Source organism: Bradyrhizobium sp. Ai1a-2 (assembly GCF_000426245.1).
Taxonomy (GTDB): Bacteria; Pseudomonadota; Alphaproteobacteria; order Rhizobiales; family Xanthobacteraceae; genus Bradyrhizobium.
Genome location: NZ_AUEZ01000017.1, coordinates 1 through 113,445 on the forward strand (window position 1 = coordinate 1; position 113,445 = coordinate 113,445).

106 protein-coding genes and 2 pseudogenes (1 of these 108 only partly in view) are annotated in these 113,445 nt (G+C 63.8%); 57 read left to right on the forward strand and 51 right to left on the reverse strand.

Annotation, left to right across the window (positions count from 1 at the left end):
• From K288_RS45455 to K288_RS0113840, 3 genes and pseudogenes are all read left to right on the forward strand, one after another.
• On the forward strand, positions 1-183 hold a 183-nt coding region (locus K288_RS45455; protein ID WP_043159820.1), incomplete at its 5' end, for a transposase domain-containing protein.
• Positions 184-298: 115 nt separating this feature from the next.
• Positions 299-454: pseudogene (locus K288_RS0113835) on the forward strand (amidohydrolase family protein); the annotation flags it as partial.
• A 2-nt stretch (positions 455-456) separates the two neighbouring features.
• A complete protein-coding gene (locus K288_RS0113840) occupies positions 457-870 on the forward strand; it encodes a Rieske 2Fe-2S domain-containing protein (protein ID WP_027580096.1) in 414 nt (137 codons plus the stop codon).
• A gap of 85 nt (positions 871-955) precedes the next feature.
• On the opposite strand, the gene K288_RS0113845 is transcribed toward K288_RS0113840, so the two are convergent.
• Positions 956-1,582, reverse strand: coding sequence for a TetR/AcrR family transcriptional regulator (locus K288_RS0113845; RefSeq protein WP_027580097.1), 627 nt, complete (start codon positions 1,580-1,582; stop codon positions 956-958).
• Positions 1,583-1,685: 103 nt separating this feature from the next.
• Here K288_RS0113845 and K288_RS0113850 point away from each other — a divergent pair, with 103 nt between their 5' ends.
• The 4 genes from K288_RS0113850 to K288_RS0113865 all read left to right on the forward strand — a co-directional run bounded on the left by K288_RS0113850 (position 1,686) and on the right by K288_RS0113865 (position 5,136).
• Positions 1,686-2,381: a PspA/IM30 family protein gene (locus K288_RS0113850; protein WP_027580098.1), complete on the forward strand. Its 696-nt coding sequence runs from the start codon at positions 1,686-1,688 to the stop codon at positions 2,379-2,381.
• A gap of 42 nt (positions 2,382-2,423) precedes the next feature.
• Entirely contained in the window at positions 2,424-2,696 is a 273-nt protein-coding gene (locus K288_RS0113855; protein WP_027580099.1) for a YiaA/YiaB family inner membrane protein, read from the forward strand.
• A 188-nt stretch (positions 2,697-2,884) separates the two neighbouring features.
• Complete coding sequence (locus tag K288_RS0113860) at positions 2,885-3,940, forward strand: hypothetical protein (RefSeq protein WP_051334526.1); 1,056 nt, start codon at positions 2,885-2,887, stop codon at positions 3,938-3,940.
• Entirely contained in the window at positions 3,937-5,136 is a 1,200-nt protein-coding gene (locus K288_RS0113865) for a hypothetical protein (RefSeq protein ID WP_027580101.1), read from the forward strand. Before K288_RS0113860 ends, K288_RS0113865 begins: the two co-directional genes overlap by 4 nt.
• A gap of 42 nt (positions 5,137-5,178) precedes the next feature.
• Here the strand turns inward: K288_RS0113865 and K288_RS53625 are convergent, their stop codons facing one another.
• The 3 genes from K288_RS53625 to K288_RS0113880 all read right to left on the reverse strand — a co-directional run bounded on the left by K288_RS53625 (position 5,179) and on the right by K288_RS0113880 (position 8,397).
• Positions 5,179-5,730 (reverse strand): hypothetical protein, encoded by a 552-nt coding sequence (locus K288_RS53625; RefSeq protein ID WP_027580102.1) that lies wholly within the window; start codon positions 5,728-5,730, stop codon positions 5,179-5,181.
• Positions 5,731-5,957: 227 nt separating this feature from the next.
• Positions 5,958-7,364: an aldehyde dehydrogenase family protein gene (locus K288_RS0113875; RefSeq protein ID WP_027580103.1), complete on the reverse strand. Its 1,407-nt coding sequence runs from the start codon at positions 7,362-7,364 to the stop codon at positions 5,958-5,960.
• A 181-nt stretch (positions 7,365-7,545) separates the two neighbouring features.
• Positions 7,546-8,397, reverse strand: a complete 852-nt coding sequence (locus tag K288_RS0113880) for an SDR family NAD(P)-dependent oxidoreductase (protein WP_027580104.1) — start codon at positions 8,395-8,397, stop codon at positions 7,546-7,548.
• Positions 8,398-8,614: 217 nt separating this feature from the next.
• Here K288_RS0113880 and K288_RS0113885 point away from each other — a divergent pair, with 217 nt between their 5' ends.
• The 4 genes from K288_RS0113885 to K288_RS0113905 all read left to right on the forward strand — a co-directional run bounded on the left by K288_RS0113885 (position 8,615) and on the right by K288_RS0113905 (position 13,990).
• Positions 8,615-10,111 carry an aldehyde dehydrogenase family protein gene (locus K288_RS0113885; protein WP_027580105.1) on the forward strand — a complete coding sequence of 499 codons (1,497 nt, stop codon included), beginning with the start codon at positions 8,615-8,617 and terminating at the stop codon, positions 10,109-10,111.
• 206 nt (positions 10,112-10,317) lie between these two features.
• Positions 10,318-11,445, forward strand: a complete 1,128-nt coding sequence (locus tag K288_RS0113890) for an alkene reductase (RefSeq protein WP_027580106.1) — start codon at positions 10,318-10,320, stop codon at positions 11,443-11,445.
• 204 nt (positions 11,446-11,649) lie between these two features.
• The gene (locus tag K288_RS0113900; protein ID WP_027580107.1) at positions 11,650-12,132 is read left to right on the forward strand and encodes a GFA family protein; all 483 of its coding nucleotides are present in this window, start codon (positions 11,650-11,652) and stop codon (positions 12,130-12,132) included.
• 193 nt (positions 12,133-12,325) lie between these two features.
• Positions 12,326-13,990 carry a thiamine pyrophosphate-binding protein gene (locus K288_RS0113905; protein ID WP_027580108.1) on the forward strand — a complete coding sequence of 555 codons (1,665 nt, stop codon included), beginning with the start codon at positions 12,326-12,328 and terminating at the stop codon, positions 13,988-13,990.
• 203 nt (positions 13,991-14,193) lie between these two features.
• Here the strand turns inward: K288_RS0113905 and K288_RS0113910 are convergent, their stop codons facing one another.
• Positions 14,194-15,582, reverse strand: a complete 1,389-nt coding sequence (locus K288_RS0113910; RefSeq protein ID WP_027580109.1) for an LLM class flavin-dependent oxidoreductase — start codon at positions 15,580-15,582, stop codon at positions 14,194-14,196.
• A gap of 149 nt (positions 15,583-15,731) precedes the next feature.
• On the opposite strand from K288_RS0113910, the gene K288_RS0113915 reads away from it, so the two are divergent.
• Positions 15,732-17,120: a M20 family metallopeptidase gene (locus K288_RS0113915; RefSeq protein WP_027580110.1), complete on the forward strand. Its 1,389-nt coding sequence runs from the start codon at positions 15,732-15,734 to the stop codon at positions 17,118-17,120.
• A 37-nt stretch (positions 17,121-17,157) separates the two neighbouring features.
• Positions 17,158-18,444: an MFS transporter gene (locus K288_RS0113920; RefSeq protein ID WP_051334536.1), complete on the forward strand. Its 1,287-nt coding sequence runs from the start codon at positions 17,158-17,160 to the stop codon at positions 18,442-18,444.
• A 30-nt stretch (positions 18,445-18,474) separates the two neighbouring features.
• On the opposite strand, the gene K288_RS0113925 is transcribed toward K288_RS0113920, so the two are convergent.
• The 4 genes from K288_RS0113925 to K288_RS0113940 all read right to left on the reverse strand — a co-directional run bounded on the left by K288_RS0113925 (position 18,475) and on the right by K288_RS0113940 (position 22,494).
• Positions 18,475-19,245, reverse strand: a complete 771-nt coding sequence (locus K288_RS0113925; protein WP_027580112.1) for an SDR family oxidoreductase — start codon at positions 19,243-19,245, stop codon at positions 18,475-18,477.
• Positions 19,246-19,367: 122 nt separating this feature from the next.
• Entirely contained in the window at positions 19,368-20,876 is a 1,509-nt protein-coding gene (locus tag K288_RS0113930) for a tripartite tricarboxylate transporter permease (RefSeq protein ID WP_027580113.1), read from the reverse strand.
• A gap of 7 nt (positions 20,877-20,883) precedes the next feature.
• Entirely contained in the window at positions 20,884-21,369 is a 486-nt protein-coding gene (locus K288_RS0113935; RefSeq protein WP_027580114.1) for a tripartite tricarboxylate transporter TctB family protein, read from the reverse strand.
• A 153-nt stretch (positions 21,370-21,522) separates the two neighbouring features.
• Positions 21,523-22,494 carry a tripartite tricarboxylate transporter substrate binding protein gene (locus tag K288_RS0113940; protein WP_027580115.1) on the reverse strand — a complete coding sequence of 324 codons (972 nt, stop codon included), beginning with the start codon at positions 22,492-22,494 and terminating at the stop codon, positions 21,523-21,525.
• 480 nt (positions 22,495-22,974) lie between these two features.
• Here K288_RS0113940 and K288_RS0113945 point away from each other — a divergent pair, with 480 nt between their 5' ends.
• The 5 genes from K288_RS0113945 to K288_RS0113970 all read left to right on the forward strand — a co-directional run bounded on the left by K288_RS0113945 (position 22,975) and on the right by K288_RS0113970 (position 27,530).
• Complete coding sequence (locus tag K288_RS0113945) at positions 22,975-23,886, forward strand: amino acid ABC transporter substrate-binding protein (RefSeq protein ID WP_027580116.1); 912 nt, start codon at positions 22,975-22,977, stop codon at positions 23,884-23,886.
• A gap of 212 nt (positions 23,887-24,098) precedes the next feature.
• The gene (locus K288_RS0113950) at positions 24,099-24,830 is read left to right on the forward strand and encodes an amino acid ABC transporter permease (protein ID WP_027580117.1); all 732 of its coding nucleotides are present in this window, start codon (positions 24,099-24,101) and stop codon (positions 24,828-24,830) included.
• 1 nt (position 24,831) lies between these two features.
• A complete protein-coding gene (locus tag K288_RS0113955) occupies positions 24,832-25,524 on the forward strand; it encodes an ABC transporter permease subunit (protein WP_027580118.1) in 693 nt (230 codons plus the stop codon).
• A gap of 193 nt (positions 25,525-25,717) precedes the next feature.
• Positions 25,718-26,449, forward strand: a complete 732-nt coding sequence (locus K288_RS0113960) for an amino acid ABC transporter ATP-binding protein (RefSeq protein ID WP_027580119.1) — start codon at positions 25,718-25,720, stop codon at positions 26,447-26,449.
• A 223-nt stretch (positions 26,450-26,672) separates the two neighbouring features.
• The gene (locus K288_RS0113970) at positions 26,673-27,530 is read left to right on the forward strand and encodes a D-amino-acid transaminase (RefSeq protein WP_027580120.1); all 858 of its coding nucleotides are present in this window, start codon (positions 26,673-26,675) and stop codon (positions 27,528-27,530) included.
• Between the two features lie 106 nt (positions 27,531-27,636).
• Here the strand turns inward: K288_RS0113970 and K288_RS0113975 are convergent, their stop codons facing one another.
• Both K288_RS0113975 and K288_RS0113980 read right to left on the reverse strand, forming a co-directional pair.
• Positions 27,637-29,250 carry an MDR family MFS transporter gene (locus K288_RS0113975; RefSeq protein WP_027580121.1) on the reverse strand — a complete coding sequence of 538 codons (1,614 nt, stop codon included), beginning with the start codon at positions 29,248-29,250 and terminating at the stop codon, positions 27,637-27,639.
• A gap of 88 nt (positions 29,251-29,338) precedes the next feature.
• Entirely contained in the window at positions 29,339-30,490 is a 1,152-nt protein-coding gene (locus tag K288_RS0113980; RefSeq protein ID WP_027580122.1) for an HlyD family secretion protein, read from the reverse strand.
• Between the two features lie 143 nt (positions 30,491-30,633).
• On the opposite strand from K288_RS0113980, the gene K288_RS0113985 reads away from it, so the two are divergent.
• From K288_RS0113985 to K288_RS0114005, 5 genes are all read left to right on the forward strand, one after another.
• A complete protein-coding gene (locus tag K288_RS0113985; protein ID WP_027580123.1) occupies positions 30,634-31,545 on the forward strand; it encodes a LysR family transcriptional regulator in 912 nt (303 codons plus the stop codon).
• Positions 31,546-31,754: 209 nt separating this feature from the next.
• Entirely contained in the window at positions 31,755-33,029 is a 1,275-nt protein-coding gene (locus K288_RS0113990) for a serine hydrolase domain-containing protein (RefSeq protein ID WP_027580124.1), read from the forward strand.
• Positions 33,030-33,060: 31 nt separating this feature from the next.
• The gene (locus K288_RS0113995; RefSeq protein WP_027580125.1) at positions 33,061-34,245 is read left to right on the forward strand and encodes an acyltransferase; all 1,185 of its coding nucleotides are present in this window, start codon (positions 33,061-33,063) and stop codon (positions 34,243-34,245) included.
• A 224-nt stretch (positions 34,246-34,469) separates the two neighbouring features.
• Positions 34,470-34,646, forward strand: coding sequence for a DUF3311 domain-containing protein (locus K288_RS50535; protein ID WP_027580126.1), 177 nt, complete (start codon positions 34,470-34,472; stop codon positions 34,644-34,646).
• Positions 34,647-34,658: 12 nt separating this feature from the next.
• A complete protein-coding gene (locus tag K288_RS0114005) occupies positions 34,659-36,158 on the forward strand; it encodes a sodium:solute symporter family protein (RefSeq protein WP_027580127.1) in 1,500 nt (499 codons plus the stop codon).
• Between the two features lie 21 nt (positions 36,159-36,179).
• On the opposite strand, the gene K288_RS0114010 is transcribed toward K288_RS0114005, so the two are convergent.
• Positions 36,180-39,602, reverse strand: a complete 3,423-nt coding sequence (locus tag K288_RS0114010) for an indolepyruvate ferredoxin oxidoreductase family protein (RefSeq protein WP_027580128.1) — start codon at positions 39,600-39,602, stop codon at positions 36,180-36,182.
• A 150-nt stretch (positions 39,603-39,752) separates the two neighbouring features.
• Here K288_RS0114010 and K288_RS0114015 point away from each other — a divergent pair, with 150 nt between their 5' ends.
• Positions 39,753-40,232 (forward strand): Lrp/AsnC family transcriptional regulator, encoded by a 480-nt coding sequence (locus K288_RS0114015; protein ID WP_027580129.1) that lies wholly within the window; start codon positions 39,753-39,755, stop codon positions 40,230-40,232.
• 51 nt (positions 40,233-40,283) lie between these two features.
• Here the strand turns inward: K288_RS0114015 and K288_RS0114020 are convergent, their stop codons facing one another.
• From K288_RS0114020 to K288_RS0114030, 3 genes are read right to left on the reverse strand one after another with little or no spacing between them, the layout of a single operon-like run.
• The gene (locus K288_RS0114020) at positions 40,284-41,069 is read right to left on the reverse strand and encodes a fumarylacetoacetate hydrolase family protein (protein ID WP_027580130.1); all 786 of its coding nucleotides are present in this window, start codon (positions 41,067-41,069) and stop codon (positions 40,284-40,286) included.
• A 12-nt stretch (positions 41,070-41,081) separates the two neighbouring features.
• Positions 41,082-42,449, reverse strand: coding sequence for an LLM class flavin-dependent oxidoreductase (locus tag K288_RS0114025; protein ID WP_027580131.1), 1,368 nt, complete (start codon positions 42,447-42,449; stop codon positions 41,082-41,084).
• Positions 42,450-42,478: 29 nt separating this feature from the next.
• Positions 42,479-43,531, reverse strand: coding sequence for an Ldh family oxidoreductase (locus tag K288_RS0114030; RefSeq protein ID WP_027580132.1), 1,053 nt, complete (start codon positions 43,529-43,531; stop codon positions 42,479-42,481).
• Between the two features lie 345 nt (positions 43,532-43,876).
• On the opposite strand from K288_RS0114030, the gene K288_RS0114035 reads away from it, so the two are divergent.
• Positions 43,877-47,440, forward strand: coding sequence for an EAL domain-containing protein (locus K288_RS0114035; RefSeq protein WP_027580133.1), 3,564 nt, complete (start codon positions 43,877-43,879; stop codon positions 47,438-47,440).
• Here the strand turns inward: K288_RS0114035 and K288_RS0114040 are convergent.
• The 3 genes from K288_RS0114040 to K288_RS0114050 all read right to left on the reverse strand — a co-directional run bounded on the left by K288_RS0114040 (position 47,414) and on the right by K288_RS0114050 (position 48,626).
• Positions 47,414-47,755, reverse strand: a complete 342-nt coding sequence (locus tag K288_RS0114040; protein ID WP_027580134.1) for a hypothetical protein — start codon at positions 47,753-47,755, stop codon at positions 47,414-47,416. The genes K288_RS0114035 and K288_RS0114040 overlap by 27 nt on opposite strands.
• Before the next feature lie 67 nt (positions 47,756-47,822).
• A complete protein-coding gene (locus tag K288_RS0114045) occupies positions 47,823-48,062 on the reverse strand; it encodes a DUF2171 domain-containing protein (protein WP_027580135.1) in 240 nt (79 codons plus the stop codon).
• Positions 48,063-48,161: 99 nt separating this feature from the next.
• On the reverse strand, positions 48,162-48,626 hold the full coding sequence (locus K288_RS0114050; RefSeq protein WP_043159824.1) for a cupin domain-containing protein: 465 nt from the start codon (positions 48,624-48,626) through the stop codon (positions 48,162-48,164).
• A gap of 225 nt (positions 48,627-48,851) precedes the next feature.
• On the opposite strand from K288_RS0114050, the gene K288_RS0114055 reads away from it, so the two are divergent.
• A complete protein-coding gene (locus tag K288_RS0114055) occupies positions 48,852-49,445 on the forward strand; it encodes a DUF1080 domain-containing protein (protein WP_027580137.1) in 594 nt (197 codons plus the stop codon).
• Positions 49,446-49,592: 147 nt separating this feature from the next.
• On the opposite strand, the gene K288_RS0114060 is transcribed toward K288_RS0114055, so the two are convergent.
• From K288_RS0114060 to K288_RS45465, 5 genes are all read right to left on the reverse strand, one after another.
• Positions 49,593-51,887 carry an exopolysaccharide transport family protein gene (locus tag K288_RS0114060; RefSeq protein ID WP_027580138.1) on the reverse strand — a complete coding sequence of 765 codons (2,295 nt, stop codon included), beginning with the start codon at positions 51,885-51,887 and terminating at the stop codon, positions 49,593-49,595.
• 158 nt (positions 51,888-52,045) lie between these two features.
• Positions 52,046-52,798 carry a polysaccharide deacetylase family protein gene (locus K288_RS0114065; protein ID WP_043159828.1) on the reverse strand — a complete coding sequence of 251 codons (753 nt, stop codon included), beginning with the start codon at positions 52,796-52,798 and terminating at the stop codon, positions 52,046-52,048.
• Between the two features lie 4 nt (positions 52,799-52,802).
• Complete coding sequence (locus K288_RS0114070; RefSeq protein ID WP_027580140.1) at positions 52,803-53,609, reverse strand: class I SAM-dependent methyltransferase; 807 nt, start codon at positions 53,607-53,609, stop codon at positions 52,803-52,805.
• Positions 53,610-53,615: 6 nt separating this feature from the next.
• Positions 53,616-55,058 carry an oligosaccharide flippase family protein gene (locus K288_RS45460; protein ID WP_051334528.1) on the reverse strand — a complete coding sequence of 481 codons (1,443 nt, stop codon included), beginning with the start codon at positions 55,056-55,058 and terminating at the stop codon, positions 53,616-53,618.
• A complete protein-coding gene (locus tag K288_RS45465; RefSeq protein WP_051334529.1) occupies positions 55,052-56,008 on the reverse strand; it encodes a DUF6492 family protein in 957 nt (318 codons plus the stop codon). The genes K288_RS45460 and K288_RS45465 overlap by 7 nt, the downstream gene beginning before the upstream one ends.
• A gap of 406 nt (positions 56,009-56,414) precedes the next feature.
• Between K288_RS45465 and K288_RS49555 the strand changes: the two genes are divergently transcribed.
• Positions 56,415-57,389, forward strand: coding sequence for a hypothetical protein (locus tag K288_RS49555; protein WP_152535513.1), 975 nt, complete (start codon positions 56,415-56,417; stop codon positions 57,387-57,389).
• Positions 57,390-57,460: 71 nt separating this feature from the next.
• Here the strand turns inward: K288_RS49555 and K288_RS0114090 are convergent, their stop codons facing one another.
• Positions 57,461-58,594, reverse strand: coding sequence for a radical SAM protein (locus K288_RS0114090; protein WP_027580141.1), 1,134 nt, complete (start codon positions 58,592-58,594; stop codon positions 57,461-57,463).
• Positions 58,595-58,976: 382 nt separating this feature from the next.
• On the opposite strand from K288_RS0114090, the gene K288_RS0114095 reads away from it, so the two are divergent.
• A complete protein-coding gene (locus K288_RS0114095) occupies positions 58,977-59,987 on the forward strand; it encodes a glycosyltransferase (protein WP_051334531.1) in 1,011 nt (336 codons plus the stop codon).
• On the forward strand, positions 59,984-61,297 hold the full coding sequence (locus K288_RS45475) for an O-antigen ligase (protein WP_051334532.1): 1,314 nt from the start codon (positions 59,984-59,986) through the stop codon (positions 61,295-61,297). The genes K288_RS0114095 and K288_RS45475 overlap by 4 nt, the downstream gene beginning before the upstream one ends.
• Here K288_RS45475 and K288_RS0114105 read toward each other — a convergent pair.
• Entirely contained in the window at positions 61,267-62,385 is a 1,119-nt protein-coding gene (locus tag K288_RS0114105) for a hypothetical protein (protein WP_152535514.1), read from the reverse strand. The two genes, K288_RS45475 and K288_RS0114105, sit on opposite strands and share 31 nt — an antisense overlap.
• A 182-nt stretch (positions 62,386-62,567) precedes the next feature.
• Between K288_RS0114105 and K288_RS0114110 the strand changes: the two genes are divergently transcribed.
• The 3 genes from K288_RS0114110 to K288_RS0114120 all read left to right on the forward strand — a co-directional run bounded on the left by K288_RS0114110 (position 62,568) and on the right by K288_RS0114120 (position 65,047).
• Positions 62,568-63,503, forward strand: a complete 936-nt coding sequence (locus tag K288_RS0114110) for a cupin-like domain-containing protein (protein WP_027580144.1) — start codon at positions 62,568-62,570, stop codon at positions 63,501-63,503.
• Between the two features lie 15 nt (positions 63,504-63,518).
• Positions 63,519-64,706, forward strand: coding sequence for a GNAT family N-acetyltransferase (locus K288_RS0114115; RefSeq protein WP_027580145.1), 1,188 nt, complete (start codon positions 63,519-63,521; stop codon positions 64,704-64,706).
• A 149-nt stretch (positions 64,707-64,855) separates the two neighbouring features.
• On the forward strand, positions 64,856-65,047 hold the full coding sequence (locus tag K288_RS0114120) for a hypothetical protein (protein WP_027580146.1): 192 nt from the start codon (positions 64,856-64,858) through the stop codon (positions 65,045-65,047).
• A 158-nt stretch (positions 65,048-65,205) separates the two neighbouring features.
• Here K288_RS0114120 and K288_RS0114125 read toward each other — a convergent pair whose 3' ends face one another.
• The 4 genes from K288_RS0114125 to K288_RS0114140 form a co-directional block, all read right to left on the reverse strand.
• The gene (locus K288_RS0114125) at positions 65,206-66,153 is read right to left on the reverse strand and encodes a DUF5996 family protein (RefSeq protein WP_027580147.1); all 948 of its coding nucleotides are present in this window, start codon (positions 66,151-66,153) and stop codon (positions 65,206-65,208) included.
• Between the two features lie 379 nt (positions 66,154-66,532).
• The gene (gene wrbA, locus K288_RS0114130) at positions 66,533-67,132 is read right to left on the reverse strand and encodes an NAD(P)H:quinone oxidoreductase (protein ID WP_027580148.1); all 600 of its coding nucleotides are present in this window, start codon (positions 67,130-67,132) and stop codon (positions 66,533-66,535) included.
• A gap of 167 nt (positions 67,133-67,299) precedes the next feature.
• Positions 67,300-67,998, reverse strand: a complete 699-nt coding sequence (locus K288_RS0114135; protein ID WP_027580149.1) for a pirin family protein — start codon at positions 67,996-67,998, stop codon at positions 67,300-67,302.
• A 67-nt stretch (positions 67,999-68,065) separates the two neighbouring features.
• Positions 68,066-68,818 (reverse strand): SDR family oxidoreductase, encoded by a 753-nt coding sequence (locus K288_RS0114140; protein ID WP_027580150.1) that lies wholly within the window; start codon positions 68,816-68,818, stop codon positions 68,066-68,068.
• A gap of 116 nt (positions 68,819-68,934) precedes the next feature.
• Here K288_RS0114140 and K288_RS0114145 point away from each other — a divergent pair, with 116 nt between their 5' ends.
• From K288_RS0114145 to K288_RS50540, 3 genes are all read left to right on the forward strand, one after another.
• Positions 68,935-69,843 (forward strand): LysR family transcriptional regulator, encoded by a 909-nt coding sequence (locus K288_RS0114145; protein WP_027580151.1) that lies wholly within the window; start codon positions 68,935-68,937, stop codon positions 69,841-69,843.
• 91 nt (positions 69,844-69,934) lie between these two features.
• Positions 69,935-70,927 (forward strand): tripartite tricarboxylate transporter substrate binding protein, encoded by a 993-nt coding sequence (locus K288_RS0114150; RefSeq protein WP_027580152.1) that lies wholly within the window; start codon positions 69,935-69,937, stop codon positions 70,925-70,927.
• A 147-nt stretch (positions 70,928-71,074) separates the two neighbouring features.
• Positions 71,075-71,428, forward strand: a complete 354-nt coding sequence (locus K288_RS50540) for a hypothetical protein (RefSeq protein WP_084799589.1) — start codon at positions 71,075-71,077, stop codon at positions 71,426-71,428.
• On the opposite strand, the gene K288_RS0114155 is transcribed toward K288_RS50540, so the two are convergent.
• The 4 genes from K288_RS0114155 to K288_RS0114170 all read right to left on the reverse strand — a co-directional run bounded on the left by K288_RS0114155 (position 71,416) and on the right by K288_RS0114170 (position 74,651).
• A complete protein-coding gene (locus K288_RS0114155) occupies positions 71,416-71,910 on the reverse strand; it encodes a YbaK/EbsC family protein (protein WP_027580153.1) in 495 nt (164 codons plus the stop codon). The two genes, K288_RS50540 and K288_RS0114155, sit on opposite strands and share 13 nt — an antisense overlap.
• A gap of 105 nt (positions 71,911-72,015) precedes the next feature.
• Complete coding sequence (locus K288_RS0114160) at positions 72,016-72,762, reverse strand: haloacid dehalogenase type II (RefSeq protein ID WP_027580154.1); 747 nt, start codon at positions 72,760-72,762, stop codon at positions 72,016-72,018.
• Positions 72,759-73,598 (reverse strand): dienelactone hydrolase family protein, encoded by an 840-nt coding sequence (locus K288_RS0114165; protein WP_027580155.1) that lies wholly within the window; start codon positions 73,596-73,598, stop codon positions 72,759-72,761. The genes K288_RS0114160 and K288_RS0114165 overlap by 4 nt, the downstream gene beginning before the upstream one ends.
• Positions 73,599-73,766: 168 nt before the next feature.
• Positions 73,767-74,651 carry an amidohydrolase family protein gene (locus tag K288_RS0114170; protein ID WP_027580156.1) on the reverse strand — a complete coding sequence of 295 codons (885 nt, stop codon included), beginning with the start codon at positions 74,649-74,651 and terminating at the stop codon, positions 73,767-73,769.
• 256 nt (positions 74,652-74,907) lie between these two features.
• On the opposite strand from K288_RS0114170, the gene ykgO reads away from it, so the two are divergent.
• The 3 genes from ykgO (at position 74,908) to K288_RS0114185 (ending at position 76,139) form a co-directional block, all read left to right on the forward strand.
• Positions 74,908-75,033 carry a type B 50S ribosomal protein L36 gene (ykgO, locus tag K288_RS0114175; protein ID WP_002718645.1) on the forward strand — a complete coding sequence of 42 codons (126 nt, stop codon included), beginning with the start codon at positions 74,908-74,910 and terminating at the stop codon, positions 75,031-75,033.
• Positions 75,034-75,131: 98 nt separating this feature from the next.
• Positions 75,132-75,791 carry a tetratricopeptide repeat protein gene (locus K288_RS0114180; RefSeq protein WP_051334533.1) on the forward strand — a complete coding sequence of 220 codons (660 nt, stop codon included), beginning with the start codon at positions 75,132-75,134 and terminating at the stop codon, positions 75,789-75,791.
• Between the two features lie 99 nt (positions 75,792-75,890).
• Complete coding sequence (locus tag K288_RS0114185) at positions 75,891-76,139, forward strand: hypothetical protein (protein ID WP_027580158.1); 249 nt, start codon at positions 75,891-75,893, stop codon at positions 76,137-76,139.
• 36 nt (positions 76,140-76,175) lie between these two features.
• On the opposite strand, the gene K288_RS0114190 is transcribed toward K288_RS0114185, so the two are convergent.
• A complete protein-coding gene (locus K288_RS0114190) occupies positions 76,176-76,355 on the reverse strand; it encodes a hypothetical protein (protein WP_027580159.1) in 180 nt (59 codons plus the stop codon).
• A 270-nt stretch (positions 76,356-76,625) separates the two neighbouring features.
• Between K288_RS0114190 and K288_RS45480 the strand changes: the two genes are divergently transcribed.
• Positions 76,626-77,714, forward strand: a complete 1,089-nt coding sequence (locus K288_RS45480) for an alpha/beta hydrolase (RefSeq protein ID WP_084799590.1) — start codon at positions 76,626-76,628, stop codon at positions 77,712-77,714.
• An 86-nt stretch (positions 77,715-77,800) separates the two neighbouring features.
• Here the strand turns inward: K288_RS45480 and cycA are convergent, their stop codons facing one another.
• Positions 77,801-78,199 carry a cytochrome c-550 CycA gene (cycA, locus tag K288_RS0114200; RefSeq protein ID WP_027580160.1) on the reverse strand — a complete coding sequence of 133 codons (399 nt, stop codon included), beginning with the start codon at positions 78,197-78,199 and terminating at the stop codon, positions 77,801-77,803.
• 222 nt (positions 78,200-78,421) lie between these two features.
• Here cycA and K288_RS0114205 point away from each other — a divergent pair, with 222 nt between their 5' ends.
• Entirely contained in the window at positions 78,422-79,915 is a 1,494-nt protein-coding gene (locus tag K288_RS0114205) for an FAD-linked oxidase C-terminal domain-containing protein (RefSeq protein ID WP_027580161.1), read from the forward strand.
• A gap of 194 nt (positions 79,916-80,109) precedes the next feature.
• Here K288_RS0114205 and K288_RS0114210 read toward each other — a convergent pair whose 3' ends face one another.
• Positions 80,110-80,445, reverse strand: coding sequence for an antibiotic biosynthesis monooxygenase family protein (locus K288_RS0114210; protein ID WP_027580162.1), 336 nt, complete (start codon positions 80,443-80,445; stop codon positions 80,110-80,112).
• A 279-nt stretch (positions 80,446-80,724) separates the two neighbouring features.
• Here K288_RS0114210 and K288_RS0114215 point away from each other — a divergent pair, with 279 nt between their 5' ends.
• The gene (locus tag K288_RS0114215) at positions 80,725-81,963 is read left to right on the forward strand and encodes an FAD-binding protein (RefSeq protein ID WP_027580163.1); all 1,239 of its coding nucleotides are present in this window, start codon (positions 80,725-80,727) and stop codon (positions 81,961-81,963) included.
• The gene (gene glcF / locus K288_RS0114220) at positions 81,960-83,273 is read left to right on the forward strand and encodes a glycolate oxidase subunit GlcF (protein ID WP_027580164.1); all 1,314 of its coding nucleotides are present in this window, start codon (positions 81,960-81,962) and stop codon (positions 83,271-83,273) included. The genes K288_RS0114215 and glcF overlap by 4 nt, the downstream gene beginning before the upstream one ends.
• Before the next feature lie 165 nt (positions 83,274-83,438).
• On the opposite strand, the gene K288_RS52355 is transcribed toward glcF, so the two are convergent.
• Positions 83,439-83,939, reverse strand: coding sequence for a hypothetical protein (locus K288_RS52355; RefSeq protein WP_152535516.1), 501 nt, complete (start codon positions 83,937-83,939; stop codon positions 83,439-83,441).
• A 304-nt stretch (positions 83,940-84,243) separates the two neighbouring features.
• Between K288_RS52355 and K288_RS0114230 the strand changes: the two genes are divergently transcribed.
• Both K288_RS0114230 and K288_RS0114235 read left to right on the forward strand, forming a co-directional pair.
• Positions 84,244-85,293 (forward strand): TorF family putative porin, encoded by a 1,050-nt coding sequence (locus tag K288_RS0114230; RefSeq protein ID WP_027580165.1) that lies wholly within the window; start codon positions 84,244-84,246, stop codon positions 85,291-85,293.
• A gap of 101 nt (positions 85,294-85,394) precedes the next feature.
• Positions 85,395-85,862 (forward strand): HPP family protein, encoded by a 468-nt coding sequence (locus tag K288_RS0114235; protein WP_027580166.1) that lies wholly within the window; start codon positions 85,395-85,397, stop codon positions 85,860-85,862.
• Positions 85,863-85,874: 12 nt separating this feature from the next.
• Here the strand turns inward: K288_RS0114235 and K288_RS0114240 are convergent, their stop codons facing one another.
• Positions 85,875-87,620, reverse strand: a complete 1,746-nt coding sequence (locus K288_RS0114240) for an ABC transporter ATP-binding protein/permease (protein ID WP_027580167.1) — start codon at positions 87,618-87,620, stop codon at positions 85,875-85,877.
• A 305-nt stretch (positions 87,621-87,925) separates the two neighbouring features.
• Between K288_RS0114240 and K288_RS0114245 the strand changes: the two genes are divergently transcribed.
• On the forward strand, positions 87,926-89,590 hold the full coding sequence (locus tag K288_RS0114245) for an L-lactate permease (RefSeq protein ID WP_027580168.1): 1,665 nt from the start codon (positions 87,926-87,928) through the stop codon (positions 89,588-89,590).
• 185 nt (positions 89,591-89,775) lie between these two features.
• Complete coding sequence (locus K288_RS0114250) at positions 89,776-90,186, forward strand: META domain-containing protein (protein ID WP_027580169.1); 411 nt, start codon at positions 89,776-89,778, stop codon at positions 90,184-90,186.
• Positions 90,187-90,220: 34 nt separating this feature from the next.
• On the opposite strand, the gene K288_RS0114255 is transcribed toward K288_RS0114250, so the two are convergent.
• The gene (locus tag K288_RS0114255) at positions 90,221-90,727 is read right to left on the reverse strand and encodes a hypothetical protein (RefSeq protein ID WP_152535517.1); all 507 of its coding nucleotides are present in this window, start codon (positions 90,725-90,727) and stop codon (positions 90,221-90,223) included.
• Positions 90,728-91,329: 602 nt separating this feature from the next.
• Here K288_RS0114255 and K288_RS0114265 point away from each other — a divergent pair.
• Entirely contained in the window at positions 91,330-92,439 is a 1,110-nt protein-coding gene (locus tag K288_RS0114265) for a DUF937 domain-containing protein (protein WP_027580171.1), read from the forward strand.
• Positions 92,440-92,528: 89 nt separating this feature from the next.
• Here the strand turns inward: K288_RS0114265 and K288_RS0114270 are convergent, their stop codons facing one another.
• Positions 92,529-93,728 carry a hypothetical protein gene (locus K288_RS0114270; protein WP_027580172.1) on the reverse strand — a complete coding sequence of 400 codons (1,200 nt, stop codon included), beginning with the start codon at positions 93,726-93,728 and terminating at the stop codon, positions 92,529-92,531.
• A 154-nt stretch (positions 93,729-93,882) separates the two neighbouring features.
• Positions 93,883-94,182, reverse strand: a complete 300-nt coding sequence (locus tag K288_RS0114275) for a hypothetical protein (protein WP_027580173.1) — start codon at positions 94,180-94,182, stop codon at positions 93,883-93,885.
• Positions 94,183-94,648: 466 nt separating this feature from the next.
• On the opposite strand from K288_RS0114275, the gene K288_RS0114280 reads away from it, so the two are divergent.
• Positions 94,649-94,990, forward strand: coding sequence for a DUF1236 domain-containing protein (locus K288_RS0114280; protein WP_027580174.1), 342 nt, complete (start codon positions 94,649-94,651; stop codon positions 94,988-94,990).
• 658 nt (positions 94,991-95,648) lie between these two features.
• Here K288_RS0114280 and groL read toward each other — a convergent pair.
• Positions 95,649-97,286: a chaperonin GroEL gene (gene groL / locus K288_RS0114290; protein WP_027580176.1), complete on the reverse strand. Its 1,638-nt coding sequence runs from the start codon at positions 97,284-97,286 to the stop codon at positions 95,649-95,651.
• 158 nt (positions 97,287-97,444) lie between these two features.
• On the reverse strand, positions 97,445-97,741 hold the full coding sequence (locus K288_RS0114295; RefSeq protein WP_027580177.1) for a co-chaperone GroES: 297 nt from the start codon (positions 97,739-97,741) through the stop codon (positions 97,445-97,447).
• A 344-nt stretch (positions 97,742-98,085) separates the two neighbouring features.
• On the opposite strand from K288_RS0114295, the gene K288_RS0114300 reads away from it, so the two are divergent.
• On the forward strand, positions 98,086-98,595 hold the full coding sequence (locus K288_RS0114300) for a hypothetical protein (RefSeq protein ID WP_027580178.1): 510 nt from the start codon (positions 98,086-98,088) through the stop codon (positions 98,593-98,595).
• A 186-nt stretch (positions 98,596-98,781) separates the two neighbouring features.
• Here the strand turns inward: K288_RS0114300 and K288_RS0114305 are convergent, their stop codons facing one another.
• Positions 98,782-99,570: a protein phosphatase CheZ gene (locus K288_RS0114305; RefSeq protein ID WP_027580179.1), complete on the reverse strand. Its 789-nt coding sequence runs from the start codon at positions 99,568-99,570 to the stop codon at positions 98,782-98,784.
• A 304-nt stretch (positions 99,571-99,874) separates the two neighbouring features.
• Here K288_RS0114305 and K288_RS0114310 point away from each other — a divergent pair, with 304 nt between their 5' ends.
• Positions 99,875-100,660: a L,D-transpeptidase gene (locus tag K288_RS0114310; protein ID WP_027580180.1), complete on the forward strand. Its 786-nt coding sequence runs from the start codon at positions 99,875-99,877 to the stop codon at positions 100,658-100,660.
• A 195-nt stretch (positions 100,661-100,855) separates the two neighbouring features.
• Here the strand turns inward: K288_RS0114310 and K288_RS0114315 are convergent, their stop codons facing one another.
• From K288_RS0114315 to K288_RS0114340, 6 genes are all read right to left on the reverse strand, one after another.
• Positions 100,856-101,710 (reverse strand): DUF2076 domain-containing protein, encoded by an 855-nt coding sequence (locus K288_RS0114315; protein WP_027580181.1) that lies wholly within the window; start codon positions 101,708-101,710, stop codon positions 100,856-100,858.
• A 117-nt stretch (positions 101,711-101,827) separates the two neighbouring features.
• Positions 101,828-102,673 (reverse strand): ChbG/HpnK family deacetylase, encoded by an 846-nt coding sequence (locus tag K288_RS0114320; protein WP_027580182.1) that lies wholly within the window; start codon positions 102,671-102,673, stop codon positions 101,828-101,830.
• A complete protein-coding gene (locus K288_RS0114325; protein ID WP_027580183.1) occupies positions 102,670-103,716 on the reverse strand; it encodes a glycosyltransferase family 2 protein in 1,047 nt (348 codons plus the stop codon). The genes K288_RS0114320 and K288_RS0114325 overlap by 4 nt, the downstream gene beginning before the upstream one ends.
• Before the next feature lie 172 nt (positions 103,717-103,888).
• Positions 103,889-104,866 carry an ATP phosphoribosyltransferase gene (gene hisG / locus K288_RS0114330; protein ID WP_027580184.1) on the reverse strand — a complete coding sequence of 326 codons (978 nt, stop codon included), beginning with the start codon at positions 104,864-104,866 and terminating at the stop codon, positions 103,889-103,891.
• The gene (locus tag K288_RS0114335) at positions 104,863-106,026 is read right to left on the reverse strand and encodes an ATP phosphoribosyltransferase regulatory subunit (RefSeq protein ID WP_027580185.1); all 1,164 of its coding nucleotides are present in this window, start codon (positions 106,024-106,026) and stop codon (positions 104,863-104,865) included. The genes hisG and K288_RS0114335 overlap by 4 nt, the downstream gene beginning before the upstream one ends.
• Positions 106,027-106,211: 185 nt before the next feature.
• Complete coding sequence (locus K288_RS0114340) at positions 106,212-106,985, reverse strand: 16S rRNA (uracil(1498)-N(3))-methyltransferase (protein WP_027580186.1); 774 nt, start codon at positions 106,983-106,985, stop codon at positions 106,212-106,214.
• A gap of 199 nt (positions 106,986-107,184) precedes the next feature.
• On the opposite strand from K288_RS0114340, the gene K288_RS0114345 reads away from it, so the two are divergent.
• Positions 107,185-107,877 carry a hypothetical protein gene (locus K288_RS0114345; RefSeq protein ID WP_027580187.1) on the forward strand — a complete coding sequence of 231 codons (693 nt, stop codon included), beginning with the start codon at positions 107,185-107,187 and terminating at the stop codon, positions 107,875-107,877.
• Positions 107,874-108,800 carry a 4-hydroxybenzoate octaprenyltransferase gene (gene ubiA, locus K288_RS0114350; RefSeq protein ID WP_027580188.1) on the forward strand — a complete coding sequence of 309 codons (927 nt, stop codon included), beginning with the start codon at positions 107,874-107,876 and terminating at the stop codon, positions 108,798-108,800. Before K288_RS0114345 ends, ubiA begins: the two co-directional genes overlap by 4 nt.
• 113 nt (positions 108,801-108,913) lie before the next feature.
• Here ubiA and K288_RS0114355 read toward each other — a convergent pair whose 3' ends face one another.
• Positions 108,914-109,438, reverse strand: coding sequence for a DUF6101 family protein (locus K288_RS0114355; RefSeq protein ID WP_027580189.1), 525 nt, complete (start codon positions 109,436-109,438; stop codon positions 108,914-108,916).
• Between the two features lie 248 nt (positions 109,439-109,686).
• On the opposite strand from K288_RS0114355, the gene K288_RS0114365 reads away from it, so the two are divergent.
• The 5 genes and pseudogenes from K288_RS0114365 to K288_RS45490 all read left to right on the forward strand — a co-directional run.
• Positions 109,687-111,072: a TldD/PmbA family protein gene (locus K288_RS0114365; protein ID WP_027580190.1), complete on the forward strand. Its 1,386-nt coding sequence runs from the start codon at positions 109,687-109,689 to the stop codon at positions 111,070-111,072.
• The gene (locus K288_RS0114370) at positions 111,059-111,868 is read left to right on the forward strand and encodes a 3'(2'),5'-bisphosphate nucleotidase CysQ (protein WP_027580191.1); all 810 of its coding nucleotides are present in this window, start codon (positions 111,059-111,061) and stop codon (positions 111,866-111,868) included. Before K288_RS0114365 ends, K288_RS0114370 begins: the two co-directional genes overlap by 14 nt.
• A gap of 53 nt (positions 111,869-111,921) precedes the next feature.
• On the forward strand, positions 111,922-112,173 hold the full coding sequence (locus tag K288_RS0114375) for a DUF4170 domain-containing protein (protein ID WP_027580192.1): 252 nt from the start codon (positions 111,922-111,924) through the stop codon (positions 112,171-112,173).
• Positions 112,170-112,883 carry a lysophospholipid acyltransferase family protein gene (locus tag K288_RS0114380; RefSeq protein ID WP_027580193.1) on the forward strand — a complete coding sequence of 238 codons (714 nt, stop codon included), beginning with the start codon at positions 112,170-112,172 and terminating at the stop codon, positions 112,881-112,883. The genes K288_RS0114375 and K288_RS0114380 overlap by 4 nt, the downstream gene beginning before the upstream one ends.
• Positions 112,846-113,445 (forward strand): annotated as a pseudogene (locus tag K288_RS45490) (3-deoxy-D-manno-octulosonic acid transferase); its annotated part runs 717 nt beyond the window's last position; the annotation flags it as partial. The gene K288_RS0114380 and the pseudogene K288_RS45490, both read left to right, overlap by 38 nt.

Consider the following 113,445-nt stretch of genomic DNA (forward strand, 5'->3'; position numbering starts at 1 on the left):
GCAAGCGCCGTGATCTACAGTTTGGTGCTGACATGCCGGGCAGGCGGCGTCGATCCCTATGCATGGCTACGTCACGCGCTCACCGAATTGCCCCAGCGCGCGCCAGACGCCGATATCGAAGATCTGTTGCCGTTCAACTGCACCGCTCAAAAAAACCTGCCAGCTGACAACGACAGCGGCTGACGGTCGAACGCTCAGGATCAATCAAGCCGTTCCGATGATCCCGCTGCGGCCCGGCGTCACGCGACACCGCGGCCAGCCGCGCGCGCAGCCTGTGCAGCAAAATGCGCGCTTACCGCTGATCGAATGGGTCGGCGTCGATCGGCTCCTGTTCTCCTCGGACTATCCGCATTGGGACTATGACGACGCGCGCTACGCGTTCAAGACGCCGCTGAGCGAGACCGAGCGGGGCAAGATCTTCAATGCCAACGCCCGCGCAGTCTACAAGTTCTGAACATGGCCCGTCACATCGTCGCCCGCACCTCAGACATCCCGCCCGGCGGCAACAAGGTTGTCGGCGTCGAGGGACGCGACATCGTCGTGTTTCACGTCAACGGCGAGTTCTTCGCGCTTCTGAACCGCTGCCCGCATGAAGGCGCGCCACTGGCGAAGGCGGCCTGCGTCGCGCGCCTGACGTCGCCGGCGCCCGGCGTCTACCACCGCGACCGCGTCGGCGAACTGTTGCGCTGCCCATGGCACGGCTGGGAGTTCGACATGCGCAACGGCCAGAGCTGGTTCGATCCGAAGCGCGTGAAAGTGCGCTCCTATCCGGTCGTGGTCGAGAGCGGCGATGAGCTGCAGAAGGGGCCTTACGTGGCGGAGACATTTCCGGTGCACGTGGAAGACAACTACATCGTCGTCGAGGTGTAGCGCTGAGGGTGGGCAAAGCGAAGCGTGCCCACCATTGTGAGCGGAGTTCTTGATGGTGGGTACGTCGCTACGCTGCTTAGCCACCCTACGAAGCGGTCGAGCTGTGGGCTTCCTTCGCCGCCAGTCCCTCGACCATCGCGCGGACGATGGTGGCGACTTCGCTGCGCAACGCTTCGATCGGCACGGCGATCAGCTTGTGTTCGAGCCCCAGCGCCACCATGCCGTGGACGGCGGAGAACAGGCTGCGGGCGGTGACGCTCAATTGCTGAGGCGAGCGTTCGGGAAAGAGCGCGGCGAGCGGGCGGTAGATGTGGCGGAACAGGTCCATCTGTTCGGAGATCGCCCAGTCCGGGACCGTCTTGTCCGGCGCCATCCGGTGCTCGAACAGCGCGCGCCATAGCTCGAGATTGTCGGCGGCGAAATCGCAATAGCCGACCGCGATGCGGACCAGCGTACCGGCTGGATCCGCGGGGCCATCGCGCTCTGCCGCAGTGAGCGCCGCGTCGAGCCGCGCCAGCGTACGCGATCCCACCCGCAGGATCAGCTCGTCGACGTCTTCGACCAGATTGTAAACCGCGCCGTTGGCGACGCCGATCTCGCTGGCGAGATCGCGCGTCTTCAGGCCGGCCAATCCGCTCGCGGCGATCGATCGTTCTGCCGCTTCGATCAGCCGCTCGCGGTTTTTAGCTCGTCGTTCCAGGGCCTTGGACATTTGTTAATCAATATCGTGAGCTTTGCTCAAAATATTTTTGAACCATGCTCACGCCAGCGCTACAAAGATCATGTGAGCAGTGCTCATAACAGGGAGCTGGCAAATGTTCAAAACCGTTTTCACGCTTTTCCGCGGCACGGTGGCCGCGGCGGAGGAGGAGCTGCAGGATCGCTCTGCCCTTCTCATCCTCGACCAACAGATGCGCGACGCGGCCTCGGCCGTCGATCGCTCCAAGCGGACGCTGGCACTGGCAATCGCCGGCGACCAGCAGGAGGGACGACGGCTCGAGGCGACCAATGCGCGGATCGCCGATCTCGAGGAGCGGGCCACCGCCGCGCTGGAGGGCGACCGCGAAGACCTGGCGCGGGAGGCGGCGCAGGCGATCGCCAATCTTGAAGCCGACCGCGACGCCGCGATGACCGCGCGCACCCTGTTTGGTCAGGAGATCGCACGGTTGAAGCGTCACGTCGCCAATGCCGAGGCGCGGCTCACCGAGCTCGACCGCGGCCGGCGTATCGCCCGCGCCTCCGAAGCGGTGCGCTCGCTGCGCCGGAGCGGGATCGAGGCGGTGCGCCCTTACGAATCCACGCTGCCCGAAGCGGAGAACACGCTGCGCAGATTGCGCGAACGGCAGACGGAAGCCCAGGCCGCCGACGAGGCGCTGATCGAACTCGATGCCGCCAGCGGCCCGCTCGCGACGGCGGAGAAGCTCGCCGAGCAGGGCTTTGGGCCCCGCATGAAATCGACTGCCGACGACGTGCTCGCGCGGCTCAAAGCCAAGCGCGCACCTGTTGCCTGAACCTACAAGCCCTCAACATTGTTCATTTAAGGAGAGATTGTCATGAAGCAGAATACCCAACACAGCCCCGCCTGGATTACCTTTACTTACGTCTCGTTCGCCGCCTCGGCTTTCATGGTTGGCATCGGCATCTGGTTTCTGCCGGCCGACTTTTCCGTCAAGGGTTATCTGATGATGGGCTTCCTGATGCTGGTTCAGTCCTGCATCACCATGACCAAGACGATGCGCGACGTGCACGAAAGCGACCGGCTGGTGAACCGGCTTGAAGATGCCAAGGCCGAGCGGCTCCTGATGGAAGTGTCCAAGGCGGCCTGAGACGGCAGCCTGAGACAGTCCGAACTCTGCGAGGCGGCGGATGTCTGGCATCCGCCGCTTTTCGCCGCGAGGATGCATCGATGACGGCGCGCAAGGGAGCATTTACCTTCCGGCAATGAGCGCCGCCTGGCGCTCACAGCGCCTTAATGGGTGACGGGCAGTAGTCTGGCCCGACAACGGACAGCGGCATGGCGTCTTGGAGCGGCATCTCGGTCTCGCGCTTGCGCGAAGGGTTCGGCAAAGCCGGCGCGGCAGTGGCGCGCCTGCCCGGTTACGCCACCTTCTGGCTCAAGGCGTTGTCGCAGCCAAACATCGATCTCACCTTGCGCACGCATGCGGGGCTGCGCACGCGGATCGTCGAACGTCCGGGCAAATCGCTGCCGCCGGAAGAGCTGGAGGCGCTGGTTTCGCAGCTCCGCGTCGTGGCCGCCAAGACGCTGCCGCAGGAGAGCCTGACCTACGGCATCTTCTCCGGCGAGCCCGAGCGTCTCGCGCGCGCCATCATCACGTTGATCTCCGAGGAGGAAACCGGACGGCCGATCGCCTTCAATGCGCTGTCGGTGATGCAGGTGGAGCTCGACGGCGCGCCGGTCGACGTCACCCATCTCGGCCTTGTCATGGTCGACCCTGACGTGCGCGGGCAGGGGCTGTCCTGGGTGCTCTACGGTATGACCGCACTGGTGCTGTTCGCGCGCGACGGGTTGCGTCCGAAATGGATTTCCAATGTCACGCAGGTGCCGGCGGTGGTCGGCATGGTCTGCGAGACGTTTTCCGATGTGTATCCATCGCCGCTGTCAGGCGCGCGGCGGAGCTTTGCGCACCTGCAGCTCGCGCGCGGGATCATGGCGCAACACCGCGCGGTGTTTGGCGTCGGGTCGGAGGCCGGCTTCGATGAAGAACGATTCGTCATCACCAATGCCTATACCGGCGGTTCGGATGCGCTGAAAAAGAGCTTCGAGATCGCGCCAAAGCACCGCAACGCGATCTATGGCGAGTTCTGCGCCCGCGAGCTCGACTATCCGCGCGGCGATGACGTGCTGCAGCTCGGCCGCATCGATCTGACCGGCGCACGCCGCTATCTCATGAGCGAGGTGCCGGCGGGCTCGCTGCCGGCGCTGATCGCCGCCTCCGCCATGCTGGCGCTGCAGCGGCTGGTGTTGCCGTTCTTCTACTGGATGGACGATACGCGCGCGTTCGGCTCGCTGCGGCCACGAGGGCGCGACCGGAAGGGTGAACGCCGATGAATCCCGGGATCATCGCCGATTCCATCGTCAATCTCTGCGGCGCGATCGGGCTCTGCGTCGCGATGATGACGTTCTACTGGCGCGACCCGAACAGCCCGCTGACGCGGCGCCTGCTATTCGCACTTGGCGTGATCGCGCTGCTGTTCCTGATGCGCGGCGTGGCGTGGTGGAGCGGCAGCGACCTGCTGGATCGCCTCACGCTGATTCCGGCGGCGCTGATCCCGCTCGGCGCGCTTGTGGTGACCGAGGGCATGCTGCGGCGGCATGCGCCGCGCGTGGTGAAGATGCTGGCCGTCTTCGGCGGCATCCTGCTAGGCCTTGGCGGCGCACTCGGGCTTGAGCGGTTCACGACGGCCTATGCTATCTCGCTGTCGCTGTTCCAGCTCGCGGGTTTTGTCGTCTGCGCCTGGCTGCTCGCGCGCCGCGATCGCACCTCGCTGATGGCGTCGGAGAACCGCAGCATCGCGCGCCTCGCGGCCGGGGCGCTGATCGTGATTCCGTTCGCGATCACCGATTTCCGCACGCTGTTTCCGGACATCCCGGTCCGGCTCGGTGCGATCGGCGCGCTCCTGACCGTGACCGTGATCCTGATCGCGGGCGGCGGCGCCGAGACGCGGCGTCACGGGCTTGCGCTGATGGCCTTGCGGCTTGGCAGCTCGGCGCTGCTCGGCATCGCCGCCGCCTTCATCGCCGGCGATGTCGATGCGGCGCAGATCGAGCGCTTCTGCGCGGTGGCCGTCGCAGGCGTGCTCACGATCGCCCTGATGACGGACACGCTGCGTGCTGTGTTCGAGGCGCAGGAGCCGGGGGTGTTGAATGCGGCAGCACTGTCGACGGCGAAAACGCGCGACGAATTGATCGCCGAACTGGCGCGTCATCCGATCTTCGAGCACGCGCGGCGCTACCGCGAGGTCGAGCTCGCGAGCTACGATCCGCCGCTGCTGCGAGAATTGTTCGCGGCACAGCGGGTGCTGCGCCGGTCGGACGCGCCCTGGGGACGTCAGCTTCATGACCCCGCGGTCGAGCGCGTGCTGTCGTTGATCGCGGCCAACAGCGCCACGCACGTGATCGTGCTGTCGCATGATCCGGTCGACCTGATCGTGCTCGCCGTGCCCGTCACCGCCGCCGACCCCGCCACCGAAACCGCGCTCGTACTGGTGCGGCGATTGCTCGCCCTGACGCCGGAGACGGTGTGAGGTCGGCGGGAGACCCGCCGGCCTCCTTGGATCGCTAGCCTATCAGCCGCAGACCTGCACCGGCTGCGTGCGCCAGCCGTGGGTCGTATGGACACGACGGTTCACGACATAGCAACTGCCATTGTTGTAGTAGGAGTCATTGTAGCCGTAGTACGGGTAGCTGCCGTAGCCGTAGTACGGATAGTCGTAGGCATAGTCGTCGTAGTCATAGGGGTCATAGAAGCCGAAGCCTGAGCCGAAGGCGAAGCGGCGACCATGGAAGCCGCGGCCGCGGAAGCCGCCACCACGGAATCCGCCGAAGCCCTGGTGAATGCCGCCGAAGGCGTTGTGGAAGCCTCCGCCGCCAAAGCCGCCGCCACGAAAACCACCGCCGGCGAAGCCGCCACGGAATCCACCACCGCCAAATCCGCCGCCGTGCATTCCACCGCCGCCAAAACCGCCACCGAAACCGCCACCATGGCCGCCGCCTCCACCGAAGCCTCCACCACCATGGCCGCCGCCGCCTCCGCCACCACGTGCCAACGCTACCGTCGGCGCCGCCGCAAGACCAACCGATGCAGCCGCCAACAATGCGATAACCATCTTGCGTAACATTACACCACTCCGTCAGAATCGCACCCAGCCCGCGATCATGATGAGGTGGCGATCATTTGCGAGATCGCGATGCGCACACCGCTCAACTCCGTGCGAGCGTTTCTAAATTCCAGTTTAGAGAGAATTGAACGGCGCGGTATTACATCCGAAATGAAAACGCCCGCTTCGTTGCGGGTGAAAAAAACGACCGCGGCGCGAGGGCCGCGGTCGTTTGATTTTGGTTCGCGTTACGCCGGTGGCGCGTTGATGATCTGAAGCTGGGTGAATTCAGCGAGACCCTCTTCGGCGAATTCGGTGCCGATGCCAGAATGCTTGGCGCCGCCGAACGGGATGTTCGGGGCCATGTCGAGATGCTTGTTGATCCACACGGTGCCGGCTTCGATGCGGCTCGCGATCTTGTGAGCCCGCGCCGTGTCCGACGACCAGACCGACGCGCCCAGCCCGTAATTGGTCGCGTTGGCGCGGCGGATCACATCCTCGTTGTCGGAATATTTGATGATCGGCAGCACCGGCCCGAACTGCTCCTCGTCCACCAGCCTGGACCCTTCCTTGATGTCGCGCACCAAAGTGGGCTCGATGAAATAGCCCGGACGGTCCATCGCCGATCCGCCGGCGATCACCTTGCCGTTCTTGTGGGCGTCCTCCAGGAGCGCTTTCACCTTTTCGTACTGCATCTTGTTCTGCAGTGGGCCGAGCTTGGTGCCCTGCTTGGAGCCGTCGTCGACCACGGTGTTCTTCGCGATCGCGACCAGTTCGTTGCAAAGCTCGTCGTAGACGGATTCGTGCACATAGAGCCGCTTGATGGCGAGGCAGACCTGGCCGGAATTCTGGAACGCGCCTTCGAAGATGCCGGGCGCCACCTTCTTCGGATCGACGTCGTCGAGCACGATGCCGGCATCGTTGCCGCCGAGCTCCAGCGTGATGCGTTTCAACGTCTGCGCGGCGCTCGCCATCACCTTCTGTCCCGTCGCCGTTGAGCCGGTGAACGAGATCTTGCGGATGTCCGGGTGTTTCGTCATGTGGTCGCCGAGGTCGTTGGCGTCGGTGATCACGTTGAGCACGCCCTTCGGCAGGATGTCCTGCACCAGCTCGGCAAAGCGCAGCGTCGAGAGCGGAGTGGTGGGCGCAGGCTTCACCACCAGCGTGTTGCCGGCGAGCAGCGCCGACGGCAGCTTGAAGCTGAGGATCAGCAGCGGATAGTTCCAGGGGATGATGGCGCCGACCACGCCGAGCGGGCGGCGATAGGCTTCGACGCGGCGGTCGCCGGAATCCTCGACCACCCGCATCGGCAGGTCGAGCGAGCCGAGATAGCGGAAGAAGGCGGCCATGCCCATAACCTCGCCGGTCGCATCTGCCAGCGGCTTGCCCTGTTCGCTGGTCAGGACCCGCGCCAGATCGTTGCCGTTGGCCTCGATCGCCTCCGCAATTTTGATCACGAGCTTGCGGCGCTCCTCGATCGGCGTGGCGGCCCAGGCCGGGAAGGCGGCCTTGGCGGCGGCCACAGCCTGATCGAGCTGCTGCTTCGAAGCGCGCGGACATTGCACCAGCACTTCTTCGGTCGCGGGATTGAGGACCGGCATGGTCAGATCGCCGGGTACCATCTTTCCGTCGATGAGAAGGTTGTAGTCACTCATTGGCTTGCTCTCCCTGTGAACGGGCCCTTGCGGCCTCGCCGGTTATGAACCTCGTTATATTCACATGGATATCACGATTGCGTAAAGTCGGCTATTGCCAAGACCGGACTTGACGGACCGCGGCAGTGACGTCCTGCCGCAGGCGCGAGGAGCGTCGCAGCGAGGCTCAATACTGGGGCGACTATTTTCCCTTCACGAACGCCGCGAAGGCATCCGCATAATCCGGATGCCAGCGCGACAGTGCGGGACGGTTCTTCACGATATCGCCGACGGCCCACAGGATGCGCCGCTCGTCGAGTTGCCGCGGTACGTCATTGTCGGGGCAAAGGATGTAGAAGTCGCCCGCGTCCAGCCGCTCGATCATGAAGTCGATCGTCTGCTCCGCCGTCCAGGCGCTGGCCGGCTTCTCGGCGCGGCCGCGTGCGGTCAGGCCGGTGAAGACAAAGCCGGGGATCAGCAGATGCGCGGAGAGGCGGCAGCCCGGCGTGTTGCGCAGTTCGTGCTGCAGCGCCTCGGTGAAGGCTTTCACGCCGGCCTTGGATACGTTGTAGGCCGGATCGCCCGGCGGCGTCGTGATGCCCTGCTTGGAACCGGTGTTGATGACGAGGCCGTCGCGTCCACGCTCGATCATGCGCGGCACGAAGGCATGCGTGCCGTTGATGATGCCCCACAGATTGACGCCGAGAATCCTCTGCCAGTTCTCGCGTGGACCGAACATCTGACTGCCCGGCTGGACGCCGGCATTGTTCATCAGGATGTCGGTGCCGCCGAACCGCTGTTGCACGGTGCTTTCCAGCTTCACGAGGTCCTCGAAGCGGCTGACGTCGACGGTTTCGGTCATGATGCTGTCGGCGCCGCCGGGCGCGATCGATGACAATTTTGTGGCGGCTTCCTTGAGGCTGGTGGCGCCGATATCGGCGACGCAGACCTTCATGCCTGAAGCGGCGAAGCGCATGGCGGCGGCGAGTCCGATGCCGGACGCGCCTCCGGTGATTACGGCGACATGATTTGGCGACATGGCGGGATGTGGCATCGTCTCTCTCCGACAAATATGTGGCAGCGATCCGTAGGCTAACACGGCCGCCATGCCATGCGCGAAGGTGCATGGGAGGTCTTCATTGCCGCACTGCCCGCCAAGAGGCCGGCTGCTTTACGGATTCGGGTTACCGTTGTAGAGTTCCGGATATAACGGGTCTGAAACCCGCAAGGCCCGTCATATAAAACTCGTTCCATATCAAGGGAGTGCAAACATGGCTGTCACACAGGCAATTCCGATCACGCGCCACCCCTACGCGGACGGTTCCTACAAGAAGATGCTGATCGACGGCCAATGGGTCGATGCAGCTTCCGGTAAAAAGTTCGAGACCCACAATCCCGCGACCGGCGAATTGCTCGCGACGGTAGCCGAAGGCGACGCGGAAGACATCAACCGCGCGGTCGCTGCGGCACGCCGTGCCTTCGAGGGCCCGTGGAGCAAGGTCAAGCCGTTCGAGCGGCAGAGCATGCTCTTGAAGCTCGCCGAACTGGTGGAGCAGAATTTCGAGGAGCTGTCGCAGCTCGATACGCTCGACATGGGCGCGCCGATCAGCCGCACCCGCGGCAACCGCCTGCGCGTGCTCGGCATGCTCCGCTACTATGCAGGGCAGGCGACCGCACTGCATGGCGAGACCATCGAGAACTCGCTGCCCGGCGAGATCTTCTCCTACACCTTGAAGGAGCCGGTCGGCGTGGTCGGCGCGATCATTCCCTGGAACGGGCCGCTGGGCGCGAGCGTCTGGAAGATCGGCCCGGCGATCGCAACAGGCTGCACGGTGGTGCTCAAGCCGGCCGAGGAGGCGCCGCTGACGTCGCTGCGGCTCGCCGAGCTCTGCATGGAAGCCGGCATTCCGCCCGGTGTCGTCAACGTCGTGCCGGGCTATGGCGAGACCGCGGGCGCCGCGCTCTCCTCGCATCCCGGCGTCGACAAGGTCGCCTTCACCGGTTCGCACATCACGGGACAAGCGATCGTCCGGGCGTCAGCCGGCAACCTCAAGCGCGTCTCGCTCGAGCTCGGCGGCAAGTCGCCGGACATCGTGTTCGCCGATGCCGATCTCGACCAGGCGGTGCCGGGCGCGGCGATGGCGGTGTTCGCCAATTCCGGCCAGATCTGCAGCGCCGGTACGCGGTTGTTCGTCGAACAGAAGGTCTATGACGAGTTCGTCGGCCGTGTCGCCGAGTTCGGGAAGAAACTGCAGGTCGGCAACGGCATCGATCCGAACACGCAGATCGGCCCCCTGGTGTCGCAGCAGCAGATGGAGCGCGTCAGCGGCTATCTCGAGATCGGACAGAAGGAGGGCGCGAAGGCGGTTGCAGGCGGTGCGCGGCTGACGGAAGGGCCGCTCGCCAAGGGCTATTTCGTGCAGCCGACGGTGTTCGCCAATGTGCAGGACAACATGCGCATCGCGCAGGAGGAGATCTTCGGGCCCGTCATCTCCGCGATCGCCTTCAAGGACACCGACGAATTGATCCAGCGCGCCAACGCCACGATGTTCGGCCTCGGCAGCGGTGTCTGGACCACCAATGTCAGCAAGGCGCATCAGGTCGCCCGCGCGCTGCGCGCCGGCTCGGTCTGGGTCAATTGCTACCAGGCGATGGACCCGGCGGTGCCGTTCGGTGGCTACAAGATGAGCGGCTATGGCCGTGAATCCGGCAAGCAGCATCTGGAAGAGTATCTCAACGTCAAGGCGGTCTGGATCAAGACGGCCTGACGCGTGTTCACCTCTCCCGCTTGCGGGAGAGGTCGGCGCGTAGCGCCGGGTGAGGGCTCCCTCCCCGCGAAGAGTCCCTATGCGGAGACACCCTCACCCCAACCCTCTCCCGCAAGCGGGAGAGGGAGTCCACTCGTCACTTGCTTTTCAGCGACACGTGCCTCCCCTATAGTGCCGGCAATGACAACACCAATATCGGGGCAAGCATGAAATTCCCGTCGCTTTTCTCTCCTCTCAAGATCGGTCCCTATCAGCTTCAGCACCGCGCGGTGATGGCGCCCTTGACGCGGATGCGCGCGGAAAAACCGTCGCTCGCGCCGCGGCCCCTGAACGTGGAATATTATGCTCAGCGCGCCACGCCCGGTGGTCTGATTATCGCGGAAGCCTCGCCCGTGGTGAACACCGGGTTCGGCAGTCCCGGCATTCCCGGTATCTACAGCGAGCAGCAAATTGCCGGCTGGCGGAAAGTGGTCGATGCCGTGCACGCCAAGGGCGGCATCATCTTCTTGCAGCTCTGGCATGTCGGGCGCGTCTCGCATTCCTCGTTCCAGCCGGGCGGTTCGCTTCCGGTCTCACCTTCCGCGGTGGCTATCTCCTCCGAGTTCAAGACGATGACGGCGGACGGCAAGGCGGTCGATTACGAGACCCCGCGCGCGCTTGAGACCTCTGAGATTCCCGGCGTGATCGAGGCCTACCGCGAGGGCGCGAAGAACGCGATGGCGGCGGGCTTCGACGGTGTCGAGATCCACGGCGCCAATGGCTATCTGATCGAGCAGTTCCTGCAGTCGCGCAGCAATCTGCGCACCGACCAATATGGCGGATCGATCGAGAACCGCGTGCGCTTCCTGATGGAAGTGACGAAGGCCGTGATCGAGGTCTGGGGTGCCAATCGCGTCGGCGTGCGGCTGTCGCCTTACGGCATCGCCAATGGCAGCGGCGAGGCGGACCCGATGCCGCTCTACAGCCACGCCATCAAGTCGCTCGATCCGCTCGGGCTTGCCTATCTGCACTTCATCGAGCCGCGCTCCTCCGGCGCGGGCCGCGCCGAGGTCAATCACCAGAACGTGCCGTCGGCGATGGTGCTGTACCGCCCGATGTGGAGCGGCGTCCTGATCACCGCCGGCGGTTTTACCGGCGAGACCGCGGATGCCGCGATCGCTGCGGGACACGCGGATGCGATCGCCTTTGGCCGCATCTTCATCTCCAATCCGGATCTGCCGCGCCGGCTGCAGCGCGGCTATCCGATAACGCCGTATAACCGTGCGACCTTCTACGGCGGCGAGGAGAAGGGATATACCGACTATCCCGCGCACGACGAGATGGCGCAGGCGTAGGCACAAGCCTTCGCAGCCGCCGTAGCCCGGATGAAGCGAAGCGCAATCCGGGGTTCTTGCTCTGTGGTCCCGGATTACGCTTCGCTTCATCCGGGCTACAATGCTGCCGTCATTGCGAGCGCAGCGAAGCAATCCATCTTCCCGCGCGTGGAGGCATGGATTGCTTCGCTGCGCTCGCAATGACGAAGGAGACGGGAGACGCGCATGGCGAAAGCAGCCGCTGCAGGAGGTATCGCGTCGGGCCAATGCCTGTGCGGCGTAGTTCGGCTCGAGATCGACGTGCCGGCGCGCTGGGCCTGGCATGATCATTCCGCATCAAGCCGCCGCGCGCATGGCGCGGCCTATGCGACCTACGTCGGGAGCTGGCGCAAGCGGTTCCGCATCATTGCGGGCGAGGATGCGATCACGCGCTACGAGGATCCGGCGACGAAGACCTTGCGCAGCTTCTGCGCCACCTGCGGGACGCCGCTGACCTATGAACGCGCTCGCTCGCCGCACATGGTGAACATTCCGCGCGCGCTGTTCTTGGGCCGTACCGGCCGGCAGCCGCTCTATCACATCGCGATCGAAGAGCTGCAGGAGTGGGCCTATACCGGCGAGCCGCTGGTGCCGCTGAAGGGTTATCCCGGCGTGGTCTGGCATCGCTCGAAAAAGAAAAAGCGCCCCGATCGCGAGGGGATGTTTTAGATCTTCGTAGCCCGGGTGGAACGCAGCGCAACCCGGGTTCGCGTCCGTGGCTCCCCGGATTATGCTTCGCTCCATCCGGGCTACGGCGCTTGCATCGCAAGGCAGCCATGAGCGCAGGCGCGATTGCCCCCAGCGTGCAAGTTTGGTCATGATGCCTCATCCCGCGCCAACGAGCCCGAGAGTAGGAGGAGACATGAAGAATCGCATTACCGGGCGCTCGGCGTTCCTGGCGCTGTTGAAGGACGAGGGCATCACGCATCTGTTCGGCAATCCCGGCACCACCGAATTGCCGATCATGCACGCGCTGAAGGACCATCCCGACCTCACCTATGTGATGGCGATGCAGGAGAGCCTGGTGGTGGCGATGGCCGACGGGTTCAGCCGCGCCTCCGGCAAGCTCGTGGCCTGCAACGTCCATGTCGCGCCCGGGCTCGGCAACGCGATGGGCTCGCTGTTCAACGCCAAATTCACCGGCACGCCGCTGATTCTCACCGCCGGCCAGCAGGAGCAGGGGCACGGCTTGACGGAGCCGGTGCTCTATGGGCCGCTGGTGCAGATGGCCGAGCCGCTGGTGAAATGGGCGGTCGAGGTGACGCGACTGGAAGACCTGCCGCGCATCGTGCGCCGTGCCGCGAAAGTCGCGACCACGCCGCCGACCGGGCCGGTGTTCATCTCGCTGCCCGGCGATATCCTCAATTCGGAAGCTGGCATCGAGCTCGGCCGGGCGACCCGTGTCGATGCGCGCGTGAAACCGTCGGACGAAGCGCTGCAGGCGCTGGCCGCGCGCATCTTGAAGGCGGAACGGCCGGTGATCGTCACTGGCGATGAAATCGTCAAGAGCGATGCGCTGCAGGAAGCCGCCGAGCTCGCGCAAGTGCTGGGCGCGCCGGCCTATCAATCGTCAACGCCGTATGGCGCGCACTTCCTCTCCGAAAGCCCGTGCTTCATGGGCGCGATCGCGCGGGTGCAGAAGCTCGCGCGCGAGACGCTGGCGCCTTACGATCTCATCATCGCACTCGGCGGCGATCCCTTGCGGATGTCGGTCTATAGCGAGATTGATCCGCTGCCGGATGGCCTTGGGATCGTCCAGGTCGGCCTGGTCGACTGGGACCTCGCCAAGAACTACGGCGCGGAGATCGCGCTGAAGGCTGACGTGAAGGAAACTCTGCGCGCGCTGATCCCGGCGCTGAAAGCTGCCGGCGGCGGCGCGCTGGAGGCGCGGGCGAAGCAGGGCCTTGCTGCGCTGGCGTCGAAGAACTGGACTGCGAAGCGGAAGGCGCTGGTCGAGCAGATCTCGAAAGCCGAGGGCACCTCGCCGATCGATCCCGACTGGCTGGCGCTGCAGGTGGTCGAGGCGATGCCTGACAATGCGATCCTGGTCGATGAAGGCCTGACCTCGTCGCGCCAGATGATCTCCCTGCGTCCGCACCGCGACCGCTATGGCTATCACGCGCTCGCTTCCGGTGGCATCGGCTGGGGATTGCCGGCGTCGGTCGGCGTCAGCCTCGCCAATCCGCAACGGCCGGTGGTGTGCTTTTCCGGCGACGGCAGCGCGATGTATTCGATCCAGTCGCTGTGGACGGCGGCCAACCACAAGCTGCCGCTCACCTTCGTCATCGTCAACAATGGCGGCTACCGCATCATCAAGCAGCGCCTGCTCGCCTTCCATGGCGACGACCATTATGTCGGGATGGATTTCGTCGACCCGGCGGTTGATTTCACCGGCGTCGCGAAGTCGCTGGGATTGGAAGCGATACGGATCACCGATCCCCGCGAGCTCAAGGGCGCGATGCGGTCGGCATTCGGCCGGCCCGGCACCAAGCTGATCGAGGTGGTGGTCAATAATTCGGTGAATTGAGCCGCGCGTTGTAGGGTGGGCAAAGCGAAGCGTGCCCACCACTACGAGTGGAGTGCTTGATGGTGGGCACGCTTCGCTTTGCCCACCCTACGATTCTTCGTCGTCATTGCGAGCGAAGCGAAGCAATCCATCTCTCGGCACGCGGAGACGTGGATTGCTTCGTCGCTACGCTCCTCGCAATGACGGTGTGAGACGGTGTGCGCCTACTCCGCCGCCGCAGGGTGCGGCTTGATGCGGTGGCGGCTCGCGGGGTGCTCGTCCGTCAGCCGCGCGCGGCCCGCGCCGAATAGCTTCTCCCGCAGGGTGCCTTGCGCATAGTCCTGCTTGTAGCGGCCGCGGCGGGTCAATTCCGGCACCAGCATGTCGGCGATATCCTCGAAATCGCCGGGCGAGATCGCGAAGGCAACGTTGAGGCCGTCGACATCGGTCTGCTCGAACCAGCGCTCGATGTCATCGGCCACCTTTTCCGGCGTGCCGACCACAATCGGGCCGATGCCGCCGATGCCGACATGCTCGGCAACCTCGCGCACGGTCCAGACGCGATCGGGATCGGCGCGGGTGATGTTGTCCATCGCGGTGCGGCCGGCGTCGTTGTGGACATGCCGGACTTCCTGGTCGAGGTCGTAGGTGGAGAAATCGACACCGGTCCAGCCGGACATCAGGGTGAGCGCACCCTCGTGGCTGATGTGGCGGCGATAGTCGGCATATTTCGCGCTCGCCTCGGCCTCGGTGCGGCCGAGGATGATAGTCATCATGCTGAACATCAGGATCTCGGCCGGATTCCGGCCGCGCTGCGCGGCAAGCTCGCGGATGGCGGAGACCCGCGGCGCGATCACCTTGGCCGAAGGCCCGGACATGAACACGCATTCGGCATGCTCCGCGGCGAACTGCCGGCCGCGCGGCGAGGTGCCAGCCTGATAGAGCACCGGCGTGCGCTGCGGCGACGGCTCGCTCAAATGCAGCGCGTTGAGGCGAAAATGTTTGCCCTCGTGCTTGACCGGATGCACCTTGGCCGGATCGGTGAAGATGCTGCGCGCGCGATCGCGGATCGCGGCGTCATCTTCCCAGCATCCTTCCCAGAGCTTGTAGACCACTTCCATATATTCGTCGGCGATGTCGTAGCGGTCGTCATGCGCGGTCTGCTTGTCCTTGCCGGCGCCGCGCGCGGCCGAGTCGAGATAGCCGGTCACCACGTTCCAGCCGGTGCGGCCCTCGGTCAGGTGATCGAGCGTCGACATCCGCCGCGCGAAGGTGTAGGGCGGCTCGAAGGAGAGGTTGCTGGTGACGCCGAAGCCGAGATGCTTCGTCACCGCAGCCATCGCCGGAACCAGCAGCAGGGGATCGTTCACCGGCGTCTGTGCCGCGTTACGCAGCGCAGCATCGGGGCCGCCGCCAAACACGTCGTAGACACCGAGCACATCGGCGAGGAACAAGCCGTCGAACCGGCCGCGCTCGAGCGTCCTGGCAAGATCGAGCCAGTAGGGCAGCCGGTTATACTCGGCAGTGCGGTCGCGCGGATGGGTCCACAATCCCGGCGACTGATGCGCCACGCAGTTCATGGCAAAGGCGTTGAGCCGGATTTGTTTCGTCATGTGCCAGGCTTTCAATAGCTATTTTGTGGCGTGCCGGATGCAATTTTAGCAGAGCCTGACGTCGCTGCGCCACTTCCAGCATACGGCGTATCCCGATAATGAACGCGGGAGAAGAATTCGGTCGGCAAGGTGCGGCGAAAGGGAAAGTTATGGCTGACAGGGGTGATGCGATTGCTCGCGTTCGACAGCATTTTCAATCAGGTGAGTTTCTTCGCGAACTTGACCAGCGTGTTGGTTACCGGACCGAAAGCCAGAATCCCGCCAGCGGCGCCGCGCTCCGCGCTTATCTGACCGACAACCTGCAACCTACGCTTGCCGAACTCGATTTCAAGACTCGTTTGATCGAGTCCCCGACGGGCAAAGGCCCGTATCTGCTGGCCGAATATCTCGAGGACGCCTCGCGCCCGACCGTGCTGACCTACGGCCATGGCGACGTCGTCGACGGCATGATCGGCGAATGGCGCGACAATCTCGATCCCTGGAAGACCACGATCAAGGGCGATCGCGTCTATGGCCGCGGCACCGCTGACAACAAGGGCCAGCACAGCATCAACATCGCCGCGCTACGTGCGGTGCGGGAGGCCCGCGGAGGCAAGCTCGGCTTTAACGTAAAATTCATCATCGAGACCGGGGAGGAGATCGGCTCGCCCGACCTGCGGACCGTCTGCGAAGCTCATCGTGAGGAACTCAAGGCCGATCTGTTCCTGGCATCCGACGGGCCGCGGCTTTCGGCCGAGCGGCCGACAATCTTCCTCGGCTGCCGCGGCGGCAACCGTATCCATCTCGACGTCAACCTGCGCGAGGGCGGGCACCACTCCGGCAATTGGGGCGGTGTGCTCGCCAATCCCGCCACCATCCTGGCGAACGCGATTGCGAGCCTGGTCGACACCAAGGGCCGGATGAAGCTGGAGGCGTTGAAGCCGCCGCCGATCTCGAACCGGGTCCGCGCGGCGCTGGCGGATGTGAAGGTCGAGCCCGGCCCGGACGAGCCGGCGCTGTCGCCGGATTGGGGCGAGGAGGGGCTTTCGCCCGCCGAGCGGCTCTACGCCTGGAACACGCTGGAGGTGCTGGCGATGTCCTCGGGCAATATCGCTAGCCCGGCGAATGCAATTCCGGGCCATGCCAACGCGGTGCTGCAGCTCCGCTTTGTCGTCGGCACCAAACATCAGGAAATCATTGACGCCGTGCGCGCGCATCTGCATGCGAACGGTTTTCCGATGGTCGAAGTCAGCGGCGCCCAACGCTTTGCGGCGTCGCGGACCGACATGGACAGTCCCTGGATCGACTGGACCGCGGAATCGATCCGCAAGACCACCGGCAAGGCGCCGGCGATCCTGCCGAATTTCGGCGGCTCGCTGCCGAACGATGTGTTCTCGGAAGGTCTGGGCTTGCCGACGATCTGGGTGCCGCATTCGTATCCCGGCTGCTCGCAGCATGCGCCTGACGAGCATATTCTGCTGCCCGTCACCGAGGAGGCGCTCGCCATCATGGCCGGCCTGTTCTGGGATCTCGGCCAAACGGCGCGCATGACGAATTGAGAAGCCGACGCTCAGTTCCCTCGGAAAGGCAGTGGTGATGACCGTATCTACGCCGCTCGACTCGCGCATTGGCGTCGAGGCGAGGAAGAAGAACCTTACACGCCTGATCGTCGCGACCTCGATCGGCAACGCGCTGGAATGGTATGACATCGCCGTCTACGCCTATTTCGCCGTCTACCTCTCAAAGGCGTTCTTCCCGAGCAACGATCCGACGATGTCGCTGCTCCTGACCTTCGGCACCTTCGGATTGTCGTTCCTGATCCGGCCGATCGGCGGCATTGTCCTTGGCGCCTATGCCGATCGCCATGGCCGCAAGTCGTCGCTGATGGTGTCGATCATGCTGATGACGGCGGGCACGCTGGCGCTGGCCTTGATGCCGACCTATGACACGATCGGCGTCCTCGCGCCGATCGCGGTCCTCCTCGCCCGCCTGGTGCAGGGCTTCTCCGCCGGCGGCGAGTTCGGCAGCTCGACGGCATTCCTGGTCGAGCACATGCCGGAGCGGCGCGGCTTTGTCGCGAGCTGGCAGTTCGCCAGCCAGGGATTGAGCGGAATATTAGGAGCCGGTTTCGGCGCATTGCTGACGTCATGGATGAGCCCGGCCGACTTGCAGTCCTGGGGCTGGCGGCTGCCGTTTCTGTTCGGTGTGCTGATCGGGCCGGTCGGCATCTACATCCGCAATCACATCGATGACGCGACGCCGCCGCCGGCCGGGGAGCAGACTTCGCCCGTGAGCGAGGTCCTGCTGCGTCAAAAGCTGCCGGTGCTGCTTGCGATCGGCGCGCTCGCGGTCTCCACCGCGGTCAACTACCTCATCGTCTACATGCCGACCTATGTGGTGAAGACACTCAACCTGCCGCCGTCGGTCGGGTTCATCGCCTCGCTCGCCGCGCAAACGGCCGTAATGTTGCTGGCGCCAATAGCCGGCCTCGTCTCCGACCGGATCGGGCGCACCACGCATATGATCACGTTCGGCGTATTGCTCCTGGTCTCGATCTTTCCGGCATTCCTGCTGCTGACGAGAAACCCGACGCCGGGCTTCATCCTGCTCGGCGTGCTCTGGCTCGGCACCTTGAAGGCGCTCTATTACGGGCCGCTCGCCGCGTTGATGTCGGAACTGTTCCCGTCGGCAACGCGTGCCACCGGTCTTGGCCTCAGCTACAACATCGGCGTCGCTGCGTTCGGCGGCATGGGGCCGGCGATCATGACCTGGCTCGGCGGATTCGCGCTGATCGGCGAACTGGCGCCGGGATATTATCTCACGGCCGTCGCGGTCCTGAGCCTTGCCGCGCTGGTGACGACGCGCCGGCTGGCGCTGGCGTAGTAGTTCGCCATCGAAGCGAGTTCTGATGGACTATATGAAGGATACTTGGCCGTTCGATCCATCGAGGCCGCCATCGATCGGCAAATTTACGCCGTTTACAAAGCTCGCATCATCGCTGGCAAGGAAGGCGATGACGCCAGCGACTTCCTCCGGCTCGGCTGCCCGCCCCAGCGGAATGCGTTGGGTTACCGCCTGACGCAGATCGGGGAAGCGTTCGAAAGCGGCCATGGTCAAGTCGGTGAGTGTGATGCCCGGGCAAACCGCGTTGATGCGTACTCCTTTTTTAGCAAATTCGAGGGCCAGACTCCGCGTGAGATTGGAGACCGCGCCTTTTGTGGCGTCGTAGAAGCTAAGTCCAAGGTCACCGCCAAGTCCCGAAAGGGATGACACATTAACGATCGAGCCTTTGCTCTTGATAAGATGAGGAAGCGTGGCCCTCGTCACGTTGAGGACACTATCGACGTTGGCCGCAAGAATCTCATGCCATTGCTGAGTGGTAAGATCGAGGAAAGCGCCGGCAGTCCCCATTCCGGCGTTGTTAACGACGATGTCGATCCTGCCGAACCTGCCGACTACATCGGCGATAAGATCTCCAGCTTGGCTAATATTCGAGACATCCGCCGGCCGGATGATGCTGCGGTCGGGTGTCAGAGTTGCGGCGACATCTTCCAGCTTGGACTTGCGGCGTCCGTTCAGTACGACAATAGCTCCTTCCGCATGAAATCGACGTGCCGTCGCCGCGCCGATGCCGGTCCCAGCGCCGGTGACGATGACCACCTTGCCGTCGAATCTTGGGGACATTGCTCCTGAACTCCGCCTGATACAGCCGATGCATCGGTTGATGCTGGGGAGCCACGATTACAGTTGCGTTTCAGTGGAGACAGACTTGATTACATTTGAAGGAGATCACGATTGGCTCGAGCTCACGCGCCCTCATCCAGCGCGACCAGTTCCCGCTTCTTGCGCAGTGCCGGCAACAGCGGCCCGATCAGCAGCACCACCGCCAGCGCCAGGCACGCCGCCGAGATCGGCCGCTCCACGAAGGTCATCAGGTCGCCTTGCGAGAGGATCAGCGATTTGCGCAGATTGTTTTCCAGCATCGGCCCGAGCACGAAGGCGAGCACCAGCGGCGCCGGCTCGTAGCCGAGCTTGCGCATGAAATAGCCGATCACGCCGAAGGCGATCATTACGTACACATCGAACACATTGTTGCTGGAACAATAGACGCCGATGATGGTGAACAGGATGATTAGCGGGAACAGGACGTTGTATGGCAGCTTCAAGAGCTGCACCCACATCCCGATCATGGGCAGATTGAGCACCAGCAGCATCAAATTGCCGATATACATGCTGGCGACGATGCCCCAGAACAATCCAGGGTTCTGCGTGATCAGGAGCGGGCCCGGCTGCAGGCCGTGGATCACGAAAGCGCCAAGCAGCAGCGCCATCACCACGTTCGGCGGGATGCCGAGCGTCATCAGCGGAATGAAGGCGCCGCCGGCGGCGGCATTGTTCGCCGATTCCGGGCCGGCGACGCCCTCGATGGCGCCCTTGCCGAACCGCTCCGGCGTCTTGGAGAGGCGCTTCTCCAGCGCGTAGGATGCAAAGGACGAGATTACCGCGCCGCCGCCCGGCAGGATGCCGAGGAAGAATCCAAGGACCGTCCCGCGCGATACCGGCCCGACGCTGGCCTTCCAGTCCTCTTTGTTCGGCAAAAGGTGCGTGATCCTCGTGTTGATGACATCGCGCTTGATCGCCTGCTCGGTGTTGAGCAGCACTTCGGCGATGCCGAACAGCCCCATCACGACAGGCACGAGTCCGATGCCGTCGATCAGCTCGATGCGGCCAAACGTCAGCCGCGGCTGAGCTGTGATGCTGTCGAGACCGACCAGTCCAAGCACGATGCCGATGCAGGCCATCAGCAGCGCCTTGGCCATCGATCCCTGCGTCAGGAAGGTCAGGACCACCAGTCCCAGCACCATCAGCGAAAAATATTCGGCCGGGCCGAATGCGATCGCGACGCTGGCGAGCTTTGGCGCGACCAGCATCAGCGCGATCAGGGCAAAAGTGCCGGCGATGAACGAGCCGAACGCGGCTATGCCGAGCGCGGGGCCGGCGCGCCCCTGCTTGGCCATCTCGTGGCCGTCGATGCAGGTGACGACGGAGGCGGCCTCGCCGGGGATGTTGACTAGGATCGAGGTGGTGGAGCCGCCATACATCGAGCCGTAATAGATGCCGGCCATCATGATGATGCCGGATTCCGGCGTTCCCGACAGCGTCACCGGCAACAGCAGCGACATCGCCGAGATCGGCCCGATGCCGGGCAGCACGCCGACCAGGGTGCCGATGAAGACGCCGACGAAGCAATAGAGCAGGTTGATGGGTAGAAGCGCGACGCCGAACCCATGGGCGACATTGAGGAGCGTTTCCATGATGCGCTCAGCCGATCTCGAACATGCCCGAGGGCAGTTGAATTCCGAGCAAGTGCTTGAGCACCCACCACATCCCGAGCGGGGCTGCGATCGATAGCGGAATGGTCAGCGACCAGCGCACGGGATCGATCACGCGCAAGAGCAGCACCATCAGCGGAATCGCCGACAGCAGAAAGCCGAACGTGTCGAGCGCGAACGAAAACAATGTGAGGCAGCCGATGATCAGAAGCGGCCTGGTCCAGCGCGTGTTCTCCCAGCGCGAGGCCAGAGTCGGCCCGCCCTCGGTGACAGCAGAGACAATGATCGTGGCTGCGAACACGCAGATCAGGATGCCGGTGTAGAACAGCACGTAGCCGGAGCCGGGATCGTTGATGGTGCCGAGTTTGAGCCTCACACCCGACCAGGTCACAAAGCCGCCGAAGGCCAGGCCAATCAGCCCGCCCCAGAGCTCGGAATTGCTGAGGCGGAATTTCACGTTCGCGTCGTTGCTCATGTCGTGCGTCCAGATGCTCGCGCTGCCACTGGCGTCTGCCCCGTTGCGAGGGATTAGAGCTTCGGTTCTGATTGAATCAGAACCGAAGCTCTAGATTCTTGTTTTGACGCGTTTTCTTCACGCGAACCGGTGTCCACTTCGCTCGAAAACGCTCTAGTTCGTCTTCTTCGCGAGACCGAGCGACTCGATCACCTTGCGCTCCGACGCGGTGACCTCGACGACGAACTTCTTGTAGTCCTCGGTGTTCTTGTAGTTCGGGACCATGTCGTACTTGGCGAGCGTTGCGATCACCGCCGGATCCTCGATCGCCTTCTTGAAGGCGTCGTGCAGCTTGGCCACGATCTTGGGATCCATGCCCTTCGGCCCGGCGATGCCGAACGGCGAGTCATAGACCATGGGATAGCCGAGTTCCTTGAGCGTCGGCACGTCGGGATAGTTCGGCGAGCGCGCACCGGTCCACACCATCAACAGGCGCAGCTTTCCGGCATCGACCAGCGGCCGCCAGCCGGTGGAATCCGCCTGCAGCATGGTGTGCTGGCCAAGCACCGCGGCATTGGTCTCCGCGCCGCCCTTGAACGGCACCTGTGTCAGCTTGATGCCGGCCAGCGCAGCGATCTGCTCCATGCCGATATGCAGCGAGGTGCCGGCGCCGGGCGTCGCATAGGTGACCTTGCCGGGATTCTTCTTGGCAAAATCGATCACGTCCTGCCACGTCTTGAACGGACCTTCGGCGCTGGTCGTGACGCCAAAGGTGTAGCCGGTGAGGTGGACGATATAGCTGAAATCCTTGGCCGGATCCCAGGACACTTCCTGCATCAGGGGCAGGCGGAACACGGTGATCGGAATCTGCGCGATGGTGTAGCCGTCCGGCTTCGCGGCCGCCGCCATGGTGGCCGGGCCGACCGTGCCGCCGCCACCGGCCTTGTTGTCGATCGCGATCGGCTGGCCCAGGATTTTCGAGGCGCTGTCGGCAATGGCGCGCATCGAGATGTCGGTCGATCCTCCCGCCGGCCAGGGCACGATCAGCGTGATCGGTTTTGTCGGATAGTCCTGGGCGGTGGCGGAAGTCGCCATCAGCATGGCGATGGCCGCGACTGCAAGCATCAAGCGATCGTAACGAGGCATGTTCAACTCCCTCTGCGGTCCCGTTGGCGCCGGGCCGGATTTGTTTTGTCTTTGATGCGGCGATCTTTCCCGAAAACCAAACAGAAGAAAAGCGTGTTGGAGGAAAGGTTTGTCGTTGCTGCCGGATGAAACGGCACGTGCGACAATTCGCCTACCGTGGTATGCCGAGGTGCGGAATTGGAGCGGCGGCCCGCGGGCGCGAATGCCGGCACGGGGCGGCAACCTGTGCGGGCGGCACGGGGACGATCGAGACTAAAGTATGCCCGCTCTATTTTCTCGCCTGCGAGTATGATTTCCTTTGCACGCCGGGGACATGGGCTGATAGCTGCGGCAACAGGGGGCGCAAGAGTTACAATGATGGCGAAGCTCGGTCATTTTGCGATGAGCGAGACATCCACGGCCGTGTCGCGGCCACGTGCGCGGCTGCCGGCTGATACACATTCTGACACAATCGAACCTATCCAAACGAGGAGACCACGCATGAAACGCCTTCTTTCGATCGGCTTCGCGCTCGCCGCCGCGCTCGGCGCGGCTGAGGCCGGCGCCCAGGAGCTGACGGGGACGTTGAAGAACATCAAGGACACCGGCACGATCACGCTCGGCCACCGCGACTCCTCGATTCCCTTTTCCTATCTCGACGACAACCAGAAGCCGATCGGCTATGCGATGGACATCTGCTACAAGATCGTCGATGCCGTGAAGAAGGAACTGAAGTTCGACAAGCTCGAGGTGAAGCTCAACCCGGTGACGTCGTCGACCCGCATCCCGCTGCTCGCCAACGGCACCATCGATCTCGAATGCGGTTCGACCACCAACAACGCCGAGCGGCAGAAGCAGATTTCCTTCACCAACACCCATTTCCTCACCGCGAGCCGCTACGTCTCGAAGAAATCGAACAAGATTAATTCGATCGACGACCTCAAGGGCAAGCCGGTGGTCTCGACCGCCGGCACCACCAACATCAAGCAGCTCACCGAGGCCAATGCCGCGCGCGGGTTGAACGTCAACATCATCCCGGCCAAGGACCATGCGGAAGCGTTCCTGATGGTCGAGACCGACCGAGCGGTCGCCTTCGTGATGGACGATATCCTGCTGGCGAGCCTGGTTGCGGGGTCGAAAACACCCGACGACTACGTCATCTCCAAGGACGCGTTCTCCAAGCCGGAGCCGTACGGCATCATGCTGCGCAGGGACGATCCGGCCTTCAAGAAGGTGGTCGACGCGGCAACCGCCGCGCTCTACACCGGCGGCGAGGGGCAGAAGATCTACGACAAGTGGTTCACGCAGAAGATCCCGCCCAAGGGGCTGAACCTGAATACGCCGATCGCGGCTGAGTTGAAGAACGAGTTCGCCAAGCCGTCGGACTCGCCGGACCCGGACAGCTATAAGTAGGTCTTTGCTCCTCATGGTGAGGAGCGCGTAGCGCGTCTCCGGACGATGCTTCGCATCGCCGGGAGAACCATAAGGCCCCGTCTGTGGCCTCATCCTTCGAGACGCTTGCTGCGCAAGCTCCTCAGGATGAGGGGCTACCAGGCCCAGCGATCATCTCAGATGGCCCGTCCATTGCATGGGCGGGCGCGGACGTATAGCGGAACGGGGAAGCCTTGAACTACCACTGGAACTGGCAGATCTTCTTCGAGCCGAACCCGACCGGCAGCGGCACTTATCTGGACATGCTGCTGTCGGGGCTGGTGCTGACGATCAAGACCGCACTCATGGCCTGGATCATCGCGCTGGTGTTCGGCTCGGTGGTTGGCGTGCTGCGCACGCTGCCGTCGAAGGCGGCGGGCTGGATCGGCTTCTGCTATGTCGAGTTCTTCCGCAACATGCCGCTGCTGGTGCAGCTTTTCCTGTGGTTCTTCGTGCTGCCGGAACTCTTGCCGCGCGCGGCGGGCCTGTGGCTGAAGCAAATGCCCAATGCGCCGTTCTGGACGGCCTCGATCGGCGTCGGGTTGTTCATGTCGGCGCGCGTTGCGGTGCAGCTTGCCGCCGGCATCGCCTCGCTGCCGCGGGGGCAGAAGCAGGCCGCGACCGCGCTCGGCCTGACGACGGCGCAGACCTATCGCTACGTGCTGCTGCCGATGGCCTATCGCATTATCCTGCCGCCGCTGACCTCCGAATTCCTCAATACCGTGAAGAACACCGCCGTGGCGATCACCATCGGCCTGATCGAATTGACCGGGCAGGCACGCGCGATGCAGGAATTCTCGTTCCAGGTGTTCGAGGCCTTCACGGCCGCGACCATCATGTATCTCCTGGTCAATATCGTCGTCGTCACCGGCATGCGCTTCCTTGAGCGCAAAGTCGCGATCCCCGGCTATATCGCGGGGAAATAGCATGTTCGGCAGCTTCGATTTCGACGTCATCCGCCGCTCGCTGCCCTATCTCTTCGTCGACGGCATGACGTTCACGCTGACGCTGACGGCGCTGACGGCGCTGGGCGGGCTTGTGTTCGGCACGCTGATCGCGCTGATGCGGCTTTCGGGCTTCAAGCTGCTCGGCCGCATCGCCGGGCTCTACGTCGATTTCATGCGCTCGCTGCCGCTGGTGCTCGTGATCTTCTGGTTCTATTTCCTGGTGCCCTATATCGGGCAGTGGCTGACCGGCGCTTCGCGGCCGATCAGTGTCGGCGCGTTTGCGTCCTCGCTGATCACCTTCATCATGTTCGAGGCCGCCTATTTCTCCGAGATCATGCGCGCCGGCATCCAGTCGATCTCGCGGGGCCAGCCGGCGGCGGCGAGCGCGCTCGGCCTGACCTACGCGCAGAGCATGCGCTACGTCGTACTGCCGCAGGCGTTCCGCAACATGCTGCCGGTGCTGCTCACCCAGACCATCGTGCTGTTCCAGGACACCTCGCTGGTCTATGTCCTGTCGATCCCGGATTTCCTCGGCGCCGCCAGCAAGGTGGCGCAGCGTGACGGCCGGCTGGTCGAGATGTACCTGTTCGCGGCAGCGGTCTATTTTACCATTTCCTGCCTTGCCTCCTTCGGTGTCCGCCGCCTGCAGGCGCGCATCGCCATTGTCCGGTAGAGCTGGACATGAACCTCAAATTTCGAGACACGGGCTCCTTCACCTCTCCCATAGGGAGAGGTCGAATTGCGCAAGCAATTCGGGTGAGGGGTTTCGCGCCATCGATAGACCTTAACCCCTCACCCGGCGCTGCGCGCCGACCTCTCCCGTTGGGAGAGGCGAACCCGCGTTCGCGGCAAGAGTTGAGCCAGGCATGATCGAACTTCGCCACGTCGACAAATGGTATGGGCCGACCTTTCAGGTGCTCAAGGACTGCACCACCAGCGTCGCCAAGGGCGAGGTTGTGGTGGTCTGCGGCCCCTCCGGCTCGGGCAAGTCGACGCTGATCAAATGCGTCAATGCGCTGGAGCCGATCCAGGGCGGCGAGATCATCCTTGACGGCATCAAGGTCAACGATCCCAGGACCGACCTGCCGAAACTGCGCGCACGTGTCGGCATGGTGTTCCAGCATTTCGAGCTGTTTCCGCATTTGCGGATCATCGACAATCTCTGCCTGGCGCAGGAGAAGGTGCTGGCCCGCAAGCACGATGAGGCGGTGGCAAAGGCCATGAAGCTGCTCGATCGCGTCGGGCTGAAGGAGCACGCGAAGAAATATCCGGCGGAGCTTTCCGGCGGGCAGCAGCAGCGCGTCGCGATTGCGCGGGCGCTGGCGATGGACCCGGTCGCGATGCTGTTCGACGAGCCGACCTCGGCGCTCGATCCGGAAATGATCAGCGAGGTGCTTGACGTGATGGTCGACCTGGCGCGCGAGGGCATGACCATGATGGTCGTCACCCACGAAATGGGCTTTGCCAGCAAGGTCGCACATCGTGTGATCTTCATGGACCAGGGCGAGATCGTCGAGGATGCGCTGAAGGCGGATTTCTTCGGCAAGCCGCGCAGCGACCGCGCGCAGAAGTTTCTGTCGAAGATCTTGCAGCATTGAGCGCTGCACCATCCGCGCTCATTGCGAGCCAACGGGTCGCGCGAACGCGCGCCCGATGACAGGCTCCACGAAGCAATCCATGGTGCCGCAAGCGGAGAAACGGATTGCTTCGTCGCTATCGCTCCTCGCAATGACGGCGTCCTGGACAAGCATAGAAGGTCTATCGGCATTAACGAATTGCGTATAGAAACCTGATCGCATCACCACGTCCGGGAGACTTCGCTTGGAAAAGATCGCTTACGTCAACGGCTCCTTCGTGCCCCTTTCGGAGGCCAAAGTGTCGGTCCTCGACCGCGGCTTCCTGTTCGCCGACGGCATCTATGAGGTAGCCGCCGTGCTCGACGGCAAGCTGATCGACAATGCCTCGCATCTGGCGCGGCTGGAGCGCTCGGTCGGCGAGATCCGCCTGGAGCTGCCGGAAACCATCGCCCGCATTCAGGAAATCCAGAAGGAACTGGTGGCGCGCAACGAACTCGTCAACGGCATGGTCTATCTGGAGGTGACGCGCGGCGCGGATACCGGCCGCGACTTTGCGTTTCCCAAGGGGGTGAGGCCGACGCTGGTGATGTTCACCTCCGAGAAGGACATCGTCGGCGCGCCCTCGGCCAAGACCGGCATCAACGTGATCACCGTGCCCGACATCCGCTGGGAGCGGCGCGACATCAAGAGCGTAGCGCTGCTGGCGCAGGTGCTGGCCAAGCAGGCGGCGGCCGAAGCCGGCGCCGGCGAGGCCTGGATGATCCAGGACGGCAAGGTGACCGAGGGCGGCTCGTCCTCCGCTTTCATCCTGACCCAGGACGACGTCATCGTGACCCGGCAGAACGGCAGCGAAATCCTGCCCGGCTGCACCCGCAAGGCCGTGGTGGCGCTCGCCGAGGAGCGCCAGCTCCGGGTCGAGGAGCGTGCCTTCTCGATCGAGGAGGCGCTGGCCGCCAAGGAAGCCTTCATCACCAGCGCCAGCGTGTTCGTGCAGGCGGTGGTCGCAATCGATGGCAAGAAGGTCGGAAATGGCAAGCCCGGCCCGATGGCGGACCGGTTGCGTGAGATCTACGTCGAGTTCGCCAAGGCGACCGCGGTGTAGGCGTAGTTCGTCATTGCGAGGAGCGTCAGCGACGAAGCAATCCTCCTCTCCACAAGCCGCGGCATGGATTGCTTCGCTTCGCTCGCAATGACGATCCTCGACCAATTTAATGCGCGCCGCCGCCGGCAAGTGCGCCCGGCTTCTTCAGGAGCGCCGCGGCGAACAGGGCGACGATCAGCGCGACGCCCATCACGTAAAAGGTGTCACTGAAGGCCAGGATATAGGCCTGCTTCTGCACGATCCGGCCGACTGCGACGATCGCGCGGTGGGTGGCGTCGGCGTGATCGGCGACGCCATGGCTCATGAAATACTGCGTGAGCCGCTCGATCCGCGTGCGGGTCGCCTGCTCCAGCAGGGAGACCGACTGCATCAGCACGTTGGAGTGATACTGTTCGCGCTTGGTCAGCAGCGTCTGCAATAGCGCGATGCCGACGGCGCCGCCGAGATTGCGCATCATGTTGAAAAGCCCTGAGGCCGATCCGGCGTTCTCGGCCTCGATGCCCGCGGTCGCGACCGCCGACAGCGGCGCCATCACCAGCGCCTGGCCGATGGCGCGCACGATGTTCGGCCAGAACAACTGGTCGGTGGCGTAGTCATTGGTCATGTAGATGTTCATGAAATTGGAGGCTGCGAACAGCGTGAAGCCGACGCCGATGATGATGCGCGGATCGAAGCGCTGCATCAGCCGCGGCACCAGCGGGATCAGCACTAGCTGCGGCAGCCCGGTCCATGCCAGCACCATGCCGATCTGCTCGGCGTTGTAGCCCTGAATCCGTGCCAGATATTGCGGCAGGATGAACACCGAGCCGTAGAGCGCGGTGCCGAGCAGGAAATTGGCCAGCATGCCGAAGCCGAAGTTGCGGCGGAGCAGCAGGCGCAGGTTGAGCAGCGGCTTGTTCGCGGTCAGCTCGATCACGATGAAAGCCACAAGCGCGACCGCCGCGATGACGGAGAGGCGGACGATGAAGGGCGAGCCGAACCAGTCGTCTTTGTTGCCTTCCTCCAGCACGGTCTGTAGCGCGGATAGCCCGATTGCCATGGTGATGATTCCGGGCCAGTCGCCTTCGCGTAAGAGCGAGAGTTTCATCGGCTTGGCGTCCAGCGAGAAATAGAGCATGCCGACCATGATCGCGCCCGGCACCAGGTTGACATAGAAGATGTACTGCCAGCCCCAGTTCTCGGTGAGATAGCCGCCGATGGTCGGGCCGATGGCCGGAGCGAACGTCGCCGACAGCGCGAACAGCGCGAGCCCAATCGGCTGCTTTGCCTTCGGCAGCAGCGTGATGATCAGCGTGAACGCCACCGGGATCAGCACACCGCCGGTGAAACCTTGTACCGCGCGCAGCGCGATCATCTGCGGCAGGTCGTGCGCCAGCGCGCAGGCCCCCGAGAAGACGAGGAACAGGACAGCATTGGTCAGGAGATAGCGGCGGATCGAGAACACCTGCGCGAGCCAGCCGCTCAAGGGGATCACCACGATCTCGGCGACCAGATAAGAGGTCGAGATCCAGCCGCCGTCATCGATCCCGGCGCCGATCGCGCCCTGGATGTCCGCGAGCGAGGCGTTGACGATCTGGATGTTGAGCACCGCCATGAAGGCGCCGAGGTTGGCGCCAACCACCGCGATCCAGATTTTTGCGGGGATGGACGGCACCGCGGCGGGTTTTGGGCTGAGATCCGCTGAGGACGCGGCGTTGAGCGTGGGCTGTAGCGTGGTCATAGGTCTCGTCCGCTAGCGCATGATGAAGCCGAACTGCTTCCGCGATCGACGCTGCACTCCCTCTCCCGCAAGCGGGAGAGGCGAAACTCTAGCCTCCGTTCGGACGCGCCGCGCCGGAGGCGAGCCGGTTCTTGGCTTCCCGCTCAGCCAGCACGGTGGCCTTGGTGTCGACCGTTGGCACCGCCGACATGCCCGGACGCAAGAGGCCCTTCAGGCTGCTATCGTCGAGCACGATCTTCACCGGCACGCGCTGCACGATCTTGGTGAAATTGCCGGTGGCGTTGTCCGGCGGCAGCAGGGCGAATTCGAGCCCGCTCGCGGGCGACAGGCTGTCGACATGGCCGCGGAGCTTGGTGCCGCGGAAGCTGTCGATTTCGACTTCGACCGGCTGGCCGTTGCGCACATGCGTGAGCTGCGTCTCCTTGAAATTCGCCACCACATAGACGGCATCGAGCGGCACCACCGCCATCAACTGCGTACCGGCCTGCACATATTGTCCGACCCTGAGCGAGCGCGCGCCGACGGTGCCGTCGACCGGCGCAGTGATGCGGGTGTAACTGAGGTTCAGCGATGCCTGATGCTCCACCGCGCGGGCGCGATCGAGTTGCGCGACCGCCTTGGCGCGTTCGGTGGTGAGCACATCGACCTTGCGCTGGGCGGCGAGCAGGCCGGATCTGGAATGCTGCAACTGCGCGTTGCTGGCGCGGAGCGCGGCGTCGGTCTGCTGCGCGCGCTGCACCGTGCCGGAGCCGGTCTTCATCAGCCCGTCGTAACGAGCCTGCTCCTCCTGCGCGAATTTCAGATTGGCTTCGGCGGCGGCGACGTCCGCCGTGCCTTGCTCGATGATGGGTTGCTGCAGGGCCAATTGGGCATCGAGGTTGCGCACCGCAGCCTCGGAGGCGTCGACATCGGCGTGGGCCTGGGCGAGGGCGGCGCGGAAATCGCGGTCGTCGATTTCGGCCAGCAACTGCCCGGCCTTGACCGGCTGGTTATCGCTGACCAGCACCTGTGCGATGTACCCCGAGACCTTTGGCGAGACGATCGTGGAGTCTGCCTTCACATAAGCGTCATCGGTCGATTCGAGGTAGCGGCCGGTGGTGAGATAGTCGTAGCCAAAATCGGCAACAGCGGCGACGCCGAGCATGGCGGCCAGCGCCAACGCTGCCCGCCTGATCGCTTGCCGCGACGGGCGCAGGCTTATTTTTTCTTTTGTGTCAGTGACATAGGACGTCGTCGACATGGCTACCCCGCATGCGTCTAGGCGCGCCTTCAGGATAGAAGGCCGCCAAATTCGCTGGGTAGATGCGATGTCTTCAGCGCTGTGATAATCCCGCAAAAACTGGAAGGATTATCCAGTGAGAGCAAACAATCGGGAACTCGCTCATGGACCGGTTGACCAGCCTGACGGCCTTTGTCCGGGTGGTAGATAATGGCGGCTTTTCGGCCGCCGGGCGCCGCCTCAACATGTCCACGACCATGGTCAGCAACCATGTCCAGGCGCTGGAGGACCGGCTCGGCGTGCGGCTGCTCAACCGCACCACACGCAAGGTGAGCCTCACCGAGGCGGGGCGCACTTATTACGACCGTTGCGTCCAGATTCTTGCCGACATCGAGCAGGCCGACGATATCGCCGGCGCGCTGCATTCGACGCCGCGCGGCACGCTGCGGGTCTATACCCATACCCATACGGTGCCGTATGTCGCGCCCGTCGTCGCTGAATTCCTGAAGACCTATCCGGAGGTCAGGGTCGATCTCTCGATGGGCGAGCGCACGGTCGACATGATCGACGAGGGTTTTGACGTCGCCGTCCGCATGGTCCTGCCGCCGGATTCGAGCCTGATCGTGCGCAGCCTCGCCACCTGGCGCCACGTGCTGTGCTGCTCGCAAGATTATCTCGAGCGGCACGGCACGGTGCATGAGCTCGCCGAACTCAGCGAGCGCGATTGCGTCCGCCATGCGAATTATCCGTACCAGGACGAGTGGCGGTTCATCGACCGCAGCGGCGCGCCGGCATCGGTGAAGGTGTCCGGCCGGTTCATCACCAACAGCGGCGAGGCGCTACGCATGGCGGCGCTTGAGGGGGTCGGCATTTGCCTCGCCGCAGGGTTCATGGTTCACGGCGATCTCGAAGCCGGACGGCTGGTCCGCCTGCTGCCGGAATACCGGCCCGTCGAACTTTCGCTGAACGCGGTCTATCCGCACCGCCATCATCTGTCGGCGAAGGTGCGGACCTTCATCGACATGCTGGTGAACCACAGCGCCGAGCAGCGGAAGCTGATCGACCCCTATTCGTGAGTGGCGTTGGTCCGTAGGATGGGTAGAGCGAAGCGAAACCCATCATTATACACGATGAGGGATGATGGGTTTCGCTTCGCTCTACCCATCCTACAGGCCTACAACTTTTCATATTTGCCCGTTGGCGCGTTATTGTTCGCTACGAGGTTATGGCGCAGCGCGCCGCAATCCAATAAATTGGCGGTGACCAGAGGGCAGGAGGGAGCAGCATGTTTGCGCTGAAGCGGGTGTCATTGTGCCAAATGATGACGCCGCTTGCCGTAATGCTCGCCTGCCTGATCGCGCCGCTGCCGGTTGCCGCCTTCGGACCGCCGCCGAATGCGCCGCTGTCGATGGAGAAACTCGCGCGCCTCGACGACTTCCTCACCGAGCAGAGCGCGACCGGAAAGATTCCCGGCGTGGCGCTGCTGATCCAGCGGCATGGCAAACCGATCTATTTCAAATGCTTCGGCAAGCGCAATGTCGAAGCGAACATCGATATGACCGCGGATACGATCTTTCCGTTGCATTCGGTGACGAAGACGGTCACCAGCGTGGCGGCGATGATCCTGATCGACCGCGGCAAGATCGCGTTGGATGATCCCGTCAGCAAATACATCCCGTCTTTCGCCAACATGAAGGTCGGCGTCGAGCGCAAGGACGAGTCGGGCCGTCCGGTGCTCGATCTGGTGCCGCTGGTCCGTCCGGTCACGATCGAGGATCTGTTGCTGCACACTTCGGGCATCACCTACGGCTTCTATGGCTCGGGGCTGGTGAAGGCGGCCTATGACGGCATCTATCTCGGCGATTTCGACAATGCCGAATTCGCCGAGCGGATCTCGAAGCTGCCGCTCGCCGAGCAGCCGCGCACGCTCTGGGACTACGGTCATTCGATCGATGTGCTCGGCCGCGTCATCGAGGTCGCATCGGGACAATCGCTCTATGAGTTCGAGAAGACGGCGCTGTTCGAGCCGCTCGGCATGACCACGACCAAGTATTTCCTGACCGATCCGGCGGAGCGCGCCCGCTACGCGCGGCGGCTGCGCAGTGACGAGCGTGTCGAGCGCAATCCGCTCGACGTCACGCGTTGGGAATCCGGCGGCGGCGGCCTGGTGTCGACGGTTGCCGACATGGCGCGTTACGGCCAGATGCTGCTCAATGGCGGCACGCTGGATGGCAAGACCATCCTCAGCCCGAAAACCTTCAAGGCGATGACGACCGACCACATTGGTCCGGGATCGGGCGTTGCCCGCAACTATTTCTATTATCCGGGCGACGGCTTTGGCTTCGGCTACGGGTTCGGGATCCGCACCGATGCCGGCAATGCCGTGCCGCCTCCGCCGGGCTCGCCCGGCGAGATCAAGTGGGACGGTGCGTCGGGGGCCTATATCGTCATCGACCCGTCGCAGGACATGTTCTTCGTGCTGCTCTTGAACGCGCCCTCCGGACGGTGGCACGTTGAGGTCAATGTCAAGAAGATCGTGTACGATGCGTTCGAAAAGTGATCGAACAGAAATCTGATCCGGAACGGCCCCGATGCTGCGCAAGACCGATGGAACCGATCAAAGCGCAATCGCGACGACCCGCATCGTTGCGCTCGACCGCGCGCGCACCTTCATCATTCTGTTGGTGCTGATCCACCATTCGGTGGTGAACTACACTCATTTCGGCAGCGGCGACAAATCGCGCTGGCTCGGCTTCGACCTGGTCGTGTTGTTCAACGACAGCTTCTTCATGGCCTGCATGTTCCTGATCTCCGGCCTGTTCGTGCACGACAGCCTGACGCGCCGGGGAGGGGCGAATTTCATCGCGGCCCGCGCCTGGCGGCTCGGCATTCCCTATCTGGTGTCGATCTTCGTGCTGATGCCGGTGGCCTATTATCCGACCTTCCTGCGCTATCATCTGCCTGGTACCACCGATTTCAACTTCTTCCATTTCTGGTGGCACACGCTCACCATCGGTCCCTGGCCGTCGGGACCGGCATGGTTCCTGTGGGTGCTGCTCGCGCTCAATATTCTGACCGTCGTCGTGTGGTCGCTTGGGCCGCGGCTGCTCAAGGGCTTGGGGCTGGCGATCTTCAGCCTGCGCGACCGGCCCATGACGGCGTTTCCCGCATTCCTGGTGGTCTCGCTGGCCTCCTACGTGCCGATGCGGCTGATCTTCGGCGACGCGAGCTGGCTCGAGCCGGGCGGCTATCCGTTGCCGATCCAGACCAGCCGCATACTGCTCTATGCCACCTATTTCTTCACCGGCGTCGGCATCGGCATGGTCAACCTGCGTATGGGCATCTTCGCGGAGGACGGCGAAGTCGCGAAGCGCTGGTCGTTGTGGTTCGGCTACGCGCTGGCGTTCTATGGCGCGATCCTGTTCCTGGTCTACGCCCACCACAACTGGGTCGATTTCGACAACCCGCCCACATGGTGGGAGGCGGCTTACGCCTTTGCCTTCGCGCTGTTCAGCGCGGCGATGGCGTTCGCGCTGCCGGCGACCTTCCTGCGTTTTGCGAAGGTCAAATTGTCCCTGCTCGACGCCATACAGCCGTCCGCCTATGGCATCTTTCTCCTGCACTACATCTTCATCATCTACCTGCAGTACCTGGTCTACGACCCTGCCTGGCCGGCCGGCGTGAAAGCGGCGATCGTGTTCGCCGGCACGCTTGCAGCAAGCTGGGCACTGACGGTGGCGCTGCGCAGGATCCCGATCGTCGCGCGGATGATTTAGGCCGTAGTCGCGTAGCCTGGGTGGAGCGCCAGCGTAACCCGGGACAGGTCTCCCCGCGGCGCAAAGATTTCCCGGACGCTTCACCTGGGCTACGAGCGCTCAGGCCCACTCGCGCAACGCAGCAATGCTGAAATGTGCTTGGTTCAGCAACGATCCACTGGTTACAGCGTTCCCAGTCACGAGCCGGTGCGTGGTCGCCGGCGAGCCTGGAGATAAAGTCCCGGATGTGGATGTTGTTGCTGCTGCCGTTCGTCGGCCTGTTGTGGGTGCCCTTCTATAACTTTATGGAACCGTCGCTGTTCGGCTTTCCCTTCTTCTACTGGTATCAGCTCGCCTGGGTGCCAATCACTTCATTCCTGATCTGGCTGGTGTATCGCAGCCGCAAGCCTGACGAAGCCTGAGGAAAGCGCGTCATGGCTGATCAGATCGAATGGATTCCGCTTTCCGTCTTCGCTTTCTTCTTTGCACTCGTCACTGTCATGGGCTTTATGGCGGCGCGCTGGAAATCCGGCGACGTCAGCGAGCATCTCGATGAATGGGGCCTGGGCGGCCGCCAATTCGGCACCTGGGTCACCTGGTTCCTCGTCGGCGGCGACTTCTACACCGCCTACACGATCATCGCCGTGCCCGCGCTGGTCTATGCGGTCGGCGCCTACGGCTTCTTCGCGCTGCCCTACACCATCATCGTCTATCCCTTCGTGTTCGCGGTGATGCCTCTGTTGTGGAAGGTGGCGCATGCCAAGGGCTACGTCACCGCTGCCGACGTCGTGCACGGCACCCATGACTCGCGGGCGCTCGAACTCGTGGTCGCGCTCACCGGCATCGTCGCGACGATGCCCTATATCGCGCTGCAATTGATCGGCATGGGCGTCGTGATCAAGGCGATGGGTTTGAGCGGCGAACTGCCGCTCGTCGCGGCCTTCGTCATCCTTGCGCTCTATACCTATAGTTCCGGCCTGCGCGCGCCGGCGCTGATCGCCTTCGTCAAGGACGTGATGATCTATATCGTCGTGCTGGTGGCGGTCGTGGTGGTGCCGGCGAAGCTCGGCGGCTATGGCGCAGTTTTCGCCGCCGCGAATGATGCCTTCACGGCGAAAGGCGGCGCCACCGGCCTGATCCTGAAGCCATCGCAGATGCTGGCCTATGCGACGCTCGCGCTCGGCTCGGCGCTCGCGGCCTTCATGTATCCGCACACGCTGACCGGCGTCTTCGCCTCGAAGTCGGCCGACACGATCCGCAAGAATGCGATCCTGCTGCCGGCCTATACGCTGCTGCTCGGCTTGATCGCGCTGCTCGGCTATATGGCCCATGCGGCGCACATCCAGGTATCCTCGCCGAACGACGTCGTGCCGATGCTGTTCAAGGCGCTGTTCCCGTCCTGGTTTGCCGGCTTCGCCTTCTCGGCGATCGCGATCGGCGCGCTGGTGCCGGCGGCCGTGATGAGCATCGGCGCCGCCAACCTCTTCACGCGCAATATCTGGAAGTCCTACGTCAATCCAGACATCACCCATGCCGGCGAAGCATCGGTGGCGAAGATCGCTTCGCTGGTGGTGAAGGTCGGAGCATTGGCCTTCATCCTGTTCCTGCCGACGCAATATGCGCTCGACCTGCAACTGCTCGGCGGCCTTTGGATCATGCAGATCCTGCCTTCGCTGGTGTTCAGTCTGTTCACGCGCTGGTTCCGCGCCGAGGGCCTGCTGCTCGGCTGGGCCGCCGGCATCGGTTGGGGATCGTGGACCGCGTGGAGCAACGGGTTGAAGCCGCTGGCGACGATCAGCTTCGGCGGCGACAGCTACACCTTCTATGTCGGGCTCGGCGCGCTGATCCTCAACGTCGCCGTTGCGGCGGTCGCGACGGTGATCGTTACCTGGCTGTCACCGGCGGCTCAACGCGACGCCCCGGCGCGATCCTGACGCCACCTCGCTCGGCGCAGCTCATGCGAGCTGCGCCGACAGGCGCGCGACCTCCGCCTTCACCTTGGCGATCGCAGCGTCCTTCACCGGACCGTAGCCGCGGATTTCCATCGGCGCTCTGGCGATCGCGAGGATGTCGGTCACCCGCCGCGCATCGAGCCCGCCGAGCATTGCATCGATCAGTCCCTCATACCAGGCGATGAGGTCGCGCTCCGCCCGGCGTTCGGCGGTGTAGCCGAAGACGTCGAACGGCGTGCCACGCAGCGTCTTCAGGCGCGCGAGGAGCTTCAGCGGCGTTCTGATCCATGGGCCGAAGCTGCGCTTGCGCGGCCGGCCGCGCGCGTCCTTCTTCGCCGGCAGGAACGGCGGCGCCAGATGATATCTCACCGAGAAATCGCCTTCGAACTGCTGGCGCAGTTCGTCAAGGAAGCCGGTCTCCATATGCAGCCGTGCCACCTCGTACTCATCCTTGTAGGCCATCAGCCTGAACAAGGCGCGCGCGACGGCGTCCGTCAGCGCCTCGGTTCCGAGCGCAGCCTCCGCGTCACGCACACGCTTCACCGTCTTCCGGTAGCGCGCTGCGTAGGTTGCATCCTGGTAGGCCGTCAGAAAGTCGGTACGGCGCGCAATCACCTGATCGAGCGCTTCCGCTTCGATCGCCCTCGCTTTATCCGCTCCGGGCAGGAAGTCCGGATCGGCGCTGGCGATGCGTCCCCAGGCAAAGGCCCGCTTGTTGCGCTCGACGGCGACACCGTTGAGCTCGATGGCGCGGAGCAGCGCGTTCAGCGAGACCGGGACCAGTCCCTGCTGCCAGGCGAAGCCGAGCATGATGATATTGGCATGGACGGTGTCGCCGAGCAGCCGCTCGGCCAGCGCATTCGCATCGATCGCGCTGAGCTGACCGCAGCCGATAACGTTCTCGATGGCGTGCAGACGGGCCGATGCGGCAAGGTCCGCATCGCGGAAGCGCACGACGTCGCCGGTCGGCATCTCCGCACTGTTGAGTGCGGCGCGCATGCCCTTCCGATAGGTGCCTGATGCCTTGGCCGAGGAGCTGACGACGACATCGCAGCCGATCAGCGCATCGGCCGCGCCCTGGTCGATGCGGACCTGGTGCAACTCGTCCGGGCTTGGCGCGATGCGGATATAGCTCAGCACCGGGCCGAATTTCTGCGCAAAGCCGGTGAAATCGAGCACCGAGACGCCGCGGCGTTCGAGATGCGCGGCCATGCTGATCAGCGCGCCCACCGTGATGACACCGGTGCCGCCGACGCCGGTCACCAGCAGATCATAGGGACGATCGAGCGGTGCAAGCGTCGGCAGCGGCAGCATTGCGGCACGCGCCTGCGGATCGATGCTGCTAGCAGGCTTCGCGCGGCGCTTGCCGCCTTCGATCGTGACAAAGCTCGGGCAGAAGCCGTTGAGGCAGGAGAAGTCCTTGTTGCAAGTCGAGAGATTGATGCGGCGCTTGCGGCCGAACGGCGTTTCCTTCGGCTCGACGCTGAGGCAGTTCGATTCCACCGAGCAGTCGCCGCAGCCTTCGCAGACGAGTTCGTTGATATAGGCGAAGCGGGGCGGGTCCTCGATCTGGCCGCGCTTGCGCCGACGGCGTTTTTCGGTGGCGCAGGTCTGCTGGTAGATCAGCACGGAGACACCGGGAATGTCGCGCAGCTCGCGCTGCACGGCGTCCATTTCCTCGCGCGGATGGATGGTGACGCCGATCGGGAAGTCGGCGGGCGCAAACTGCGAGGGATCGTCCGAGACCAGCGCGATCCGCGACACGCCTTCGGCCCGGACGCTGTGGGCGATGGCATGCACGCTCACGGGCCCGTCGACCGGCTGGCCGCCGGTCATGGCTACGGCATCGTTGAACAGGATCTTGTAGGTGATTTTGGCGCCGGCCGCGATCGCCTGGCGGATCGCCATCGAGCCGGAATGATAGTAGGTGCCTTCGCCGAGATTCTGGAAGATGTGCTTGTTGCCGGTGAAGCGCGACGACGCTGCCCAGTTGACGCCTTCGCCGCCCATCTGGATCAGGGACGAGGTCTCGCGATCCATCCAGCTTGCCATGAAATGGCAGCCGATGCCGGCGAGCGCCTTCGATCCCTCGGGGACCTTAGTCGAGGTGTTGTGCGGACAGCCGGAGCAGAAATAGGGTGTGCGGGTCGCACCCGCGACCGTGATCACGCGGTGTGCGTCAGGCACGAGCGCGGCAGCGCGCTTGCCAAGATCAAGCCCAGGAAACATCGGGTCGAGGCGCCGCGCGAGCACGTCGGCGAGCGCGCGCGGCGACAGTTCGCCGATCCACGAGATCAGGCGCGCGCCGCTCTCGTCATGCTTGCCGACCATCCGCTCCGGCTTCGAGCCCGGATAGTCGTAGAAATATTCCTTGAACTGGCTTTCGATGATGCCGCGCTTTTCCTCCACGACCAGGATCTCGCGCTTGCCCTTCACGAACTCCATCGCATCGTGCAGCGCAAGCGGCCAGACCATGCCGACCTTGTAGATGTCGATGCCAAGGTGGCGGCAGGCTGCCTCGTCGAGGCCCATCAGGCGCAGCGCTTCCATCAGGTCGAGATGCGCCTTGCCGGTCGTGACGATGCCATAGGTGGCGTGCGGGATGTCGTAGATGTGGCGGTCGATCGGATTGGCTTTTGCAAAGGCGTAGACCGCGTGCTTCTTGGCCTCCAATCGCTCCTCGATCTGCGGGCCTGGCAAATCGGGCCAGCGATAGTGCAGGCCGCCGGGCGGCGGGGTGAAGTCGGGCGGGCGGAAGATACGCGGCGGACGTAGTACGACGGAGGCGCCGGATTCGACAATCTCCGAGATCGCCTTGAAGCCGACCCACATGCCGGAGAAGCGGCTCAGCGCGTAGCCGTATTCTCCGAATTCGAGATATTCGGCGACGCTTGCCGGATGCAGCGTCGGCATGAACCAGCTCATGAAGGCGACGTCGGACTGGTGCGGCATCGAGGAGGAGACGCAGCCATGATCGTCGCCCGCGACGACCAGCACGCCGCCATGCGGCGAGGAGCCATAGGCATTGCCGTGTTTCAGCGCATCGCCGGAACGGTCGACGCCCGGGCCCTTGCCGTACCAAAGGCCGAACACGCCCTGCACCTTGCGATCGGGCTGGGTCTCGACCTGCTGCGAGCCGAGCACTGCGGTTGCTGCGAGGTCCTCGTTGACCGCGGGCAGGAATTCGATGCGCTCCGACTTGAGGCGATCGGCGATGCGCCAGAGTTCGAGATCCACGCCGCCGAGCGGCGAGCCGCGATAGCCGGAGATGAAGCCGGCGGTGTTGAGCCCGGCCGCGCGGTCGCGCCTGGCCAGGTCGAGCACGATGCGGACGATGGCCTGCGTGCCCGTCAGGAAGACGCGGCCGTGATCGCGTTCGTAGCGGTCGGCGAGCTGGTAGGTGTCGAGGGAGGGAATGGCGTCCATGGCAGGCCTCGCATCGGATTCGAGTCGGCCGACGGTAATCCCGGCAGTCCGGCAGGTGTTACCTATTCATCCCTATGGCCGGTCACAGATCGGTAGGATTATGCAAGAAGTCACGATTTTTGGTAGGATGTACCAAATGGAGCCGCCCTCATGATCGAAGAGCAGGACGAACGGATACTCACTGAGCTGCAGAAGAACGGACGCGCGACCAACCAGGAGCTTGCCGAGGCGGTCGGCATGTCGACCTCGGCCTGTTGGCGGCGCGTGCGTGGGCTGGAGGAGTCCGGCGTGATCTCGGGCTATTCGGCGCTGGTGGAGCGCGAGCGCGCCGGCTTTGCGACGTCGGCGATCCTTCATGTCTCGCTGGAGCGGCACGATGCGAAATTCGTCGACGAGTTCGTGGCGCGGGTGAAACGACGCAGCGAAGTCCTGGAATGTTTCGCGACCACGGGAGACGCCGACTATCATCTGCGTGTCGTGGTGCGCGACATGCACGCCTACAACCAGTTTCTCGACGAGTTCATGTTTCGCGTGCCCGGCATCCGCTATGTCCGCACCAACATGATCCTGAAGGAGATCAAGACCGGCGTCGCGTTGCCGTTTGATACGAGACGGGCGCGCGCGGTATGAAGCAGAAGTAGGGTGGGCACGCTTCGCTTTGCCCACGCTACAACCTACGATCTACCGCTTCTCCTTGACGAACCGATTGCGGAGCGTGCCGATGCCGGTGATGTCGATCTCGACGACATCGCCCGCCTTCAGGTCCGGCGAGGCGCCGTCGGTGCCCATCCAGATCACGTCGCCCGGCCACAGCGTAAAATACTTCGTCAGTTCGACGATGAAGGGGACGATGCCGAAGATCATGTCGTTGGTGCGGAAGCGGTTGGTCTCCTTGCCGTTGACCCGTACCGCTGTCTCCATGTTGTCGAGATCGACATCGGTTTCGATCCATGGGCCCATCGGCTTGAAGGTGTCGGCGTTCTTGGAACGCCACAGCCCGCGGTCGGCCTTTTGCCAACTGCGCTCGCTGACGTCATTGCCGATGGTGTAGCCGAACACGCAGGACATCGCGTTCGCCGCATCGAGGTGCTTTGCCTTCTTGCCGATGACGACCACGAGCTCGCCCTCGTAGTGGATCTTCTCCGTCGCGGTCGCGGGGATCACCACGTCCTCGTCATGGGCGATCAGCGCGTTCTGCGCGCGATAGCCGATCTCGGGCCGGTCGGGCACGGCCGGAATCTCGCCGCGCTTGTCGGCGGCCTCCTTCAGGTGCTTCAGATAGTTGAGCCCGACGCAATAGAAGGTGCGCGGAATCAGCGGCAGCTCGATCTTCACGTCGCCAAGCGCATGTGTCCGCGCAGTGCGCTGCCATTCGCCGAATGGATCGCCGTCGACAGTAATGACCCTCTCACCCTCGACCAGACCCCATGAAGTCTTTCCCTGGGTGGTGAATTTTAACCAGCGCATCGATCTTCTTTCTTATTCTGCTGCGACCTGTGGCCGGGTTTTCCACGCGCCCGCCGCAGGTCGAGCCAGGCCGAGATTCTCGCGCAGCGTCTTGCCAGTGTAGTCGTGGTGGAACAGCCCGCGGCGCTGCAATTCCGGCACGATGTGACGAACGAAATCAGCGTAGGAGCCCGGCACGTAGCTCGCCGCGATGACAAAGCCGTCGCAGCCGCGTCCGACGAACATCTCCTCCAGCCGGTCGGCGATTTCCTTCGGCCCGCCGACGATCGCATCCTTTACCAGGCCGCGGCCGGAGAAGGCGATGAAGTCGCGCGTGGTCGGGTTGGGCTTACCGGAGGTTTTCAGTACACCGTCGCGGATGCCGAGCATGCCTTGCATGCCCTGCAGTTCCTCCGTGGTCAGCGGCTCGTCGATGCCCTTGGCGCCAAAGTCGAAATTCAGCCCCTCGGCGAGCAGCGACAGCGCGTCAATTTCCAGCGGCAGCTTCTGGATCTCGGCCATCCGGTCTTCCGCCTCGGCCTTGGTTGCGCCGCAGACCGGCGTCGTCAGATTGCAGAGGAACATCTGGTCGGGGTCGCGGCCGGCCTTTGCCGCCTCATTGCGGATCGCCTCATAGCCCTGCCTTGCGCTGGCAAGATTGCGCGCGGCAGTGAAGATCACCTCGCCCCATCGCCCGGCAAAGCGCTGGCCGCGGCCGGAAGCGCCGGCCTGGATGATGACGGGATGGCCCTGCGGCGAACGCGGCACCGTGAAGGGTCCGCGCGACTTGAAGAACTTTCCGTCGTGATCGAGCCGCTTCACCTTGGTCGGGTCGGCAAAGCGGCCGCTCTTCTTGTCGATGATAACAGCGCCGTCTTCCCAGGTATCCCAATGGCCGAGCACGACCTCCATGAATTCGTCGGCGCGGTCGTAGCGCAAATCATGCTCGAGATGCTGCGCACGGCCCATGTTGAGCGCTTCGCCGTCATTGACCGAGGTCACCACGTTCCAGCCGGCACGACCGCCGGTCATGAGGTCGAGGGTGGCGAAGCGGCGCGCGACGTCGAACGGCTCGTAATAGGTGGTCGAACAGGTCGAGGCGAGGCCGAGTTTCTCGGTGACCATGCCCATCGTGGTCAGCACGATGATGGGGTCCATCTTCACGCAGCGGATGCCGTATTCGACGGTATGGGCGTGATCATTGCCATAGCGGTCAGGCATCGCCAGGCGGTCGTCGAAGAACGCCATGTGGAATTTGCCGGCCTCGAGGATCCGTGCAATCTCCTGGTAGTAGTCGGCCGACATCGAATCGTCGCGCGATTCCGGATGGCGCCAGGAGCCCGGCAGATTGGTGCAGTTCTGCGCCTGCAGGAAGCCGACCAGTGCCATTTGCCGTGTCATACGGTTATCCTTGTCTCACGCCAGGTCTCTCACGCCAGGTCGAGTTGTTTTGTCAGCCCGTACTCGCCGGCGAGGGTGCGCAGCTTGTCCCAGGTCGCATCCTCGATCTCGATGCCGTTCTTCCGGCGCTCCTGCTCGCGCAGAAATTCGACCTCGCCGGGATAGAATACGCCCGGACTTCCCTCCGAGGGCGGTGTCGATTTCAGGTAGTGTGCGAACTCGGCCACCTCGCGCTTGAAATCCTGCAATGGACGGAAGGCGGCGACATTGAACACCGCCATGAAGCATCCGTCATTGTGGCGCCCGGTCGGCTCGACGCCGAATCCAAGCCCGGTGAGCAGGCCGCACAGGACTTCCACCATTGCCGCCAGGCCGCTTCCCTTGTAGCCCTCGCTGCCGCCGAGCGGCAGCAGCGCGCCGCCCTTGCGATAATCTGTCGGATCGGTGGTGTGGCGGCCTTCGGAATCGATGATCCAGCCGGTCGGAATCCGTTCGCCGCGCGCGACCGCGAGCTGGACCTTGCCGACCGCGACCGCCGACGTTGCCATGTCCAGATAGAACGGGGCCTCGAGTTCGGACGGCACCGCGATCGAGATCGGGTTGGTGCCGAGCCGCGCCTCGCGGCCGCCGAACGGCGCGACATGTTTTGGCGAGCGGCCGGAATCGGCGGTGGCAATCCCGATCATGCCCTCGCGCATCGCCATCATGGGATAGTGCGCAAGCCGCCCGACATGGCTCTGCCGGAACACGGTGCAGGCGGCGACGTTGGCGGTCCTCGCCTTGGCTATCGTCAATTCCATCGCCTTGGCATTGACGTGGAAGCCAAAACCCCAATTGCCATCGATCACGGTCGTGGTCGGCGATTCCTGGACGATGGTCCATTTCGCGCCAGGCACGATATGGCCGGCCTTGATGCGGTCGATATAGGTCGGGACCGCGATGATCCCGTGCGAGTCATGACCGGCGAGATTAGCGTTGACGCAGCCGACCGCGACCGCCCGGGCTTCCTCCTCCGACGCGCCAGCGCCGCGCAGCAGTGCCGCACCGATGTGGGTGAGACGATCGGCGTGGACGATCGGCATGGGATTTCCTCGGGTTCAGGCCCACATCACGCGGCGGGTCTTGCTTGTTGTCGGACGCATGGTCTCAGAGCGTTGGGCGGCGAGCAAGGCCAGAATGTCCGGTCCGCCATGACGCCGGCACGGGCTTGGCCGGCGGCGGATTTCATGGCGTGGAAATTGGTGCCAGCGCCCTGCGACGGAAGAAATCGCCAACAAGCCGGTAATTTTGTGGGGTTCTATCCGACTTTGTTCGCTCCACATTTACTTTGACTCGCAACTTATAGCTGTTCCTAACGTCCACTTAGGTCTCTGCTCCGCATAAAATCCCGTGGGGCCGGCCGAGACTGGCCGCAGGGAGTTGATCGCTTGGATCCGACCATCAGGGGTACCTTCGGGGCGTTGAACGCCACCAACGAAGCGATCCTGTACGCCAAATCGCCGGAGGAGCTGTACACCAAGGTGTGCGAGGCCGCGTTTTCCAGCGGCGACTTCCTGGCGACGGCGGTCTTCCTGCTGGATGCCGAGACCAGCCTGCTGCGCTTTGCGGCCGGGTTCGGCGAGGATATCGCGCGGCTGCGCGGCATAGACATCTCGATCATTGCAAATACGCCGGAGGGCAGCGGGGTGTGCGGACAGGCGTTCCGCGACCAGAAGGCCTGTGTCAGCAACGACTATTTGAATGATCCGCACTCGCTCGCCTGGCGGGATGGCGCCCGCAGCGGCGAGGTTGCCGCCACGGCGGCAATGCCGCTGATCTGCAACGGCCGCAGCGTCGGCGTTTTCCTCGTCACGCGGCGCGAGGTCGGCTCGCTCGGCGCCGAGCTGGTGTCGCTGCTGGCGCGCATGGCCGCGAATGTTTCCTTTGCGCTGGACAATCTCGAGCGCGAGCGCATGCGCAAGAGCAGCGAGCGGGCGATGCGTCGCCTGAACCAGATGTTCGGCGCCATCAGCGCGACCAACGAAGCGATCCTTCGCGCCAAGACCGAGCACGACCTCTACCAGCGCATCTGCGACGCCGCCGTCCATAGCGGCAAATCAGTTGCCGCCGTGGTCCTGCTCGCCGAGCCTGACACCCATTGGCTCGAGCCGGTCGCCGGCACCGGCGACGCGATCGACCTGATCACGCAAACCCGCTTCTCGACCGATCCCGATAGTATCTACGGCAAGGGCGTCTGCGGACAGGCGTTCCGGACGCAGCGGCCGTGCATCAACAACGACATCCCCAAGTCGGGCGGTCCGTGGCGACAGATGGGACGCGACACCGGCGTCATGGCCTGCATCGCGGTTCCGCTGACCAAGTTCGGCAAAAGTGTCGGCGTCCTGTTGTTTTTTGTCGGCAGGTCGTGGGCGAAGGATGAAGAGATCGTCGCGCTGATGGCGCGGATCGCCGAGAACGTGTCGGTGGCGCTCGACAATTTTGAACGAGCCAATGAAAAGGCCAGGGCCGAACGGCAGAAGGATCGGTTGTCGCGAATGTTCGCGGCGCTCAGCGCAACCAACGAAGCGATCATGCGAGCCAGGTCGCGAGAGGAGATGTTCGAGCTGGTGTGCCAGGCGGCCGGCAAGGGCGCCAGGTTCAACTCGACCAGCATCTTCCTGGTCACGCCCGGCAGCGATTATCTCGAGATGGCAGCGACCGCAGGGCCGACATCAGAGAACGCCAGCAATCTCAAAGTATCGATCAACGAAGCCGTTCCGGAGGGGCGCGGGCTTTGCGGGACGGCATTCCGTTCCAGGCAGGCCAGCATCAACAACAACTTCCTCAAGGACATCGCGGGCAGCGCGTTCCGGGACGTCATCGAACGCGAGGGTGCGCGATCGGGCGCCGCGTTTCCGTTGTTCGTCGACGGTGAGCCGGTCGGCGTGATGCTGTTCATCTCATCCGAACACGAGACCTTTACCAGCGAGTTCGCCGAACTGCTGCAGCGTCTGGCTGACAACGTGTCGTTCGCGCTCGGCAGCTTCGAACGCGCGGACGAGAAGGCGAGGACCGAGGAGCAGAAGGAGCGCCTGACACGCATGTTCGCGGCGCTCAGCGCCACCAACGAGGCGATCATGCGGGCGAAATCGCGGACCGAGCTGTTCCATTTGGTCTGCGAGGCCGCGGTCGTCGGCGGCAATTTCACCTCGACCGCGATCGCGCTGGAGCGGCCGGGCGACGATTACCTGGAAAACGTCGCCTCGGCCGGTCCGGACCGGGAGCGTGCGTTCAACGTGCGCCTGTCCGTCAACGCAACGCATCCTGAAGGGCGGAGTCTCACCGGCATCGCGTTCCGGACCCGGAAACCCTGCATCAGCAACGACTATCTCGCCGATTTCGGCGCTTCGAGCCCGTTCTTTCAGGTCCTGCGCGACGCCGGCACCCGCTCCGGCGCCGCATTTCCGCTCTTGAAGAACGGCAAGCCGATCGGCGCCATCATCTTCCTCTCGAGCGAGATCGGCGCCTTCAGCCCGGAGCTGATCGGGCTGTTGCGACGCCTCGCCGAGAATGTCTCGTTCGCGCTGGAGAATTTCGATCGCGCCGACGAGAAGGCGAGGGCCGACGAGCGGATCGAATATCTCGCCTCCCATGACGGCCTGACGCGCTTGCCCAACCGGGAAACATTCAACGAATTGTTGCGTCACGCGATCGAGGTGGCCGGCCGCCACCAGCGTCAATTCGCGCTGCTGTTCATCGATCTCGACCGTTTCAAGGTCATCAACGATTCGCTTGGCCACGACGCCGGCGACCTGCTGCTCGTCAAGATCGCCGACCGGCTGCGCGCGACCTTGCGTTCGAGCGATGTCATCGCCCGGCTCGGCGGCGATGAATTCGTCGTCATCCTGGAAGAGACCGACCGCGCCGACGTCGAGACGATCGCCGAGAGCCTGTTGTCGGCGCTCAGCCAGCCGTTGCAACTGAGTGGACACGAATGCCACACCACGGCCTCGATCGGCATTGCGATGTATCCAGCCGATGGCTCCGACGCCAAGACGCTGACCAAGAACGCGGACATGGCGATGTATCTCGCCAAGGAGGACGGCAAGAATGGTTTTCGCTTCTACTCCGGGGAGATCAAGGCGCAGTCGATCGAACGGCTGACGCTGGAGAACGCCCTGCGCCGCGCGCTGGAGCGCGACCAGTTCTCGCTCTTCTACCAGCCGAAGATCGATATCGCGAGCGGCCAGATCACCGGCGTCGAAGCGCTGCTGCGCTGGACCCATCCCGATCTCGGGCAGGTCGCGCCACCCCAGTTCATCCCGCTTGCGGAGGAGATTGGGCTGATCGTGCCGATCGGGCGCTGGGTGCTGAAGGAGGCCTGTGCGCAGAACATGGCCTGGCAGCGCCGCGGCTTGCGGCCAGTGACGATGGCGGTCAACCTCTCGCCGCGGCAATTCGCTGACGAGCATCTCCTGCGCGACGTCGATGAGGCGCTGCTTTCAAGCGGCATGGCGCCGGCGCTGCTGCAGCTCGAGGTCACCGAGAGCATGGTGATGCGCAACGTGTCGCGGGCGATCCGGGTGCTGGATGCGATCCAGAGCCGCGGCATCCGCCTGGCGATCGACGATTTCGGCACCGGCTATTCGTCGATGTCGCTGATGAAGCAGTTCCCGATCGACACCATCAAGATCGACCGCTCCTTCGTGCGCGACCTTGCGCGGGACAGCGAGGACCAGGCGATCGCGCAGGCCATCATCAGCATGGGCAAGGCACTCGGCATGACCGTGATCGCCGAGGGCGTGGAGACGGCCGAGCAGGAACGTTTCCTGCGCGACCATGGCTGCGACGAGATGCAGGGCTTTCGACTCAGCAAGCCGCTGCCGCCGCGGGAGCTCGCCGAGTTGTTGCGCTCCGCGCCGGCGCTTGGCTCTCCGCCGCTGCAGCCGGAGGACAATGCCGCGGACGATCAGGCTGCGTCCGATTTAGGGTGGAAACGCGCTGTCATCTGACGGCTGCACATGCAGATCGCGCACATCTGAATCGGTCGATTTCACCTTGCGCGAGAAATCATAAGGCCACGGCAGATTAGTCTGGCCGCCAAGCGATTTGATCAGGACGGCAGCGCCTGCCGCGTAAGTCGCGCCTTTGGCAAGACGCAATCGGGTACTCCAGTCGGCCGGCAATTCCACCGCGGATTCGCGCAGTTCGAATGCCGGCCCCCACCACCAGGCCGGCGCCGGCGGCCGTTCACTTTCCGGAATGGCGCGCCAGCGTCCGTATTCGTCGACGATGCGTTCAAATTGCAGTTTCGCGGCCGGATGCATCGGGAGTTCTCTGTTCTGTTCCCGATGATAGCCGCCTTCGGAGCCGGCGCAAAGGCACCATCGCCGTCTATTGCCGGCCGTGCTGCCAGTGCGTGGTCACCTCGGTGCCGGTCTTGTTCAGATGCACATGCTGGTCGACATGGTCGACCCAGGACAGCGGAATGAAATGATGGTGCTGTCCATCGGGCGAGCTCTGCTTGGTCAGTTTGATCTTGTCGGTTCCTTCGAGATGATCGACCTTTCCGACCGTCTTTCGGTCCGACGAGATCACGTCCATATGTTCCTTGATCTCTGCGGCGATTGCCATCGTTGATCTCCGTGCAGTTGGACGGGATGAACGCGGCGGCCAGGGAAAGGTTGCTGTACGCGTAGGGTAGGCGCGCTGCGCTTTGCCCACCCTACGAAGTCACTTCTCCTCCGCGGCTGTCGCCGTGGCCGGTCCTTCGCCCATGATCAGGAGCACGGCATCTTTGTCCTTGGCGCCATCCCAATGCACCTGCTTGCCGAAATGGGTGACGAAACTGCCGGCGGGCATCGCCACGGTGCCCTTGTCCGGATCGAATTTCGTTCCCGATCCCACCCACCAGGTGCCTTGCAACACCACGATGTAACGGTCGTTCGGATGGAAATGCGGGCGGCTGAAATGGTTGCCCTTGGTCCACTTGGTGTAGACCATATAGAAGCCCGGCTTTGCGGGATCGCCGACCACCACGGCATTCTGCGCGCCGCGCGCATCCACCGGCCCCCAGGGGATCTGGTCCGGCAATTTATAGACAACGGCGGCGGGATTGAGCTCGGCGGCGGAGCCGATGCTCAGCGTGGCGGCGAGGGCCAGCGGGATTGCAAGGTAACGCCAGGCGCTGACGATCATGACTTCCTCCCGTTTTCGAATGGACGCTTGGGCCCGTCCATCTCAGTTGTGGCCGATGCTATGCGGGGGCGCAGGCGCGCGGCAAGACGCGCGCTTGCATGCGTGGTCGGCGGATGCGCGGCTTCCCGCACAACGCAACTGCAGCATCGAAATCGATTTGCGCTCGCACGCGGCAGTGATTAGTTTGCCCGCACAAATCGAAACGACATCGGGAGGATGCTTTTCATGAAACAGGTGTGGACGATTGCGGCCGGTCTTCTGATTGGCGCCGCTCTGTCCTTCAATCTCGCTTTCGCCGAGGGGGACGGCTGGATCACATTGGTCGACGGCACCAAGAAGGGCGACTGGGACGAGGTCGGCAAGGCGAACTGGACGTTGAAGGACGGCGCACTGGTCGCCGACAAGCTCGACGGCAAGGACCTGTCCTATCTCGTCAGCAAGACTCCCTACAAGGATTTCCAGATCAAAGCCGAGTTCTGGACCGACGAGGAAGCCAACAGCGGCATCTTCATCCGCTGCGACACCAACAAGACCATCGATTCCAAGGTCTGCTACGAGGTCAATATCTTCGACAAGCGACCCGATCCGACCTACGGCACCGGCGCGATCGTCGATGTCGGCAAGGTCAACCCGATGCCCAAGGCGGCGGGCAAGTGGAACACCTATGAGATCACGGCGCAGGGCCCGCATCTCGTTGTCGTGCTCAACGGAGAGAAGACCGTCGACGTGCAGGACAGCAAGCACGCGAGCGGCCCGATCGCGCTTCAATATGGCTCCGGCGTGGTCAAGTTCCGGAAAGTGCAGATCAAGCCGTTGTGACGGTATTCGCCCTCCCCCTGAAAGGGGGAGGGCGGGGTGGGGTCAAGCCGCGCGCGGCCGCTCGTGGAGAGAGGTGATCCCCGCCCGCTTTGCGCTTACGCGCAAACCGACCTCCTCTTTTCAAGGGGAGGTGGGGAACGCATTCGCTCACGCATATTGTCTATCCTGCTGACGGCTCTCCACCATGGGATTGAGCTCGTTCAGGATGACGCCGACCAGCTTGCGCTCTGCCCCACCGAGCGCGGCGAGGATGTCTTCCATGCAGTCGTTGATATCGAGATGGACCGGCAGCACGGCGAGCAGGCCGTCGGCGAGATCGAGCAGCTTGCGGTCCGCCGCGCTCCACGGCATCGCCGGCCCGTCGAGAATGATGAGATCGTAACCGCCGACGGATCGCGCTTGCGCGACCGACTTGCGGATGGCTTCCGCCGCTCTGGCGTCGCCGCCCTCGATGACGGGCAGGATGGAAATTCCGTTCGCCGTGTTGATGGCGCGCGTGGCCTTGCTGCCGATGCTGAGCCAGCCGAGGCGGCCGGCTTCGCGATTGCCGAGCCGCGCGACTTTGCCCGACAATTCGCGCTTCCGATGATCGGCATCGATCATCAGCACCTTGGCGCCGTCACGCGCGGCCGAAAGCGCGACGTTCAGCGCAGCGACGCTGCGGTCGACGGATGAGCCCGCGCCGATCACGGCCATGACCGGCACGCCGCTTGTGGCCGCACGCTTCTTGAGCGTCGTATGTATGTCGCGCATGGCGTTGAGGAAGGTCATCAGCGGAAAGCCCGCGCGCAGTGTCGGCCAGCCCAGCCGGGTGACGTCGGCGACCTGGCCGCCGGTGAGGATGCCGCCCAGCGTGTGCATCACGTCGGACTCCTGCAGCCGCGCGATCACGGGCTTCTCGATGACGCCGACCGCCGTCTGCGGCGTCGGCTCGCCGAGAACCGGCTGTTTCGCTGGAGTTGCGGTTGTCTGTTTCTCGGGCGAGGTCGACTTGCTCGGCCGCAGCGGGTCGGCGCCAGGCGCAAGCTGGTCCGCGGCGATGATCCAGGCGGCGGCCGCGAGCCCGCCGAGCACGAAGCCGATCATGGCGAGCAGGCTCATGGCCGGCGGGAAGGTGCGCCGTTGCGGCACGGTGGCTTCGCCGATGACACGCGCGCTCGAGGTGTTGAGGCTTTCCTGTTCCTCCGTCTCGCGTGAGCGCTTGAGGAAGGATTGGTAGACGTCGCGGCTGGCCTCGACGTCGCGCTCGAGCTCGCGCAGGCGGACCGAAGCCTGGCTCATCTGCACACTCTGGCGCTTCTGCGCATCCAGCGCCTTGTTCAGCGATGCCTCATAGTCGCGGGCGCGGGTCAGATCGTTCTTCGCAGCCTGCGCGAAGCGATCGATCTCTTCCTTGATGGTGCGGCGGAGATCTTCCACCTGCTGCTCGACTTGCCGGAGCGCCGGATGCCGCGGGCCCAATTCGCTCTGCAGTTCGGCCTGCCGCTTCTTGGCATCGGCATATTGCGCGCGCAGGTTCGCGATGGTCGGCGACTGCAGCGCCTCGGGGATCGCGCCCGGGTCGCTCGCATTGCGCCGGCTGGCCTCGATCTGATCGTACTTCGCCTGCGCATCCAGCGTCAGTGCTCGGGCGGCGGCAAGCCGCTGGTTGCTGGCGGAAAGCTGCTGGTCGGCGATCAGCGTGTCCTGGGTGCCGACGAAATTGTTCTGCGCCTTGTAGACCGCAAGGGCGTTCTCGGCGTTGCGCAGCCGTTCCTGCAACTCCTTCAGCCGTCCCGAGAGATCCCGGGTGGCGCGCCGGGCTGCCGCGGACTGCGATTGCTTGGATTCGGCGAGATAGGCACTCGAAACTGCGTTGGCGAGCATCGCCGCCTTCGCCGGCTCGTAGGACCAGACGTCGATGTCGACGACGAAGGTGCGGTCAGTCTTGCGCACATTGATGTGGCGACCGAGGGCGTCCAGCGCGCTCATCGTCGCCTGGTGCTGCTGTTCCGCCGTCGGATGCTGCTCGATCCCGACCAGGCCGAGCAACGAGCCGAGGAGGCTCTTGCCATCGCCGCCGCCGAACTCAGCGTCCTTGTCGAGATTGGTGTTCTTGATGACCTGCAACAGCACGCTGTTGGAGGTGATCACCCGCGCCTCGCTGTCGACCACCATCGCAAGACCCGAAACGTCCTGCGCGCGCGGGGTCAATTCGCGCTCGACCAGTTGCAATTCGCGCGGGTCTACATAGAGCTGCGCGGTCGCGGTGTATTTCGGAGTGAGGCTCTTGCCGATCGCAACCGCGATGCAGGCACAGAGCAGCGCAGCGGCCGCGATCGCGGCCTTGCGTCGCCACAGCAACCCGGCCAGGTCGGCCACGTTGAAGCCCTGGCTGCGGCGCGGCTCGCCGGCGCCCTGGCTTTTGGCCTGGCTGTTTATCGGCTGGTCGTAATCAAGCATCGACCCCAGCTTCCATTCCAAACGCCGCACGCATCGGCTGAGGGGTTACTCTTCGGGCTGCGCGATGCGCGAGAGCGGACCGCGCGGCAACAGCGCAGCAGGAAAAATTAACCATAGTCTTTGAGGGACTATTCACACTGAAAAGGCAAACAAAGCGTTTAAGCGCTCGCGCATCGGAACGCCTCCGCCATGGTGAGCGCCGGAATATTGCGCTTCGCCGCCGTTTCCAGCGCATGGTTCAGGAGCTCCGGCGAGCAGCCATAGAGGCTTGGCTGCCTGGCAACGTCGTGACTGTAGAAAATTAACCAGCCGTTATGAATTTGCGCCTCGTCGAAGGCGCGCTCGATTGCATCGCGGTCCATCTGGCGATCGATCAGCGGCATCGCACGCAGGAATTGCAGGTCGACATTGCCTGAGTTCACGCCTTCCACGATCGAGCGGCAGGTCGCAAATCTGGACTTGAGCAGATATTTGTGCGCGAACGAACCGTAGCCGAATGGATAGGCAAAGCTCTCGATCTGGATCGACGGATCGAGCAAGTCGAAGTAGCTGCGGTTGCAGGCGATGTCGCCGGCAAGCGAATTCACATCGAGATCGCTGGTGCGCCGGTGCGAAAAGGTGTGGCAGCCAATCTCGTGGCCGCGGCGATGCAGCGACAGCACGTCATCATCGTCGCCCGATCTCCAGTTCGCCGTATCGATGCCGACCAGGCCGCCCGACACATAGAAGGTGCCGCGGGCGCCATGCGCCTCCAGCAGGTCGGCGCCTGATGTCACCGCGCTCTTCGGCAGGTCGTCGAAGGTGAAGCTGACCATCGGCGTGGCATTGCGCAGCCTGACGCGACCGACCGGCAGATGCATTGCCAGCCGGTGGCTGACCTTCACGACCGCTTCGGACCACAACGCGTGCATGGTCTCACAGCTTCCGCAGGATCACGTGATAGTCGCCATGCCGCACGTCGGTCTTGCCGGACAGGAAGAAGTTCATGGCTTTCGCGGCGGCGTCGACTAGCGCGGCGAGCACGGGCTTGCGCAGGCGCATCTCGGGATAGCGCGGGCTCTCATAGACCTTGCGGTAGATCACCTGCAGGCCATGCGCCCTGGCGAAGGCTTCTAGCCTACCCAGCGTGACCAGCGGATGGAAATGGGTCGGGAACGGCGCCTCGCCCGGCAGGCCGGCCTTCTTGTCTCCGCGCACATAGCGATAGAACCAAACGTGGAACCAGTGCGGCGAATACTTCGTCACCACGCCGGAGAGCGACATCGGATTCGGGGCGCCGATCAGGATCAAGCCGTTCGGCTTGATCGCCTCGCAGAAGCCGCTGAGCGCGGCCTCGACATCGGGCACGTGCTCGATGACGTTGTAGCAGACGATGAAATCGAAGCTTTTCGGGGCGAAACGATAGGTCTGGATGTCGCCCAGGATCGTTGCCTGCGCGTACTGATTGTTCTTGACCTGGTCCTCATCGATGTCGACCACGGTGATATGGCTGCGGCGCAACACCTTGAGCGGCAGGAAGCTGGTCGAGCCGCCGCCGGCCTCGTAGATCGCGAGCGGGCCTGCCGGCAACGCTGCCTCCAGAATGCTGTGCACGGTGAGGAGGCTCTTGCGCGCTTCGCCCGGTGGCAGGTCGAGCAGCGACTGCGGATGCACCGCCGGCCCAGAGGCGTCGACGTCGCCAAGTGTTGCATGGATGGGACCGAAGGTAAGGGTGGTGGTCATCGGCTGTTATCCAATGTTGCTGTTTGCGAATTTTGCCCTGAACGCCGTGAGGCCATGCTTCAGCCGGCCGCGAATCCGGGCGATGTCGAACAGCCAGGCCAGGGCGGCATAGGTGAGGACGCCAACCCCCGCCAGCACGATGCAGGCGGCGAGGTCCGGAATGCGCAGGATGCGATCGAGCGTCGCGACCGCCAGCGCCATCGCGAGCGCAGCGATCAGGACCAGCGCCAGCCGGCCGAGCGGCAGCGGTACGCGGAAGGCATAACGGGTAAGCAGCAGCGCACAGGTAAAGCCGATGATGTCGGCGCCGAGCCTCGCCCAGGCCGCGCCGATCGCGCCATAGTGGCTGACCAGCAAGTAGGACAGGATCACATTGGCCGCGATCAGCGAAGCGGTGTTGACGAGATAGAAGCCGTTACGGCCTGACAGCAGGAAGCTCGCATGCAGATATTGCTGCGTCAGGATCTGGACCACCACGGCGACCGCGATCACCGGCATGATCTCGGCGGCGAGCTCGCGGAAATCGGCGCCGAGGATGATGTTGGCGACATGGGTGGAGATCACGGCAAAGCCGAGCGAAGCCGGCAGCGTAACCGACAGCAATAGCTCAAGGCATTCGGCGAGATGCGAGCGCACCGCGCCGTCACCCTGCTTGGCATGGATCTGGACGGCGAGCGGAAAGAACGCTGCCGCCATGCTCATCGCCGGCATCATCAGCGTCTGCCGGACCAGGTCGAGCGAGGCGACATATCGACCCGCGTCGGCCGCGCCGACAAGGTTGGCGATCATGAAACGGTCGGTGATGCTGGCGATTGCAAGCAAGGTCAGCGACAGCGTCAGCGGCAGGCCGGTCCTGGCCATTGCCATGAGCGAGGTGCGATCGAAGCTGAGATGCGTGCCGCGCCAGGCGGTGCGCGACTGCGCGAGCACCGCGAGCAGATAGGCGAGGGCGGAAGAGAGCAACAGCCAGAAGCCGTTCGGGCTGACCAGCGCGACGACAATGCCGAGCCCGAGCACGGCGACAGCGCGCACCAGCGTCGCCTTCATCACTGAAAGCGCCATCAGCCGCGCGCGAACCAGGTCCTGCGTCAGCTCGAACAGGCCGATCGCGACCGCGAGCACCACCGTGGCAAACGCCGCGGTGCCTTCCAGGCCGGCGAGCCGGGCGAGCACATAGGCGATCGGTGCCGTCAGGCAGCAGATCAAATAGCCTGACAGCACCAGTGCGCGGACGTCGGTGCCGTCGTTGCGGGCGTGCCCGCTCAGGATCAGGTTTCGGAACCAGCCGACCAGGAACACGCTGATCACCGAAGCGAAGCCGATGCCGAGCAGATAGACGCCGTAATCACGCGGCGAGAACAGCCGCGTGAACACGAACACGCTGAGCAGCCCGAGCAGCGCCGAGAGGATATTGGCGGTCAGGTTGATGCTGGCTTGCCCGATCAGCATGACGCGGCGAGCTCTACGCGTTTGCCGCTGCTGGCGAGCGAAAGGATTTCGCTGCTCTCTGCGATCGCGGCGCGGATGGTCTCGACCGGCGTGCCGGAGAAGGATGCGATCGAGAAGGCGACGTCGTCCTTGTTGGCGCGGCGCAAGAGATCCTGCAGCTCGCTCTTGCCGAGCCTCGGATCGTCCCAATAGCTGACGCAGGGCGTGCTCGGGACTTGGGTGTGTCGCAGCGAGGCCGCCGCATCGTTCTGCACGAAATAGCCGTACAGCATGTATTCGGAGAATTCGCGGGTCTTGCACAGCGCCTCTATCCAGTCGAGGCCGGTGACGGTCTCGATGCGCTCGGCCAGGGCGCGGGTGGTCCGCTTGTCCCAGAAGATGATGTGCCCGATGAAATCATCGGCCGGGAACGGCGGCGTCGGCAGGCCGAGCAGCTCATGGCTGGTCACGAGCCAGCGCGAATGCCGTGGCTGGTCGGCGGTCACCACGTCAGACATGGTCAGCATCGGGATCGCGTTCGGATATTCGAACCGTGTCAGGTCGAAGTCGCGGAAGAACACGATATCGGAATCCAGGATGCAAAAGCGCTGGTGAGGCAGCGCGATGGTGGCCGCGATCTTCAGGATCTGCTGCACATGCCAGCCGTTCACCGGCTTGGCCCGCAGCGACCACCAGAACTGACGCCGCCGGCGCTGGATGATGCGCGGCAGCGGCCGCAGCCAGTCGGGCAAGAAGGTCGAGGCTGGGATGATGACGCGACGCTCGCCGGCAAGCGGCGCGAACAGCGGCAGGTCGCAATCGGGAACCAGGAGATAATGCTTGGAGAACGAGGTGACGTGCCGGTCCACGCTCTCACACAGCAACGTGCAGATTTCCAGGTCGCGCCCGTAAGTCGGTGTCAGCAACGCAACTGGGTCCATCTCGTAGATCTCTCTGGCGATCACGTTCACGGGTGTCGTCTTCCAGGCGGCCGTTCTTCCTCGGCGGACCTTTCAGCAAGATCGATGCCGAACCGGCGCATTGGCCGCGGCTGCGATCCCCGTTGGTTAATTTTGTTTGCGGCTAGTCACCGCTGTGCGGTTAACGCCGCGAAGTAACCATAAGAAGTCGTGCTTCATATCCGTCGGCGCGGCTTGCCCGTATATTGCAGAGCCGAATCGCGCATCACCGATGCCGTTCGGCGCGCGTATCAATGCATGTGGAAATACAGGTGTTCGGGCGGGATCCGGCCCACGGATCAGACGACGGCTGTGGTGCCAGTCCGTTTCGGCACAACCGTTCCGTCCGCGGTGTCCGCTTTTGAAACGGTGGGCAAGAGGCTGACGCTATTCTTTTGCAAACTCGCGAGGACAGCAGATGGCTCGAATTGAACGATTGAGTCGGCGGCGGTTCGTCGGCGGGATGCTGACGGCCTCGGCCGGCGCAGTTCTCGGCGGCGCCACCACGGCGCGAGACGCAGGCTCCCGCTTCGGCGTCGATTCGTCGCGGTTCGCCGGCGCTTTCGTGAACTGGGAGGCGGACGGCCGCGAGCATGTGCTGCAGGCCTGGGAGAAATGGCTGAAGCAGAAGCCGTCATCCGTGCTCGGTGTCGATTTCTACGGCCAATCAACCTGGGAAGATTTTCGCAAGATGGATTGGGTGCCCGGCATCTGGAGGCGGCTCAATCCGAAGCGAAACGTGGTCTGGTCGATGCCGCTGACGATCACGGGGACTCCGCTGGTCGATGTGGCCGATGGCTTGCACGATTCCGAGTTCGAGGCGGCGGCAGGAGCGATATCCGATGCGCAACCGCACGCGATCATCCGGCTCGGCTGGGAGATGAATCTTTCGCAGATGGGCTGGTTCGCCAAAGGCCAGGAAGCCGACTACGTCAGGGCGTTCCGGCGCGTGACGGAGATCTTCCGCCGCGCCTCCAGCGAGTTCAAGTTGGACTGGTGTCCCGGCTGGGGGGCGCAGGAGATGCCGGCTGATCTCGCTTATCCGGGCGATGATGTCGTCGACTATATCGGGCTCGACGTCTACGACTTCAAATCGGAAGGCCCGGTGGAGGAGCGCTGGCAAACGCTTTATCTCAAGGCGCCCTTCGGGCTCGAATGGCATCGCGATTTCGCCGCGCGGCGCGGCAAGCGCATGAGCTTTCCGGAGTGGGGCGTCGGCCATGCCGGCGACAATCCCTATTTCATTCAGAAGATGTACGACTGGTTCGTCGAGAACCGCGACAGCATTGCCTATGCGGCCTACTTCAACGTCGACGGCCTATGGCCGACGCAGATCGACACCGGCCGCTTCCCGGAATCGGAGAAGCTGTTCCGAAAGCTGTTCGGGCGCTAGCGGCCTCGTAGCCCGGGTGAAGCGAAGCGCAACCCGGGACACCTGCACCAGAGTTTGCGAGCGGCCCCGGGTTACGCTGCCGCTTCATCCGGGCTCCGGTTGCTGTCGGCCTGGTTCGCCTGCGCCTTTGTTCCCGTCAGCAGGGTCAGGCCCATCTTGAGCTTGTCCTGCAGCGTGCGCTGCGCAAGGCAGGTGAAGAGGCAGAGCTTGTCGCAGGCCACGGTTTCCTTGCGGCGCATGCGCGCTTCCTCGCTGTACCAGATCTCGCGCGCGGTCTGCGTGCGGACGTTGCCGATCGGCTTGAAGAACCAGCAGACCTCGAGGCGGCCGTCGGAGCGGATGAAATAGTTGCGCATGCCGACCCGGCAGGGCATGACCTCCGGCGGCGCCTTCTCGCGGCGGAAATGATTGGGCCAGGCGTTCAGCACGGCCTCGCCGTTGAGGATCGGCGCGCCCTGGCGCTTGAGACGCAGCAACTCGTCGCGAACCGCGATCAGATCGTCCATCTCGCTTTCGCCGATCCACAATTCGTCCTCGACCTCCTGCGTGCCCATCTCGACCGGCTGGAAGCTCAGCGCGGTAGCGCCGATTTGCTGGATCCAGTCGACCATCTGCGGCAATTGACGGAAGTTCAGTCGGTGCACGACCGGCTTGATGATGATCGGAAAATCCAACCCTTCGGCGCGGCGCTTCTCGGAGACGTTCCGGATGCCCTGCACGATGTCGTTCAGCGAGTTCTCGATGCCGCGCGAGTAATTGTGGATCTTCGGATCCCGCGAATCGATCGAGATATTGATGTTGAACGGATGCGCCTCGACTGTCTGCGCGACGATCTTCTTGTTCAGGTAGGCGCCGCCATTGGTGGTCACGCCCCAATGGATGTCGTTGTCACGGCAGAACCGGACGAGATCGAGGAAGCCTTTCTTGATATAGGGTTCGCCGCCGGCGAATTCGACATGATAGGCGCCGATGAATTCCTTCAGGCTTGAGAGCGCCCGCTGCCATTCCTCGATCGACATTTCGTCGCGATAGTTCGGACGGCGCCAATAATCGCAATAGCGGCACTTGTAGTTGCAGCGCTCGACGACCTCCGCGAAGATCGCGGCCGGCCGGGTGACATCGCGGCCGGTGCGCAGATAGAGCTCTTCCGACAGCGCGTTGCGGACATGCTTTGTGCCCAGCGAAACGAGGTCTAGCGCTTTCAAGGTGAAACCTCAGATGTTTGTTATGGTCTCGGTCGATTTTCTTGTCGTGCCGGGGACAGCAAATCGAATGCCAGTGGGGATGAAGGCTTTTCGCGTTGGCGCTGCCGACGGGTTTAACCTTAACGAATTGCTGCCGATGCGCGCTCGTCAATACTCATCCAATGGTAGTGGAGTGCAAAGCGCGCGAAATGCCGCCCGATTAACCCTCGCAAGAGATCGTCACAGCGCCGTGCGTGGCTGGATCGGATTTTGCCATGACCTGGCCATACCGTGTGAATCGCTTTCGTGCGGCTCCGCTCATCAACGATTTCGGGACGGTTGCGTCCCATGATGGTGGCGTGACCCGTTCTGGGACGGCGTGTCGCGGATTGGGATTGAAGCCATGAACAAGATGTCGATTGCGACCGAGTTTCTTGCAACAGACCGCGCCTGGGTCGCGGCCTCACCCGGGCTCGACTGCTCCGTCGAGACCGTGGTCTGCATCCCGAGCTTCCGCCGGCCGCAGCATCTGCGGTTGACGCTCGAATCGATCGCCGCTCAGCGCGCCACGCGCCGCTTTGCGGTCGTGGTGGTCGAGAACGACGCGGCCAATTGCGAAAGTGCGCCGGTAGCCGCGGAATTCCTGGCGTCGGGAAAGCTGAATGGCCTTTGCCTCGTCGAGCCGCGGCAGGGCAATTGTCACGCCATCAATGCAGCGTTCGAGACCGCGCTCGCGACGTTCCCGCAAGCCGTGAACTTCCTGATGATCGACGACGACGAGGTCGCCTCGCCCGATTGGCTCGAGCGCATGATCGAGGCGGCCGAGACGACCGGGGCGGACGTGATCGGCGGGCCGGTCTGGCCGAATTTCGACGACGAGCGGAAGCGCGGCCTGAATCGTCATCCGGCATTTGCGCCGGCCTATCATAGCAGCGGGCCCGTGCCGGTGATCTATGGCTGCGGCAACTGTCTGATCCGGCGACCGGTGTTCGCGCGTCTCGGCAGTCCCGCGTTCGATTTGCGTTTCAATTTCCTGGGGGGAGGCGACCACGATTTCTTCGCACGCTCCCGCCGCGCCGGCTTCCGCTTCCACTGGGTGACGGACGCGATCATCATGGAGACGGTGCCGCGCAGCCGCACCAGGCTCGGCTGGATCGTGCGGCGCGGCCTGCGCATCGGGGCGATCAATTATCACATCGAGCGCAAGGCGGCGCAGTCGATCTGGTCGCGCGCTGCTGTCGTGGCCAAGATGTTCGGCCTGGTGCCGTTCTCCCTGTTCCGCGCCACGCGCATCGTCCTGAAAGAGCGCCGGCCCATCATCGCGATGCATCCGATGACCGTCGCGGTCGGCAGCGCACTTGCGGTGCTTGGCATCGAGCCGCGACCCTACGCCGCCTCGCAGATCGTTTCGTGACCGAGTTCCTGATCACGTCCGAAGCCCGGGCCGTCGTCACCGACGTGTGGCGACGGCCGGTGATGGATTTCGTCCGCGCGGCTGTCTTCATCGGCATCCTGCTGCTGATGTGGATTTCGCTGCATCCGTTCGACGATCTCAGCGACATGCGCGTCGGTGAGGTGACATCTGGCAAGGACGCGGTGCTCTACGCGTTGTTCGGCGTGCTCATGGTGCTGATGCTCGTTTTGACCATGCGCGACAACATGCCGGCGCTGGCGTCGCTATTGACCCCGGCCTATGTGTTGTTCGGGGCCTGGCTTTGCCTGACCGTCGTGCTGTCGTTCGACCCGGCCACCTCGAGCCGCCGCTTTGCGCTCTCGGTGTTCGTCCTGGTGGTGACGGCGACGATGACGCTGTTGCCGAAGTCGAAGGGCGAGTTGATGCGCTGGTTCAGCATCGCTGCGCTGGTTTTGCTCGTGACCTGCTATCTCGGGATATTGCTGGCCCCGAACCTGTCGATCCATCTGGCGACCGACCCCCAGGAGCCGGCGCTTGCCGGCAATTGGCGCGGCGCGTTCGGGCACAAGAACGTCGCCGCCGCGATGATGGCGATCATGATGTTCCTTGGCGTCTACTTCATTCGCGGCGGTGGATGGATCTCGGGCGTCATCGTCATCGGGCTCTCGGCGCTGTTCCTGGTCCACTCCGCGGGCAAGAGCTCGATCGCGCTCTGCCTGGCCGTGCTGCTGCTGACCTCGCTGATGCCCATAGTCCGTTCCATCTGGGGACGCGCCTTGATGTTGCTGCTGCCGCTCATCGTGCTCAATCTGTTCAGCGTCGGCACGGTGTTGAGCGACACGCTGGCGTCAATCGCAAAACTCTTGCCACTGGATACGAGCTTTACAGGCCGTTCCGACATCTGGGTCTTCGCAGTCGATTCCCTGCATCAGCGGCTCCTGACCGGCTACGGCTTCGAAGCCTTCTGGGGCAGCAACGCAATTACGAATCTCAGGGAAGGCAAGGAATGGGCGGGCTACGCCTCGCACAGCCATAACGGTTATCTCGACACCGCGCTCGGCACCGGCCTGCCGGGGCTTGTGCTTCTGATCGCCGCTGTTGTCGTCAAGCCGCTGCGCGATTTCCAGGCCGCCGACGCGGGCGGCAATGACGGCCCGCTGTCGATGATGTTCCTGCGGATATGGCTGTTCGGGCTCTATCTGTCGTCGATGGAGAGCTTCTTTCTCGATCGCGCCGACCCGATCTGGGGGACGTTTCTGATCGCCGTATTCGGCCTGCACTATCTCGCGCGTTTCCGGTTACGGTCGTAGATGACGGCCGCAACCGCGGCCGCCACGTCGCGCCACCAGCCGGCAAAGTCGAAGGGCGCCTGCGGCGGCGGTTGTTTGGCCGCGGACAGGATCGCATCCGCATAGATCTCGCCCGCCGATCCGCGGGGGACCAGCACGATGGCGCCGCGATCGATCAACTGCCTGAAGCGCGGATGGTGATCGAATTCGTCCGGCAGGGCAGGGCCGGTCACGACCAGCGGCCGGCCCGATTGCGCGCAGGTGAGGATGCTCGAACGGCGGGCCGTGATGCCTTCGTCCAGCGGATAGCAGAATGCATCGACCTCACCGAAGAGGCCGAACACTTCGGCATCCGAAGCAACAAAGCCAGAGACGATCACGTCTTCGCCGAGACCAAGCTCGGCGGCGTGGGCGCGGAAATTCTCCTCCACCTTGTCGACGCCGCGGATGAAGGAGCCGATATAGACCAGCAGCGGCCGCAATCCGCGCGCCTTCAGGATCGCGCCGATCTCGAGCAGCGCATTCGGCTGCTTGCCCGGATAGATCGAGCCGAAATGGCCGATCACCAATCGTCCGCCGGCGCGCGCCGCTGATAGCCGTTGCCGCAATTCGGAGTCCTCGATCTTCGAGGGCGCCTCGACATTGGGCGGCAGCGGCGCCAGCACGGATTTCTTGACGGCGGAGCTGACCACGGCGTCATCGGCGAGCTCCTTCCGCACCAGCGGCGAGAACATGACGATGCTGTCGGCAAGCCACACCGCGGGGATGTAGGTAATTCGCCGCATCCAGTTCAGCCCGGACCATTCATGTTCGACCAGGATGATCCTGCGCCGCCTGAGCCTTGCGATCGCGAGCGTGATGAGCGGCCGCAGGATCACGCGTTTCCAGGCCACGATCGGAAAGTTGCAGACCACGCTCTGCGCCGAGCCGATCGCGCGCCAGATGTCGCGGAGCGATCCTTGGCCACGCGTCAGGGTTAACGTTTGGCTACTGCCGGGATCGAGCTTTTCGATCGCTTCACTGAGCAGACGCGTGAACTGCCCGACGCCGCAGTGCATCTCGGCTCCCGCGCCGAGGAACAGCGCCCGATATCGCGGTGTAGAGGTCATCGCTGCAGCGGCAGGGCTTCCGGAGTGATCTCGGTTAGCCATAGCGCGCAGACCTTAGCTTCCGGTAAGCGCCCAAAACAATGCCGGCACCGATCTTGCCAATTCTGGTGTGAAGGCTGCCCGGTCGTCCCGCAATGGGACATCGGACGATTGAAACGACGCAAGGCGACCAGGAGCGCGACATGACGACAGGCAAGATCTTCACCAAATGGGACGACACCCATTCGGAGCTCTGGGGCCATCAGCCGATCCGGCTCGCGCATGCGATGCACAAGCAGCCCGCGTTCTCGATGAACGAGCTCGCGAAGCTGATCGAGAGTTATCCGCGCGAGCATTACAGCCTGGTCAAGACAGGCGCGAAGGGCGCCAGCCGGATCTGGCGCGAAGGCGAGATCGGCAAGCTCAGCGGTCGCCAGGTCATCGAGGCGATCTCGCGCGGCGGTCTGTGGCTCAACCTGCGCAACGTCACCTCAGTCGATCGCCGCTTCCGCGAGATGGTTGACCGGATGTTTGCGGAGATCGGTGCCAAGGTCCCCGGCTTTGATGCGCCGACGCATCAGGCCGGCATCCTCGTCTCCTCGCCGGATGCGCAGGTCTACTACCACTCCGACCTGCCGGGGCAGGGATTGATCCAGATCGCCGGCCGCAAGCGCGTCTATATCTATCCGAACACGCCGCCGTTTATCCGGCCGGAGCACCTAGAAGACATCGCGCTGTTCGACGTCGAGGTCGATATCCCCTATGCGCCCTGGTACGACCAGCACGCCCAGGTGATCGATCTCGAGCCTGGCCAGATGTTGAACTGGCCGCTGAACGCGCCGCATCGGGTCGAGAATCTCGGCGTCGTCAACATTTCGATGACGGTTTCCTACGTCAACGACGAGATCCGGCGCGCGCAGATCCTGCATCTCGCCAACGGCATGCTGCGTCATCGCTTCGGCTACGCGCCGAAGAGCCGCAGCCTGCGCGGTCCGTCCTTCCTTGCCAAGCAGGTGATGCAGAAGCTCCTGCGCGACAGCAAATGGGTGAAACGCGAGCGCGCGGTGCGCCGTGCGATCGACTTCCGTCTCGACGAGACCGATCTCGGCAAGATTGTCGACTTGCCGAAGGCGGCGTAGGCGCGGCGTGCGGCGATGACAGTACTTGCGACATCGGCGAGCAAGTTCTCGGCGCGGGCAGAAGCGCACGCGGCCGGCTACCGCGTCGAGATTTTTGCGGAGTGGAGGCAGGCGGCAGCGCGATGGGGAGCATTCGCGCCTCCGACTGCGTTCCAGAATCCGCAATGGTATGAAGCCTGGTACGCCGCTTTCGCCGAAACCGATGGCGTCTCGCCGGTGATCGCCTTCGTCAGCAATGCTGTGACCGGCGAGCCGGCGGCGCTGTTGCCGTTGATCCGTCGTCGGCAGGGCAGCATTCAAGTGATCGAGTTCGCCGACCTTGATCTCACCGATTACAACGCGCCGTTGCTTGGGCCCGCCGCGCCGCGCGATGCGGCGGCAGCGCGCGCGTTCTGGCGCGACCTGCGCGCCGCGTTGCGCCGGCTGCCCGGCGGCGCCGATCTCATCCGCTTGCGCAAAATCGCACCCGATCTCGACGGCCGGCCCAATCCGCTGGCGCTGCTGGATGGCGTGGCGGTTTGTCCAGTCAACGGCAACCTCGTCACCACGGGCGAGGATTTCGATGCCTGGCGCTACACGCTGGAGCGAACCACGCGCAAGGAATTGGAGCGGAGCTGGCGCGTGTTCACCCGCGACCCCGCCGCCGCATTCGGTATCGCGCAAGACGCTGATGAGGCGTTGCGGGTTCTCGCGACGACCGAGGCGCAGCAGAGCTCGCGAATGCAGAGCCTTGGAGTGAAGTTCATCCTCAATGACCAGAATTGCGCTGCGTTCTATCGCAGTCTGGTCCGCAACGGCATCGGCAATGGCTACGCCATCGTGTCGGCGCTAACGGCGGGCGAGGAGGTGGTGGCGACGCTGCTCGGTGTCCGCAACGGCTCGCGCTACGTGATGATCCGCATCAGCAACGCCGGCGACAAATGGAGCAACTGCTCGCCGGGACGGCTGATCATCGAGCGCACCATGGCAGCGCTGCACAAGCAGGGCGTTCGCGAGTTCGATTTCTCGATCGGCAACTACGCCTACAAGCGCCGCTTTGGCGTCAAGCGCCTGCCGCTGCTCGACATCAGCGCCGCCTTGAGCTGGCGCGGATTGCCCCATGCGCTCCGCGATCGGGCCGCGCAGGAATTGCGCAACTATCCGAAGCTGACGACGTATCTGAAACGCGCACTCGGTAAACCGTCATCACGCGAAGAAACCTAACCTGCTTTAATGCAGATTTGTCACACTCACGCGGATTGTGTGGGTGTTCGTTCTATGTTCGCAAAAGTCCACAATTGTGGTCGCTGCAGTGCCGTATGCTGGCTTTCGGGTTGGGCCACCGGGGAATGTTTCCGCAAGGAGAAGCCGACATGCCAGCCTATATCCATCACCACACCGTGGAGCCGGACTTCATCATCTGCCCGAGTTGCGCAGGTCTTCCGATGTTCGTCGCGGATGTTGCGCCACATTGGAGTCTGGCGAAGATCGACTTCACCTATGAATGCTCCGATTGCGGCGCGCAGATCAGGCAGACGGTGACCAAGCCGGAACTGTTGAACTAGAGCGTTTTCGAGCGAAGTGGACGCCGGTTCGCGTGAAGAAAACGCGTCAAAGCAAGAATCGAGAGCCTCGGTTCTGATTCATCAGAACAGGCCCTCGAGCGTGATTGCCGAAGCAAATACGCTCAAGATATGAAATCATGATCCAGGGTCGGCGCGGCTCAGAATTGCCGCACCACGCCGGGCCGGCCAATCGGGCATTCCAGCGCAGCGCGATCCCATTTTGCGGCATTCGCGGCAGCCTCATAGGTGCTTTGTAGGAACTCCAGCACCGCCCGATCGGGATCGGTGGAAGTGCGCGCGGCATCATAGGGCAGGATGAATTCGCCGAGCGCCTCGCTGAAGAAGGCCGCGTCGGGGCGCACCTTGGCAGTGCGGAAGCCCGCAGGTTCCGGGTAGGCATAGGAATAGAACGCCGGATAATCGATGGCGCCGCCGCCCGGCCAGAATCCCGCGCTGCTCACCTCGTGTGAATAGGCTTCCTGCGCCACCGCATCCGGCAGGTTCGGCACGCCACCGGGATGGCGTGGTGCCGGCCTGCCGGAGAAACGTGTCACCGCGAGATCAAAGCTGCCCCAGAAAAAATGGACGGGGCTGGCTTTGCCGAGAAAGCCGGTACGGAATTGTTTGAACAGCCGGTCGCAGGTCAAGAGGATCGGGAAGAAGCGCTTCACCGCGTCCGCATCGTAGGAACGGTGCTGGTCGTCTTCCGTGAAGCGGATCGCGTCCGGCACTTCGTTTGGCATTTCGTCGATCACAACGTCGATGTCGAGCTGTTTCAGCGCGGCGAGCACCGTCGCGTAGAAGTTCGCCACCGAGAGCCCGGCCAGAGCAAAATGCCGCTCAGCGCCGTCGCTGGTCGAAATGCGCAAGGCGTGGTCGACGAAATCGAAATCGATTTGAAACGTTCTAATCCCGTCGGGGATTGGCGACGTGGTCAATCCGCGCGCCGTGACATAAAGCGCGATGTGCCACGAATGGTTCAGCCACGGCGTCTTGGCCAGCCGGATCTTGCCGACGATCTGGGTCCAGAGCTGCAGCGTGGCTGAGGTGTCACGCCATGCTGCGGTCGGCAGTTCCGGCCATTGAATTTGCTTGGTGTTATTCATGCCAGGCCCCATGGTGATCGTGAACGCAATTATTTTATCACGAGTTCGTCAGGGCAGCTCCAAGGATGGAGCGCGACAAAGCGACATCACGACTTCGTGCATTCCGGACAGCGGCGTTGCCCGCGCGTGGCGCGGAAAAGGCTCTTGCACCACCAGCGTCGCGCCATCGCCTGCAGCGGTCTTCGCACCAGCTGCGCCATGAAAAGCATTTCAACCATATCGTAGTCCCTGACGCGCATGTGCCGCCAGGTCCGGGGGGCGAGGACCTGGCGGCTGCAGTCATGCGGTTTTGAACATGAAGGTGCGGCCGAAATGAAGGCTCCGACCGCACGCCCTACATAGGGCCACGTTCACAAACGAGAATGCCCTCCAACTCGCATCAGCCATGCAGTTTCTTCGCGGTCTCCGCGATCACACGTCCTTGATAACGAGCGCCCGCAAGCTCGTTCGCGCTCGGTTGCCGGCTGCCGTCGCCGCCGGTGATCGTGGTGGCGCCGTAGGGCGAACCGCCGGTGATCTCGTCGAGCTTCATCTGACCGGCGAAGCCGTAATTGAGGCCGACCACGGTGAGACCGAAATGCAGGAGGTTGGTGATAATCGAGAACAGCGTCGTTTCCTGGCCGCCATGCTGGGTCGCGCTCGAGGTGAAGGCGCCGCCGACCTTGCCGTGCAACGCGCCCTTCGCCCAGAGACCGCCGGCCTGATCGAGGAAGTTCGCCATCTGCGAGGACATGCGGCCGAAGCGGGTGCCGGTGCCGATGATGATCGCATCATAGTTGGGGAGGTCATCGATCTTCGCGACCGGCGCCGCCTGGTCGAGCTTGTAGTATGACGCCTTTGCGACTTCGGCCGGCACCAGCTCGGGCACACGCTTGATATCGACGGTGGCGCCGGCTTCGCGCGCGCCTTCGGCGACCGCATTGGCCATGGCCTCGATGTGACCATAGGCGGAATAATAGAGGACGAGAACTTTGGCCATGATGGCTCTCCTTTGGTTGGGTGTTGTTGAAGTTGGGGGGAGTTAGAGCGTCATTGCCGGGCCTGACCCGGCAATCCGTCACAATCGAGAAACCTTTCGAAGGGGATGGATGTCCTGATCATCCCCGATCAGGTCGGGGACAGGCATCCGGGCATGACCGGTGGAGTTTACGCGGCGTCAACCAGCACCAGCTCGGAATCCTCTAGTGCAGTGATCGTCAGCTTGGCTTCGTCGCGAATTGCGGCGCCGTCGCGGGCTTCGACGCGCACGCCGTTCACTTCAATGCTACCGGCCGCGGGCACGAGATAGAGGTGCCGCTTTTGCTCCGGGGCATATTCCGCGCTCTCGCCGGCCTTCAGCGTGGTGGCAAGCACCCGCGCCCTGGCGCGGATCGGCAGCGCGTCGGCATCGTCCTCGAAGCCGCTCGCGATCGTGACGAGCTTGCCGGAGCGATCGGCCTTCGGGAAAGGCTTGGAGCCCCAGGTCGGCTCGCCGCCTTGCGTCAAGGGCTCGATCCAGATCTGGAAGATCTTCGTCTTCGACGGCTCCAGATTGTACTCGGCGTGGCGGATACCGCTTCCCGCGCTCATCACCTGCACGTCGCCGGCCTCGGTCCGGCCCTTGTTGCCGAGCGAGTCCTGGTGCGTGATCGCACCTTCGCGGACATAGGTGATGATCTCCATGTTGGCATGGGGATGCGGCGGAAAGCCGGTGTTCGGGGCGATCTCGTCATCGTTCCACACACGCAGCGCACCGTGGCCCATATTGCCGGGATCGTAGTGGCTACCGAAGGAGAAGTGATGTTTTGCCTTCAGCCAGCCATGGTTGGCGCCGCCGAGCTTCGCATAGGGTCTGAGTTCGATCATGGGATTTTCCTTTTCGATTGCTGGCGGAGGGCCGGGCATTTTGCCCGGCATCTCCAGAAATTTCGGATCAGGCGTTAACGCCGCCGTCGACGTCGAGCACCGTGCCTGTGACGAAGGACGCTTCCGGGCTTGCGAGGAAGACGACGCCGGCGGCGATCTCTTCCGGCTTGCCGAAGCGCTGCAGGGCATGCTGCTTGCGCTGCAACTCGGCGAAGTCCCTGTTGTCATCGGGGTTCATCTCGGTGTCGATCGCGCCCGGCTGCAATACGTTCACGGTGATGCCGCGAGGGCCGAGGTCGCGCGCCGCACCCTTGCTGTAGCCGATGATCGCAGCCTTGCTGGCGGTGTAGTCGGCAAGGCCTGGGAACGAGGCGCGGGTCGCGAGATATGAGCCGATCGTGACGATGCAGCCGCCTTCGCCCATCAATTTCGACGCAGTGCGGATCACTGTGACCACACCGTGGACGTTGATCGCGTCCTGTCGTTCGAGCGCGGCAGTGTCTGCGTTGGGATCGTCGACCGCGCCGCCGACGGCGACGCCGGCATTGTTGACGAGGATGTCGAGCCGGCCGAACGATTTTGCCACGTCGCTCACAAGCTTTTCGACGTCCGCGGGCGAGGCCTGGTCGGCCTTGAATGCGCGGGCCTCAACGCCCTTCGCCTTCAGCTCGGCAACAACGGCTTCCGCCTTGTCCGGCGAGGCGACGTAGCTGATGGCAACATTGGCGCCTTCATCCGCGAGCGCCTTGGCGCTGGCTGCGCCGATGCCGCGTGAGCCGCCGGTCACGAGTGCAACCTTTCCTGAGAGCTTCTTGGTCATCGGATTTCTCCATTCGCTCTAATTCGATGAGCTATGGATATGCCGTCGCTGATGGTATAGAAATAGAAACTATCGAAACTCATTGTTTCCAATTGTGGCAGAGGGCGACCGCCAGAATGTCAAAGCTCCCGGATTTCGAAGCGCTCGCGATTTTCGCAAAAGTCGTGGAATTACGATCATTTGCGGGAGCCGCAGCCGAGCTTGCGCTGTCGAAAGCGACCGTCTCCAAGGCGGTCAGCCGGCTCGAGGACCGGTTAGGGGCGCGGCTGTTCAACCGCACCTCGCGGCGGCTGGCGCTGACTGATGCCGGGCAAAAACTGTCCGAGCGCGCTGCGCGGCTGCTTGCCGACGGCGAGGCGGCCGAGAACGAGGCGTTGGCGCAGTCGGTCACCCCGCGCGGCCTGGTGCGGCTCGCGGTGCCCATGACCTTCGGAGTGAAATCGGTCGCGCCGCTGTTGCCGGAATTTCTGGAGAAATATCCGGAAGTGTCGATCGACCTGCATTTGAGCGATGCCACCGTCGATCTGATCGGCGAAGGTTTCGACGCGGGCTTGCGTGTCGCGCGCCTGCCCGATTCATCCTTGATCGCGCGGCGGCTCTGCGCGATGCCGCGTTACACGGTGGCGGCGCCGTCCTACCTGAAGCGTTACGGCCGGCCGACGCATCCGATGCATCTCGCCGAGCACAAATGCTTCGGCTACGCCTATCTCTCGACCGCGGGCGTCTGGCACTACACCAACGCGGCCGGCGAACAGGCGAACGTTCGTCCCGCCGGGCAGTTGCGCGTCAACAACGGCGAAGCGCTGCTTCCGGCCGTTCTCGCCGGCCTCGGCATCGCCGATCTCCCCGACTTCATCATTGGAGAGGCCATCGCGCGCGGCGAGGTCGAGGTGATCCTCAAGGGCTGGAAGCAGCCCGAAGGCGCCGTGCACCTGGTGACGCCCCCCGGCGGCCCACGCCCCGCGCGCGTCGAAGTGCTCGCGGATTTCCTGGCGAAGCATTTTACCAAGGGCAGGAAGCGGTGAGGCGGCGACCACCTTTGCACATCACGCCCTCCATCGGCTACGCTGTTCCCACAAATCAAACCAAACAAAAACCACTGGGGAGAAAATGCCGATGAATCGCCGGGAGCTGTTGAGGGCTGGCGCTATGTTGCCGCTGGTGAACACTGCGCTTTCGCATGCTGCCTTCGCGCAAGGCGCTGTCTATCCCAACCGCAACATCACCATGATCGTGCCGTTTCCGGCCGGTGGGCAGGCCGATCTTGCGGCGCGGCCGGTGGCGCTGGCAATGGAGCGGATCCTCGGCAAGCCTGTGATCGTCGACAACCGCGCCGGTGGGGCCGGCGGCTCCGTCGGCAATGCACAGGCCGCGCGTGCCGAGCCGGACGGCTACACGCTCTTGATGACGCTGTCCTCGCTTGCCGTGCTGCCCGAAGCCGATCGATTGTTCGACCGCCCTGTCGCCTATGAGGTCTCGCAATTCGCGCCGGTCGCGCGCGTGCTTGCCGATCCGACGCTGCTCGCGGTGCCGGCCTCCGCTCCATGGAAGACGCTGCAGGATTTTGTCGACGACGCCAAACAGCGCCCGGGCCAGATTCCCTACGGCTCGTCCGGTCCCTACGGCACGCTTCACGTCGCGATGGAAATGTTTGCCGCAAGTGCCGGCATCAAATTGCTGCACGTGCCGTTCCGCGGCGCAGGTCCGGCGCTGACCGCGCTATTGAGCGGCACGGTGCAGGCGGTGGCATCTGCCCCGGGCACGCTGAAGCAGCAGGTCGCCGACGGCAAGATGCGGGTGCTCGCCAATTGGGGCGCCGAACGCGTCGCCAGTTTTCCCGACCTGCCGACGTTCAAGGAACTCGGCTACAAGGATGTCGAGTTCTACATCTGGGCCGGTCTGTTCGCGCAGCGCGCATTGTCCGCGCCGATCATGACGCGACTGCGCGAGGCGATGGCGGAAGCCGTAAAAGCGCCGGAGGTCGTCAAGACGTTCGAGACCGCGGGCAGTCCGGTCGCCTATCTCGATGCGCCGGAGTTTTCCAAATTCGTCGCCGACGACAGCGCGCGGCTGATCGCGGCGGTCAAGAAAATCGGCAAAGTGGAGTAGCCGATTTCACGTTTTGTTGCGGGTCCCGAACCTTCCGAAGTCTCATTCATTTGTCATAGTTGAAAGCTGGCGTGTGCGTGGAACCGGCGCGCCGAGACGCAAATCGAATGAGACTTTTATCGACGAGATATTGGAAGAGGATCTTGCATGCGAACGCCGCGCATTGTCCTGGGTTGTGCGATCCTGATCGGCACCGGACTGGTCGTGCAAAACCCGGCATTCTCTGAAGAGTATCGCGGAACCTGGGAACAGCAGATGGCCTGCACACCCGACGTCTGGCGGCTGTGCAGCGATCAAATCCCTGACGCCAACCGGATCACGGCATGTTTGCGGCAGAACACGCCGCAACTTTCTCATGATTGTCGTGCGGTATTCGAATCCAGTGCAAGCGCCCAGCAGCCGCCTTCACGTGTGACGCCGCAATCTGCTCCGCGCGCACGGGGCGCGCCACCGCCGGTGCAGCAGCATCAGTCGGCGCCGTCGAAACGTTACGACGAATAGGCCGACACGTCCTCCTGCGGCCGATGCTCGCAGACGTCGACCCATTCGGCCGACGTCAATTCCGCCATCCGCGCTGGCGCGATCCTGACCGCGCTGTGGGTTGAGCCTGCGGCCGGCACGACGGTGTCAAAGGCCTTCAGCGACACATCGCAATAGACCGGCAGTGGTGTCCTCAGGCCGAAGGGGCAGACGCCGCCGACCTCGTGCCCGGTGATGTCGGCGACCTCGTGCAGGCCCAGCATCTTCGGCTTGACGCCGAACAGCGCCTTCACTTTCTTGTTGTCCATTCGCGAAGTGCCGCTGGTAACGATCAGCACCACGCGCTCGCCAACCCGCAGTGACAGTGTCTTGGCGATGCGCCCCGGCTCAACACCATAGGCTTCCGCCGCGAGCGCTACCGTTGCGGAGCTCTTGGTCGATTCGATCACGGCAATGTCGGGCGCCCTCTCGGCGAAGAAGGCGCGAACGGATTCCAGACTCATATCTTAGGACCCATAGCATGATCCGGAAAAGGGGAGGCCGGTTTTCCGACAAGATCATGCTCAAAAAAGGAAAGTGGAGCGTGATAACGATTCGAAGAAGCGTTGTCAGGCTCCACGTGAGGAAAGCAGCGCGGGCAGTTCGGATAGTGCATGGATGCGATGGTCCGGCTCAACGCCGAGCTCGTCCATCTGGGTGCGCAGCGCCTTGAACATCGTGAGCGGCGGCAAGGTCTCGCTCTCGACGCAGGCGAGCGCCATGGCCTGCGGCATCACCCGTTCGATCCAGGCAACATTCAAGCCGAACGCTTTGGCGCCGCACGCGTCCCACGGATTCGAGGAGATGAACAGGACCTCCGCGGGCGGCACGCGAAGCACATCTTCGATCAGCGCGTAGGCCTCTGGGCTCGGCTTGAAGGTCTTCTTGGCGTGGACGCTGATGGTTGCGTCGAGCACGCGGTCGAGTCCGCTGTTGCGCACCAGCGCCTTCAGCATGTCCGGGCTGCCGTTGGAAAGGATCGCGAGTTTTTTGTCCGTCATCGCCTCGAGCGAGGCAAGCGCGTCCGGATAGAGATCGAGATCAAGGTACTTGTCGATGATCCTGTCGAAAGTCCCGGCGTCATGTTGCAGGCCGAGGCTCCGCAGCGTGTAGGCAAGCGAGTCGCGCGTGACGACCGCGAAGTCCTGGTATTGCCGCATCAGCGCGCGCAGCCAGCTATATTCGAGCTGCTTGATGCGCCAGATCTGCGTGATGATCTCGCCATAGCCGGGAAATGCATCCTCGGTCACTTCAGCGACCGATTGGACATCATAGAGGGTGCCATAGGCATCGAAGACGACGGCTTTGATGGTCATTGTAGCTTCTCTTGCCCGCCGATCGTCGCATACAGGAATTTGTGGACCGCGTCGACCGATTGATCTCTGGCTGCCTGGTTGAATTCGAGACGATGCCCGAGAAACTTTACCGGCGTTGCAAGGCTCGGAACATCAAAGGCGTGATAGGCGCCGGGATAGACGATGAATTCGATCGGAACGCCGAGGCCCTTCTGGCGCGAAATGCCGTAATCATCGCGGCCTTCGACCAGGTTGCGGCACTCCGTGGCCAGCGTCCAGTCGTCGAGCTCGCCGATCAGGATCAGCGTCGGCACCGTCATGCTATCCTTGATACCCAGGCAGGGCGGATAGAATGCAATCGCCGCCCGGAATTTGTCGTTCGACGCCCGCTCGATCGTGCCGCGCTCAACTGAGTTGAGCGCCAGCAATCCGCCCTGTGAGAAGCCGATAACGGCGACGCGATCGCGATCGACGAACGACTGCTGAACGAGGAAATCCAGCGCGCGATAGGCGTCGAAGACGGTTGCGGGTGGCGGGCCGCCGGCGCAGGTACTAGTGAGGCCGCGCGGACCAAAGCGGTCCACCGCGAGCGTGACATAGCCCCAGGATACGAGCAGCTTGCCCCAGCGCTCGTCGAGCTGGCGCCAGCCGCCATTGCAGCCATGAAGCAGCACCACCGCCGGCAAGGCGCCGGCATCGCGCGGCTGCCGCAGATAACCTTGCAGGGGCTGTGAGCTCGCGAGCGGATTTTCGATCTCGACGAGACGGCCCTCCGGCGCATCGGCCGCGGGGCACATGGTCGCGCTCCCGGTCAGGAGTGCAGCGATAATGGCAGCGATCCTGGCGAGGCTTGGCATCGACCACCTCCCGTTCGATCGCCTGCCGGCGATCTAGATCATGATCCAATTGGACGGAATCGGATCATGATCCCCTCTCTTTGTAGTATGATCTCCGCGCAAGCGCTTCGCGTTTGTCGCGAGGGAAAACCGGTTCCCACTTTTCCGGATCATGCTCTGAGGATCACTTTATATACCCAAAATCCTCCGTGCGTTGGCCTTCAGCACTTTGGGGCGGATCTCCTCGCGGATGTCGAGCTTTGCGAAATCCGCAAGCCAGCGGTCCGGCGTGATCACCGGCCAGTCCGAGCCGAACAGCATCTTGTCCTGCAGGATCGAGTTGATGTAGCGCACGAGGATCGGCGGAAAATATTTCGGCGACCAGCCGGAGAGATCGATATAGACGTTCGGCTTGTGCGTCGCGACCGAGAGCGCCTCTTCCTGCCAGGGGAAGGACGGGTGCGCGAGGATGATCTTCAGGTCGGGAAAGTCGGCGGCGACATCGTCCATATACATCGGGTTGGAGTATTTCAGCCGCATCCCCATGCCGCCCGGCATGCCGCTTCCGACGCCGGTCTGTCCGGTGTGAAACAGCGCGATCGCACCGCCGTCGTTGATCGCTTCATAGAGCGGATAGGCGAGGCGGTCGTTCGGATAGAACCCTTGCATGGTCGGATGAAATTTGAAGCCGCGGACGCCGTAGTCTTCGATCAGCTTCCGTGCCTCGCGCACGCCGAGCTTGCCCTTATGCGGATCGATGCTGACGAAGGGAATCAGCACATCGAGATTTTCCGACGCGACTTCCAGCATCTCGTAATTGTTGTAGCGGCGGAAACCGGTCTCGCGTTCGGCATCCACCGGGAAGATCACGGCCGCGATGTTCTTGGACCGGTAATAGGCCGCGGTCTCCGGTACTGTCGGCGGATGCTTGTGCGGCGATTTGAAGTACTCCGCCATCTGCGCCTGGAAGTCGTCATAGCCGTCGTCGCCATGCATGCCGCAGGGTTCCTCGGCATGGGTGTGGATGTCGATCGCGACGACATTGTCGATGGCGGGTAGCTTGAGCTTGGGCATTCTTGGGCGTCCTTGGGTTCCCGGCGGCTTGCTTCCTCGGTTTGAAATTGATTATATTATATAACGATTTTCGCAAGTCAGCCAGAAACCTGCGGGCGGTGCGCCTGATCGGATTGACATTTACGTCCCCGATCGCTTAGAAAGCGGCCGTCCCGGGCGGCAGGGCCGTTTTTCGGGATAAATCCCATTTTGCCACATTTGGGCAGGTTTGAGGTTCGGGCTTGAGCACGGCCTTTCAACGCATCAGGATTGTCCCATGAAGGTCCGTAACTCGCTGAAATCGCTGCGCGGCCGCCATCGCAACAACCGTCTGGTCCGCCGCAAGGGCCGGGTCTATGTCATCAACAAGGTGCAGCGCCGCTTCAAGGCCCGCCAGGGCTGATCGCGGGTCCCCGCGCCGACTCGCCCTGACCCCTTGTTTCACACGTCTTTGACGTCGCGCTGCTTTGCAGCGCGGCGTTGTGCGTTTAAGCTGTGCCAATGGAATTGAGATTCCTGAGGCTCATAACCCGTCAATTGGTGCTCCTGATCGCCGCGATCGTGATTGCGGCGCCCGTGGCGGCGTTTGCCCAGGGTGATCCCCGCGTCATCCCTCCGCCCAAGGAGCAGAAGAAGCTTCCCGAAGCGCCCAGCAAATTGCCGACGGTTGGCGCCGACCGCACCCGCGGACTGGATTTCCTGTTCGGCGCGCTGAAGGCGGCACCCGACGAGGCCAGCGCGAAGCACGTCGAAGCGCGGATCTGGGCGCAGTGGCTGCAGACGCCCAGCGATACCGCGATGCTTCTCATGGTGCGTGCCAAGGCGGCGCTGGAAGCCCAGAACATGGATGTCGCGCTGAAGCTGCTCGACGCCGTCGTGAAGCTCCGCCCGGACTATATCGAGGGCTGGAACCGGCGAGCGACCATCTATTACCTGAAAAATGACTATGCGCACTCGCTGGAGGACCTTGAGCAGGTCCTGATCCGCGAACCCCGCCATTTCGGCGCGCTGGCCGGCCTCGGCATGATCATGCAGGACCTCGGCGACGACAAGCGCGCGCTCGACGCCTTCCGCAAGGCGCTCGCCATCAATCCGCACCTGGAGAAGGTGCCGGAATTGGTGAAGCAGCTCAGCGAAAAGGTCGAAGGCCGCGATATCTAGTTTCAGCCGATTAACCACGACTTCCGGCAGCTGATTGCGGCGCGGAACAATTGCCGCTACCGGGCTTGGTTCCCGCTCGAACCAGCCTGGAGCGAAGCCATGAAATCCTTGCTGTTGGCCGGCACGGTGATCGTCGCGACGACAGCCGTCGGTGTTGCCGAAGGGCTCTATTGGGTGGTGGGCAATAGCGCCACCAACACCTGCGACATCGTCACCAGCAACCCGATCATCGACGGGAACATCTGGTTCGCCGACGGTCCCTACAGCACGGTCAATGACGCCAAGCTCGCGCGCTCCACGATCAGCCAATGTCCAAAGGATCAACCGCCCGCCGACAATCCCAAGTAGGGACCCAAGTGACGGCGCCGGGTTGAGCCGCGGAACTCAGTGCAGCAGCCTGCCGCTGCGGGTGAACTGGTCGCGTGCCGCTGCCGCATAAAGCTGCTGCAGTTCGGCCTCGAGTTGCTCATTGACCAACAGCAGCGCCCTCAAGGCGCCATGCAGGTCGCCATTGCACCTTGCGACGATCTGATTGATAGCCGCCTCGCACGGATCGGAACTCATTGATACTCCTCCGAATTTCTTTGTGAACTGTTTGCTGCGGCGTCCTGTTCCTGTGGATTGTGTGGACAGGCTCGCCGTGTTCCATCTCGATCAAGCCGCGCGTTTTGGCAGAAAGCCGGCGAGAATGTACGGAATAGGCAATGACGCTGTTATGAACCCGCTATCCACAGGATGCACGCGTTGTGGAAAACCGGCTGGGCCTAACGATACGGCATTCGGCATCGGCGGGCATCGTAATTTCCCCTGCAACAGATCAACCAGGCTCTCTCGATGACGATTGTGATCGCGGTGGCGGCGCTGGCGGTGCTGGCCGCAGCCACGCAGGTAGGCGTCGCGCTGGTGCAGCGGGCCTTTCCCGCGCAGGGTGTGATGGTCGAGGTGACAGGCGACACGCTGCATGTCGTCGATATCGGCCCGCGCGAGGCGGCCTCGCCGCCGATCGTGATGTTGCATGGCGCAAGCTCCAATCTCGAGGTGATGCGCCGCCCGCTCGGCGAGCGCCTCGCGCGAGATCACCGCGTGATCCTGATCGATCGTCCCGGCCATGGCTGGAGCACACGCGCAAGGGCTAGCGACTCCACGCCCGCGACCCAGGGGCGGATGATCTCGGAGGCGCTGACGAAGCTCGGCATCGGGCGGGCGATCGTGGTGGCGCATTCCTGGAGCGGCGCGCTGGGCCTGAGATTGGCGCTCGATGACCCCGACCGCATGGCCGGACTCGTGCTGCTCGCGCCGGTGGCCTATCCCTGGCGGGGCGGCGTCGGCAAGTATAACGAGCTGATCGCCACCCCCGTGATCGGTCCGCTGTTCGCCTACACGATCACCCTGCCGCTTGGTACGCTGCTCGCCGCGCCGGGTGCACGCGGTGTATTCCTGCCGCAGACCATGCCGGACGGCTTCGTGAACGATACGGCGACGCCGCTCTTGCTGCGGCCACGCGAATTCATTGCCAATGCGCGCGACCTGGTGACGTTGAAGGCGGCGGTCGCCGAGCAGGCGCCGCGCTACGGTATGATCAAAGCGCCGCTCACCATCATCACCGGCGACGCCGACAAGACGGTGTCGACCGACATCCACTCCCGCCCGCTCGCCGCGGCTGTGCGGCATGCCAAGCTGATCGTGCTGCCGGGCACCGGCCACATGATCCAGAACGCAGCACCGGAATTGGTGATCGCGGAGATCGAGGCGATGATTGGGAAGCCGTATGGCAGCGCCAGAGAGTCAACACCCGTCGTTTCTCTCGATGACGACACCCGCGCTGCTATCGCGGAAGGCCTTGCTCAAGCCGAGCGCGGCGACTTTGTTTCCGACGAATCCGACGAAGAGGTGAGAAATGCAGAGACGCGTCGGGATCTATGAAGGTCGTCGCAGGATCGGGATTTACTTTTAACACGGCCATCTGCGTCGTGACGCCTCGCCGGGAGCCGTCACGACGCAAGAGACCGTTACTGTTGCTTGATTTTCCCGTCCTTGTCGAACTGCGAGAGGTAGGCCCAGAGGTTGTTGGCTTCCGTCTCGTTCTTGATGCCGGCGAATGCCATCTTGGTGCCGGGGATCTTGGCTTTAGGGTCTTTGATGTATTCGAGGAACTGTTCCTTGTTCCAGGTGATGCCGGAATTCTTGTTGGCGTCCGAATAGTTGTAGTCAGGCGCGGTACCGGAGTGGCGGCCGTCGATGCCGTTGAGCTCGGGGCCGACCTTGTTCTTGGCGCCTTCGCCGATCGCATGGCAGGCGAGGCACTTGTTGAACGAGGTCTTGCCGGCAGCAACATCCTGCGCCTGCGCGCCCGACGCAACGAACACTGAGGTGACGACGGCCAGCGCGCTCAAGATCGGTGTTTTCATGTGGTGCTCTTTGTTTCTTCCCTGGTAGGTGGGCAGGTGCTTGTGGCAGGCCTGCTTCGATTGGACAAGTGACGAAACTTTGACAGTGTTCGCGGCGGCAGGCTTGCCCGAGAGAGAACTTAACTTGCGGGAGCAACCGGAGTTTCGCGGTCGTCCGTCTCGTCCGGAAATGCTTGATTTTCCCGGACAAATCGATAAAGCGCAGAGGTTGGAGGTGCGCCCATGGCCATCATGATGCCGGCCGCCGATCAGGCGGTACTCAGCCGCCGCAGCGAGATCGTTGCCGCATTGCGAGCGATCGTGCCGGGCGAAGGCGTGATCGACAGCGCGGCCGAAATGCTGGCCTACGAATCAGATGGCCTGACGGCCTATCGCCAGCCGCCGATGGTCGTGGTGCTGCCCGATACCACCGAGCAGGTCTCCAAGGTCCTGAAATACTGCCATGAGCAGGGCATCAAGGTGGTGCCGCGCGGCTCCGGCACGTCGCTGTCCGGCGGCGCACTGCCGCTCGCCGACGGCGTGCTGTTGGGCCTCGGCAAGTTCAAGCGCATCCGCGAGATCGATTTCGACAACCGCGTCGTCGTGACCGAGCCCGGCGTCACCAACCTTGCCATCAGCCAGGCGGTGGCGCATGCCGGCTTCTACTATGCGCCTGATCCGTCATCGCAGATCGCCTGCTCGATCGGCGGCAATGTCGCGGAGAACTCCGGCGGCGTGCATTGCCTGAAATACGGCATGACCACGAACAACGTGCTCGGCTGCGAGATCGTGCTGATGAACGGCGAGGTGCTGCGCATCGGCGGCAAGTCGGCGGAGAACGCCGGCTACGATATCATGGGGATCATTACCGGCTCGGAGGGACTGCTCGGCGTCATCACCGAAATCACCGTGCGCATCCTGCAGAAGCCGGAGACGGCCCGCGCGCTGATGGTCGGTTTCGCCGAGGTCGAGGCCGCCGGCGAATGCGTCGCGCGCATCATCGGCGCCGGCATCATCCCGGGTGGCATGGAGATGATGGACAAGCCGGCGATCCACGCCGCCGAAGCCTTCGTCCATGCCGGCTATCCGCTCGACGTCGAGGCGCTCCTGATCATCGAACTCGACGGTCCGAGCATCGAGGTCGACGAACTCATCCGGAGGGTCGAGACGATCGCGCAGGGCTGTGGCTCGGTCACCTGCCAGATCTCCAATTCGGAAGCTGAACGCAACCTGTTCTGGGCCGGCCGCAAGGCGGCGTTTCCCGCGGTCGGGCGCATCTCGCCCGATTATCTCTGCATGGACGGCACCATCCCGCGCGGCGCGCTGCCGAAGGCCCTGGCGCGCATCCGCGAGTTGTCGGAAAAATACCAGCTCGGCGTCGCCAACGTGTTTCACGCTGGCGACGGCAATCTCCATCCGCTGATCCTCTATGACGCCAACAAGCCCGGCGAGATGGAGCGCGCGGAAGCCTTCGGCGCCGACATCCTGCGCTGCTGCGTCGAGCTCGGCGGCGTCCTCACCGGCGAGCATGGCGTCGGTATCGAGAAGCGCGACCTGATGCCGGAGATGTTTTCCGAGATCGATCTCAACCAGCAGCAGCGCCTGAAATGCGCCTTCGATCCGCAGGGCCTGCTCAATCCCGGCAAGGTGTTTCCAACCCTGCACCGCTGCGCCGAACTCGGCCGCGTCCACGTGCATGGCGGCAAGCTGGCATTCCCGGATATTCCGCGATTCTAGCGCGCGCTTCCTTCCCTTCTCCCCTTGTGGGAGAAGGTGGCGCGAAGCGCCGGATGAGGGGTTCTCTCCGCGGTGACGGTGCTGCTGGAGAGAGACCCCTCACCCTAGTGAGCACGGTGCCGGCGCCGGAGTAGCCCTCTCCCACAAGGGGAGAGGGCGCAGCAATAGGCACCGCGACAGGCGGCTATCGACTATCACAGCAGCGCGTATTGCGTGCGTTCGCGTTTTGCCAATAGCGGCAGCGCTTCGCCGGCAATGTAGGTCTTGAAATGCGCGCTCTCCTGATGCGCCTTGAAGGCGGCTTCGTCGCGGAACAGTTCGTAGAACAGGAACTGCGCCGGATTGTCCTTGGCGCGCGAGATCAGGAACAGCTTGGCACCAGGCTCGCGCTGCGCCTCGGGCAGGAAGCGCGACAGGATATCGGCGATCCGGTCGGCCTGGCCTTCCTTCGCCTCCCATTGCGCGACCACCAGCAAGCCGCCGCCGTCCACGGCGTCTGTCACGGTCTTGTCGATTGCATATTGACCCATAGCCACTGCTCCTTTGATGGCGTTGCGTGGAAGCCGCTTCCTACATCCGCATTCGCCTGAGATAATTCGATATCGGACGAATGATGGACGAAATCGCTTCGATGTTGATCGAAGTGTATTGGCAGATGAAGCCGCCGTGATCGCGCCCCGAATGGGTCCCGGGCAGGCGATGGCGAAAGCTCTGTCTTCCGCCATGGTGCCCTTGTGTCCGGCATCGATGCCTATAGAAGGATTGGTGGAGAACAGCAGCGGCTGCGGTGGAAAGGCAGGGCGGTAGGCGTGGACATCAGGAAGGTACGAGATGCTGAAGACGTCGAGCAGGTGGTGCGGGCGGCGATCGCCGCCGAGCAGCCCGTCGAGATCATCGGCCATGGTTCCAGGCGAGGAATCGGCCATCCGATGGCGACCAACGCGGTGGTCGACCTCTCTGCGCTGAACGCGGTCGTCTCCTATGAGCCGAACGAGCTGATCATCACCGTGCAGGCGGGCGCGCCATTTGCCGATGTACAGTCGCTGATCGATGCCAAGAACCAGCAATTCGCCTTCGAGCCGGTCGATACCTCGGTGCTGCTCGGCACGAAGGGGAGCGGCACCATCGGCGGCATGATCGGTGCGGGGCTAGCCGGACCGCGCCGGATCAAGTCCGGCGGGGTCCGCGACCATCTGCTCGGCGCCCATGCCGTCTCCGGCTTCGGAGACAGCTTCAAGACCGGCGGCAAGGTGGTCAAGAACGTCACCGGCTACGACCTCTGCAAATTGCTGAGCGGTTCCTGGGGCACGCTCGCAGTCATGACGGAGGTGACTCTGAAGGTGATGCCGAAGCCGGAAGCCGAGCGGACGCTCGTCCTGCGCGGCCTCGACGATGTCACCGCGTGCCGCGCGATGACCGCGGCGCTCGGCTCGCCCTTCGATGTCTCCGGTGCGGCGCATCTGCCCAATTCGGCGTTGCGGTCGACCGACGCTGCGCTCGTTGCTCTGGGGGCGCCGGAGCAGGCCGTCACGCTGTTGCGGCTCGAGGGGATTGCGGCATCGGCCGAGCACCGTGCGGCCCAACTCGCCAGGACGCTCGCCTCCTATGGCGCGGTCGAGACCATCGAGGATGCCGCCTCCCTCTCGATCTGGAGCGCGCTGCGCGACGTCGCGCCGTTCGCGGCAAGCGGCGCGCTGGGCGCCTGGCCGGTGTGGCGGATCGTTTGTCCGCCGGCCTCGGGCGGCGCGCTGGGGCAGGCCCTGGCGCAGGAGACCGGCGGTGACGTGATCTACGACTGGGGCGGCGGGTTGATCTGGGCGGCGGTGCCGCCCAAGGCGGACGCGCAGGCCGCGCAGGTCAGGGGCCGCGTCGAAGCTGCCGGCGGCCACGCCACCCTGATCCGCGCGCCCCAGGAGGTGCGGCGCACCGTCGACGTGTTCCATCCGCAGCCGCGCGGGCTCGCCGACCTCAGCGAGCGCGTCCGCAAGAGCTTTGACCCCAAGAACATCCTCAACCGCGGCAGGCTGACGCGGGGGACAGCATCATGAAGACCGAATTCTCGCTCGCCCAACTCGCCGATCCTGACATCGCCGAGGCCGACAAGATCCTGCGCGCCTGCGTCCATTGCGGCTTCTGCACCGCGACCTGCCCGACCTATGTGCTGCTCGGCGATGAGCTCGACAGCCCGCGCGGCCGCATCTACCTGATCAAGGAGATGCTGGAGAAGGACAAGCCGCCGACGGCGGAGGTGGTCAAGCATATCGACCGCTGCCTCTCTTGCCTCGCCTGCATGACCACCTGTCCGTCCGGCGTGCATTACATGCACCTCGTCGACCAGGCCCGCGTCAGGATCGAGCGGGATTACCGAAGGCCGTTCACCGAGCGGCTGCTGCGCTCCGTGCTCGGCTTCGTCCTGCCGCGACCCGGCGCCTTCCGCACCAGCATGGTGCTGGCCCGCTTGGCCCGTCCGTTCGCGGCGCTGTTGCCGACGCCCAAGGCTGACCCCACCCCAAGCCTGCTCCGGCGAATCAAGGCGATGCTGGCGCTGGCGCCATCCAAGCTGCCGCCGGCGGGCCCACCGGCGGGAAGCGTGTTCCCGGCGGTTGGGACACGGCGGGGACGGGTCGCGCTATTGCAGGGCTGCGCCCAGCAGGTGCTGGCGCCGCGTATCAACAAGGCTGCCATCAACGTGCTGACCCGCCACGGCATCGAGGTGGTGCTGGTCAGCGACGAGCAATGCTGCGGCGCGTTGACCCATCACCTCGGGCAGGACGGAGATGCGCTCGCGCGCGCCCGCGCCAACGTCACGGCATGGCAGAAGGAGGCGGAACAACGCGGGCTCGACGCGATCCTGGTGACGACGTCAGGCTGCGGTACGGTGATCAAGGACTATGGTTTCATGCTGCGCGAGGACCGCGACTTCGCTGCGCCCGCCGCGAAGGTCTCCGCGCTGGCAAAGGACATCACAGAGTATCTGGCTGGCATCGAGCTTGATCCGCCGCGCCTCGAAGACGAGGTCACCATCGCCTATCACTCTGCTTGTTCGCTGCAGCACGGGCAGAAAATCACAGGCCTTCCGAAAGAATTGCTTTCCAAGAATGGATTCGTGGTGAAAGATGTGCCGGAGAGCCATTTGTGTTGCGGTTCGGCGGGGACCTACAACATTCTCCAGCCCGACATTGCGATGAGGTTGCGCGATCGTAAGCTCGCCAACCTCGCGACAATCAAGCCGGACATGATCGCTGCGGGCAATATTGGCTGCATGGTTCAGATTGCCGGCGGTACGTCAGTTCCTGTGGTGCACACGATTGAGCTTCTCGATTGGGCGACAGGAGGTCCTCGGCCAGGGGTGAATTGATCGATTGCCTATCGAGCATGAACCGAACCCAGGGGGCCGTGTTGGGGCGACGTGGGTAGCGGTTTTCTCCCTGACAGACGCACGCGTTTGCGCGGAGGCCATGCGCGACAAAGGACGGGGCGGGAGGTGCTTCGAACAAGCACGATACCGATCCGGGCAAGCGGACTATTCGAAGCGCTCGACAGACTGAATCAGCGGCAACAGGAGGATCACGATGGCTAAAGCGAAGAAGGGTAAGAAGGGGAAAAAGGCCAAGAAGGCTAAGAAGGCGGTAGCGGCCAAGAAGAAGTCAGCGAAGAAGGTCGCCAAGAAGACCGCGAAGAAATCTGCCAAGAAGGCTGCCAAGAAGGCCGCGAAGAAGTCGGCAAAGAAGGCCGCGAAAAAAGCCGCCAAGAAGGCGGCGCCGAAGAAGGCCGCCAAGAAGAGCGCCAAGAAGAGCGCGGCAAAGAAAGCTGCAGCTCCCAAGCCGGCCCCGGTCGCTGCCCCGACTCCCGCGCCAGAGCCCGAGCTTGGTGTGAGCTGGGCAACCCCAAGCCCCAGCCCTTCGGAGCGGACGGAAGAAGACTCGTCCAGTCCGTCCTGACGCAACCACGCAAACCTGACACGAGAGCCGCAGCCGTCGCTGCGGCTCTTTCGTTTTCCGGTGCACCGATGCTGGCGCGACATGGATGATTCGACGGCGCCTGAGGCCCGACCGTTGCAAAAGGGACTCAGTCGGCCACGTTCGATGGGTCGGGATGTTCTTCACGAGGTAGCGAGGTCGGTAAAGTTGTTGTGAGTCTGCAACACCCGCCAACAACCTCACTGAAACAAGCAAGAACGCCTAAAAAGTCGGCACATGCTCGTCTTTTTTGCTTCAACATAAGGGCCGTCGCGTTCCAGATTGGCTGTGCATTTGGTCGCAGTCGGTGATCGCTCGCCCCGGGGGGCCGGTAGAGCTGGACTGTTCTTGAACGTGTGGGGATCTTTCATGAAGAAACTGGCTTTGTTAGCAACGGCGCTGGCAATGTTCTCAAGCTCGGCAATGGCTGCGGATATGGCGGTGAAGGCCGTCAAGGCGCCGCCGCCGCCCCCATTCGAACCCTGGGATTTCGCCTTCGGCGCTGCGCTGATGAGCGACTACGTGTTCCGCGGCATCACCCAGTCGAACCACAAGCCGTCGGTCGCCGCTTATTTCGAGCCGCGCTACAACGTCACCAAGGACCTGCAGCTCTATATCGGTGCCGCCGGGGAGAGCATCTCGTTCCCGAACCGCGCCGCGGCCGAGATCGACATCTACGGCGGTATCCGCCCGACCTTCGGCATGTTCGCTTTCGACTTCGGTGTCTGGGGTTACCTCTATCCGGGCGGCTCGTGCTTTAACGCCGCCGCGCTCCCGGGCTCCGGCATTCCCGGCTCGGACGCGAGCTGCGCCGCCAGCCCGTTCGGCAACTCTGATCCGATTACCGGCGGCCTGCCGATCAACGGCAACTTCGCCAAGAAGAGCGCAAGCTTCTATGAAGGCTACGCCAAGCTCAACGTCACCATCAACGACCAGTGGGCGGTGGGTTTCAACGAGTACTACTCGCCGAACTTCCTGAACCTCGGCGCCTGGGGCAACTACGCGTCGGTCACCGCCAAGTGGACCGCGCCCGCGACCATCTTCGGTTCCTCCGGCGTCGGCATGTACGTCTCGGGTGAGTTTGGTCGGCAGTGGCTCGGCACCTCCGATGCCTTCTATGGCACCACCGTTGCGAGCGTGCTTGGCGGCGGGCCGTTCCCGGGCGGCATCCCGGAGCCGAGCTACAACACCTGGAATATCGGCATCGGCTTCACCTACAAGGTGTTCACGCTGGACCTGCGTTACACCGACACCAACCTCTCGAAGGGTGATTGCAACGCCTTCACCAGCGACTACACCGCCCGCTTCGACGGCAGCTTCACGCCGATCAACCCGGGTGGCTTCAGCTCCAACTGGTGCGGCGCGACGGGTATCGCCAAGCTCTCCGCCGACCTGACCGCGATCTCGAACCTGAAGTAAGTTCCACGCACGTGGATCAAGGGGGCGGCGGAGTGATCCGCCGCCCTTTTCGTTTACGGTAGCCTCCAATGCGATGGAATTGGCGCGCGGCAGCCAAGGTATTGTCCCGACGCACGATCGCGGCCGGTGCCATGGCGGGCCTCGGCGGCGCTCTCGCCGTCGGCATCATGGAATGGTTCTCGCGTACCGCGAACTATCCGCTCGCCGTCATTCCATTTGCGACTTCGATCGTACTCGTCATCGGTGCGCCGGAAGCCGAACCGGCCCAGCCGCGTGCGCTGGTCGGTGGGCATGTGGTGGCGACGGCGGTGGGCCTTGCGGTGCTGAAGCTCATCGGGCCGGACGTTTGGGCGGCAGCTGTCGCGGTCGGGCTGGCCATACTCGCGATGCGTTTGACCGGAACCTTTCATCCGCCGGCCGGCATCAACCCGCTGCTGGTGGTCTCCAACAGCCTGCCCTGGTCATTCCTGTTTGTGCCGGTACTCGCTGGCGCGCTCTTCCTCACCGCGTTCGCTTATCTCTGGCATCACATGCTGCGCCGGCAACCCTGGCCGCGACGGTGGTGGTAGGTACGTGAGCGCCTACGATGGCGCGGCGGCCTTGGTGGCATCGCGCAACGCGAACCGGTCGCCGTCGCGGACCAGCGCGATATTGCGCTGATGGAATTCCTCCAGCGTCGAGCGGTGGCCGATCGAGACGATCGTGGTGGCCGGCAATTCCTCCATCAGCAAACGATAGAGCGCTTCTTCCGAGGGCTCGTCGAGGGAAGCAGTCGCCTCGTCGAGGAACAGGTAGTCGGGTGCATGCAAGAGCGCGCGCGCCAGCCCCAGGCGCTGCTGCTCGCCGAGCGACAGCATCCTGTTCCAGTGCCCTTCTTCCTCGAGCCGCGAAGCAAGCTGCGGCAGGCCGATCCGGGCGAGCACTTCCCTGATCCTGTCGGCGCTGAACTTCTCGGCTTCGGCCGGATAGACGATCGCCGCGTGCAGTGAGCCGATCGGGAAATAGGGCTTTTGCGGCAGCATCATCAGCGAGGCGTGCTCGGGAATGACGATCGAGCCGCTGCCGAACGGCCAGATGCCGGCGACCGCCCGGAACAGCGTCGACTTGCCGGCGCCTGACGGCCCGGTGACCAGCGTGCGTTCGCCGGGCCGAAGCTTGAGCTCTGTCGCCGCGACCAGCGGCGCGCCATTGGGCAGTTTCACGAGAAGCTCCTGCAGGGCGATCGCATCGCTCGCCGCGGGCGCCGCCTTCACCGCGTCGGGATCGGTGGCAAGCCTTTCCGCCTCCGCAATCGATCGCTCGAAGCCGTCGAGACGGGCAACCACCGCGCGCCATTCCGCCATGGTGCGATAGACCGATATGAAGAACGACAGCGCATCCTGCACCTTGCCGAACGCTTCCATGATCTGCATCACGGTTCCGAGCTGGATCTTGCTGGCGAAATAGGCCGGTGCGGACAGGATGACCGGAAACACCACCGCGGCTTGCGAGTAGCTCTGCGTGAACGCAGTCAGCCGCTTCGTCCGGCTCATGATGCCGTACCAGTTGGAGACCACGCGGCTGAAGCGCGTCGACAGCTGCTCGCGTTCGGCGCGGTCGCCCTTGAGCAGCGCGATCTGTTCGGAGTTCTCGCGAACCCGCACCAGGTTGAAACGGAAATCGGCTTCCAGCCGCTGCTGATCGAAATCGAGCCGCACCAGCGGCGAGCCTATCCACTGCGTCAAGGCGGTGCCGAAGATGGCGTAGACCAGCGCGCCCCACACCAGATAGCCGGGGAATGACAGGTCGCTGCCGAACAGATGCAACGGCGCCGCCGCCGACAGGCCCCAGAGAATCACGACGAAGGACGCCAGCGTCACGATCGAGCTCAACAGCCCGATGCCGAGCCCCAGCGTCTGGTTGACGAACATCTTGATGTCGTCGCTGATGCGCTGGTCCGGGTTGTCGGCCGCATCGCCCTGGAGCTGCATGCGATAGTGGTTGGCGTCATGCAGCCATTCGCCGAGATATCTGCTCGTCATCCAGCGGCGCCAGCGGATCTGGAGCCACTGGTTGAGATAGAGCTGATAGATCGACAGCACGGTGAGGACCGCTGCCAGCACGCAGAACACGATGAGCTCGCGGACGAAGCCGTCCCAGTCCCGCTCCTGCAGCGCGTTGTAGAAGCGATTGCGCCACTGGTTCAGCAGCACGTCGTTGGCGACCAGCGCCAGTTCGATCGCGATGACCGCGGCAAGCAGGCCGCGGCCGGCCCATTTGTCCTCGGAGTTGAAGTAAGGCGCCGCAATGCGCCACACCGTCGTGAGCGTCGAACGAATGTTGTTCACAGATTACCGTCTCCGGGGGGCCGCCTACAAAGGCTTGAAAAAACGGGACAATCAGGGAACCTTCAGACTAAAGTCGTAGGTTCCCGGGTCAGCGTCCACTTGTCGCAGCATGTAAGTCAACCCTAGCATGCCAGCGCGACGCGGGGCGGGGGACTTTCTGATTTCGCGAGGTTGTGAGCGTTTCGGCAGTTGCCGACTCGCGCAAGCCCGTTTCGCACGACCTGATCTTGATTGCGCCCGGTACGCCGGGCGCCGGCGCCGCCGACGCCATCCGCCGGCGGCAGCCTTGGGGAGGAACAAGAAAAATGTGGAACCAAATCTACAACCCGCTCAACAACGCCGCGCTGTCGACGATCGCAGCCGCCGTTCCCGTGGTCACGCTGCTGGTCCTGATCGCCAGCGGCAAAGTGAAGGCGCATGTCGCCGCCATCATCGCCGTGATCGTGACCAACCTGATCACGATCTTCGTCTTCACCATGCCCACGAACATGTCGATCCGCGCCACACTGCTCGGCGTGGTGACCGGGTTCTTCCCGATCGGCTGGATCGTGCTGAACGTCATCTTCCTCTACCAGATCACGGTGGCGACCGGGAGATTCGAGCTGTTGAAGCGCGCGGTCGGCGGTGTCACCGAGGACCGGCGCCTGCAACTGCTCCTGATCGCGTTCGCGTTCGGCGCGTTCTTCGAAGGCGCCTCCGGCTTCGGCACGCCGGTTGCGATCACCGGCGCGATCCTGATCGGCCTCGGCTTCTCGCCGCTCGCGGCGTCCGGCCTGTCGCTGATCGCCAACACCGCGCCGGTTGCCTATGGCGCGCTGGGCACGCCGATCCAGGGCCTTGCCTCGGTGACCGGGCTCGATCCTTACGTGCTTGGCGCGATGGTCGGGCGGCAGTTGCCGCTGTTCTCGCTGATCGTGCCGTTCTGGGTGGTGTGGGCGTTTGCCGGCTGGCGCGGCATGAAGGACGTATGGCCGGCGATCCTGGTCACGGGCGTCTCCTTCGCGGTCCCGCAATTCGTGATCTCGAACTTCATCAATCCCTGGATCGTCGACATCGGCGCCTCGTTGATCTCGATGGGCTGCCTGATCCTGTTCCTGCGCGTCTGGCAGCCGCGGCAGCTATGGCTGTCGCCGGCGCTGCGCGGCCACGATGAATCGGCCGCGACCATGACGGCGCCGAAGGTGCTGGACAAGACGCCGCTCACGCAAGGCGAATTGTGGAGCGCGCTTCTGCCGTGGATCATCGTCTGCATCCTGATGCTGGTCTGGGGCAACGGCGCGTTCAAGACCTGGGCGAACGCCAATTTCGTGTGGAACTATCCGGTGCCCGAGCTCGACAAGCTGATCAACAAGGTGCCGCCGATCGTCGCCAAGCCGACGCCGGAAGGCGCCGTGTTCAGCTTCACCTGGCTGTCCTTCACCGGCACCGGCATGCTGATCGCGGCGATCATCTCGGGTCTCTTGATGGGCTTCTCGCCGATGCGGCTGATCACCGCATATGGCCGCACCATCCGCCTGTGCGCGATCTCGCTGATCACGATCTCGGCGATGCTCGCGATCGGCACGCTGACGCGGCTCTCCGGTGTCGACGCCACGCTCGGCTTGGCCTTCGCCGCAACCGGCGTGCTCTATCCCTTCTTCGGCACGCTGCTCGGCTGGTTGGGCGTGGCGCTGACCGGATCGGACACCGCCTCCAACGTGCTGTTCGGCAACCTGCAGAGGATCACCTCGGAGCAATTGGGCCTGTCGCCGATCCTGATGGCTGCCGCCAACTCCTCCGGCGGCGTCATGGGCAAGATGATCGACGCGCAATCAATCGTGGTCGCCTCGACCGCGACCAACTGGTACGGCCATGAAGGCTCGATCCTGCGCTACGTGTTCTTGCACTCGATCGTGCTGGCCTGCCTCGTCGGCATCTTCGTGACACTGCAGGCCTATGTCTACCCGTTCACGGAGATGGTCCTGAAGTAGCCACCAAAGTCAGGACAATCATCGTAGCCCGGGTGAAGCGCCAGCGTAACCCGGGTGCGTCCCTCTGATACCGATGTCCCGGGTTGCGCGTTCCGCTCCACCCGGGCTACGAACTCGTCTCCGGCCGACTTGGCCATTGTCAGACGCGTGCAATAACAGCGCATCGCTGATCTCAGAGAGAGTTCATGGTTTCACGGAATAGCACGAGGACTGCCTTTGCCTTGGCAGTGCTCGCGACCGCCATCGCCGCAAGTCCTGCGCGTGCCGACGAGGAGTTCCCCTTCGGTTTCGAAATGTCGCTCGATGCGTCACGGATGCCGGGCTCCAAGCGCATCCCCTCGCTCGACATCGGCGACAATGGCGAGGTGGTGCTGGAACTCTGGTGCAAGGGCGGCAAGGGTCAGTTCTCGGTTGCCGGCAACACCATCATCTTCGTTCCCGGCGCGATGGAGACGCGCAATTGCCCGCCTGAGCGCGCGCAAGCCGACGATGATCTGCTCGCCGCGCTCGGTGACGTCGCGACCTGGCGACGTCAGGGCGACCTCGTCACCCTGACCGGCTCGAAGACGCTGCGGTTCCGGCTCAACACGAATTAGAGCATGATCCGACTACGTCTCATCGGATCATGATCTAGCGCGTCGCAATCAATCCGTTGGCGGTGCCGACGATCCATTTGTCGCCCCAGCGCACGATCGTTTCGACGCGTCCGATTCCGGGAATCGTGTCGCCCCGTGCGGCCATCCGGATGCCATCGGGCCCGTCGAGAACAGCCGTTCCGTCCCGGACGTCGACAACCCTCCACCCCGGAATCGTCGTCGGCCGGGTTTCCGGTGCCGGCGCCAAAGATGGCTTTACCTGGGAAGCGGAGGAGACCGCGCCTGACGCGCGCGCCGGCAGGTGAGCGCTTGCCGGCGAAGGCCTGGGGATGCTTCCTACGACAGCGGGCGCCGCCATCTGCAGTTCTAATTTGGATGTGGTTTTTCGACTGCCGTCGATCCTGCCGGCCGGTCTTGCCTCAGCAGTTCGAGGCAGAGGCGTGTCTTTCTGGGCAATCGGGCTGAGCCCGAGCGCGTTTGCGAACTCGGGCCAGTTCAAACCTCCGGCCCATCCCAGGCCAAAGCTTGCCATCAGCGCCATCGCCGGCAGCGCGATGCTGCGTGCCCAATCGCCGTATGGCCCTCGCACCAGCAGAACGTCATCGCGATTCTGGTGCAAGACATCCGACAAGTGCGCCGGCTGCTCCGGCAACTCGCCGTCAGCTACATTCCCCGACCAGACGCTTCCAAGGGGACTCGGCTCGTGGCCCTGCATGGCGCGACTCACATTCGGCTACGCAATGATGGTTCCGGAAACTGAAGCGAACCTTAACGATCAACCGGACGAACTGCGTCGCGATGCCGCCTCGATCGCGGCCCCGCAGCCGGCGGCCGGCCATGCCCAACCGCCGCCATAGCCGCCGCCTCGGTCGTAAATGGAGCCGCCCGAATTCCATGTCAGGCTGCTGAAACAGGGGCCATCAACCTGAGGGGCTCTCCGGATTGTGATTAGACAGGCGCGAATTTTGGGACGGTCATGCCGGCGCAGTGGGAAAGTCGGTTGGCAGGCACGGAAATCTGCTGGTTAGCCCCGATGATTTGCCCCGCCTGACGGCCGGAATCGAAACCTCCGACGTGGGTATGTGACGCGATGGTTGTTCAGTCATCCCGTCTCAGCCACTTCGCAACGATGGAGAGGTCGCCATGGCCGTGAATCTCGTCTCTGTTGTCATGCAATATTTGACTCCTGACCTGATCGCCAAGATCGCGTCCTCCCTGGGGATTGATCGAGAGATCGCGCAAAAGGCGATAGGAGGCGCAGTCCCCGCACTGCTTTCGAACTTGGCGGAAGTCGCCTCCACCCCCGGTGGGGCCCGTCAATTGTCCAACACATTATCGCAGCAGCAACCTGAAGCGCTGGAAAGCCTGAAGAGTGCGATGGCTGGCTCCGGCCAGAAGGAGGTCGCGGAGAGCGGATCGGCCATGCTGGCCGGCATGTTTGGCGGCCGGGCGCTGGACACAACCGCCCAGGCCATCGCCAAGTTCGCAGGCATCGGCGAGGGCACCGGCAAATTGCTGACCGGCATGCTTGGCCCTCTCGTCCTCGGCGCCTTGGGACAGCATCAACGCAGCGCGGGTCTGGACGCGGGTGGGCTGACATCGCTGCTCAGCTCGCAAAAAGACCAGATCGCCGCAGAGCTTCCATCGGGTCTCGCCGATCAACTGAGCGCTGCCGGTATCATTGACCGGGCGGAGGACAGCGTGCGCAGCGGAGCTTCGGCGGCCGCGAGCCGCATAGGCGGCGCATCTGCGCGCTACACGCCAAGCAGCGCGATGTCGCAATGGCCCTATTGGTTGGGAGGCCTTGTCGTGCTGGGCGGTCTTCTCTGGTACGCCCTCGAACGCCCGGGTGAACAGACTGTCGCCGAGCAACCCGCCGCAACGCGTCCGGCAACCGGGACCGTCGGGGTCGCACCCGCGAATTTGACCGTTGATGGAGTCAACCTGGGCAGCCAGATCGATTCGTCCGTCAGCACCTTGAAGGCCTCGCTCTCAGGCATCACAGACGCGGCTTCCGCTCAAGCGGCTCTGCCCAGGATCAACGAGGCGGTAGCACAGTTGAACGATGTCAGCGCGCGCGCTGCAAAGCTGCCTCCCGAAGGACGAAGCGCACTCGCCAAACTGATCGTCGTGGTGACACCTTCGATCTACCAGATGTGCGACAAGGTCATGGCGACGCCGGGCGTCGGGCCCCTCGCAAAGCCGGCTATTGACGATCTTCGCGCAAGGCTGGACTCGTTGGCGAAGGCCTGAGCCTCGGCACTACCGAGAGCGCGCTCCCTCCCGTACCGCCTGACGGCATCGAGGCGGGCGCCTCGGCGCGTCCGCTCAGCTGTAACGGCCTACTTCCAGGCCGACTTGTCGGCGTCCCAGCGCTGGGCCTTGAATTCCTTCGCCAGCGCCTCGATGGAGCCGTTGTCATCGGGCGGCTCGCCGCCTTCCTCGTCGCCGACGGAGTCTTCCGAAAGGTTCAGCTTTGGACCTGAGCCTTCGTCGGCGGTGGTGACCACCGGGCTCGAGACCCACAGCATCAGCCTGTCTGACGTGCCGGGCTTGTCCGAGGATACCAGCGCCGAGATCTCGATGGTCTCGGTGAGGCCGAGCGCGGGATAGACCTGGCTCGGACGCTTGAAGGTCAATTTCAACTTGCCCGTGTTGGCGTTCCATGACGCCCCAGACGGTTTTGCCGTCAGCGTCTTGCTCAGCACGCCCGATATCGCGGACGCGATCTTGTCCCTGTTGATCTTGTCACCGGCGAGCCAGTCGGCGGCGGCGAAGCGGATGGTGCGGTCCATCTCGACGCTGCCCGTGGTCCAGCCGGCCGCGACCACGCCCGGCGTCGCCTTGGCCTTGGCGACGAGCGCCGCGGCCTGTTCCGGATCGACCGTGAGGTTGATGGTCTGCTCGCCGGCACGCAGCGCGTCGCAGGTGATGGCGAGGCTCGAGAGACCGACCTCGACGACCTGGCCCTTGAGGCTCTTCAGGAAATCCAGCGCCGCATCGAGCTTGACGCGCACGCCGACGGATTCGGGGGAGACCTCGGTAAAATCCTTCGGTGCCGGCGTGATGCCGTCATCGGTGGTCTGGCTTTCCTGAAATTCCCGCTCCGAAAGGTCGGTATTGTCGGAGGAGGCCACCTCTGTCACGGCCTGGCCGATCGTGATCTGGCCGCGGAATTCGAAACTGTCGCCGGTCGGCTTGCGCACGAGTTTCACCGTGACGGGCGATTTGTCATTCAGGCTCTGCGTCGTGCCGCTCAGGTTCTGGCCGCTGACGGCAAGGTTGACGACGAAGCGGTCCTTGCGGTCGGAACCTTTTTCCGCGGGGAAGCAGACGTCGAGCACCGCCGCGGTGACGTTCTTGCCCTGGCGGGTTTCCTTCAGCACCGCGTCGGCATTGCCCTCCATCAAGCCGTCGATCGAGGTGAAATAGCGCGTCTCGATCGCGCCCGGCGCGGTCTTGGACGGCAGCTTCATCTGGGCAAGAGCGAGGTCCGATGGGGCCGTGAGGAGGCCCACGAGGCAGAAGAGCAGGGCGCGCATATGAGGATTCCTTTGAGGAACAGAATCGCCAACGCGGTACCTAGCAAACCTTTGGTGAAAAAGAAGGCCGCGGCGGAGACGTAACTCAAAAATGCACGGTGGCCTGCCGAGGTCAACGGGGTCGGGTGCGCCCGCAATCGGAGACGGTCTTTGGCTAACCGGAGGAGTGCGCCGGGATGGTTGTGGTATTTGCTCGCTTCCGCTTCAGGCGCCGCACGACTGGAATTCCGGCGCTCGCCAACTGCTGAGGCAGGACCGCACGACGCCGACGCCAGGCGTCCGTTTCGTTCTTCAGCTTGGCGGCCCAACCGGCTTCGATCCCGGTTACCTTGTCAGCCACATCCGAGCCAGGCATGCATCCTCCGACAATCACGTAAAACAACAGTCGCGACGTTGCTGGCGCGATGACAGGCTTCCCTGTTGCGCTCGTGCATCCTGCGACGATCAGGATCATTGAATTCCCGAGCATGGGCTGCAGTTCCCTTGGCGGCGCCGGTCCGCAGCCTCGCGCTCCATGCTCGTCGAACGTCCCGCCCGAGGGAACGGAATCTCTGCAGCGATGGTTAGGCTCAACAGCAGTTCGGGAGTTCATCATAGCCATTGATGATCGAGAAGCCGACGCCTGCCCACCAGCGGTGGATACGTTGCGCCACTTTCTTATCAGGAAAATTCGGCAGCAGCTCCGCAGATCATGATCAAGCTCCGCATCGGTCCGGCAAAAGCATGATGCGAGTGAATGCGATAATGCGGTCGCCGCGGAAATGATCCCGATAAATTTCGTTTGGCTCCCGCAATCGGGCAGACGTTTTTGGTTGGCGTACGATAGCGGGATAAAATGGCAAATCGTTCCGCGTGTCTCGGAACTTGCGCGAGTGCATGAAGTTCATTGAGCGCCGCATGTCGCGGCGAGGAGAATCCAGATGAGGAAGATGCTTTTGCTTTCCGCGGCTGTCGCTCTGATATCCAGCGGTGCGTTCGCTCAGAGCACCGTCGTGACGACGACCGGGGCCGGACGTGCAGCGGTTCAGATCGAGCCGGAGTACCGCACCAGGATCAAGACCTATGTCACCGAGCATAAGGTTCGGCCGGTAACGACCAAGGAAAGGATCGTCGTCGGCGGGACGATACCGAGTGATGTCGAGCTCGAGGCTGTGCCGTCCGACTGGGGACCGTCGCTCACGAAGTATCGCTATGTCTATTCCGGTGAGCGCGTGATGCTGGTGGATCCCGGCACGCGCACCGTCGTTCAGGAAATCGATTGACGTAAGAGGAAGGCCGCCGTTAAGGCGGCCCTTCCTGTCCTGCAGTGGAGGGAAAATTGGAATCTCACCATGAGGCCCGGATCGTGGGCCTGAGCCTTGCCATGGTCTATGTCACCTGTCTTGTCCTCGCCGCCATCAGCCTGTCCTGATTAGCGAGCGGTCTCTGCGGATCGCAATCGTAACCAGCAGCAGCCCGCATCCATAACGCGGGCTGCTCGAACGATATTCAGGCCGAGGCGGAAAATGCGCGGAACCGCACTGTCGACGCGGAACGAAATGATGCTGTCTGCGTCTACACGTATGGAGCGCATTTTCCTCGCCGTCATAGTTTCAGGACTGGTGTTGCTTATAGCAGCCATGTCCTCGCTGGTCCTGCCGAACGACGCAACAGCTACGCTGGTGCGTCCGTTACCGGCGCACATTGCGGCGAAGGCCGAATTCAAGTCTGCCTCCGAGAGGACGTCTGCGCTGAATGTCCGGGATCGGCGTTGAAGCCCATCAGGGCGTTTTCGGGCGAGATGGATACCTGTTCGTCTGAAGAAAACGCGTCAGCACAGGAATCTGGATTTCGGCCCTGATCCAATCAAAACTGAACTCCAGTCCGGATGTGAAAAGGCCGCCCGGAGGCGGCCTTTGATTTGGTCGTGAGGGGTCGGGCTCAGAAGCCCATGCCGCCCATGCCGCCGCCTCCGGGCGGCATCGCCGGCGCCGGCTCCCTCGGCAGTTCGGCGACCATGGCTTCCGTCGTCACCAGGAGGCCGGCGACCGAGGAGGCGTCCTGCAGCGCGGTGCGCACAACCTTGGCGGGGTCGATGATGCCTTCCTCGACCATGTCGACATATTCCTCGGTCTGGGCGTCGAAGCCGAAGGTCTCCGACTTGTTCTCGAGGATCTTGCCGACCACGATCGAGCCTTCGACGCCGGCGTTTTCCGAAATCTGGCGCACGGGGGCTTCGAGGGCCTTCAGCACGATGTTGATGCCGGCCTGGACGTCCGAATTGTCGTTGGAGAGACGGCCGACCGCCTTCTTGGCGCGCAGCAGCGCCACGCCGCCGCCGGGCACGATGCCTTCCTGCACCGCGGCGCGGGTCGCGTTCAGCGCGTCCTCGACGCGGTCCTTCTTCTCCTTGACCTCGACCTCGGTGGCGCCGCCGACGCGGATCACCGCGACGCCGCCGGCTAGCTTGGCCAGCCGCTCCTGCAGCTTCTCGCGGTCGTAATCGGAGGTGGTCTCCTCGATCTGCGCCTTGATCTGGCCGACGCGCGCCTCGATGTCGGCCTTCTTGCCGGCGCCGTTGACGATCGTGGTGTTCTCCTTGTCGATCACGACCTTGCGGGCGCGGCCGAGCATCTTGATCGTGACGTTCTCGAGCTTGATGCCGAGCTCTTCGGAGATCAGCTGGCCGCCGGTCAGGACCGCGATGTCCTCCAGCATCGCCTTGCGGCGGTCGCCGAAGCCTGGCGCCTTGACGGCCGCGACCTTCAACCCGCCGCGCAGGCGGTTGACCACCAGCGTCGCCAGCGCCTCGCCCTCGACGTCTTCCGCGATGATCAGGAGCGGCCGGCCGGACTGCACGACTGCTTCCAGCACCGGCAGCATCGCCTGGAGGCCGGAAAGCTTCTTCTCATGCAGGAGGATGTAGGCGTCCTCGAGTTCGGCCGTCATCTTCTCGGCATTGGTGATGAAGTAGGGCGAGAGGTAGCCGCGGTCGAACTTCATGCCTTCGACGATGTCGACCTCGGTCTCCAGCGACTTGTTCTCCTCGACCGTGATCACGCCCTCATTGCCGACCTTCTGCATGGCCTGGGCGATCATCTTGCCGATCGCGGTGTCGCCATTGGCCGAGATGGTGCCGACCTGGGCGACCTCGGAGGAGGCGGCCACCGGCTTGGCGCGCTTTTCGAGGTCCTTGACCACGGCCTGCACCGCGAGGTCGATGCCGCGCTTCAGGTCCATCGGGTTCATGCCGGCGGCAACCGCCTTGCCGCCCTCACGCACGATCGCCTGCGCCAGCACGGTCGCGGTGGTGGTGCCGTCGCCCGCGGTGTCGTTGGTCTTGGAAGCGACTTCGCGCAGCATCTGCGCGCCCATGTTCTCGAACTTGTCCTCGAGCTCGATCTCCTTGGCGACGGTGACGCCGTCCTTGGTGATGCGCGGGGCACCGAAGCTCTTTTCGATGACGACGTTGCGGCCCTTCGGGCCGAGCGTGACCTTCACCGCATTGGCGAGGACATCGACGCCGCGCAGCATGCGCTCGCGGGCTTCTCCGGCAAATTTAACGTCTTTGGCAGCCATATCTTGCTCCTGGAATGATTGAGGACACTGGGCCGCGCACTCTTGTCGTCATTGCCGGGTTTGACCCGGCAATCCATCCTTGCTGACGAATGATGGATGCCCGGATCAAGTCCGGGCATGACAGCCGAGAGCGCGGCTGCTTCGCTTGAGTTTGCGGCTTAGACCAGTACACCCATGATGTCGGACTCCTTCATGATCAGGAGTTCCTCGCCGTCGAGCTTGACCTCGGTGCCCGACCATTTGCCGAACAGCACGCGGTCGCCGACCTTGACGTCGATGGGGATCAGCTTGCCGGTCTCGTCGCGGCCGCCCGGCCCGACGGCGGTGACCTCGCCCTGCGAGGGCTTTTCCTTGGCGGTATCGGGGATGATGATGCCGCCCTTGGACTTCTCTTCGGCTTCGATGCGCTTGACCACGACACGGTCATGCAGCGGGCGGAATTTGGATTTAGCCATGACGTTCCCTCTTGGAAGGCTCGGTTTCAGGTCTCATTCATCGGGGCCGGGGTTGAATGCCGGCCGACCGATGGCTCGCGGGCAGGCTATCCGGCGCATTAGCAATCGTCGCGCCAGAGTGCTAATTGTGGGCGGGAAATATGGCTTGGCGCCTTTCCTGTCAAGCAAAGTGCTTAAGGCCTTGGTGAGGCCAATATAGGATGCTGCAACCAAATCAAATTAGAGCCCGGGTTGGAGTTCTCACGTCATCGTTTCGACGTCATTGCTCTGCCTTACGTTTTACGCTTGGTTGCAGGACGGGTGCAGCCCAAGGTGCGGCCCAAGGATATTTCGGGGGAATACGGATGATCGGATCAGGTGACGCGCGCGCGGTTGCGAAATTTGCGACCGTCTCGGCGCTGACGCTTCTGTTGGGTGCGTGCAGCAGCGTCAACCTGCCGTCGCTGTCATCCAACCCGGGGCCCGAGCCGGAGGCGGCGCCGGAAATGCCCGCCACCATCCGTTCCGACGAGATCGTCGGCCGCTGGGGTCTGGCCTCCTATCAGAATCCGGCAGACCGCGCCCGCACCGAGAAGATGGCGCGCGACCAGTGCAAGCAGCCTTACGTGATCGGCGCCGGCCAGTCCGGTGGCGTGGTCATGCATCTCGCCGACCAGGCCACCCCGCAGGAACTGCGTCTGAAGGGCTCGCCGAGCGGCAAGAACTTTATCGGCCCGCCGGGTCCGGCGGGCGGCGAGCAGGACCGCGAGATCGTCTCCTTCGACGGCCGCGTCCTGGTTACCCGCTTCATCGACAAGGACGCCGCCACCCGCTACGGCAACATGGTCTACGTCCGCTGCGCGCCACGGGCGTGAGCCTGTTTTGTCATGCCCCGCGCAGGCGGGGCATCCAGTAATCACCGCTGTCAGTGCCTGTGCCGTGAGTCCGCCGCATACTGGATCGTCCGCCTTCGCGGAAGATGGCGGCGGAGGAGGTGCGGGCGAAAACAAAAACGCCGGCATCGCGCCGGCGTTTCGTTTTGTCTGGTACGACCTAACCGCTCAGCCGAACATCGCGTCGATATCGTCCTGCGAGGCGTGGCCCACGTCGCCGTCGAGCCTCGGGCCGTTGAGCAGGCGGGCATCGCCCTCGCGGGTATCGATGATCGGCGGCGCGTGCGCCTTGATGGCGTCGACACCGCCCCAGATCTCCATCATCGCATTGATGTGCTGCTCGATGAACTTCATCGTGGTCATCACCTTGCTGATGCGCTGGCCGGTGAGGTCCTGGAAGTTGCAGGCCTCGAAGATCGCCACGACGCGCTCCTGGACATCCTCGGCGAGCAGCTTCTGCTGTTCGGGCGAGGCGACCTTGGTCAGCGCGGTGGCGGCCTGGTCGATCGCTTCGGCCGCCTCGAGGATCTGCTGGGTAGCCTCTTCGGTGCCGCCGACGACGGCGCCGAGCTCGCCATTCACCTTGGCCATCTCCTGGCCGTCAAAGCTCTTGCCGTGCAGCACCGCGATCTCGCGCTTGGTGCGATTGATGGCGTCGTGGATCAGGTCGAGCTCGACCTTCAGCTTCTCGCACTGCTCGACCTGCGCGCGATAGGTCTCGAGCAGCGCATGCGCTTCGGCGATCTCGCGCGCCACCGCCGCCTCGGCGGCTTCGGTTGTGACCGGACGCTGGGCATGGACGCCGAGCGCCATCTGCGCGCGGATGGAGCGGAGCTCCGCCATGATCTCCCGATGCATCGGACCGATTTCGCCGCCCTCAACCGTAACCGGTGCCGGCATCGGCATGTCGCCCATAATGGCTTGTTCAACACGAAAACGCTTGCGACTAACTGACATGAGACTATTCCCGCCCCTTCACTCCTGCTGTTCTACGCAGAAGCGATTTAATAGGTAGTTCACGTCGGAATATTTTGCCGCGTGCGTTTCGCGCCGCGCCGCACACCGGCGATTAACCATGTGCATCGCGCATTTAAGCAAAATAAACGCTGATTTTGAAATCCACGCCCGATTACCGGCGTGGTGAATCCAAACGCGGATTCCGTTTACCAAACCGATGCGGTTTTGATTTTGATTGGTCGCATGCCACGGCGCCTTTGGCCGCGTGCAGCTGACGATTGACGAAACAGTACAGAGTACGTCGATGAAGAAAATAGTCTTTGCGCTTATTGCCAGCGCATCCTTCCTGCCTGCCGCGCCACATCAGGCGTTTGCGATTGACGGCGCGCCGCTCGCCCGGCCGACCGTGATCTACTCCTACCAGGCGCCGCCTCAACCGGTGCGCAGGGCTTCCAACCTCGGCGGCGGCTTTATCCAATTCCTGTTCGGCGACGGTCCCGACCAGGGCTACCCGCAATCCTACGAGCAGCAGCCGATGTATCAGCAGCAGCCGGGTTATTACGGCGGACGGCGCATGATGCTGCCGCCGATGGATCCGCAGATGATGCGTCAGGAGGAGGCGGCCGATCCCGCGCAGCGGCCGTTCGATCCTAAATATGAGAAGCAGCTTGTCGATTATGACGGCAGGGAAGCGCCGGGCACGATCGTCGTCGATACCCCGAACAAGTTCCTTTATCTCGTGCAGGCCGACGGCAAGGCGTTGCGCTACGGCATCGGCGTTGGCCGCCCGGGCTTCACCTGGTCGGGCGTCAAGACGATCTCTGCCAAGCGCGAATGGCCGGACTGGACGCCGCCGGCGGAAATGCTGGCGCGTCGCCCCGATCTGCCGCGGCATATGGTGGGCGGTCCGGAAAATCCGCTCGGCGCGCGGGCGATGTATCTCGGCTCCTCGCTCTATCGCATCCACGGCTCGAACGAGCCCTGGACCATCGGCACCAATGTTTCCTCCGGCTGCATCCGCATGCGCAACGAGGACGTCATCGACCTCTACGGCCGCGTCAACGTCGGCACCAGGGTGATCGTGATCTGAGTATCGACGACATGATGCTGTCGTCCCGGGCTTGACCCGGGGCCCATAACCACGAGCGTTCCTGATCTGCGAAGCTGTGGCCGCTTGTTCGCTTCACAACGCAAAGTCGGGGTTATGCGTCCCGGCTTTCGCGGGACGACGAAATGAAACGGCCGCCCGATCGGGCGGCCGTTCTGTTTTCAATCCGCCTGCGGCTTACGCGTAGTCGCTGCCGCCGTCGTCGCCGCCGTCATCGAACCCATCGTCGTCATCGTCGGGACCGTAGCCATCGTCGTCGTTATTGTTGTTGTTATCGTTATTGTTATTGTTGTTATTCGACGCCTGGTCGAAGAAGCCCGCGCGCGAGTCGCTGCTATCGCGGCCGCCGGAGCCGATGTCGTTGACGCCGGCATCGCGCGCAAGATCGCCGCCGGACTGGTCATTGCCCCACGGCTTGTTGTCGCCGAGATTGCCGGAATCCGCGAACGCCTGATGACCGCCGCCGCCGCCCATCAGCCCGCGGATGCTGTTCATCAAGAGCGAGCCACCGACCACGCCGGCGGCTGCCGCCGCCGCCGTGCCGAGGAACGAGCCGCCGCCACCGCCGAACGGACCCGCTTGCGGCGCGCCATAGGGCTGCGGCTGCTGGCCGTAAGGCGGCTGGCCATACGGTCCAGGTCCAGGACCCTGCGCCTGCTGCAGCGCCTGGCCGCTATTCCAGACCGGGCGGCTGCCACCCTCCGGCGGGCGCACCGGCGGAACCGAGCCGCGCGGCTGATTCTGGTTCTGGCCGAAGATCGCATCGCGCATCGAATCGAGGAAGCCGCCGCCTTGGCCCTGCTGCTGCGGTCCACCGCCGAGCTCTGCTTCCAGTTGCTGGATGTGGTCGTTGGCGCGCTTCAGCGCCTCGTCCTGCACCAGCGCGGTCTGCACCAGGGCATAGACGGCATTAGGCGCCTTGCGCAGCCCTTCCGAGATGGCGGCCAGCGCCTCCGGATCACGCGGGGCGCTCTCCAGCCTGGCGAGCCGGTCGAAGAGATCGTCGATCAGTTGGCGTTCTTGCGGGGTCATGGCCTTCTCCATCGCGTCGATTGCGTCGAAGCGCGAAACATGTAGGGCCGCCTTTGTGGCGCAAGGAGTGGGGCAGCGAATTAAATTTGCGTATGCGACAAAACGACCGGCGCGCCTTCAGGCGAGCGTAACATTGTTCGCCGCCAGCAGTTGCGGGAAGTGCTCGCTGCCGAGGTAGGCATGCTCATTTTCGCGCTGGGTCGTCAGGGGATCGAGCTCCTTGAGCATCTCGTCGACGAAGCCGGGATGGCACATCACGAGTCCGCCGTCGGGCAGTCCTTCGAGAAATTGTCGCATCAGGGGACCGAAGTCGGGCGATCCCGAAAAATCATAGGCCCCGGCAAAGGCGGGGTTGAAGGGAATGCCGGCGCGTCGTGCACGCTTCCTGAACTGCGCGCTCAGCGTATCCAGCACAAGTGCCTTCGGCGCGCGCAAGCGCTGCCCAAGAGGCCGGTTGCGTCCGCCCTGGCGCACCCAGGCTTCGGGTGCGGCTTCCTTCACGGCGCGCAAAAAGGCGTCGCGCACCTGTGGAAACAATTGCACGTGTTGGTGCCCGTCGACGAAGTCCGGCGCGCGGCCGAACATGTCCTTGAAGGTTGCAAGCTGCTCGACGAGCTCGGCATGGATCATCTCGCGATCGAGCCGCCGGAGCAGGCCGGCGCGCAACATTTTCGGGAACGGCAGGAACAGCCCGCCATTGACGGGCCGGAAATGCATGGTCAGCGGACGAAACGGCGCGCTCAGCGTCGCATGCAGCCCGACCGCGCAACGCGGGCTCTCGGCGGCAACGCTCTTGAGCGCCGCCACTTCGTCGCGGCCGATCGCCGCGCCCACCACCATCACCGAGGTCGCATTGAGACGGCCGCGTGCGATGAGATCGCGAATGCCGCGGTTGACGCCCTCGCTCAATCCGTAATCGTCGGCGCAGAGCCAGATCCGGCGCGGCTGCGCGGCGTCATTCATTCGGCCGCGGTCCGTTCGCTGCCGGCGGCAGTCGTATCGGTGTTCGCGCGTTTTTCACTATGCTCGGCGACGAAATAGATCGGCCGTGCCTTCAACTCTGAAAGGATCTTGCCGATATATTCGCCGAGGACGCCGATCATGATGAGCTGGACGCCGCCGATCGTCATCAACCCGATCACGAGTGAGGGATAGCCGGGTACCTGCTTGCCGGTCGTGAAGACCTCCCACAGGATCGACAGCCCGAACAGGAAGGCCGCGGTCGCCAGCAGCACGCCAAGCAGGCTCGCGAAGCGCAGCGGCGCCACCGAGAACGACGTCAGTCCTTCGATCGACAGGCCGATCAGCCGCGTCGCGCTGAAGGTGGTGACGCCATGCGCGCGCGGCGCCGGCTCGTAGTCGACCCTGATCTGGCGGAAGCCGATCCAGCTTGCCAATCCCTTGAAGAAGCGGTTGCGCTCGGGCAATTGCCGCAGCGCCGCCACCGCGCGCGGCGACAAGAGGCGGAAGTCGCCGGCATCTTCGGGGATCTTCTGGCGCGCGCCCCAGTTGATCAGCGCGTAGAAGCCGTGCACCGCAAACCTGCGCAGGAACGGTTCGTTGTCGCGATGCGCCTTCGCGGTATAGACGACGTCGTAGCCGTCATCGATCCAGTGCGAGACCAGTTTCTCGACCAGGCTGGGGGGATGCTGGCCGTCGCCGTCCATGAACAGCACCGCGCCGCGCCGGGCATGGTCGAGACCGGCCATCAGCGCCGCCTCCTTGCCGAAATTGCGCGACAGCGAGACTATCTGGACATCCAGCGTATCGGCGGAAAGCGAGCGCGCGATCGCAAGGGTGTCATCCTTGCTGCCGTCGTCGACATACACGACCTCGCAAGCGAGCCCATGGCGATCCTTCAGCGTCCGCGCCAGCCCGATCAATCGTTCGTGCAGCAGCGCGAGCCCAGCAGCCTCGTTATAAACGGGAACGACGATCGACAACCCTTTCGCCGCAGCATTCGCCGCGGTGGTGGTCAGGCCGGAAACGTCAGAGCCCAGCGTCATCGATCAGGTTCCAGGTTCTTGATCATGATCCGATTCGACGGAATCGGAGCATGCTCTCATCTCTTGTCTGAGCATGATCTCTGCGGAAAACCGGCTTCCACTTTTCCGGATCATGCTCGAAAACATATGGTACCGCCCGGTAGCTGTCGCCAAGATGAACGAGCGTGCGGCGTCATTGCCGCAGGAACGCCTCGAGCCGGGCGAACAACGGGTTCTCGCGGTCGAAGACATAGTCGAGCGAGACCACCGACACCGTATCGGCGCCGTGCTCGCGCAGGAAGCTGCCGAGCGCATAGAGATGGGCTGGTGGGCAGTGCAGCGTCAGCATGCCGGATGAGGTCGGCCCGCCGAACGGGGCGATCACGCCGAAGCGGTTGTGGGCTTCCGCGAGCAATGCTGCATCGCATCCTTTGAAGCGGGTGCGGACCTCGCGATATTTGTTTGCCCGGGCGCGGGCGGCGATGTGATCCAGGATGACGCGCGCGGCTTCGCGGGCCTCGGTCGACCAGTCGGCATCCTTCGAGGCGACGAGGTTGGCCTGGCTGCGCAGGATCACGCCGTCGTCGAGTACCTTCAACCCGTTGGCGGCGAGCGTCGCGCCGGTCGTGGTGATGTCGACGATCAGTTCCGCGGTGCCGACCGCGGGCGCACCCTCGGTCGCGCCGGCGCTCTCCACGATGCGATAGTCGAGGATGCCGCGGGAGGCGAAGAAGGTGCGCGTCAGGTTGATGTACTTGGTCGCGATCCGCATCCGCCGGTGATGTTGCTCGCGGAATCCGATAGTGACGTCGTCAAGATCGGCCATGGTACGGACGTCGATCCAGGCCTGCGGCACTGCAACCACCACATTGGCGTAGCCGAAGCCGAGGCCGTCGATCAGGTGCACGCGCTTGTCGGCGTCGGCGATGCTCTCGCGCACGAGGTCCTCGCCGGTGACGCCGAGATGCACCATGCCCCGCGCGAGCTGCGAGGCGATCTCGCTCGCCGAGAGATAGGCGATCTCGACATTGTCCAGCCCCGCGATGGTGCCGCGATAATCGCGTGCGCCGCCGGGTTTGGACAGCGTCAATCCTGCGCGGGCGAAAAACGCCTCGGCGTTTTCCTGCAGGCGTCCTTTCGACGGGACGGCGAGAACGAAGGGCGCGCTCATGCCTTGCCTCCGCGGAGAGGCTTGCCATGTTGCGTCAGCGTCTCGATCCAGACGGAGAAGCCGACCGCCGGAATCGGCTCGACCGAGCCGAGCTGCGTCATCAATCCATCATAGCGGCCGCCGGCGACCAGCGGCTCGGCGCCGTTGCCCTTGGCGTGCAATTCGAACTCGAAGCCGGTGTAGTAATCAAGCCCGCGCCCGAACGAGGTCGAGAAGCGCGTCTTGCTGGTATCGATGCCGCGCGCGGCCATGAAACCGACGCGGCGTTCGAGCTCGTCGATCGCGCCGGAGAGGTCGAGCCTGGCGTCCTCAGCCAACGCGCGCAGTTGCGCGATGGCGTCGTCCGGCTCGCCCGCGATCGACAGGAAGCGCTTGATGGTGGCGATGGCGTCGCGCGGCAGCGCGCCGGCCTTCAGCGTTGATTGTTCGAGGAAACGGTCGGCGATCTCGGCGACGGTGCGGCCGCCGACATTGGTGGCGCCGGCGATCGACATCAGGTCGGTGACGAGCGCCAGCGCCGCCTTGCGGTCGGAGCCGGCAAGGGCCGCCAGCACACCCTGATATTCGTTGCGGCCGTGACCGCCCGCCAGCGTCAGCCGCTCGATGTCCTCGGTGAGGTTGACCTTGCGGTTGAAATCCTTGATCAGGCGGCGGCGCCACACCGGGTAGAGCCCCAGCGTCTCGATCAGCGCGTTGAACAGGGCGACGTCGCCGGTGCGGATCTCGACGTCGGTCAGTCCAAAGGCCGCCGTCGCCTCCAGCGCCAGCGCCAGCATCTCGGCATCCGCCGCGGCGCGGTCCTGCCGGCCGAATGATTCGATGCCGGCCTGCAGGAACTCGCTGGGCTGGCCGTCGCGATAGCGGAATACCGCGCCGAGATAGCTGAAGCCGGCCGGCTTTCCGGCCTCTGATGAGGTGAGGTAATCGCGTGCCACCGGGATGGTCAGGTCTGGGCGCAGGCACAGTTCCTCGCCGCCGGGATCGGTGGTGAGGTAGAGGCTCTTGCGGATACCCTCGCCGGAGAGGTCCAGGAACGGCTCGGCCGGCTGCAGGATCGCCGGCTCGGACCTGATGTAACCGGCCTGCGCAAATGACAACAGCAGCGCGTCCGCCCATGCGGCGGAGGAGGCGGCACCGCGTGTGGTGGCGGTTACGGTCATCTCGACGTCCAAATAGCCCGAAAACGGGTTCCCGAAGTGGCACAAGGGTTTGCCGCCGAGCCCTTAGCACGGCAAAAGCGTTGTTTCGACCGGCATCGGCCAAATCGCTTAACGAGCGCGTAGCCCGGGTGGAGCGAATGCGCAACCCGGGACACCTGCCTCAGCGTTTTCCGGCGGTCCCCGGGTTACGCTGGCGCTCCACCCGGGCTACGGCGCTTTGGGCGCCAGTCCCCGAGCGCCGCCTGCACCAGGGCCAGCGCGGCGACGCCTGCGGTGTCCGCGCGCAGGATCCGCGGCCCCAGCGACAGCCGGAGGGTCTTGGGCTGGCGCAGGAGCAGCGTGCGCTCCTCCTCGGCAAACCCGCCCTCCGGGCCGATCAGGACGTCAATGCCATCAGTGGCGGCCCCCTGCTCCAGCGCCTGCAGGGGATCGCCGACGTCGGCGGCCTCGTCGCAGAACACCAGGAGCCGGTCGCCCGAGCGCTCTGTCAGGAAGCGTTCGAGCGGGACGGGATCGGCAACTCCGGCGAGGGCGGTGATCCCGCATTGCTCGGCCGCCTCGATCACATTCGCGCGCATCCGCTCGCCGTTCACCCGCGAAACCTGGGTGAAGCGGGTCAGGACCGGCTGCAGGCGTGAGGCACCCATCTCGACCGCCTTCTGCACCATGTAGTCGAGCCGGGCGTGTTTCAGCGGCGCGAAGACGTAGGCGATGTCAGGCAGGCGATCCTGCGGCCGGGTTTGGCGGTGGATGGTCAGCATGTCCGCCCGCTTGCGGCCGCTCAGCTCGGCCTGCCATTCGCCGTCGCGGCCATTGAACACCAGGATGGCGTCGCCGGCCTTCAACCGTAATACGTTACCGAGATAGTTGCTCTGATCGCGGTCCAGCGCGACGGTTTCGCCCGCCTGCAGGGGCGCATCGACGAACAGGCGAGGGCCGCGAAAGTCGTAGTCCGGCATAAGTTAATGTTCCGTCGTCACGCGACTCGACCGCGCTTTTAGCCTAAAGCGCTAGAATCCGTAGCTTATTTTTGATCAACGGCGCGACGTGACGCCGCGCTGTTGCCCCAATCCACGGGTTGTTAAGGATCGGCTGGAATCGTAAAAAGCCGCATGGACATTGTGCTTCGTTTGGAAGCCGGCTGCCGGAGAAATACCCCTGATGACCCGCCTGATGGTGTCGCTGACGGTCGCCGCCGTGGTGCTCCACGCCGGCCAGGCTTTTGCGCAGGGCGCGTTTCCAGCGCCGCTGCCCGGTCGGCAGGCCGCAGCGCCTGCTAACGCTTCGCCCTTCCCGCCGGTGAACGGCGCTCCGTCCGCGTCGATCGGCGCGCCTTCGGCCTTCCCGAGCCAGGGTGCGGCGCCGATCATGGGTGGCGGCGGTGGTGGTGGTGGTGCCGGGTTTGCGCCGCCGGCGCCCCCGAGCGGGGGCGCGGGCCCGTCGGATGCCTGCATGAAGGGCTTCATCCCCTTGCGCGAGGAGACCGAGCGGCGCGGCAAGCTGATCAAGGTCGCCGGTGAAAAGAAGGCTGGACCGGACGAGGCCTGCAAGCTGATCGGCAATTACAGCCAGGCCGAGCTGAAGATGATGAAATACGTCAAGGAGAACTCGGCGAAATGCGGAATTCCGCCGCAGATCCTCGAACAGCTCCAGAACGGCCACAAGAACACCGAGACGATGCAGAAGAAGGTCTGCGCGGTGGCCCAGCAGATGGCAACGCAACAGGCGCGCGGGCCGGCCGGCCCGACCTTGAGCGAAGTGCTCGGGTCCGCCTCCGCGCCCGAAGCCGTTCCGACGCGCAAGGGCGGCAGCACCTTTGACACGCTGAACGGCAACGTGCTGTCGCGATGAGCGACGTCACCGCCCGTGTTGCCGATGCGACCGGCAACTGGGTCGACACCCACGCGCCGCCCTGGTCGCGGCCTTACCTGCGTCTCTCCCGCTTCGACCGGCCGATCGGCTCGTGGCTGTTACTCATGCCGTGCTGGTGGTCGGCGGCGCTTGCCGCCGGCGTCGCGCATAACCTGCACCAGCTCCCGCTTGTCATCGTTCTGTTCTTCATCGGCGCCTTCGTGATGCGCGGGGCCGGCTGCACCTGGAACGACATCACCGACCGCAATCTCGATGCGAAGGTGGAGCGGACGCGGTCGCGGCCGATCCCGGCGGGGCAGGTGAGCGTGACGCAGGCGCTGATCTTCCTGGTCGCCCAGGCGCTGATCGGCCTTGCAGTGCTGCTGCAGTTCAATCGTTTTGCAGTCGCGACCGGCATCGCCTCGCTCGTCATCGTCGCGGTCTATCCGTTCATGAAGCGCATCACCTGGTGGCCGCAGGTCGTGCTCGGGCTCGCCTTCTCCTGGGGCGCGCTGATGGGATTTGCCGTTATCCTCGATCGCATCGATCTGACCGCGCTTGCGCTCTACGCCGGCTCAATCTCCTGGGTGATTGGCTACGACACCATCTATGCGCATCAGGACGCCGAGGACGATGCGCTGATCGGCATCAAGTCGACCGCGCGCCTCTTCGGTGCGGCCACGCACAAGGCGCTCGTGGTGTTCTATTCGCTCGCGGTAGTCCTGATCGGCACGGCGCTCGTGCTGGCGGGCGCGTGGATAGCCGCCTGGATCGGCCTCGCCGCCTTCGCGACGCATCTGGCGATCCAGATAAGGCGCCTCGACATCAGTGATCCCGTGCTGTGCCTGCGCGTCTTCAAGTCCAACCGCGACGCCGGCCTCATCCTGTTCGCCGGCCTGCTGATTGATGCCGCGATGCGCTGACTTTGTAGGATGGGTAGAGCGAAGCGAAACCCATCATTCGCGCGACCGCTATCGAAGTTGATGGGTTTCGCTTCGCTCTACCCATCCTACAAAGCTCTACTACGAATTCTCGCTCAATCCCGCGCGATGATCTCGCGTTCGCCGCGATGGACGTTCTCCGCGTCAAGCGGACCGCCACGGCGGCGGCGTACCAGGAAGCGCGGGCGGCGCGTGTGGATGACGTTGCGGCGCCTTCGCCGGGCCGCAGGCTCGCGCGGGGCTCGCTCGCTCAGCTGCGGCAGGCGGAGCACGTCGCTCCAGATCTGCCAGGCGCTTTCGATCTCCTCGCGGTCGGAACTGACGCCAAGCGGAATCGCGAGCGCCGGATCGCGGTGGACGAGCGTCAGCATCTGCTCGTCGCCCAAGTCGCGCATTGCGACGCCGATGAAGTCGCTGACGCGAATATTGACGGCCATGCGCATGCCTTTGACAGCACGGCGCAGGACGACACGTTCGCGATGAAGTTCAACCTGCCGCATGCCACCGTCCGCGCGGACATCCTGCGCATGGAAGCTGAGCGGAAGAGAAAGCGGGTCGAGCCGCTGTACACGGCCCGACCCGGCGGGATTGAGCCCGCCTGTTGCTGTTTGACGCCTCACGGCTTTATCTCCCCGCCGGGATTATGTTCCCGGTCGATGCGCGAGACCTTAGCGCAGCCGTTTCCCGATCAGCTTAAAAAGGCTGGTTAAGGAGAGGTCAAAGGCGCGCATGCTTGACAAGACCTTGCCGTGCTCAAGCAATTCTTCTTCATCGCGCGGCAAGACGCTTGAAATCGCTGCAAATCCGGCACATCTGGAGAGTTTGGCGCTCCGCGTTCCATCTACCCCTCAATGTCGGGAATTTGTTCGTGAACCCTTCACCATCGTCTGCCGAAAAATCCGCGACCGACCTGTTCGACCAGTCGGCCTTGAGTGAACTGGCGCAGCGCCTCGTCGAAGCGGCCAGGCGCGCCGGCGCGGATGCTGCAGATGCGATCGCGGTGCGCGGCGTTTCGCAAAGCGTCGAGGTGCGCGACGGGCGCGTCGAGGAGTCCGAGCGCTCCGAGGGTGACGATGTCGGTTTGCGCGTGCTGGTCGGTCAGCGCCAGGCGGTGGTCTCGACCAATGATGTCTCCGGCGACGGCATCGCCAAGCTTGCCGAGCGCGCGGTCGCGATGGCGCGCGTTGCGCCCGACGACAAATATGTCGGGCTTGCGGACCCCGCGCTGCTCGCGCGTGACTTCCCCGATCTCGACCTGCTCGATCGCAACGTGCCCTCGACCGCGGAACTCGAACGCCGCGCCACCGAGGCGGAAGCGGCGGCGCTTGCGGTCAACGGCGTGACGAAATCCGGCGGCGCGTCGGCTTCTTCCGGCATCGGCGGCATGGTGCTGGTGACCTCGACCGGCTTCCACGGCTCCTATCTGCGCTCCAGCCACGGCATCTCGACGACCGCGATCTCAGGCGAGGGCACCGGCATGGAGCGCGACTACGATTTCACGAGCGCGTTGCATGCATCCGACCTCGCTTCGCCTGCAAGCGTCGGCCGCAAGGCGGCCGAGCGCGCGGTGGCGCGCACCAATCCGCGCAAGGTCGAGACCTGCAAGGTGCCCGTCGTCTACGATCCTCGCGTCGCGAACTCGCTCGTCGGCCATCTCGTCGGCGCCATCAACGGCGCATCGATCGCGCGCAAGACCAGTTTCCTGAAGGATCGACTCGGCCAGCAATTGTTCGCCAGCAACATCCGCATCATCGACGATCCCTCGCGCGTGCGCGGCCTGCGCTCGCAGACCTTCGATGCCGAAGGCGTCAAGGTGAAGAAGACGGCCCTGATCGATGACGGCGTTCTCACCACCTGGCTGCTCGATTGCGCCACCGCGCGCGAACTCGGCATGGTCACGACAGGACATGCGCATCGCGGCGTCTCCTCGGTGCCGTCGCCGGGGGCCTACAATCTGCATCTCGAACCCGGCTCGGCGACGCCGAAGGAACTGATCGCCGACATCAAGCAGGGTTTTTACGTCACCGACCTGATCGGTTCGGGCGTCAACGGCGTGACCGGCGACTATAGCCGCGGCGCCTCGGGTTTCTGGATCGAGAACGGCGAGATCACCTATGCGGTCAGCGAAGTGACCATCGCGGGCCATCTGCTGGCGATGTTCAAATCACTGGTCGCCGCGAACGATCTGGAATTCCGCTACAGCGTGAATGCGCCGACCTTGCGCATCGAGGGACTGACGCTTGGCGGACGCTGATACGGACGACGGGATTCTGGCGCGTGACGCCGCCCTGCTTGCGGAGACGGTGCGGGACGCGGGGGCGCTGGCGTTCTCGCTGTTTCGCACCGAGTTGAAGAACTGGACCAAGGGCGCCTCATCGCCGGTGTCGGAGGCCGATATCGCGGTCAACGACCTGCTGGAGCAGCGCCTGCGCTCGGCGACGCCCGATTACGGCTGGCTGTCGGAAGAGAGCGCGGACGACCAGGCGCGGCTTGGCAAGCGCCTGGTGTGGATCGTCGATCCGATCGACGGCACCCGTTCCTATCTCGCCGGGCGCGAGGACTGGTGCGTCAGCGTGGCGCTGGTTGAAAATGCCTCGCCCGTGCTGGCGGCGGTATTCGCGCCCGCCAGCGAGGAGTTCTTCTTCGCGGCGCGCGGCCAGGGCACCACGCGCAATGGCATTGCGGTGCGCGCGGCCGCGGGCACAGATCTCGATTTCTCCCGCGTCGCCGGCCCGAAGCCGCTAGTGCAGCGATTGAGCCCTTCAACGCACGAGATCACGCTGCATCCGCGAATCGGTTCGCTGGCGCTCAGACTATGCCGGGTTGCGCATGGCGCGCTCGATGCGGCCTTCGCCGGCGGCAATAGTCATGATTGGGACCTTGCGGCGGCGAATTTGATCGTGCAGGAAGCGGATGGTAAGATGACTGCGCTCTCGGGGGATGCGATTGAGTATAATCGCCGGGAGCTGGCCCATGGGGTGCTGGTGGCGGCGGGACATGATCGTCATGCACGTATTGTCGAGCATTTTCGCAACCGCCCGTTGCACTGATCGCCTCGCGCCACAGGACTTCCCTGCCGGGCATCTCATCAGGAAAAACAATTATGTCAGATAGTGCCCAGCCGCAGCAATTATTGCATCTCGTCATCGGTGGCGAGCTGACCGACCTCCAGCACAACACCTTCAAGGATCTCGATCAAGTCGAGATCGTCGGCGTATATCCGAACTACGCCAGCGCCCACGTGGCCTGGAAGGCGAAGGCGCAGCAGACCGTGGACAACGCCCACATGCGCTATTTCATCGTTCACCTCCATCGGCTGCTCGATCCGGGTCAAGACACAAAGCCCTCCCTTTGAAACGGCTGATTCGCGATTTTCTGCGCAGCGGCCTCGTGCAGCGTGCGCTGGGCCTGCTTGCGGCCGAGTATCTGCGGCTGGTCTGGCTGACCAACAGATTCAGCTTTGAGCCGCCTGATGTCTACGAGCAGGTAGAACCGCAGATGCCCTGCATCTTCGTGTTCTGGCATGGCCAGCACCTGATGACGCCCTTCATCCGGATCAGGGGAAACCACCGGGCCAAGGTCCTGATCTCCCGGCATCGCGACGGCGAGTTCAACGCGATTGCGGCCGAGCGGCTCGGCGTCGGCACCATCCGGGGGTCGGGCGACCATTCCGGCAGTTTCCATCGCAAGGGCGGCGTCGGCGCCTTCAAGGAGATGCTGCGGGCGCTGGAGGAGAAGTGGAACGTCGCGACCACGGCCGATGTGCCCAAGCGCGCCCGGGTCGCCGGTCTCGGCGCGATCATGCTGGCCCGCGAGTCGGGCCGGCCGATCATGCCCTTTGCCATGGTGACCAGCCGGTTTATCCGGTTGAAAAACTGGGATTCCACCACCATTAATTTGCCATTCGGAAGGGGCGCATTGGTGGGCATCGATTCCGTGGAGGTGCCGCCCGACGCCGACGCCGAGACGATGGAAACGCTGCGGCTCAGGGTGGAGGCCTTGCTGAACGAAGCGACCCGAAAGGCCTATGCCGCCGTCGGGCGTCCGGAGGGAGCTCTTGGCTAACTCGCTGCCGATGACGTTGCGGGTCTACCAAAGACTGTCGTCCGCGATGGTGCCGCTCGCGCCAGCGCTGATCCGGCGGCGGCTGAAGCTCGGCAAGGAGGATCCGGCCCGGGTCGGCGAACGGCGCGGCGTCAGCGCCGATGTGCGGCCGCACGGGCCGCTGGTCTGGATCCACGGCGCCAGCGTCGGCGAGGTGCTGGCGGCGGCGGCGCTGATCGAGAAACTGCGCGAGCTCAATTTGCGCATCCTGCTCACCTCCGGCACCGTCACCTCGGCGGCGATCGTTGCCAAGCGTTTTCCGCCCGACGTCATCCATCAATACGTGCCCTATGATTCCCCGCGCTATGTTGCGCGCTTCCTCGATCACTGGCGGCCGTCGCTGGCGCTGTTCATCGAATCGGATCTGTGGCCGAACCTGATCATTTCGAGCTCCGCGCGCCGCCTGCCGATGGTGCTGATCAACGGACGGATGTCGCAGCGCTCGTTTCCGCGCTGGCAGCGGATGTCGAACACGATCTCGGCCTTGCTCGATCGCTTCGATATCTGCCTGGCGCAGTCGAGA

Coding starts and splice junctions, on each gene's coding strand:
- K288_RS0113840 (WP_027580096.1), top strand. CDS start 457: ATGGCCCGTCACATCGTCGCCCGCACCTCAGACATCCCGCCCGGCGGC.
- K288_RS0113845 (WP_027580097.1), bottom strand. CDS start 1,582: ATGTCCAAGGCCCTGGAACGACGAGCTAAAAACCGCGAGCGGCTGATC.
- K288_RS0113850 (WP_027580098.1), top strand. CDS start 1,686: ATGTTCAAAACCGTTTTCACGCTTTTCCGCGGCACGGTGGCCGCGGCG.
- K288_RS0113855 (WP_027580099.1), top strand. CDS start 2,424: ATGAAGCAGAATACCCAACACAGCCCCGCCTGGATTACCTTTACTTAC.
- K288_RS0113860 (WP_051334526.1), top strand. CDS start 2,885: ATGGCGTCTTGGAGCGGCATCTCGGTCTCGCGCTTGCGCGAAGGGTTC.
- K288_RS0113865 (WP_027580101.1), top strand. CDS start 3,937: ATGAATCCCGGGATCATCGCCGATTCCATCGTCAATCTCTGCGGCGCG.
- K288_RS53625 (WP_027580102.1), bottom strand. CDS start 5,730: ATGTTACGCAAGATGGTTATCGCATTGTTGGCGGCTGCATCGGTTGGT.
- K288_RS0113875 (WP_027580103.1), bottom strand. CDS start 7,364: ATGAGTGACTACAACCTTCTCATCGACGGAAAGATGGTACCCGGCGAT.
- K288_RS0113880 (WP_027580104.1), bottom strand. CDS start 8,397: ATGCCACATCCCGCCATGTCGCCAAATCATGTCGCCGTAATCACCGGA.
- K288_RS0113885 (WP_027580105.1), top strand. CDS start 8,615: ATGGCTGTCACACAGGCAATTCCGATCACGCGCCACCCCTACGCGGAC.
- K288_RS0113890 (WP_027580106.1), top strand. CDS start 10,318: ATGAAATTCCCGTCGCTTTTCTCTCCTCTCAAGATCGGTCCCTATCAG.
- K288_RS0113900 (WP_027580107.1), top strand. CDS start 11,650: ATGGCGAAAGCAGCCGCTGCAGGAGGTATCGCGTCGGGCCAATGCCTG.
- K288_RS0113905 (WP_027580108.1), top strand. CDS start 12,326: ATGAAGAATCGCATTACCGGGCGCTCGGCGTTCCTGGCGCTGTTGAAG.
- K288_RS0113910 (WP_027580109.1), bottom strand. CDS start 15,582: ATGACGAAACAAATCCGGCTCAACGCCTTTGCCATGAACTGCGTGGCG.
- K288_RS0113915 (WP_027580110.1), top strand. CDS start 15,732: ATGGCTGACAGGGGTGATGCGATTGCTCGCGTTCGACAGCATTTTCAA.
- K288_RS0113920 (WP_051334536.1), top strand. CDS start 17,158: ATGACCGTATCTACGCCGCTCGACTCGCGCATTGGCGTCGAGGCGAGG.
- K288_RS0113925 (WP_027580112.1), bottom strand. CDS start 19,245: ATGTCCCCAAGATTCGACGGCAAGGTGGTCATCGTCACCGGCGCTGGG.
- K288_RS0113930 (WP_027580113.1), bottom strand. CDS start 20,876: ATGGAAACGCTCCTCAATGTCGCCCATGGGTTCGGCGTCGCGCTTCTA.
- K288_RS0113935 (WP_027580114.1), bottom strand. CDS start 21,369: ATGAGCAACGACGCGAACGTGAAATTCCGCCTCAGCAATTCCGAGCTC.
- K288_RS0113940 (WP_027580115.1), bottom strand. CDS start 22,494: ATGCCTCGTTACGATCGCTTGATGCTTGCAGTCGCGGCCATCGCCATG.
- K288_RS0113945 (WP_027580116.1), top strand. CDS start 22,975: ATGAAACGCCTTCTTTCGATCGGCTTCGCGCTCGCCGCCGCGCTCGGC.
- K288_RS0113955 (WP_027580118.1), top strand. CDS start 24,832: ATGTTCGGCAGCTTCGATTTCGACGTCATCCGCCGCTCGCTGCCCTAT.
- K288_RS0113960 (WP_027580119.1), top strand. CDS start 25,718: ATGATCGAACTTCGCCACGTCGACAAATGGTATGGGCCGACCTTTCAG.
- K288_RS0113975 (WP_027580121.1), bottom strand. CDS start 29,250: ATGACCACGCTACAGCCCACGCTCAACGCCGCGTCCTCAGCGGATCTC.
- K288_RS0113980 (WP_027580122.1), bottom strand. CDS start 30,490: ATGTCGACGACGTCCTATGTCACTGACACAAAAGAAAAAATAAGCCTG.
- K288_RS0113985 (WP_027580123.1), top strand. CDS start 30,634: ATGGACCGGTTGACCAGCCTGACGGCCTTTGTCCGGGTGGTAGATAAT.
- K288_RS0113990 (WP_027580124.1), top strand. CDS start 31,755: ATGTTTGCGCTGAAGCGGGTGTCATTGTGCCAAATGATGACGCCGCTT.
- K288_RS0113995 (WP_027580125.1), top strand. CDS start 33,061: ATGCTGCGCAAGACCGATGGAACCGATCAAAGCGCAATCGCGACGACC.
- K288_RS50535 (WP_027580126.1), top strand. CDS start 34,470: ATGTGGATGTTGTTGCTGCTGCCGTTCGTCGGCCTGTTGTGGGTGCCC.
- K288_RS0114005 (WP_027580127.1), top strand. CDS start 34,659: ATGGCTGATCAGATCGAATGGATTCCGCTTTCCGTCTTCGCTTTCTTC.
- K288_RS0114010 (WP_027580128.1), bottom strand. CDS start 39,602: ATGGACGCCATTCCCTCCCTCGACACCTACCAGCTCGCCGACCGCTAC.
- K288_RS0114015 (WP_027580129.1), top strand. CDS start 39,753: ATGATCGAAGAGCAGGACGAACGGATACTCACTGAGCTGCAGAAGAAC.
- K288_RS0114020 (WP_027580130.1), bottom strand. CDS start 41,069: ATGCGCTGGTTAAAATTCACCACCCAGGGAAAGACTTCATGGGGTCTG.
- K288_RS0114025 (WP_027580131.1), bottom strand. CDS start 42,449: ATGACACGGCAAATGGCACTGGTCGGCTTCCTGCAGGCGCAGAACTGC.
- K288_RS0114030 (WP_027580132.1), bottom strand. CDS start 43,531: ATGCCGATCGTCCACGCCGATCGTCTCACCCACATCGGTGCGGCACTG.
- K288_RS0114040 (WP_027580134.1), bottom strand. CDS start 47,755: ATGCATCCGGCCGCGAAACTGCAATTTGAACGCATCGTCGACGAATAC.
- K288_RS0114045 (WP_027580135.1), bottom strand. CDS start 48,062: ATGGCAATCGCCGCAGAGATCAAGGAACATATGGACGTGATCTCGTCG.
- K288_RS0114050 (WP_043159824.1), bottom strand. CDS start 48,626: ATGATCGTCAGCGCCTGGCGTTACCTTGCAATCCCGCTGGCCCTCGCC.
- K288_RS0114055 (WP_027580137.1), top strand. CDS start 48,852: ATGAAACAGGTGTGGACGATTGCGGCCGGTCTTCTGATTGGCGCCGCT.
- K288_RS0114060 (WP_027580138.1), bottom strand. CDS start 51,887: ATGCTTGATTACGACCAGCCGATAAACAGCCAGGCCAAAAGCCAGGGC.
- K288_RS0114065 (WP_043159828.1), bottom strand. CDS start 52,798: ATGCACGCGTTGTGGTCCGAAGCGGTCGTGAAGGTCAGCCACCGGCTG.
- K288_RS0114070 (WP_027580140.1), bottom strand. CDS start 53,609: ATGACCACCACCCTTACCTTCGGTCCCATCCATGCAACACTTGGCGAC.
- K288_RS45460 (WP_051334528.1), bottom strand. CDS start 55,058: ATGCTGATCGGGCAAGCCAGCATCAACCTGACCGCCAATATCCTCTCG.
- K288_RS49555 (WP_152535513.1), top strand. CDS start 56,415: ATGGCTCGAATTGAACGATTGAGTCGGCGGCGGTTCGTCGGCGGGATG.
- K288_RS0114095 (WP_051334531.1), top strand. CDS start 58,977: ATGAACAAGATGTCGATTGCGACCGAGTTTCTTGCAACAGACCGCGCC.
- K288_RS0114105 (WP_152535514.1), bottom strand. CDS start 62,385: ATGACCTCTACACCGCGATATCGGGCGCTGTTCCTCGGCGCGGGAGCC.
- K288_RS0114110 (WP_027580144.1), top strand. CDS start 62,568: ATGACGACAGGCAAGATCTTCACCAAATGGGACGACACCCATTCGGAG.
- K288_RS0114115 (WP_027580145.1), top strand. CDS start 63,519: ATGACAGTACTTGCGACATCGGCGAGCAAGTTCTCGGCGCGGGCAGAA.
- K288_RS0114120 (WP_027580146.1), top strand. CDS start 64,856: ATGCCAGCCTATATCCATCACCACACCGTGGAGCCGGACTTCATCATC.
- K288_RS0114125 (WP_027580147.1), bottom strand. CDS start 66,153: ATGAATAACACCAAGCAAATTCAATGGCCGGAACTGCCGACCGCAGCA.
- wrbA (WP_027580148.1), bottom strand. CDS start 67,132: ATGGCCAAAGTTCTCGTCCTCTATTATTCCGCCTATGGTCACATCGAG.
- K288_RS0114135 (WP_027580149.1), bottom strand. CDS start 67,998: ATGATCGAACTCAGACCCTATGCGAAGCTCGGCGGCGCCAACCATGGC.
- K288_RS0114140 (WP_027580150.1), bottom strand. CDS start 68,818: ATGACCAAGAAGCTCTCAGGAAAGGTTGCACTCGTGACCGGCGGCTCA.
- K288_RS0114145 (WP_027580151.1), top strand. CDS start 68,935: ATGTCAAAGCTCCCGGATTTCGAAGCGCTCGCGATTTTCGCAAAAGTC.
- K288_RS0114150 (WP_027580152.1), top strand. CDS start 69,935: ATGAATCGCCGGGAGCTGTTGAGGGCTGGCGCTATGTTGCCGCTGGTG.
- K288_RS50540 (WP_084799589.1), top strand. CDS start 71,075: ATGCGAACGCCGCGCATTGTCCTGGGTTGTGCGATCCTGATCGGCACC.
- K288_RS0114155 (WP_027580153.1), bottom strand. CDS start 71,910: ATGAGTCTGGAATCCGTTCGCGCCTTCTTCGCCGAGAGGGCGCCCGAC.
- K288_RS0114160 (WP_027580154.1), bottom strand. CDS start 72,762: ATGACCATCAAAGCCGTCGTCTTCGATGCCTATGGCACCCTCTATGAT.
- K288_RS0114165 (WP_027580155.1), bottom strand. CDS start 73,598: ATGCCAAGCCTCGCCAGGATCGCTGCCATTATCGCTGCACTCCTGACC.
- K288_RS0114170 (WP_027580156.1), bottom strand. CDS start 74,651: ATGCCCAAGCTCAAGCTACCCGCCATCGACAATGTCGTCGCGATCGAC.
- ykgO (WP_002718645.1), top strand. CDS start 74,908: ATGAAGGTCCGTAACTCGCTGAAATCGCTGCGCGGCCGCCATCGCAAC.
- K288_RS0114180 (WP_051334533.1), top strand. CDS start 75,132: ATGGAATTGAGATTCCTGAGGCTCATAACCCGTCAATTGGTGCTCCTG.
- K288_RS0114185 (WP_027580158.1), top strand. CDS start 75,891: ATGAAATCCTTGCTGTTGGCCGGCACGGTGATCGTCGCGACGACAGCC.
- K288_RS0114190 (WP_027580159.1), bottom strand. CDS start 76,355: ATGAGTTCCGATCCGTGCGAGGCGGCTATCAATCAGATCGTCGCAAGG.
- K288_RS45480 (WP_084799590.1), top strand. CDS start 76,626: ATGACGATTGTGATCGCGGTGGCGGCGCTGGCGGTGCTGGCCGCAGCC.
- cycA (WP_027580160.1), bottom strand. CDS start 78,199: ATGAAAACACCGATCTTGAGCGCGCTGGCCGTCGTCACCTCAGTGTTC.
- K288_RS0114205 (WP_027580161.1), top strand. CDS start 78,422: ATGGCCATCATGATGCCGGCCGCCGATCAGGCGGTACTCAGCCGCCGC.
- K288_RS0114210 (WP_027580162.1), bottom strand. CDS start 80,445: ATGGGTCAATATGCAATCGACAAGACCGTGACAGACGCCGTGGACGGC.
- glcF (WP_027580164.1), top strand. CDS start 81,960: ATGAAGACCGAATTCTCGCTCGCCCAACTCGCCGATCCTGACATCGCC.
- K288_RS52355 (WP_152535516.1), bottom strand. CDS start 83,939: ATGTCGCGCCAGCATCGGTGCACCGGAAAACGAAAGAGCCGCAGCGAC.
- K288_RS0114230 (WP_027580165.1), top strand. CDS start 84,244: ATGAAGAAACTGGCTTTGTTAGCAACGGCGCTGGCAATGTTCTCAAGC.
- K288_RS0114245 (WP_027580168.1), top strand. CDS start 87,926: ATGTGGAACCAAATCTACAACCCGCTCAACAACGCCGCGCTGTCGACG.
- K288_RS0114250 (WP_027580169.1), top strand. CDS start 89,776: ATGGTTTCACGGAATAGCACGAGGACTGCCTTTGCCTTGGCAGTGCTC.
- K288_RS0114255 (WP_152535517.1), bottom strand. CDS start 90,727: ATGGCGCTGATGGCAAGCTTTGGCCTGGGATGGGCCGGAGGTTTGAAC.
- K288_RS0114265 (WP_027580171.1), top strand. CDS start 91,330: ATGGCCGTGAATCTCGTCTCTGTTGTCATGCAATATTTGACTCCTGAC.
- K288_RS0114270 (WP_027580172.1), bottom strand. CDS start 93,728: ATGCGCGCCCTGCTCTTCTGCCTCGTGGGCCTCCTCACGGCCCCATCG.
- K288_RS0114275 (WP_027580173.1), bottom strand. CDS start 94,182: ATGATCCTGATCGTCGCAGGATGCACGAGCGCAACAGGGAAGCCTGTC.
- K288_RS0114280 (WP_027580174.1), top strand. CDS start 94,649: ATGAGGAAGATGCTTTTGCTTTCCGCGGCTGTCGCTCTGATATCCAGC.
- groL (WP_027580176.1), bottom strand. CDS start 97,286: ATGGCTGCCAAAGACGTTAAATTTGCCGGAGAAGCCCGCGAGCGCATG.
- K288_RS0114295 (WP_027580177.1), bottom strand. CDS start 97,741: ATGGCTAAATCCAAATTCCGCCCGCTGCATGACCGTGTCGTGGTCAAG.
- K288_RS0114300 (WP_027580178.1), top strand. CDS start 98,086: ATGATCGGATCAGGTGACGCGCGCGCGGTTGCGAAATTTGCGACCGTC.
- K288_RS0114305 (WP_027580179.1), bottom strand. CDS start 99,570: ATGTCAGTTAGTCGCAAGCGTTTTCGTGTTGAACAAGCCATTATGGGC.
- K288_RS0114310 (WP_027580180.1), top strand. CDS start 99,875: ATGAAGAAAATAGTCTTTGCGCTTATTGCCAGCGCATCCTTCCTGCCT.
- K288_RS0114315 (WP_027580181.1), bottom strand. CDS start 101,710: ATGACCCCGCAAGAACGCCAACTGATCGACGATCTCTTCGACCGGCTC.
- K288_RS0114320 (WP_027580182.1), bottom strand. CDS start 102,673: ATGAATGACGCCGCGCAGCCGCGCCGGATCTGGCTCTGCGCCGACGAT.
- K288_RS0114325 (WP_027580183.1), bottom strand. CDS start 103,716: ATGACGCTGGGCTCTGACGTTTCCGGCCTGACCACCACCGCGGCGAAT.
- hisG (WP_027580184.1), bottom strand. CDS start 104,866: ATGAGCGCGCCCTTCGTTCTCGCCGTCCCGTCGAAAGGACGCCTGCAG.
- K288_RS0114335 (WP_027580185.1), bottom strand. CDS start 106,026: ATGACCGTAACCGCCACCACACGCGGTGCCGCCTCCTCCGCCGCATGG.
- K288_RS0114340 (WP_027580186.1), bottom strand. CDS start 106,985: ATGCCGGACTACGACTTTCGCGGCCCTCGCCTGTTCGTCGATGCGCCC.
- ubiA (WP_027580188.1), top strand. CDS start 107,874: ATGAGCGACGTCACCGCCCGTGTTGCCGATGCGACCGGCAACTGGGTC.
- K288_RS0114375 (WP_027580192.1), top strand. CDS start 111,922: ATGTCAGATAGTGCCCAGCCGCAGCAATTATTGCATCTCGTCATCGGT.